The 115343-nt window shown below is 50.3% G+C and carries 85 protein-coding genes, 1 tRNA gene and 3 pseudogenes (2 of these 89 cut by a window edge); 61 read left to right on the forward strand and 28 right to left on the reverse strand.

Going from position 1 to position 115343, the window contains the following annotated elements:
- The 3 genes in view from BGX14_RS14490 to BGX14_RS14500 are tightly spaced (each overlapping or abutting the next) and all read left to right on the forward strand, a layout consistent with a single transcriptional unit that may run on beyond the window.
- Positions 1-650: the 3' portion of a 4Fe-4S dicluster domain-containing protein gene (locus BGX14_RS14490; protein WP_158223350.1), read on the forward strand. Its footprint begins 94 nt before the window's first position; the window shows 650 of its 744 coding nt (coding positions 95-744); its start codon lies beyond the left edge, outside the window; the stop codon is at positions 648-650.
- Positions 647-2290 (forward strand): DmsC/YnfH family molybdoenzyme membrane anchor subunit, encoded by a 1644-nt coding sequence (locus BGX14_RS14495; RefSeq protein WP_095880274.1) that lies wholly within the window; start codon positions 647-649, stop codon positions 2288-2290. The genes BGX14_RS14490 and BGX14_RS14495 overlap by 4 nt, the downstream gene beginning before the upstream one ends.
- On the forward strand, positions 2287-2748 hold the full coding sequence (locus BGX14_RS14500; RefSeq protein ID WP_095880275.1) for a hypothetical protein: 462 nt from the start codon (positions 2287-2289) through the stop codon (positions 2746-2748). Before BGX14_RS14495 ends, BGX14_RS14500 begins: the two co-directional genes overlap by 4 nt.
- 286 nt (positions 2749-3034) lie before the next feature.
- On the opposite strand, the gene BGX14_RS14505 is transcribed toward BGX14_RS14500, so the two are convergent.
- From BGX14_RS14505 to BGX14_RS14535, 7 genes are all read right to left on the reverse strand, one after another.
- Positions 3035-3634: an L-threonylcarbamoyladenylate synthase gene (locus tag BGX14_RS14505; RefSeq protein ID WP_073304221.1), complete on the reverse strand. Its 600-nt coding sequence runs from the start codon at positions 3632-3634 to the stop codon at positions 3035-3037.
- Between the two features lie 55 nt (positions 3635-3689).
- Positions 3690-4085, reverse strand: coding sequence for a YraN family protein (locus BGX14_RS14510; RefSeq protein ID WP_095880276.1), 396 nt, complete (start codon positions 4083-4085; stop codon positions 3690-3692).
- On the reverse strand, positions 4085-5569 hold the full coding sequence (locus tag BGX14_RS14515; RefSeq protein WP_078776612.1) for a serine/threonine-protein kinase: 1485 nt from the start codon (positions 5567-5569) through the stop codon (positions 4085-4087). The genes BGX14_RS14510 and BGX14_RS14515 overlap by 1 nt, the downstream gene beginning before the upstream one ends.
- The gene (locus BGX14_RS14520; protein WP_095880277.1) at positions 5566-7650 is read right to left on the reverse strand and encodes an ATP-binding cassette domain-containing protein; all 2085 of its coding nucleotides are present in this window, start codon (positions 7648-7650) and stop codon (positions 5566-5568) included. Before BGX14_RS14520 ends, BGX14_RS14515 begins: the two co-directional genes overlap by 4 nt.
- A gap of 3 nt (positions 7651-7653) precedes the next feature.
- Positions 7654-8853 (reverse strand): pyridoxal phosphate-dependent aminotransferase, encoded by a 1200-nt coding sequence (locus BGX14_RS14525; protein WP_095880278.1) that lies wholly within the window; start codon positions 8851-8853, stop codon positions 7654-7656.
- Entirely contained in the window at positions 8850-11240 is a 2391-nt protein-coding gene (locus tag BGX14_RS14530) for an MMPL family transporter (RefSeq protein WP_158223351.1), read from the reverse strand. The genes BGX14_RS14525 and BGX14_RS14530 overlap by 4 nt, the downstream gene beginning before the upstream one ends.
- Before the next feature lie 164 nt (positions 11241-11404).
- Positions 11405-14245 carry a glycoside hydrolase family 2 protein gene (locus tag BGX14_RS14535; protein ID WP_095880280.1) on the reverse strand — a complete coding sequence of 947 codons (2841 nt, stop codon included), beginning with the start codon at positions 14243-14245 and terminating at the stop codon, positions 11405-11407.
- A gap of 651 nt (positions 14246-14896) precedes the next feature.
- On the opposite strand from BGX14_RS14535, the gene BGX14_RS15660 reads away from it, so the two are divergent.
- Entirely contained in the window at positions 14897-15058 is a 162-nt protein-coding gene (locus tag BGX14_RS15660) for a hypothetical protein (RefSeq protein WP_158222085.1), read from the forward strand.
- A 92-nt stretch (positions 15059-15150) separates the two neighbouring features.
- On the opposite strand, the gene BGX14_RS14550 is transcribed toward BGX14_RS15660, so the two are convergent.
- Positions 15151-15852, reverse strand: coding sequence for a hypothetical protein (locus BGX14_RS14550; RefSeq protein ID WP_095880282.1), 702 nt, complete (start codon positions 15850-15852; stop codon positions 15151-15153).
- 319 nt (positions 15853-16171) lie between these two features.
- Here BGX14_RS14550 and BGX14_RS14555 point away from each other — a divergent pair, with 319 nt between their 5' ends.
- The 4 genes and pseudogenes from BGX14_RS14555 (at position 16172) to BGX14_RS14575 (ending at position 20687) form a co-directional block, all read left to right on the forward strand.
- The gene (locus tag BGX14_RS14555; protein ID WP_233126568.1) at positions 16172-17173 is read left to right on the forward strand and encodes an alpha/beta hydrolase; all 1002 of its coding nucleotides are present in this window, start codon (positions 16172-16174) and stop codon (positions 17171-17173) included.
- A gap of 678 nt (positions 17174-17851) precedes the next feature.
- A pseudogene (locus BGX14_RS14560) lies at positions 17852-18187 on the forward strand (FISUMP domain-containing protein); the annotation flags it as partial.
- Between the two features lie 317 nt (positions 18188-18504).
- Positions 18505-20046 (forward strand): FISUMP domain-containing protein, encoded by a 1542-nt coding sequence (locus BGX14_RS14570; protein WP_095880285.1) that lies wholly within the window; start codon positions 18505-18507, stop codon positions 20044-20046.
- A 134-nt stretch (positions 20047-20180) separates the two neighbouring features.
- A complete protein-coding gene (locus BGX14_RS14575; protein WP_198951220.1) occupies positions 20181-20687 on the forward strand; it encodes a flavin reductase in 507 nt (168 codons plus the stop codon).
- 11 nt (positions 20688-20698) lie between these two features.
- On the opposite strand, the gene BGX14_RS14580 is transcribed toward BGX14_RS14575, so the two are convergent.
- Positions 20699-21580 (reverse strand): LysR family transcriptional regulator, encoded by an 882-nt coding sequence (locus BGX14_RS14580; protein ID WP_095880286.1) that lies wholly within the window; start codon positions 21578-21580, stop codon positions 20699-20701.
- 212 nt (positions 21581-21792) lie between these two features.
- The gene (locus BGX14_RS14585) at positions 21793-22671 is read right to left on the reverse strand and encodes an IS30 family transposase (RefSeq protein WP_095879463.1); all 879 of its coding nucleotides are present in this window, start codon (positions 22669-22671) and stop codon (positions 21793-21795) included.
- Positions 22672-23067: 396 nt separating this feature from the next.
- Here BGX14_RS14585 and BGX14_RS14590 point away from each other — a divergent pair, with 396 nt between their 5' ends.
- Positions 23068-23949: a LysR family transcriptional regulator gene (locus BGX14_RS14590; RefSeq protein ID WP_095880286.1), complete on the forward strand. Its 882-nt coding sequence runs from the start codon at positions 23068-23070 to the stop codon at positions 23947-23949.
- Positions 23950-23960: 11 nt separating this feature from the next.
- On the opposite strand, the gene BGX14_RS14595 is transcribed toward BGX14_RS14590, so the two are convergent.
- The 4 genes and pseudogenes from BGX14_RS14595 to BGX14_RS14615 all read right to left on the reverse strand — a co-directional run bounded on the left by BGX14_RS14595 (position 23961) and on the right by BGX14_RS14615 (position 28431).
- Positions 23961-24467 (reverse strand): flavin reductase, encoded by a 507-nt coding sequence (locus BGX14_RS14595; protein WP_198951220.1) that lies wholly within the window; start codon positions 24465-24467, stop codon positions 23961-23963.
- Positions 24468-24601: 134 nt separating this feature from the next.
- On the reverse strand, positions 24602-26143 hold the full coding sequence (locus BGX14_RS14600) for an FISUMP domain-containing protein (RefSeq protein WP_095880285.1): 1542 nt from the start codon (positions 26141-26143) through the stop codon (positions 24602-24604).
- Positions 26144-26460: 317 nt separating this feature from the next.
- Positions 26461-26796, reverse strand: a pseudogene (locus tag BGX14_RS14610) (FISUMP domain-containing protein); the annotation flags it as partial.
- Between the two features lie 678 nt (positions 26797-27474).
- On the reverse strand, positions 27475-28431 hold the full coding sequence (locus tag BGX14_RS14615) for an alpha/beta hydrolase (protein ID WP_095880287.1): 957 nt from the start codon (positions 28429-28431) through the stop codon (positions 27475-27477).
- A gap of 475 nt (positions 28432-28906) precedes the next feature.
- Between BGX14_RS14615 and BGX14_RS14620 the strand changes: the two genes are divergently transcribed.
- Positions 28907-30643 (forward strand): DNA repair helicase XPB, encoded by a 1737-nt coding sequence (locus tag BGX14_RS14620; protein WP_073301990.1) that lies wholly within the window; start codon positions 28907-28909, stop codon positions 30641-30643.
- A gap of 100 nt (positions 30644-30743) precedes the next feature.
- The gene (locus BGX14_RS14625; RefSeq protein ID WP_158223352.1) at positions 30744-32063 is read left to right on the forward strand and encodes an MATE family efflux transporter; all 1320 of its coding nucleotides are present in this window, start codon (positions 30744-30746) and stop codon (positions 32061-32063) included.
- Between the two features lie 132 nt (positions 32064-32195).
- Here BGX14_RS14625 and BGX14_RS14630 read toward each other — a convergent pair.
- Positions 32196-32268, reverse strand: a tRNA-Thr gene (locus BGX14_RS14630).
- 75 nt (positions 32269-32343) lie between these two features.
- On the opposite strand from BGX14_RS14630, the gene BGX14_RS14635 reads away from it, so the two are divergent.
- Positions 32344-33045, forward strand: a complete 702-nt coding sequence (locus BGX14_RS14635; RefSeq protein WP_233126569.1) for a tetratricopeptide repeat protein — start codon at positions 32344-32346, stop codon at positions 33043-33045.
- A gap of 331 nt (positions 33046-33376) precedes the next feature.
- Positions 33377-34612 carry an LL-diaminopimelate aminotransferase gene (locus BGX14_RS14640; RefSeq protein ID WP_095880290.1) on the forward strand — a complete coding sequence of 412 codons (1236 nt, stop codon included), beginning with the start codon at positions 33377-33379 and terminating at the stop codon, positions 34610-34612.
- 156 nt (positions 34613-34768) lie between these two features.
- Here the strand turns inward: BGX14_RS14640 and BGX14_RS14645 are convergent, their stop codons facing one another.
- Positions 34769-37267 (reverse strand): T9SS type A sorting domain-containing protein, encoded by a 2499-nt coding sequence (locus BGX14_RS14645; protein WP_095880291.1) that lies wholly within the window; start codon positions 37265-37267, stop codon positions 34769-34771.
- A gap of 1958 nt (positions 37268-39225) precedes the next feature.
- Here BGX14_RS14645 and BGX14_RS14650 point away from each other — a divergent pair.
- The 19 genes and pseudogenes from BGX14_RS14650 (at position 39226) to BGX14_RS14745 (ending at position 61569) form a co-directional block, all read left to right on the forward strand.
- Positions 39226-40530, forward strand: coding sequence for a deoxyguanosinetriphosphate triphosphohydrolase (locus tag BGX14_RS14650; protein WP_073301982.1), 1305 nt, complete (start codon positions 39226-39228; stop codon positions 40528-40530).
- Positions 40527-41207 (forward strand): pyrimidine 5'-nucleotidase, encoded by a 681-nt coding sequence (locus BGX14_RS14655; RefSeq protein WP_095880292.1) that lies wholly within the window; start codon positions 40527-40529, stop codon positions 41205-41207. The genes BGX14_RS14650 and BGX14_RS14655 overlap by 4 nt, the downstream gene beginning before the upstream one ends.
- Before the next feature lie 34 nt (positions 41208-41241).
- Positions 41242-42054: a metal ABC transporter permease gene (locus BGX14_RS14660; RefSeq protein WP_095880293.1), complete on the forward strand. Its 813-nt coding sequence runs from the start codon at positions 41242-41244 to the stop codon at positions 42052-42054.
- A 912-nt stretch (positions 42055-42966) separates the two neighbouring features.
- A complete protein-coding gene (locus BGX14_RS14670) occupies positions 42967-43710 on the forward strand; it encodes a DUF4417 domain-containing protein (RefSeq protein WP_158223353.1) in 744 nt (247 codons plus the stop codon).
- Positions 43700-44239 (forward strand): EndoU domain-containing protein, encoded by a 540-nt coding sequence (locus tag BGX14_RS14675; protein ID WP_095880296.1) that lies wholly within the window; start codon positions 43700-43702, stop codon positions 44237-44239. Before BGX14_RS14670 ends, BGX14_RS14675 begins: the two co-directional genes overlap by 11 nt.
- 2 nt (positions 44240-44241) lie before the next feature.
- Entirely contained in the window at positions 44242-44589 is a 348-nt protein-coding gene (locus tag BGX14_RS14680; protein ID WP_095880297.1) for a hypothetical protein, read from the forward strand.
- Positions 44590-44646: 57 nt separating this feature from the next.
- Positions 44647-44988, forward strand: a pseudogene (locus tag BGX14_RS14685) (EndoU domain-containing protein); the annotation flags it as partial.
- The gene (locus tag BGX14_RS14690; protein ID WP_095880299.1) at positions 44985-45338 is read left to right on the forward strand and encodes a hypothetical protein; all 354 of its coding nucleotides are present in this window, start codon (positions 44985-44987) and stop codon (positions 45336-45338) included. The pseudogene BGX14_RS14685 and the gene BGX14_RS14690, both read left to right, overlap by 4 nt.
- A 392-nt stretch (positions 45339-45730) precedes the next feature.
- Complete coding sequence (locus tag BGX14_RS14695; protein WP_158223354.1) at positions 45731-47461, forward strand: site-specific DNA-methyltransferase; 1731 nt, start codon at positions 45731-45733, stop codon at positions 47459-47461.
- Positions 47462-47470: 9 nt separating this feature from the next.
- A complete protein-coding gene (locus tag BGX14_RS14700) occupies positions 47471-50239 on the forward strand; it encodes a DEAD/DEAH box helicase (RefSeq protein WP_158223355.1) in 2769 nt (922 codons plus the stop codon).
- A gap of 27 nt (positions 50240-50266) precedes the next feature.
- Entirely contained in the window at positions 50267-51355 is a 1089-nt protein-coding gene (locus tag BGX14_RS14705; RefSeq protein WP_073301974.1) for a hypothetical protein, read from the forward strand.
- 154 nt (positions 51356-51509) lie between these two features.
- Positions 51510-52346, forward strand: a complete 837-nt coding sequence (locus tag BGX14_RS14710; protein WP_083545577.1) for a PDZ domain-containing protein — start codon at positions 51510-51512, stop codon at positions 52344-52346.
- Positions 52347-52727: 381 nt separating this feature from the next.
- Positions 52728-55184: a putative LPS assembly protein LptD gene (locus tag BGX14_RS14715; protein WP_233126570.1), complete on the forward strand. Its 2457-nt coding sequence runs from the start codon at positions 52728-52730 to the stop codon at positions 55182-55184.
- A gap of 30 nt (positions 55185-55214) precedes the next feature.
- A complete protein-coding gene (locus BGX14_RS14720) occupies positions 55215-56207 on the forward strand; it encodes a sugar nucleotidyltransferase (RefSeq protein ID WP_073301973.1) in 993 nt (330 codons plus the stop codon).
- Positions 56204-56773, forward strand: coding sequence for a nucleoside triphosphate pyrophosphatase (locus BGX14_RS14725; protein WP_095880302.1), 570 nt, complete (start codon positions 56204-56206; stop codon positions 56771-56773). Before BGX14_RS14720 ends, BGX14_RS14725 begins: the two co-directional genes overlap by 4 nt.
- A complete protein-coding gene (locus BGX14_RS14730) occupies positions 56766-57725 on the forward strand; it encodes a RodZ family helix-turn-helix domain-containing protein (RefSeq protein ID WP_158223356.1) in 960 nt (319 codons plus the stop codon). Before BGX14_RS14725 ends, BGX14_RS14730 begins: the two co-directional genes overlap by 8 nt.
- A gap of 2 nt (positions 57726-57727) precedes the next feature.
- The gene (gene hisB / locus BGX14_RS14735) at positions 57728-58318 is read left to right on the forward strand and encodes an imidazoleglycerol-phosphate dehydratase HisB (protein WP_073301967.1); all 591 of its coding nucleotides are present in this window, start codon (positions 57728-57730) and stop codon (positions 58316-58318) included.
- Between the two features lie 87 nt (positions 58319-58405).
- The gene (locus tag BGX14_RS14740) at positions 58406-60151 is read left to right on the forward strand and encodes a hypothetical protein (RefSeq protein ID WP_095880304.1); all 1746 of its coding nucleotides are present in this window, start codon (positions 58406-58408) and stop codon (positions 60149-60151) included.
- Positions 60152-60153: 2 nt separating this feature from the next.
- On the forward strand, positions 60154-61569 hold the full coding sequence (locus tag BGX14_RS14745) for a hypothetical protein (RefSeq protein ID WP_095880305.1): 1416 nt from the start codon (positions 60154-60156) through the stop codon (positions 61567-61569).
- 27 nt (positions 61570-61596) lie between these two features.
- Here BGX14_RS14745 and BGX14_RS14750 read toward each other — a convergent pair whose 3' ends face one another.
- Positions 61597-62202: a hypothetical protein gene (locus BGX14_RS14750; RefSeq protein ID WP_073301962.1), complete on the reverse strand. Its 606-nt coding sequence runs from the start codon at positions 62200-62202 to the stop codon at positions 61597-61599.
- A gap of 88 nt (positions 62203-62290) precedes the next feature.
- Here BGX14_RS14750 and BGX14_RS14755 point away from each other — a divergent pair, with 88 nt between their 5' ends.
- The 18 genes from BGX14_RS14755 to BGX14_RS14840 all read left to right on the forward strand — a co-directional run bounded on the left by BGX14_RS14755 (position 62291) and on the right by BGX14_RS14840 (position 81362).
- Entirely contained in the window at positions 62291-62608 is a 318-nt protein-coding gene (locus BGX14_RS14755) for a type B 50S ribosomal protein L31 (RefSeq protein WP_073301960.1), read from the forward strand.
- A gap of 164 nt (positions 62609-62772) precedes the next feature.
- On the forward strand, positions 62773-64053 hold the full coding sequence (locus BGX14_RS14760; protein ID WP_078776896.1) for a BamA/TamA family outer membrane protein: 1281 nt from the start codon (positions 62773-62775) through the stop codon (positions 64051-64053).
- A gap of 19 nt (positions 64054-64072) precedes the next feature.
- Positions 64073-64672, forward strand: a complete 600-nt coding sequence (locus tag BGX14_RS14765) for an inorganic diphosphatase (protein WP_073301956.1) — start codon at positions 64073-64075, stop codon at positions 64670-64672.
- A gap of 61 nt (positions 64673-64733) precedes the next feature.
- The gene (locus tag BGX14_RS16330; protein WP_255404533.1) at positions 64734-64865 is read left to right on the forward strand and encodes a hypothetical protein; all 132 of its coding nucleotides are present in this window, start codon (positions 64734-64736) and stop codon (positions 64863-64865) included.
- 165 nt (positions 64866-65030) lie between these two features.
- The gene (locus tag BGX14_RS14775; RefSeq protein ID WP_143394280.1) at positions 65031-66116 is read left to right on the forward strand and encodes a hypothetical protein; all 1086 of its coding nucleotides are present in this window, start codon (positions 65031-65033) and stop codon (positions 66114-66116) included.
- 50 nt (positions 66117-66166) lie between these two features.
- Positions 66167-66709, forward strand: coding sequence for a hypothetical protein (locus tag BGX14_RS15875; protein WP_198951221.1), 543 nt, complete (start codon positions 66167-66169; stop codon positions 66707-66709).
- Positions 66706-67590: a hypothetical protein gene (locus tag BGX14_RS14785; RefSeq protein WP_095880309.1), complete on the forward strand. Its 885-nt coding sequence runs from the start codon at positions 66706-66708 to the stop codon at positions 67588-67590. Before BGX14_RS15875 ends, BGX14_RS14785 begins: the two co-directional genes overlap by 4 nt.
- Positions 67591-67767: 177 nt before the next feature.
- Positions 67768-68646: an IS30 family transposase gene (locus tag BGX14_RS14790; RefSeq protein ID WP_095879463.1), complete on the forward strand. Its 879-nt coding sequence runs from the start codon at positions 67768-67770 to the stop codon at positions 68644-68646.
- Positions 68647-68720: 74 nt separating this feature from the next.
- On the forward strand, positions 68721-70745 hold the full coding sequence (locus tag BGX14_RS14795) for a triacylglycerol lipase (protein ID WP_095880310.1): 2025 nt from the start codon (positions 68721-68723) through the stop codon (positions 70743-70745).
- Between the two features lie 52 nt (positions 70746-70797).
- On the forward strand, positions 70798-71730 hold the full coding sequence (locus BGX14_RS14800; RefSeq protein WP_095880311.1) for a hypothetical protein: 933 nt from the start codon (positions 70798-70800) through the stop codon (positions 71728-71730).
- 16 nt (positions 71731-71746) lie between these two features.
- On the forward strand, positions 71747-74059 hold the full coding sequence (locus BGX14_RS14805) for a hypothetical protein (protein ID WP_095880312.1): 2313 nt from the start codon (positions 71747-71749) through the stop codon (positions 74057-74059).
- Positions 74060-74114: 55 nt separating this feature from the next.
- On the forward strand, positions 74115-74969 hold the full coding sequence (locus BGX14_RS14810) for a hypothetical protein (RefSeq protein ID WP_095880313.1): 855 nt from the start codon (positions 74115-74117) through the stop codon (positions 74967-74969).
- Between the two features lie 39 nt (positions 74970-75008).
- Positions 75009-78284, forward strand: coding sequence for a triacylglycerol lipase (locus BGX14_RS14815; RefSeq protein ID WP_198951222.1), 3276 nt, complete (start codon positions 75009-75011; stop codon positions 78282-78284).
- A gap of 38 nt (positions 78285-78322) precedes the next feature.
- Positions 78323-79012, forward strand: a complete 690-nt coding sequence (locus BGX14_RS14820) for a hypothetical protein (protein ID WP_095880314.1) — start codon at positions 78323-78325, stop codon at positions 79010-79012.
- On the forward strand, positions 78999-79226 hold the full coding sequence (locus BGX14_RS14825) for a hypothetical protein (RefSeq protein WP_095880315.1): 228 nt from the start codon (positions 78999-79001) through the stop codon (positions 79224-79226). The genes BGX14_RS14820 and BGX14_RS14825 overlap by 14 nt, the downstream gene beginning before the upstream one ends.
- Before the next feature lie 7 nt (positions 79227-79233).
- Positions 79234-79923 carry a triacylglycerol lipase gene (locus BGX14_RS15880; RefSeq protein ID WP_198951223.1) on the forward strand — a complete coding sequence of 230 codons (690 nt, stop codon included), beginning with the start codon at positions 79234-79236 and terminating at the stop codon, positions 79921-79923.
- Complete coding sequence (locus BGX14_RS14835; RefSeq protein ID WP_095880316.1) at positions 79920-80855, forward strand: hypothetical protein; 936 nt, start codon at positions 79920-79922, stop codon at positions 80853-80855. The genes BGX14_RS15880 and BGX14_RS14835 overlap by 4 nt, the downstream gene beginning before the upstream one ends.
- A gap of 3 nt (positions 80856-80858) precedes the next feature.
- Positions 80859-81362: a hypothetical protein gene (locus BGX14_RS14840; protein ID WP_095880317.1), complete on the forward strand. Its 504-nt coding sequence runs from the start codon at positions 80859-80861 to the stop codon at positions 81360-81362.
- Here the strand turns inward: BGX14_RS14840 and BGX14_RS14845 are convergent.
- Entirely contained in the window at positions 81359-82318 is a 960-nt protein-coding gene (locus BGX14_RS14845) for an IS30 family transposase (RefSeq protein WP_095878741.1), read from the reverse strand. The genes BGX14_RS14840 and BGX14_RS14845 overlap by 4 nt on opposite strands.
- Positions 82319-82430: 112 nt before the next feature.
- On the opposite strand from BGX14_RS14845, the gene BGX14_RS14850 reads away from it, so the two are divergent.
- The 5 genes from BGX14_RS14850 (at position 82431) to mdh (ending at position 98173) form a co-directional block, all read left to right on the forward strand.
- Positions 82431-93548 carry a LamG domain-containing protein gene (locus tag BGX14_RS14850; protein WP_233126586.1) on the forward strand — a complete coding sequence of 3706 codons (11118 nt, stop codon included), beginning with the start codon at positions 82431-82433 and terminating at the stop codon, positions 93546-93548.
- 8 nt (positions 93549-93556) lie between these two features.
- Positions 93557-94210: a hypothetical protein gene (locus tag BGX14_RS14855; protein ID WP_073306342.1), complete on the forward strand. Its 654-nt coding sequence runs from the start codon at positions 93557-93559 to the stop codon at positions 94208-94210.
- A 361-nt stretch (positions 94211-94571) separates the two neighbouring features.
- Complete coding sequence (locus tag BGX14_RS14860; protein WP_095880319.1) at positions 94572-95396, forward strand: Rpn family recombination-promoting nuclease/putative transposase; 825 nt, start codon at positions 94572-94574, stop codon at positions 95394-95396.
- A gap of 226 nt (positions 95397-95622) precedes the next feature.
- The gene (locus BGX14_RS14865; protein ID WP_095880320.1) at positions 95623-97086 is read left to right on the forward strand and encodes a BamA/TamA family outer membrane protein; all 1464 of its coding nucleotides are present in this window, start codon (positions 95623-95625) and stop codon (positions 97084-97086) included.
- A 145-nt stretch (positions 97087-97231) separates the two neighbouring features.
- Entirely contained in the window at positions 97232-98173 is a 942-nt protein-coding gene (mdh, locus tag BGX14_RS14870; RefSeq protein ID WP_073306041.1) for a malate dehydrogenase, read from the forward strand.
- A 615-nt stretch (positions 98174-98788) separates the two neighbouring features.
- On the opposite strand, the gene BGX14_RS14875 is transcribed toward mdh, so the two are convergent.
- From BGX14_RS14875 to alr, 6 genes are all read right to left on the reverse strand, one after another.
- The gene (locus BGX14_RS14875) at positions 98789-99616 is read right to left on the reverse strand and encodes an ABC transporter permease (RefSeq protein ID WP_198950983.1); all 828 of its coding nucleotides are present in this window, start codon (positions 99614-99616) and stop codon (positions 98789-98791) included.
- The gene (locus BGX14_RS14880; RefSeq protein ID WP_095880321.1) at positions 99609-100511 is read right to left on the reverse strand and encodes an ABC transporter permease; all 903 of its coding nucleotides are present in this window, start codon (positions 100509-100511) and stop codon (positions 99609-99611) included. The genes BGX14_RS14875 and BGX14_RS14880 overlap by 8 nt, the downstream gene beginning before the upstream one ends.
- Before the next feature lies 1 nt (position 100512).
- Positions 100513-101604 carry an ABC transporter ATP-binding protein gene (locus BGX14_RS14885; protein WP_073306039.1) on the reverse strand — a complete coding sequence of 364 codons (1092 nt, stop codon included), beginning with the start codon at positions 101602-101604 and terminating at the stop codon, positions 100513-100515.
- A 78-nt stretch (positions 101605-101682) separates the two neighbouring features.
- Positions 101683-102126, reverse strand: a complete 444-nt coding sequence (locus BGX14_RS14890) for a type I restriction enzyme HsdR N-terminal domain-containing protein (RefSeq protein ID WP_095880322.1) — start codon at positions 102124-102126, stop codon at positions 101683-101685.
- Positions 102123-102599, reverse strand: coding sequence for a phosphatidylglycerophosphatase A (locus tag BGX14_RS14895; protein WP_078776628.1), 477 nt, complete (start codon positions 102597-102599; stop codon positions 102123-102125). Before BGX14_RS14895 ends, BGX14_RS14890 begins: the two co-directional genes overlap by 4 nt.
- A 7-nt stretch (positions 102600-102606) precedes the next feature.
- Positions 102607-103851, reverse strand: coding sequence for an alanine racemase (gene alr, locus BGX14_RS14900; protein WP_095880323.1), 1245 nt, complete (start codon positions 103849-103851; stop codon positions 102607-102609).
- A gap of 142 nt (positions 103852-103993) precedes the next feature.
- On the opposite strand from alr, the gene BGX14_RS14905 reads away from it, so the two are divergent.
- On the forward strand, positions 103994-105109 hold the full coding sequence (locus BGX14_RS14905; protein WP_095880388.1) for an aminopeptidase: 1116 nt from the start codon (positions 103994-103996) through the stop codon (positions 105107-105109).
- Between the two features lie 279 nt (positions 105110-105388).
- Here the strand turns inward: BGX14_RS14905 and BGX14_RS14910 are convergent, their stop codons facing one another.
- Together BGX14_RS14910 and BGX14_RS14915 are read right to left on the reverse strand one after the other, a co-directional pair.
- Positions 105389-108571, reverse strand: coding sequence for a carbohydrate binding domain-containing protein (locus BGX14_RS14910; protein WP_095880324.1), 3183 nt, complete (start codon positions 108569-108571; stop codon positions 105389-105391).
- 32 nt (positions 108572-108603) lie between these two features.
- Positions 108604-109350, reverse strand: coding sequence for a thioredoxin domain-containing protein (locus BGX14_RS14915; protein ID WP_073306034.1), 747 nt, complete (start codon positions 109348-109350; stop codon positions 108604-108606).
- 53 nt (positions 109351-109403) lie between these two features.
- Here BGX14_RS14915 and BGX14_RS16335 point away from each other — a divergent pair, with 53 nt between their 5' ends.
- Positions 109404-109532: a hypothetical protein gene (locus BGX14_RS16335; protein WP_255404535.1), complete on the forward strand. Its 129-nt coding sequence runs from the start codon at positions 109404-109406 to the stop codon at positions 109530-109532.
- Positions 109533-109758: 226 nt separating this feature from the next.
- Here BGX14_RS16335 and BGX14_RS14920 read toward each other — a convergent pair whose 3' ends face one another.
- Positions 109759-110010 carry a hypothetical protein gene (locus tag BGX14_RS14920; protein ID WP_073306033.1) on the reverse strand — a complete coding sequence of 84 codons (252 nt, stop codon included), beginning with the start codon at positions 110008-110010 and terminating at the stop codon, positions 109759-109761.
- Between the two features lie 287 nt (positions 110011-110297).
- On the reverse strand, positions 110298-111602 hold the full coding sequence (locus BGX14_RS14925) for a pyridoxal phosphate-dependent aminotransferase (protein ID WP_073306032.1): 1305 nt from the start codon (positions 111600-111602) through the stop codon (positions 110298-110300).
- 71 nt (positions 111603-111673) lie between these two features.
- Here BGX14_RS14925 and BGX14_RS14930 point away from each other — a divergent pair, with 71 nt between their 5' ends.
- The 4 genes from BGX14_RS14930 to BGX14_RS14945 all read left to right on the forward strand — a co-directional run.
- Positions 111674-112093 (forward strand): VanZ family protein, encoded by a 420-nt coding sequence (locus BGX14_RS14930; protein WP_073306031.1) that lies wholly within the window; start codon positions 111674-111676, stop codon positions 112091-112093.
- Positions 112094-112235: 142 nt separating this feature from the next.
- On the forward strand, positions 112236-113726 hold the full coding sequence (gene lysS, locus BGX14_RS14935) for a lysine--tRNA ligase (protein ID WP_233126572.1): 1491 nt from the start codon (positions 112236-112238) through the stop codon (positions 113724-113726).
- An 85-nt stretch (positions 113727-113811) separates the two neighbouring features.
- Positions 113812-115059 (forward strand): FtsX-like permease family protein, encoded by a 1248-nt coding sequence (locus BGX14_RS14940; protein ID WP_095880325.1) that lies wholly within the window; start codon positions 113812-113814, stop codon positions 115057-115059.
- A 35-nt stretch (positions 115060-115094) separates the two neighbouring features.
- Positions 115095-115343 carry the start of an ABC transporter ATP-binding protein gene (locus BGX14_RS14945; RefSeq protein WP_073306028.1) on the forward strand. It continues 447 nt past the right edge of the window, so only the first 249 of its 696 coding nucleotides appear in the window; it begins with the start codon at positions 115095-115097; the stop codon falls past the right edge of the window.

The raw sequence follows: 115343 nt of genomic DNA on the forward strand, positions 1-115343 counted from the left end.
ATGCCGACGTGCGTTTGGGAATGGCAATCGATTTGGATCGTTGCGACGGTTGTGGCGAGTGCGCTTTGGCGTGTATGCGGGAAAATAATGTTCCCTGCGTGAATCCACAGGAAGCGGAAAAGGGACGTTATATGCACTGGCTGGAATTGCGCGGGAATGTTCCTGTGATGTGCGCGCATTGCGGCGACGCTCCCTGTGAAAAGGTCTGTCCGACGGGGGCTGCGGTGGCGAGTCCCGACGGATTTTCGGCGATGGTTTACCCGCGTTGTATCGGCACCCGGTTTTGCGGTGCGAACTGCCCGCTTCATATCAGAAAATTTAATTACATGAGTGCCGAAGAAAACGGGCTTGCGTACAAATTTAATCCCGAAGTGCCGATTCGTCCGCAAGGCGTTATGGAAAAATGTTCCCTTTGCATTCAGCGGATGCAGGACGCTCGGATTCGCGAGAAAACCCTGGGCGGCGAATGGTTGGGAAAAGGCGTTTCGACAGCTTGCGCCGAAGCTTGCCCTAAGCGGGCGATTGTGTTTGGAAATTGGCTGGATCCCGATTCGGATTTGGTCCGTTGCACGCAGGGACGGGGCGTATTTGCTCCCGCTTCTGTTGCTCGCTTTTTCCCAGCGGTTGTTTACTTGAGAGACAAGGTATGAATCGCTTTCTGCTTGTTTTCGGCACGATTTTGCTGATTCCCGGAATGGTGGCTTTGTATGGCGCACTTTCGCAGGGGCCTTCCAGTTGGGGGCTTTCGCAGACTTTTTTTTGGGGAACGCCGATAGCCAATTTTGTCTTTTGGATAGGGCTTGCGCATGCGGGGACTTTTCTTTCGGCGATTCTTTTGGTTCTCGGCGTTAAGTGGCAGCATCGCGTGGCGTTGATGGCGGAGCTTTCGACTTTGGTGGCTCTGCTTGTCGCGGTGATTTTCCCACTGATGCATTTGGGGCATCCTTTGCGGTTTTATGAGATGCTTCCTCAGTCCAATGCGCGAGCGTTTTGGGCGAATATCGAATCGCCTTTGGTTTGGGACTTTCTCTCGATTTTTGCTTATCTCGTTTCGTCGAGCGTTTTCCTTGCATTGCACTTGCTGAAAAAACGTTTTCCGCCGCTGCAAAAATTTTTACTTCCGATGGCGTGGGTGCTTTTCCCGTTGGTACTCTGGGTGCATACAATCGTTTCGTTGGATTTTGCGGTGACTTTCGTCCCTCATTGGCAGGGGGCTTATTTCCCGCTCTACTTTATTGTCGGCGCGCTTTATTCGGGGCTGGGTCTGGTGCTGGTTCTTGTGGAGTTTTCGGGAAAGCGGGTGCGCCATTTGGAAGATTTTCTCTTGTCCTTTTCTTGGGCGATGCTGGCGTTCTGGCTTTGGGAAGCCTTTTCAAAGGGAATCTGGCAGCCGGAACTTTTGTTCTTTGGGTTTTCGATCCCGCAATTGTTGTGGATTCCGCAATGGCGAGAACGGCGAGCTTTGCGAATTTTGATTTGTTTTTCTGTGCTGGGAATTTTGTGGTGGGAACGCATCGTTTTGGTACAGCGCGAACCGTTGGCGTGGACGTGGGTGGACTGGGGCTTGATCTCTTGGGGAGTGGGAATGTTCTGCGTTGTTTTTGCGTCTTTGCGGGTTTTGCTTCGCCGTTTTTTCCCAGAAAGTTTAACCGAAGTGTCAGAGCTTCCTCCAGAGGAAAAATCGAATTTTCCGAAAAAGGATTTTGCGGCATCTCTTGCTTTGGGTGTTATCGCGGCTGGAATTTTTGCTATTTGCTGGGTGAATGCCGCTCCCGATTTCCCCTGGCTGCGGATGGTGCCGGCGCTTTTCCCGATAGCGGCTGTGGTGGCTGTTTTTGGCCTCGCTTTGATGGCCGGAATTTCAGTTTTTGGGATTCGCCGGGTTATGCCCTTTGCTTTGGCATTCGGATTGTTCGCTCTTGCCACCGATTGCTTTGTCTATCGCGGTGCGCCGACTTCTTATGCGGAAGATTATTCCCTTGTGAAAGGGGAAAATGTCTTGCGTGTTCGTTCTAGCGGGGAAGTCGCGTTTCTTTGGAATGCGCGCTGTGCCGCATGCCACGCCAAGGACGGTAGCCTGAATCGCCGTTTTGTCCACGAATATTATCCGCTTCCGCAAGAACTTTCCCTTTCCCGTTTGGATTCCTTGGGCGAAGATTCTCTGGTGCAGGTAGTGCTTCATGGAAGAAATTATATGCAGCCCTTTGCCGGGCGTGTTTCGGAATCCGAGGCGCAGGCTTTGGTTCGTTATATCAAAGAATTGGCGAAAAAGAAAGAGGCCGTGAAATGAACTCTTTTTTGTATATGCTGGCAGCGATATTTGCCATGCTTCCCGCGCCGTTTCTTTTTAAAGGGAATGTTTCGCTGCCGTTGCGTTCGGCTTCGATCGCCATCGTTTTGCTTGCCGATGAAATTTTTGTGTGGCTGCTGACGTTGAAAGATTTTCCGCCCGGCGAGATTTTGCCATTTCGAATGCTGGCCCTGACTCTGTGCGTTGCGACTCTTTTTTTGGGAAAGCGGCGGCGCTTATTTGAATCCTTTGCGACGGGATTGTGGATTTGGCTGGAATTTTTTGGAATGCTTTCCCTTTCGTATCGGGGCGTTGAATTTCGTCTGGCTTCGCTGCTGATTCTCTTGTCCGCCTTTTTGCCGATTCATTTGCTACACCCTTACAAACGGGAAACCCGTTTTTTGCTGGCTGTCATTTGGACGGCGGCCTGGATTTTTTCATACTCGCCTTCTTTTTAGGAATTATATACGACGTTCCACAGAAACCGCCAATTGTCATCAGGGAAAATGGTATATTTCTAGGCGGGAAGTGGGAAGTGTTTCCCGTCGCCCCGAACCCCTTCTTCCACGTCATTGCGAACCCTTTAGGGTGAAGCAATCTGATGCATACGAAGATTGAAATTACTCAGTATCGTATATCGTTGCTAACGCCCCCTGCAACGACGGAATTCGCTCCGCTCCGAACTCCCAACTCCGAACTCCTAATTTCCTCACCAGAGCAAGTTTTAGAAGAGGCCTTCAAAAATTAGGGTTCCGGCAAAAGTTCGCCGCGGATGACCTCGACGGTATTGCCGACAAGGCTGATGATATTTGTCGGGTGGATGTCGATATTTCCGCAGTCGATCATCAAATCGATTTTATGCTCGAAAAGTTTCCAGAGGTCTTCGGGATCGGTGAAAATTTCATCGTCCGAAAGTTTGGCTGCGGTGCTGAGAATCGGCTTGTCGTAAAGGCGAAAGAGTTCTTTGAAAAAAGGATGTTCCGGCATGCGGAATCCGACTTCCGGACGTTTGACGTCGAGCTTTCGGGCGATGGACGGATCCGCGGGAAGAATGAACGTGTAGGGGCCCGGAACACGGTGCTTCATAATCTGAAAGGCGAAATTGCTGACATGGGCGTATTCCGATGCGCGACGAATATCGGGGAGAATAATTGCCATGACAAATTTTTTCATCGGCTTTTTCAGCTGGTACAAGCGGTGGATAGCCCGTGTGGATTCTGCGGAGCAGCCGATGGCGTAGCCCGATTCCGTGGGATAGAGAACCAGACCGTCTTTGTCAAAAATTTCTGCGGCCTGCTTTACAAAGCGGCTCTGCGGATTGATGGGATGAACTTCTAATCGCATGGCGAAAATGTATAAAAATCGTACAAATGCCGAGTCGGCGGATAAACTTTCGGGGCTAGCATTCCGGAATGACGCGGCAGGCGACGAAGGCGTCGGTGTAATATCTTATTTCGGCCTTTCCTTCGCTTCTGTCCATGCAGATGACGTCAAAACGGGATTTTTGGTTTTGCCCGCCGTGATGGTGCAAAAAATGGGCTGCGGTTTTCCAGATGCGGAATTGCTTTTGGGGAGTTATCCGGCTTGCCGGGGATCCTTTGTCCGCCGTCCAAACGGATTTCACTTCCACAAAGAGAATGGTCCCTTGGGAATCTTTGGCGACAATGTCCAATTCGCCGTTGAGATAGCGGTAATTCTTGGCCAAAATGGTGCAGCCTTTACGCTGGAGAAAAGCCATCGCGTGGAGTTCGGCGAATCGTCCTTTTTTCTTGTTGTCGTGTTTGGCGGAAAACATTATTGCGCAAGCAGCCCGAGAATGCGAATTTCGGAAATAGCGAGATCCTTGGAGGGGTCGCTGATGAATGCGTCGTCCAAGAATATTTGAATCTCCGTGGTTTCCATCGTTTTGATTTGCGGGTATTGGACTCCCTTGATGTCTTCCAGAAAGATGGTTTGCCGGAAGCCTTCTTTGGTTTGCAGGGAAAGGGTTTTCGGTTTGTTGAAAATGCGGAAGCGGTCGCCAAATTGGTCATCGATGGATTTTTGGAATCCGGAAGCGAAGCCGATTTGCGTGACGATGGTCGGCGCGTCGAAATCCAGAATCATAATGGGAGCGCGCGTGTTCGATGGCATGGGGAGCAGCCAGGCGGTTTTCAAATCTTTGTCCAAAAGATTCGATGTCTTGTAAGAGCCGCCTTCGATATTTTTTTCTTCGTAAGCGGCGCGAATATCGATGCTGTGAATTTCTTGCAGGGTGTTGGGCGGTTTGTAACTGAGCAGGAGCGCCAGAATCAGCAAAATTAAAAGGGGGAAGAGGGCGAAGATGAAAACCAGAATTCGTTTGTTTGTAAGCCGGCGAACGTTGTCCGTGACTTTGTTTGTTATGAGCGGCCTGTTTTTTATCAGGTTGCGAATGCTCATCGTGTCGTGGCCGTGGTGCTGTTCTCCCGGGTGCAGCGGAGCAAAGACGATGTCGAGCGCGTCCAAAAATTCCTGCATGTTTTTGAATCGGTCGGAAACGCTTTTCTTTAAGCACTTGAGAATCAGCTTGGAAAGTCCCTTGGGCATATCCGGGCGAAAATTTTCGGGATTGGGCGGTTCTTCCTGGACGTGCTTCATCGCGATTTCGATGGGTTTTGTGCCGGTGAACGGCAGCCGCCCGCAGACCATTTCAAAAAGGATGACGCCCAGACTGTAAATGTCGGATCCGATGGTCACTTCGTCGCCGTGGCATTGTTCCGGAGACATGTATTCCGGAGTTCCCATGGTCATTCCTGTCAGGGTCAGGCGCTCGGCGGACTGGATATGCGAAATGCCGAAATCCATCAGGTAAACGCGGTTGTCGTGCGTAATCATGATGTTGGACGGCTTGACGTCTCGATGGACAATTCCCTTGCTGTGCGCGTAAAGCAGCCCGCGTGCGACTTGCTTCGCAATGATTTCAATTGCATCGAAATTCAAGCGGCGTCGATGTTCCAGCACTTCGGAAAGGGTGCTTCCCCGGACGAAAGTCATGGAGATGAAAAGCTGGTTTCCCTGTTGCCCAAAATCAAAGACCTGAACCAGATTCTGGTGGTCGAGTTCCTTCATCGCTTGGGCTTCCATGTAGAATCGCTCGGTGGATTCCTTGTCCGACGAGGCGTCGAGAACTTTTAAGGCGACTTCCCGATTCAGGTTTTTTTGCATGGCTTTATAGACATAGCCCATGCCGCCCTTTCCAAGGACGCCTAGAAGTTCGTAGTTCTCGTTGAAAGGTCTGGGAAATTTTTCTACAGTCATTTTGCTTTCTTCATGGTTTCTAACGCAAGGATGGATACAATATAAATTAAGAATGCGATAGTGGTGGGGACGATAAGGTCGATAACATCCGGAGTTTGGCCGGTAAAGATGCTTTGCATCGCGGACTGGTCATAGCTCGTCCAAATCGCTTGGGAAAGGTATTGCGCCACGACGCTGGTCTGGTCTTTGGGAACAAGCGCTCCGGAAAGGGCGATTTGCGGGAGGATGATTAAAGGCAGGAAGGCGTTCGCCTGTCCGGGATTTTTGGCGAAAGAGCTGAGCAGAAGGCCTGCCGACGCTGCGGGAAGCACTGTGGCGGCTAAAGCGGCGAAGAGCCACAGGCTGGGGGCGACGCCGATATTTTGACCGAGAAAGGCAAAGGTGATGGCGGTTTCCATCAGGGCGAAAAACGAAGTGAACAGAAGTTTGGATGCGAGAACGGAAAAGGGGGAAGTGCCTTTTCGGAATTCTTCGAGGAGCAGCGCTTTTTCCTGAACGATTTCCCGGACGGAAAGCGACAGGGCGAACCAGTTGGCGCAAAGAATCAGGGCGAATGCGGCAACCCACAGCGAAGAATTGTCGGAAAAAATCAAGGCGAGCAGAATACCGATAAGAATCGGTTGCAGGACGAGCGAAAGGGTTTTGCCCAAGTCCCGGAACCATTCCAAAAATGAAATTTTCCAGAAATAGAAAAAAGAATTTTTGCGGGGAATCCTCGGAAAAAAAGAACGCGGAAATACTTCGGGAAGCTGGGTGGCAGTTTCTCGCCCGGAATCTTGCCAGCTGCTGTTTGTTTTATCGGAAAGGGTTTCGAGGATTCCTTCTGGAGTTTCCGTGTTGAAGTAGCGGAACGCATCCTGGGGTGTGCCGTAAAATCCCATTTTCCCTTGATGAATCAGAAGGATTTTGTCGGAAATATGCAGGGCTTCGTAACTGTGCGTCGTCAGGACAATCGTGTGCCCTTTGGCCGCCAGATCCTTGAAATGGTTGCAGAGATACCGGGCGTTCAGGGGATCCAGACCGGAAAGCGGTTCGTCCAGAAGGATGATGCCGGGCGAATGCATCAGTTGTGCCGCCAAAGCGACCCGCTTTTTTTCGCCGCCCGAAAGAACGGCGATCCGGCCGTTTTCCAAAGGGGAGATGTGCAGCAGCTTCAAAAGCTTGCGCGCACGCTTTTCGGTTTCTTCTGGCGAATAGTCTTTGGGTAGGAATATGCGGGCCGAAAGACGGAGCGTTTCCATGACGGTCAGCGATTTTCGCAAAAGCGGTTCCTGCGGCAGGTAGGCGATTTCCCTGCGGACATCGGTCTGTTCGTAATCCAATCCGTCAAGAACGATAGTGCCCGAGGACTTTTTGATTTTTCCGGTGAGCAGTTCGAGCAAGGTGCTTTTCCCTTGACCGCTCAATCCGACTACCGAAAGAATTTGCCCTGCGGGAAGGTTGAACTGGATATCTTGCAGAATCTGTTTTTGAGAAAGGATAACGGAAACACCGTGGACGGTTAAAGAAAATCCGGAATCTTTTTGATGCAGGTAGAGTTTTTTGTCCCGAAATTCGAGCAGGCACCAAGGGAGTTTCAGCGTCTCGTTGTTTTCAAGAAGCTGGGTGCGCCGAAAGCGTTCGTGGACGAATGTCAGTTTTAAACGGTCCTGGCAAAGTTCGGCTTTGGCGAGGAAGCGTGGACAGGCGGGGTGAAGAATTGTTCCGGGCAGTTCGTCGTTTTCCCCGCGTCCGAGGATTATCGGCGAATTTTCGGAAAGCGGAATGGTGGGAACGTCTTCGATACATCTGACGTGCGAAAGGTAGAGTTCGTCCTGCTTCAGGGAAAAACGCAGCTGTTGCAGACCCAGGATAAAAACGTCGCCATCTTCGATGATTTTTTCTGCAATCTCTTTCCCGTCGTGAATGGTGCCCGAAGTTTGACTCAGATTGGTGAAAATCCAATGCCCTTCGGAGTATTCGATTTTGGCGTGATGCCTGGAAACGGAAGCGTCTTTCAGTGCGAAGTCCACGCCTTTGCCCCGCCCGATGAGGAAGGGCGCCGCGGGAGAAATTTTTCGGACAAAAAACGTGGAGGGCATGGATTAGCGGAGCGCGCGGGCCCCTTTTTCAAAACGATCCGCTGCGGAAGAGAGTTCCTGTTGAGAAGCCGCGTAGGAAAAGCGTACATAGCCGTCTCGCCCGAAAGCGCTGCCCGGCACAATGGCGAGTCCGACGGATTCGAGCAGGTAGGTGCAGAACTCGACGGAATTCGTCAAAGTTTTCCCGTCCAGAGTCGTTTTTCCCAACAGTCCGCTGATATTTGCGAACAGGTAGAACGCCCCTTGAGGAATGCGGACGCGAACTCCCGGAATCTGTGAAATTTTACCGTAGAGAAAATCCCTTCTCCGCTTGAACTCGTCCCGCATCCGCTGTACAAAATGCAGCGGCATCTGCAAGGCTTCTTCGGCGGCGTATTGGGCGATGTTCGATGGATGGTGGGTCGTCTGCCCTTGCGCTTTGGCGATCAGGGCGGCGATTTGGGGGGGCGCGGCGACGTAGCCGATTCTCCAGCCGGTCATGCAATGGGATTTGGAAAGCCCGTTTATCACAAGAGTGCGTTCGGCCATTCCCGGAAAGGCGGCGAGGCTTTTGAACTGGAAATTGTCGCTGTAAGAAAAGTGTTCGTAGATTTCGTCGGAGACCGCGTAAAGATCGTTCTGGACGATGACTTCTGCGATTTCGGCAAGATTCTTTTCGGCGTAGAGCGTGCCCGTAGGATTGGTCGGGTTGTTCAGGATGAGCGCTTTTGTCCGAGGGGTAATGGCTTCTTGGAATGCCCGCGCCGTCATTTGAAAATCGTCTTCCTCTTGGGTATGGATGATGACGGGAGTGCCGCCTAAAAGCTTCACCAGTTCCGGGTAGGTCACCCAGTAGGGCTCTGGAATGATGACCTCGTCGCCGGGATTGACGATGGCGAGCAGGGAATTGAACACGGCGTGCTTCGCCCCGCTGGTGAGAACGATTTGTTCAGGAGCGTATTCGATGCCATTTTGCTCTCGCAGTTTTTGGGCGACGGCTTTTCGGACGCTTAAAATCCCTTGGGGGGCCGAGTAGCGGGTCTTTCGTTCGTCGATAGCGGCCTTGGCTTTGGAACAGATTTCTTCGGGAGTGTCCCAGTCGGGTTCGCCTGCTCCCAGGGATATGATGTCCTTGCCTTCCGCTTTTAATTTTTTGGCGAGGGAATCGACGGCGACGGTGAGCGAAGGCGCGATGTTTTGAATGCGTAGAGACGGATTTTTCATGGAAGGTTTCTCCTGCGGATTCGACGCCTGTCCAGAGCGCCGGCAAGAAGAGGGAAAACAAAAAGGTGGGAAAGAATCAGGCAGATGCCGCCGAGGATGGAAATCACGCCGATTTTGTGGATTCCCGGATGCGAAGAGACGAATAGCCCGAAAAGGACGATGATGGTTAAAAATTCCGCAAAGAAGCAAGTCGCGCCGGTTGTCCGCAGAACGTAGTAGATGCTGCCCGTGGAATGTTCAAAATACGAGTTCCAAAGCTGGATGGATCCGTCCAGGCTCATGCCAATCAGAATGGGGAAGGCGAGCGCGCTATAGGCGGAAATGGGAATTTCCAGCAAGCGTAAAAGGCCGAGCAGCCAGAAAAAAGCGATGACGGGCGAAATGACGGTAAAGAGCGAAAAGGAAATTTTTTTGTAGAAGAGGAAGGTTAGCAGGAATACGCCGGCGATGCCGATCAGAATGGTCTTGTGGAAATGGGGGAGAGTCCGGTTCAGCAAATCAGCCCGGATGAGGGCTGTCCCAGTCATGGGATAGGGGAAGGGAGCGAGTTCTTTGGCAAGACGGCGGCAGGCAAGTCCGTCGTTAGCGTTGAAATTCGGGAAGATGAAAGCGTATTCCGTGCGGTTCTTGTCGTTTTCCCCGAATACGCGGCGCACGTTCTGCGGCAAATCCTGGTAGAGAATGGGGGAAATTTGCCAGTGGCGTTCCAGCTGGGTGATCTTTTGGGAGTCCGCAGGGCTCAAGCGCCGGAGCATATCAAAATCGATTTCGTCCCGAATTTCATTCAAGAGCGAGATTTTTTCCTGCTGGTTCGACGGAATCAAATTCTGGAAAATGGCGACCGCCCGAATTCCCGTCGCGGGATTGCTTTCCTGTTCCCGGCGGATTTTGTTGTAAAAGGAACGGGCTTCTGCGGCATTGGGAAGAATGGCGACAATCGGCTCGTAATGCAGGTAATTGGTTTGCTTTAGTAGAGAGTCGGCGGTGGCGGTGTTCGGGTTGTAGGTAATGTGCGAAAAGTCGTAGTCGAATTTCGGGTAGATTCCTCGGCAGGGCAGGATCAGGGAGAGGAGGATGACGGGTAGCAGCGCTTTTTTGAATCCGATAAAGGGGCGTTCTTTAAAACCGCGCATTCGGCTGTGGAATTTTCCAAAAACAAGGAAGGGGCGGTAGCGCCGGGTCCGTTCAATCAGGGCGGGAAACACCAGACTCGAGAGCGACCAGTTGAGAATGGAACCGATAGCTCCGAGAATGCCCAGTTCCTGCATTCCGGCCAAAGGCACAAAGGAAAGCCCGAGGAAAGCGGCGGCAAACGAAAAAGTCGATACGGCGATGGTCGGCCCGATTCCCAAAAGTGCGCTTTCCAGGCTCAGCTCGTATCCCAGACCGTTCCGCTGTTCTTCGGCAAAGCGCGTCATCAAGTGGACGATTTCCCGGCAGGAAATGCCCGGCAGTATCACGGCGAGAATCAAGGAATACAAGTTGATGCGTCCAAAGAGCAGCCAGGCGGCGGCCAATGTCCATACAAAAACCAGGGCGATGGGGATCACCGAAAGAATGAAAAGCGCTGGCTGCCGTGCAAAGCGGAACAGGAAAAAGAAAGCGAGGATCAGGGCGAGAAGAATCCCGGTGAATCGAGCTTCCGGCAGAATTTTCCAGCCTTCGTGCGCCGTCTTATAGACATTTCCCGTCATGTAGAGCTTTGCGTGGTCGCTTTCGGGCAGGCTTTCAAAGGCTCCTTCGACAATATGGGTGAGCTTTCGCGATGCCGAAAGATCGGAAACCCGTTCTTTGGGAAATACGCACACAATTCGGATGGTGCCGTCGGCATTGGAATAGACGTTTCGCCATTTTGACAAATAATCGTTCTGGGATTGCAAAAGGGAAAGGGAGTCGGTGATTTCCCTGGCTATCGAATCGCGAAGGTTCTTTTGGGCGCTGTCGCTTTCCAGAAGATTGACGAAAAGCGGATTCTTTTCGTGTTTGTATTGCGTCTGCAATGTGGAAATGCGATCTCGGATTTTGCGCAAATCCGACGTGTGCGCATAGAGCAATTTGTTCTTTTCAAAAAATTCGCTTTCGGGTTCGTATTCGATAAAATTGACAAACCGGTTGTCTTGAAGCTCTTGAACAAGCCCATGGACCAGGCGGTTGTTCAGGGCGCTGTCCGGGGAGGTGATGATAGCGACCAGAGAGCCGAAGCCGCCGAAATTCTGTTCGACAATCGCATTGGCCTGTTTGACTTCCGAGGAATTCGGAAGCATGTCAATCATGCGCAATTCCCACTTCAAATTCCGAATGGGATAGATGGAAAGAACGGTTATCGCCAAAGTCACCGCAAGGACCGCTTTCGGGTGTTTCAGCGCGCTGCGCAAAATTCTCTGCAAAAGGGAAAACATCTAGGGAGAATTTAAAAAACTTGAAGAGCGAACTTTTGGATTTTTGCGGAGAAGTGGGCTTTGGAAAGCCGGAATGATTTGATTTTGCATTGTCGGCGGGAACAAAAAACGCCATGGATTTTTCCACGGCGTCATTCTGAATCGAATCGCGATTATCGGACGAGCATCTGGACCAGCTTTGTAAATACCCGGTCGGCAAGGGGATTGGTCTCCAGGCCTTCGAACAGGTTGAGCTGATTGAATACGATGCGCCCCTTTCCAAAAGGAATAATTTGCAAATCGACACCTGTTTTCAATTCGCCGTCGGCAATCGAAACCGAGCGAGCGAGGACTTTGGCGTCCGGCAATTCCGTCAGAGAAATGCTCGGAATGACCGACGAGGCGAGATCGTCCAAAATCTGGTGGCCGGCAAATTCCGAAAGCAGTTCGGAGTTATTGACGAGATAATGTACGGAAATTCCGTTCGCACCTGTTGTAAAGTGGGAATCGATCGTCTGCGAAAAGTGGTGGCTGGAATTGAACGTCTCAATATCTTCCGGGTTCAAATCCGAAAGGAAGAGCGTTTTGCCGCCCTCGCGGGTAAGCTCCACGATTTTGTTCAAAACGTCGTCGTTCCAGGAACTCAGACTCGCCGTGAAAATGATTTTTTCCGGTCCGGCAAGAGCAGCCTTTGCGTCCGCAGAAGTTTCTCCGCAGTTGTCGAGGAAGCAGACTTGAGACATAGCGCTCTGTACGTCGGCATCTTCGAGAACAAGCATGTTTTCCGTGGTCTCGCTGATGGTTTCCCCGCGGGAAAGGAGAGTCAGTTTCAGCTGGTAAGTTCCCGGTTTTTTCGGGGCGACCGTCGTGAAAGTTCCGAGCGGGGTCAAGCTCGTCTGGCCTTTCGCTTTCTGCTTGTTGCTGGAAACTTTTTTGCCGTCCGCATCGACAATCGCAATTTCAATTTCGACATCTTCGAGACGGGCGTGGTTCAGCAAGGCGAGCTGGAACGAAATTTCGGTCTGAGGAGCGCTGACCGGTTCAAAACCCGTCACGAGGAGCCGTGTGGGAACGGTGAGCGCTTGGGCAAAGGCTTCCAGATTTTTGGAACCGCGATTTTCGTCGACGAGGCCGCTGAAATCCGTGCCGAAGTCCGCCCACTGATCCAACATAAATCCGGAAACGAGCGGGTTGCTCTGGAGGGCGGCTATCTGCGTGAGCTTGCTCTGCGTCGCGAGCCTTTTGGCATCGGCGTTGAACGCGCTGAAGTCCTTCCAGATGGAGAGATTCTTGTCGGCGACAAAGGTTTCGACCTGCTTGAAGAGCTGCCGAATGGCCTTGCTGTTTTTTAGGCTTCGTGGGCCTTTGATATCGGTCGGCTTTGCCGGAAGAATCGAGTGGTTCTTGAATGTCACCAGAATCTTGCCGTTCGTGTCGTTTACAAAATTTGCGTATTCATCCTGGAATTGCGAATTGCCCAAGGTAGTGTCCGGAATGGAAATCTCGCTTTCGTCGTCAATCGCACTCTTGTCGCAATAGTGGGCGAGAAAGTCCGTCAGGGCGGCGTTCGGACTCATGCGCAAGTGCATCCGGTGCGAAGAATACAGCAAAATTTTTTCGTTGGTGACGCCCATCAGTTTGCCGGTATCTTTGCGGAATTCCTCTTCGTTTGAAAGGAATACGCAGTTCAGGTTGCTGATGATGGGGCGGCACTTGTCGTAATTGTCCACGGCGTTCAAAAGCTTGTTTCCGTTTTCCAAAACCAGGGGGCCGTTTTCGGAACCGAGAATCCAAGCGACAATGCAGGGGTGGTGCTTCTGTTCTGACACGAGTTCGGCGATGAGGCGATAGGCCTCGTCGAGACCGCGGGGGGTGGAACGCATCGTGTGAATGGGAAATTCCTGAAAAACCAATAGCCCCAGTTGATCGCAAATGTCCAGAGCTTCGTTGCTGAGCGGTGCTCCGTTGGAACGGATGGCGTTGAATCCCGCTTTTTGAATGGCTTCAAGATCCTTGAAAAGCTTTGCCGGGTCCGCATTCCAGAGTCCGCCTTCGCTCCAGTGCTGGGAATAGCTGACTCCCTGAATCTTGATAATGGAGTCGTTGAGGTAGAAGTCGCCCTTGATGCAGTCGAATTTGCGGAAGGCGAAAGTCTTGACAACGGAGAAGGAATGCTCGACTTCGCCCTTGTTTTTTCCTTTGGCTTCCAGCTGGAGTTCCAGGGTGAACAGCTTTGGAGAGGAGAGACCCCAAATATCTTTGTTCTTTTTCAAGTTGTTGATTTTGAGGGCGAATCGGCTGGAGGCGTTTTCCTTTTCCAGTTTCAGCTCTTTGATCTGTTCGCAGACTTCGCCGCGGGGATTGCGCATCAGGATGCGGAGCCGTGTGGAAAATCCGCGGGGATTGTTAAAGGAAACATCGACGGTTACGCGTTCTTCGTCGAGGTCCGGTTCCAGTTGGACGTTGGAAATAAAGGCCGCTCCGCCGAGAATCAGGTCCACGTTCCCGTAGATGCCTCCGAACGGATATTCCGTCCAAGGAAGTCCGACGGGCATTTCCGAGGGCCGAACGAAGCGGTCGTCGGCGCCTTCCTTGCTTTCTCTGCCCAAGTCGATGCGGCTGTTGGCGGAACCCATGTTGGCGACGCGAACGCAAAGAACGTTGTCTTCTCCGATCTTTATCGCTTTGGAAAGGTCGAGGAGGCAAGAGGTGTAGGCGCCGAAATGGGAACCGAGGTATTTGCCGTTGAGCCAGAATACGGCGTGCATGGAAATGCGTTCAAAACGGAGGAATACCCGCTTGGCGGTCTGCTTGGCGTCCAGAGTGAAATGCTTGAAATAGTAGGCGGCGTCCTGCGTCAAGGACATCTTGCTGAAATATTTTTCCCAAATGCACGGCACCTGGATTGTTTGCGTGCCTGCCGGATAGGTCGCATACCAGCGATTGATGATGCCCGAATCTTCCGTGTCGAATAAGACATCCCATTCGCCGTTCAAGCTGATAATGGAGTTCATTCGCGAACTTTGTGCGTTTTTTTGTTGTTCCAAATTAGGGCGTTTAGAGGAGGTAGTCATTCGCATTCCTTGTGTATTCCAACGGATTTTTGGGCAAAAAATAGAAAAATTTCAGGAAGAATTTTGCGGCTGGGGAAAATTGGCGGTCAGTAGTCTGGTAAAGTGGTTAGAGAGTGGTGCCTTGGGAGTTGGAAGTTGGATGTTGGGAGCATAGGAGGTGCGGCATTCTGCCGCTTTGATGAAATCGCAAATCGGCTGGCGGTCGTTTCACAATGACGAGCTGCCCGCAAGGATTGCTTTGCCATTGTGTTTGGGCCTTTTTCCGGTTGCCCAAACGCTCGCTGACAATTTTTGGGCGTTTTTCCATTCGCCCACGCGCTCGCTGGGGATTTTTCGTCATTGCGAACCCCGGAGGGGTTATACGACACTTGTCAATTTATTGACTTAGTGGAGTTATCCTCTATGTGGATATACGACACTTGGTAACTTTGTTACCTTAGTGGAGTTATACTCGAAGTGTAGAAGCAATCTTTTTCCGCAGCCCCGGTGGCGCGTCTTAGTTCGTGAGCATGTTGAAATGACCGAAGCATTTACCAAGGCGATTTTTAGAGGAGGCCTTGACTCCTTTTTCGCATTTCCCAAAGGATAGTTTTGAATGTCGCGTTAGGGATGTGGAGGGCGGCGAAGCCGGTTCCCGGAACGGGAACGGAGCCGCGCAAGACGGCGAACCCCGGAGCAAGCCCGACCGCCGCGAAGCGGCGGGAACGCCCTTCCTTCAAGAACGATTTTTCTGCTTTTGCGATTCGGGCTTGAAACGGACGCTTGGCGATTGGGCAGTGCGGACTGGGACAAAAAAACTCCCGCGGGAAAGCGGGAGCGTTTCAAAGAATTCGCCTTTCGACGGATTAGAACACGAACCAGGTGAGGTAGACCTTGTACGCAATGCTCCAATCGAAACGACTGACATCATATTCGAAACGACTGACATCATATTCATAGCCGTTTTCGCCGCCTTCCACGAGTTCGGTCGACCATTGGTATTCCATGTTTAAACCGGCTTTGCCGCTGAGAACGAGGTTCTTGGCGAGATTGGCGTGGACACCTGCCAGGAAGTTGAAGTCGATAGCGCAGTTGTCTTCTTTGAAACGGTTGAAAATAAATTCACCGCCGACAGAGAACGGGGAGAGGTTGGAGGGGAGGTAGTAGTCGAAACCGGCACCGATATGGATGGCCGTGTAATCGTCGCCCATGTCTTGTTTCACACTATTCGCTTCTACGGTCGTTTCTCCATGGTGAGAGAGCCCGAAAATTCCGGTCAAGGCTATCGACGGGTTGAGATTGAAGACGAAGTTCAGGTAACCGGAGCCGTTGATGGCTTTAATCACGTCCAAACCGATTCCGAAGAACGGCTTGTCGCTGCTGCTCTTTGCCGGAGCGGCTTTGGCTGTGGAAGTTGTGGTGTACGTTCTGGCCGGCGCGGCTGCGGGTTGGGCGGGAACTTCTTCTACGACTTCTTCGTATTCCACGACTTCGTATTCGTCTTCCTGTGCAAAAGCGGCACCTGTCAGTGCCAAGGCGGCGAAAATAGATACAAATGCTTTTTTCATTTTTTTCTCCTATGGGTTTAATTGCTCAAAAGATAGCAAATTGAACAAATATTTAAAGGCTTGGGAACTTGGAGAGGTTTGAAGGAAAAATGGCAAAAATTTCTGTAATTGAATGAAAATAATGTCTGAACTTCGACGGCGTTATGCTTGAAAGGCATAAATCCTTATGAAAATAAAGTATTTGATATTGGCAAATCTTTTCGCTAAATTAAAGGCATCGGAAAACCTAAATCGTGAGGACAGGATGAAAAAGAAAATTCTACTCTCCATTGCCACCTTAAGCCTTCTATTGTTTACCGCCTGTTCGGAGGAAAAAAATATGCAGACAACTGAAAAGGAAAATAAGCTCGCCCTTTCGGAAGAATGGGACAAAGTCTTTCCCCAAAGCGACAAGGTGATTCATTCCAAGGTCACTTTCCGGAACCGCTACGGAATCCCCCTTGCTGCGGACCTTTACATTCCCAAAAAGGGAACGGGAAAGTTCAGGGCGGTTGCGGTCAGCGGGCCGTTTGGCGCGGTCAAGGAGCAAGCGTCCGGATTTTATGCCCAGACTCTGGCCGAAAACGGCTTTTTGACTTTGGCTTTTGACCCGTCCTTTACCGGGGAAAGCGGCGGCGACGTGCGGAACGTGGCATCGCCGGATATCAACACGGAGGATTTCAGCGCGGCGGTGGACTATCTGGTCAATCGCAGCGACGTGGATTCTTCCAAGGTGGGAATTTTGGGAATTTGCGGATTTGGCGGCATCGGCATCAACGCGGCGGCTATGGATACGCGAATCAAGGCGACAGTGGCCAGCACTTCCTATGATATGACCCGTGTTACCGCCAACGGTTACAACGACGTAAACGACAATGTGGACGCCCGGCAGAAAATGCTGGAATCTTTGAACGCTCAACGTTCCAAGGATTTTGCCCAGGGATTTTACGACAGGGCGGGGGGGAACCAGAAGCCCGAAGAGCAGACCGAGCAAACTCCCCAATTCCTGAAGGATTACAGCAATTATTACATGACGAAGCGAGGATTTCATGCCCGTTCGGTCAATTCCGTGGGCGGATGGAACAAGACCAGCAGCCTTCCTTTTGTTAATATGCCGTTCCTGCAGCGCATCGGCGAAATTCGGAATCCCGTTTTGCTGATTCACGGCGAAAAGGCGCATAGCCGCTACTTTAGCGAGACCATGTTCCAAAATATGCAAAAGGGGCATTTTCCGGAAAACAAGGAACTTCTGATTGTTCCGGGCGCAAACCACGTGGATCTTTACGATAATGCGGAAAAGATTCCTTTTGCAAGGATCGTGGAATTTTTTGGCCGGATGTAATCTGCGTTTCCCGCTCGCCGGAATCTGGCGGGTGGAATTTTTTTTGCTGTTTTATGAATGGCGTTTCGGGAAGCGCGCCTTTTTCCCGTCATTGCGAGGAATGTAAGTGACGAGGCAATTTTTGCTTGCCGTTGAAAAGATTGCTTCGCTCCTTTGGAGCTCGTAATGACGGTTAAAGAGGGGGCGGTTCGTCATTGCGAGAAGAGTAGCGGCGTGGCAATTCTGTGAAAAGTCGTCATTGCGAGGAACGTTAGCGACCCATGAGCCTTGGGAACTTGTTCCCTTAGACGAATTGTCCCTTCCAGGGATACTTCAACTACGGAATCAAAGATTCCAAGTTTCAGGGATGCGCCGCCGTGGCAATTCTTGCTGGCACCTCGTCATTGCGAGGAGCGTAGCGACGTGGCAATCTTGTCAGCGGGAAAGGATTGCTTCTACACTTCGAGTATAACTCCACTAAGGTAACAAAGTTACCAAGTGTCGTATATCCACATAGAGGATAACTTAACTAGGGCAATAAATCGCCCAGTTTCGTAATAGCTTCGTTTGCAAAGATGCTTGCTATCAAAGGGGATTGCCGCGCTTCGCTCGCAATGACGGAAGAGGGGTGTTCGCAATGGCGGTAAGGGTTGCGGTTACGGTGTAGAGTGCAATGCGAGGGTACCGGTCCGCGGAGTCTGTCCCGCAGGTTGGCATTTGCCCAGTAAAGCGGAATGGGAAACTCTGTTCGTGACCGTCGGCGGTACGAATGTCGCCGGAACAAAGCTCAAGTCCAAGAGTGGTTGGTACAATAATGGCAACGGCATGGACACTTATGGCTTTTCCGTGTTGCCAGCGGGCATCCACGATGGCGATGGCAGTTACCGCACCGCCGGCAAGCACGCAGGCTTGTGGGGTTCTACGGAGAACAGCAGCTATGCGTACTACTGGTTCTTCGCCTACGACAGCGAGCGCGTGGGCTCGGGTTACACCTACAAGAACGAAGGTTTTTCCATCCGTTGCATCAAGGATTAGCTCAAGTTTGAAATCGCCTTTCAAAAACGCGAACCCTATTCAAAACGTAAAAGCTCTGTCAAGTTGAATTCCGGCTTGGCAGTTTTTGTTCGGTCATCAACTGCGCTTTGGCTGTTACCCTTTCCTCAGAAGCTTTCAAATGGGTGATTTCCTCCCCAAAGAATAAAAATTTCAGAAAATTCCGAAAACCTCTTGACAATGTTTTTTTTTGTTTACATTTGGAGTGATAAAAGGGATGAAATAAAATGACAAATCGAGTCGTTGCCCAATCATCCCGGCGTGAGCTGCGCCAGGCATAATTTAAAGGAGATGGAACCATGCAAAAAGAACTTTCGTTAGCTGTCGCTACTGCATCTGCGGCGATTTTCCTCACAGCTTGCGGAGACGAGAATACCACCAACATCACGGAAACCACCGGTATCGCCGTCGTTGCAGCGGGGGATTCGCTGCCCGCCTGCGGCGAGGAGAACGTGGGCGAAATCGTATTCGCCGAGGATTCCGCACAGGTTTATTACTGCGCCGACGGAAAATGGACGACGCTCAAGGGCGAACAGGGCGAACAAGGCGAAACGGGGGAAGCTGGGGCTGACGGCAAGGATGGAGAGAATGGCTCGGACGGTTCCAGCTGCACAGCCATTCCGGTGGATGGCGGAATTGAAGTCCGCTGCGACGGCGAAGTTGTGGGAGTCATCGCCAACGGCAAGGATGGAACCGACGGCGAAGAGGGTTCGGATGGAAAAGGCTGCATTGCGGAAGCCATCGAGAATGGCTACAAGATTCTTTGCGGTGGCGACTCCATCGGCGTATTGCTGAACGGCGAACAGGGCGAGCAGGGAATTCAGGGTGAAAAAGGCCAAGATGGCGCAAGTTGCACTGCCGTAGCTTTAGAAGACAATTCCGGGTTTAATGTTATATGCGGCGGCGATACCATTGGCGTATTGAAAAATGGGGAGAAGGGGAAAACCGGTGAAAATGGCTCGGGCTGCAAAATAGCCGACCTGGGCGATGGCGTTGTGGAAGTGACCTGCGGCGAAGGGGAGAACGCCTCGACGACGACTCTGTATAAGGCCATGTGCGGAGCGGCAGCCTACGATCCGGCAACGCAAATTTGCGCGGACAACCAAATCGTGGTGTGTTCGGAAGCGCTGGACGGCGAGAAGATTACGGTGAACGGGATTTCCTACCAATGCTGGGAACAGAAGTGGATTGAAGAAAAGGAGAATTGGCAATATCTGAATCCTGCGATTTCCTATGAAATGTTCAAAGACGCACGCGATGGACAAATTTACAAGTCCGTGAAAATCGGAAATCAAGTTTGGATGGCGGAGAACTTGAACTATGATTACAATGAAGGAACCGCTAAAAGTTACTGCTACAACGACGAACAGGAGTCCTGTGCCAAGTATGGTCGGCTCTATACTTGGGCTGCGGCGATGGACAGTGCCGGGGTATTCGGCGATGGCGGCAAGGGCTGCGGTTTCCTCGTAACATGCTCTGCAAAGGAACCGGTTCGCGGCGTTTGTCCCGAAAGCTGGCACTTGCCCAGCGACACGGAATGGAAAACTCTGTTCACGGCTGTTGGCGGTACGACTGTCGCCGGAACAAAGCTCAAGTCCAAGAGTGGTTGGTACAATAATGGCAACGGTACGGACGAATATGGCTTTTCCGGGGTGCCAGCGGGCAACCGCGATCGCGAGGGCCTTTACAACGACGCAGGCAAGGACGCTCGCTTCTGGAGTTCTACGGAGAGGGGCAGCTTCCCTGCGTACCTCTGGATCTTCTCCTACGGCAACACGACCGTGTCCTCGGGTTACCACGACAAGTTCTTCGGCTATTCCATCCGTTGCATCAAGGATTAGCTCAAGTTTGAATTTGCCTATCCAAAACGCGTGCCCTATTCAAAACTTAAAAAGCTCTGTCAGGTCGAATTCCGGCTTGGCAGCTTTTTTTGTAATCGATTTTATATTTTTAGAGGAAACTCTAGGAGATGATTATGGCATTTCAAGAAATCCAAGCGGACGGCCTTCAAAACAATCCTTTTCAGCTGTTCCATAAAGATTGGACGCTGATTACCGCCGAGCATGCGGGCAAAACCAATATGATGACGGCTTCCTGGGGTGGCTTGGGAATTATGTGGAACAAACCCGTCGCCTATATTGTCGTGCGCCCCCAGCGTTTTACCAAAAAACTGATAGACGCTTCGGTAACCTTATCCCTCTGCTTTTTCGAGGAAAAATTTCGCAAGGAACTGGCTTTTTGTGGCAAGCATTCGGGAAAGGACGTGGATAAAATCGCGGAATGCCATTTGACTCTACAACACGAAAAGGAAACTCCCTATTTTGATGAGGCCCGGCTGGTTCTTCTGTGCAAAAAACTCTTTGCGCAGCCCTTCGACAAAAAGAGCTTTGTGGATTTGACCATTCCAGAAAAGGTCTATCAGGACGGCGATTTTCACACGCTCTACATTTTGGAAATCGAAAAAATCCTAAAGAAGATCTAGCCCGCCTTCCCTCAACTCCATTTGCGGAAAGCGTCCAAAAAAATTTCGCAGACTTTGCTCATCGCCTGTTGCTTCTTCCACACCAGCTGCAGTTCCGTTTCCTGTTTCGGGGAAAAGGGACGAAAGCAAAGACGGGAATTTTCAGAGGTGTGAACCAGTTTGTCCAGCGTGATGGCGACACCCAGAGCTTCGTCCACCATGAGCGCGGCGTTGAAAATCAAATTGTAAGAAGCCACAACGTGGAGCGAATCCAAATCCCGACCCAGCCAGCCGGAAAAATCCTTGAATTGCATGCTCTGCTGGGAAACAATCAAGGGAACGTCCAGAAGATCGTCAGGCGTAATGCTTTCTTTTTGTGCCAAGGGATGGTCTTTTCGGACAAGGAGTCCCCAGACGTCACGCTCGGAAAGGTTCAAAAAATTGTATTTGAAAAAGTTGGCCGAAGTCAGCAAAACGCCAAAGTCCAAAATTCCCTGGTCCAGTTTTTCCGAAACATTGCTGGCGTTTCCGCTGTATAAGTGGATTCGGATTTTCGGAAATTGGGATTGCAAATTTTTGATGATGCGGATGACTTTTCGCATCCCTTCCGTTTCCGCACAGCCGATGTAAATGTCCCCGGCGATTTCCTCGTCCTTGGAGGATGAAAATTCCTGCTCTGTCCGTTTCACAAGAGTCATGATTTCTTCGGCCCGCTGCTTGAAGCGGATGCCTTCCTGGGTGAGGAGCGTTTTTTGCCCAGCGCGGTAAAATAATTTCACGCCCAATTCCTCTTCCAGCTCCTGCATTTGCCGGGAGAGTGTAGGCTGGGTGACAAACAGGACGTTCTGACCGGCTGCAGAAAAACTTTCCGCTTCGGCTATGGCCAAAAAATATTTCAAAGTTCGGATTTCCATGAATGGAAAAATACATAAACTGCATGGAATGGAAAATGGGAAGCATTTTTGCTGTTCAAAGTGGCACCGGAATTTTTGCAGTTGTCCGTGGACTTCGCTTCTTTGGGGAAAATCGATGCAAATTGTTGGAACGCTTTATTTTTTGAACTAATAGTGTCCGCTAAAAGTTAATCAATTTCGTAGAAAAGGCGGATTTTCGTCGCTAACGCGACTTAGGTTTGTAGTTTAACTTGCGTATAAATATACTCTAAAGGGGTCATAAAGTCAAGCCTTTTTCGAGGCCTGTTGTTCAGTTTATCCTGTATCCAGCGAACTTTCCGGGGAGAGATTCCCTTGAACGACTCCTTCTTGGGAAGATATTGGCGTATTAGACCGTTCATGTTCTCGTTGGCACCGCGCTCCCAGGAGTGGTACGGGTTCGCAAAGTAGTAATCCGCCTTCATAGCTTTCGCTATTTCTGCGTGACAGGCGAACTCCTTCCCGTTGTCCGAAGTGATTGTGAGAATCTTGACTTCGAACGTTTTCTCAAAGTCCTTCAGCGCCCTCACAAGCGTTCTCTTCAGGTCTTTCGCGTTCTTCGTCGGAAGATACCTTATCAGGCTGTAATTCGTCATCCTGTCGTTGATCGTGAGCAGGTTCGCGTCATGGTCCGCGCTGTTTATCAGGTCTATCTCGATGTCGCCTACGCGTGATTTCTCGTCCACGATTGCCGGACGTTCCTCGATGGGCACGCGGCCTACAATCTGGCCTCTCTTGTCCTTCTTCTCCCCGCGCTTACGGTATGGTTTCTTGCCGTGCCGCAAGTGCTTCTTCAGGTCCTCGTCCTTGTTCACATGCCTGTATATCGTGGCGACGCTAGGGACACCCATCCCATCGAGTTTCGCGCGTCCGTTCACCTGTTCGGGAGAGTAGTCTTCCTTGATTTTCCCGTCCACGATTTTCCAGTCGTCCTCGTCGTAGTCGTAATGCAGGTGACTTGTCGCGGCAAGGAGGTCTGCCCGTTCCTGCGACTTGACCGGGTCGTAATGCTGGCGGCCGCCGCCCCTGTTTAGTTCCCTGTAGATTGTGGATTTGTGGACCTTCAGCTGCAAGGCTATGTTTTTCGGGGGATCTTTGCCGCATTGAGCGCTCGTATTTCGTATCTTTGTGCTTGGTTGAGACTCACCGCCATGTCCTTTTTTGGTAGAATCGGCAAGGTAGAAAAGTTTCGGCCAGGTTCCCCAGGGGCTAGCCCTAGGGAACTTTTTTTCTTCCCGATTCAACCTATATCAGTCGCATTGACGGTGAAAATTCGCGTAACTTTTCTACGAAATTGATTAACTTTTAGCGGACACTATTAGTTCAAAAAATAAAGCGTTCCAACAATTTGCATCGATTTTCCCCAAAGAAGCGAAGTCCACGGACAACTGCAAAAATTCCGGTGCCACTTTGAACAGCAAAAATGCTTCCCATTTTCCATTCCATGCAGTTTATGTATTTTTCCATTCATGGAAATCCGAACTTTGAAATATTTTTTGGCCATAGCCGAAGCGGAAAGTTTTTCTGCAGCCGGTCAGAACGTCCTGTTTGTCACCCAGCCTACACTCTCCCGGCAAATGCAGGAGCTGGAAGAGGAATTGGGCGTGAAATTATTTTACCGCGCTGGGCAAAAAACGCTCCTCACCCAGGAAGGCATCCGCTTCAAGCAGCGGGCCGAAGAAATCATGACTCTTGTGAAACGGACAGAGCAGGAATTTTCATCCTCCAAGGACGAGGAAATCGCCGGGGACATTTACATCGGCTGTGCGGAAACGGAAGGGATGCGAAAAGTCATCCGCATCATCAAAAATTTGCAATCCCAATTTCCGAAAATCCGAATCCACTTATACAGCGGAAACGCCAGCAATGTTTCGGAAAAACTGGACCAGGGAATTTTGGACTTTGGCGTTTTGCTGACTTCGGCCAACTTTTTCAAATACAATTTTTTGAACCTTTCCGAGCGTGACGTCTGGGGACTCCTTGTCCGAAAAGACCATCCCTTGGCACAAAAAGAAAGCATTACGCCTGACGATCTTCTGGACGTTCCCTTGATTGTTTCCCAGCAGAGCATGCAATTCAAGGATTTTTCCGGCTGGCTGGGTCGGGATTTGGATTCGCTCCACGTTGTGGCTTCTTACAATTTGATTTTCAACGCCGCGCTCATGGTGGACGAAGCTCTGGGTGTCGCCATCACGCTGGACAAACTGGTTCACACCTCTGAAAATTCCCGTCTTTGCTTTCGTCCCTTTTCCCCGAAACAGGAAACGGAACTGCAGCTGGTGTGGAAGAAGCAACAGGCGATGAGCAAAGTCTGCGAAATTTTTTTGGACGCTTTCCGCAAATGGAGTTGAGGGAAGGCGGGCTAGATCTTCTTTAGGATTTTTTCGATTTCCAAAATGTAGAGCGTGTGAAAATCGCCGTCCTGATAGACCTTTTCTGGAATGGTCAAATCCACAAAGCTCTTTTTGTCGAAGGGCTGCGCAAAGAGTTTTTTGCACAGAAGAACCAGCCGGGCCTCATCAAAATAGGGAGTTTCCTTTTCGTGTTGTAGAGTCAAATGGCATTCCGCGATTTTATCCACGTCCTTTCCCGAATGCTTGCCACAAAAAGCCAGTTCCTTGCGAAATTTTTCCTCGAAAAAGCAGAGGGATAAGGTTACCGAAGCGTCTATCAGTTTTTTGGTAAAACGCTGGGGGCGCACGACAATATAGGCGACGGGTTTGTTCCACATAATTCCCAAGCCACCCCAGGAAGCCGTCATCATATTGGTTTTGCCCGCATGCTCGGCGGTAATCAGCGTCCAATCTTTATGGAACAGCTGAAAAGGATTGTTTTGAAGGCCGTCCGCTTGGATTTCTTGAAATGCCATAATCATCTCCTAGAGTTTCCTCTAAAAATATAAAATCGATTACAAAAAAAGCTGCCAAGCCGGAATTCGACCTGACAGAGCTTTTTAAGTTTTGAATAGGGCACGCGTTTTGGATAGGCAAATTCAAACTTGAGCTAATCCTTGATGCAACGGATGGAATAGCCGAAGAACTTGTCGTGGTAACCCGAGGACACGGTCGTGTTGCCGTAGGAGAAGATCCAGAGGTACGCAGGGAAGCTGCCCCTCTCCGTAGAACTCCAGAAGCGAGCGTCCTTGCCTGCGTCGTTGTAAAGGCCCTCGCGATCGCGGTTGCCCGCTGGCACCCCGGAAAAGCCATATTCGTCCGTACCGTTGCCATTATTGTACCAACCACTCTTGGACTTGAGCTTTGTTCCGGCGACAGTCGTACCGCCAACAGCCGTGAACAGAGTTTTCCATTCCGTGTCGCTGGGCAAGTGCCAGCTTTCGGGACAAACGCCGCGAACCGGTTCCTTTGCAGAGCATGTTACGAGGAAACCGCAGCCCTTGCCGCCATCGCCGAATACCCCGGCACTGTCCATCGCCGCAGCCCAAGTATAGAGCCGACCATACTTGGCACAGGACTCCTGTTCGTCGTTGTAGCAGTAACTTTTAGCGGTTCCTTCATTGTAATCATAGTTCAAGTTCTCCGCCATCCAAACTTGATTTCCGATTTTCACGGACTTGTAAATTTGTCCATCGCGTGCGTCTTTGAACATTTCATAGGAAATCGCAGGATTCAGATATTGCCAATTCTCCTTTTCTTCAATCCACTTCTGTTCCCAGCATTGGTAGGAAATCCCGTTCACCGTAATCTTCTCGCCGTCCAGCGCTTCCGAACACACCACGATTTGGTTGTCCGCGCAAATTTGCGTTGCCGGATCGTAGGCTGCCGCTCCGCACATGGCCTTATACAGAGTCGTCGTCGAGGCGTTCTCCCCTTCGCCGCAGGTCACTTCCACAACGCCATCGCCCAGGTCGGCTATTTTGCAGCCCGAGCCATTTTCACCGGTTTTCCCCTTCTCCCCATTTTTCAATACGCCAATGGTATCGCCGCCGCATATAACATTAAACCCGGAATTGTCTTCTAAAGCTACGGCAGTGCAACTTGCGCCATCTTGGCCTTTTTCACCCTGAATTCCCTGCTCGCCCTGTTCGCCGTTCAGCAATACGCCGATGGAGTCGCCACCGCAAAGAATCTTGTAGCCATTCTCGATGGCTTCCGCAATGCAGCCTTTTCCATCCGAACCCTCTTCGCCGTCGGTTCCATCCTTGCCGTTGGCGATGACTCCCACAACTTCGCCGTCGCAGCGGACTTCAATTCCGCCATCCACCGGAATGGCTGTGCAGCTGGAACCGTCCGAGCCATTCTCTCCATCCTTGCCGTCAGCCCCAGCTTCCCCCGTTTCGCCTTGTTCGCCCTGTTCGCCCTTGAGCGTCGTCCATTTTCCGTCGGCGCAGTAATAAACCTGTGCGGAATCCTCGGCGAATACGATTTCGCCCACGTTCTCCTCGCCGCAGGCGGGCAGCGAATCCCCCGCTGCAACGACGGCGATACCGGTGGTTTCCGTGATGTTGGTGGTATTCTCGTCTCCGCAAGCTGTGAGGAAAATCGCCGCAGATGCAGTAGCGACAGCTAACGAAAGTTCTTTTTGCATGGTTCCATCTCCTTTAAATTATGCCTGGCGCAGCTCACGCCGGGATGATTGGGCAACGACTCGATTTGTCATTTTATTTCATCCCTTTTATCACTCCAAATGTAAACAAAAAAAAACATTGTCAAGAGGTTTTCGGAATTTTCTGAAATTTTTATTCTTTGGGGAGGAAATCACCCATTTGAAAGCTTCTGAGGAAAGGGTAACAGCCAAAGCGCAGTTGATGACCGAACAAAAACTGCCAAGCCGGAATTCAACTTGACAGAGCTTTTACGTTTTGAATAGGGTTCGCGTTTTTGAAAGGCGATTTCAAACTTGAGCTAATCCTTGATGCAACGGATGGAAAAACCTTCGTTCTTGTAGGTGTAACCCGAGCCCACGCGCTCGCTGTCGTAGGCGAAGAACCAGTAGTACGCATAGCTGCTGTTCTCCGTAGAACCCCACAAGCCTGCGTGCTTGCCGGCGGTGCGGTAACTGCCATCGCCATCGTGGATGCCCGCTGGCAACACGGAAAAGCCATAAGTGTCCATGCCGTTGCCATTATTGTACCAACCACTCTTGGACTTGAGCTTTGTTCCGGCGACATTCGTACCGCCGACGGTCACGAACAGAGTTTCCCATTCCGCTTTACTGGGCAAATGCCAACCTGCGGGACAGACTCCGCGGACCGGTACCCTCGCATTGCACTCTACACCGTAACCGCAACCCTTACCGCCATTGCGAACACCCCTCTTCCGTCATTGCGAGCGAAGCGCGGCAATCCCCTTTGATAGCAAGCATCTTTGCAAACGAAGCTATTACGAAACTGGGCGATTTATTGCCCTAGTTAAGTTATCCTCTATGTGGATATACGACACTTGGTAACTTTGTTACCTTAGTGGAGTTATACTCGAAGTGTAGAAGCAATCCTTTCCCGCTGACAAGATTGCCACGTCGCTACGCTCCTCGCAATGACGAGGTGCCAGCAAGAATTGCCACGGCGGCGCATCCCTGAAACTTGGAATCTTTGATTCCGTAGTTGAAGTATCCCTGGAAGGGACAATTCGTCTAAGGGAACAAGTTCCCAAGGCTCATGGGTCGCTAACGTTCCTCGCAATGACGACTTTTCACAGAATTGCCACGCCGCTACTCTTCTCGCAATGACGAACCGCCCCCTCTTTAACCGTCATTACGAGCTCCAAAGGAGCGAAGCAATCTTTTCAACGGCAAGCAAAAATTGCCTCGTCACTTACATTCCTCGCAATGACGGGAAAAAGGCGCGCTTCCCGAAACGCCATTCATAAAACAGCAAAAAAAATTCCACCCGCCAGATTCCGGCGAGCGGGAAACGCAGATTACATCCGGCCAAAAAATTCCACGATCCTTGCAAAAGGAATCTTTTCCGCATTATCGTAAAGATCCACGTGGTTTGCGCCCGGAACAATCAGAAGTTCCTTGTTTTCCGGAAAATGCCCCTTTTGCATATTTTGGAACATGGTCTCGCTAAAGTAGCGGCTATGCGCCTTTTCGCCGTGAATCAGCAAAACGGGATTCCGAATTTCGCCGATGCGCTGCAGGAACGGCATATTAACAAAAGGAAGGCTGCTGGTCTTGTTCCATCCGCCCACGGAATTGACCGAACGGGCATGAAATCCTCGCTTCGTCATGTAATAATTGCTGTAATCCTTCAGGAATTGGGGAGTTTGCTCGGTCTGCTCTTCGGGCTTCTGGTTCCCCCCCGCCCTGTCGTAAAATCCCTGGGCAAAATCCTTGGAACGTTGAGCGTTCAAAGATTCCAGCATTTTCTGCCGGGCGTCCACATTGTCGTTTACGTCGTTGTAACCGTTGGCGGTAACACGGGTCATATCATAGGAAGTGCTGGCCACTGTCGCCTTGATTCGCGTATCCATAGCCGCCGCGTTGATGCCGATGCCGCCAAATCCGCAAATTCCCAAAATTCCCACCTTGGAAGAATCCACGTCGCTGCGATTGACCAGATAGTCCACCGCCGCGCTGAAATCCTCCGTGTTGATATCCGGCGATGCCACGTTCCGCACGTCGCCGCCGCTTTCCCCGGTAAAGGACGGGTCAAAAGCCAAAGTCAAAAAGCCGTTTTCGGCCAGAGTCTGGGCATAAAATCCGGACGCTTGCTCCTTGACCGCGCCAAACGGCCCGCTGACCGCAACCGCCCTGAACTTTCCCGTTCCCTTTTTGGGAATGTAAAGGTCCGCAGCAAGGGGGATTCCGTAGCGGTTCCGGAAAGTGACCTTGGAATGAATCACCTTGTCGCTTTGGGGAAAGACTTTGTCCATGGAAATATTGACAATAAAGGGAAGACGACCTTTAAAAATTGCTTGGGTGAAGTGCATTAACAACTGATAACTGAGGACTAGTAACTCTGATGCGACTGATTTTTTGAAAATGAATTTTTAGAGGTGGCCGGAAAAGGAATCGCGAAAAGGGGTGTTTATGAATGTAGATTCGCTGGGATTTGAAAATCGACGTAATCATTTGTATGTAAAATTTGGAAATCATATACAATTCTTTATCAAATACTTGTGTTAAATTTTTTTTAAAAGCGAGATCTTTCTTTTCGTAAGGTGAAGTCAGTTATTAGTTATTAGTTCCAACTCCTAACTCCTAACAACTCTTAACCGGTCCCTGCCCTTCGATAAACTCAGGAACCGCCTGTCGAAGGGCAAGCAAATCGAATGGAATTTTATATACAAGCCCAAAATTTTTCCTTTTTTTCGCCAAAGTGCGACAATTTTTCTAAATATGGCGCCTATGAATCCTGAAGGCGCAATTATTGTTCAAAGTAATCTGGAAATCCTTGTCGAAGTCCACAATCCGCACTACATCGAAGCTCGAGATGCCATCGCTCCGTTTACGGAACTCGTGAAAAGTCCGGAGCATCTGCACACTTATCGAATTTCGCACCTTTCTTTGTGGAACGCCGCTTCAACGGGTCTTCGTGCCGAGGATGTCGTCCAGCGTTTGGACGAACAGAGCAAGTATCCTCTTCCAGAATCCGTCGTGACGGAAATTCAAGAATACATGGGGCGTTACGGATTGCTCCGGCTTTCAAAAGACGAACGGGGGCTTTATCTGGAATCGTCGGAAGTCGCCTTGTTCAAGGAAGTTTGCAAATTGCCCAATGTCGGCTCTTGTCTTCTTGAATTTGAAGGAAACAATAAGGTTTACGTCGATCCCAATAAGCGCGGCATTTTGAAAATGACGCTGACCCTGAACGGTTTCCCGGTGGAGGATATCGCCGGTTATGTGTGTGGCGATCCGCTGGCCATAGACCTTCGGGAGAAAACCCTCGAAGGAAAACCGCTCGTACTTCGGAACTACCAAAAGGAAGCTTCGGAAATTTTTTACGCTTCGGGATCTGAAAAGGGCGGTTCGGGCGTCATCGTTTTGCCTTGCGGTTCGGGAAAAACATTGATAGGCATGGCGACGATGGCCTTGATGAAGACCCGCACGCTGATTCTTACGCCGAATATCTCTTCGGCGCGCCAGTGGATTCGTGAAATTCTGGACAAGACCACTTTAACGCCGGATCAGGTGCGGGAATATTCCGGAGATGTGAAGGAAATCGGTCCAGTTACGGTTGCCACCTACCAGATTTTGACGCAGCGGAAACGGGTGAAAAAAACGGAAGAATCCGAAGAGGAAAAGGAAGAAGCCGACAAGCCGCTGGTGAATTTCCCCTTGTTCAGCGAGCACAAGTGGGGACTGATGATTTACGACGAAGTGCATCTGCTTCCGGCTCCGGTATTCCGTTTCAGTGCCGAAATGCAGGCCACTCGGCGCTTGGGATTGACGGCGACCCTCGTGCGTGAAGACGGCAAGGAAACCGAAGTCTTTTCCCTTATCGGACCGAAAAAATTTGATTTGCCCTGGAAAGTTCTGGAGTCTCAGGGATGGATTGCCACGGCGGATTGTTGCGAAATCCGTGTTGTCATGACCCCTGAACTCAAAATGCAATATGCGCTGGCGCAGACTCGGGATAAAATCAACATTGCAAGCATGAATTCCCGAAAGGATGATGTGGTGGAAAAACTCATCGAACAATATGACGAGCCGGAAGACCGCATTCTGATTATCGGGCAGTATATTGAACAGCTGACGCAGCTTTCCGAAAAGCTGGGGATTCCTTTGATTACGGGCAAAACGCCGAATAAGGAACGCGATAAACTTTACGGACAATTCCGGGACGGTTCCCTTCGCAACCTGATGGTTTCTAAAGTGGGAAATTTTGCGATAGACCTTCCCGATGCGAGCATTTTGATTCAGATTTCGGGAACTTTCGGCAGTCGCCAGGAAGAAGCGCAGCGTCTCGGGCGCGTCCTTCGCCCCAAAGCGGATGGCCGTCCGGCGCATTTCTTTTCTTTGGTCACCAAGGATTCCAAGGAACAGGAATTTTCTATGAATCGCCAGCTGTTTTTGACAGAACAGGGATACGCGTACAAAATCATGAATTATTCCGGCGGAGAAATTGTGGCGGCGGGAAAATGACATTCCGTCGTGACTTCCCAACGATCCATTCCGCATTTTAAATGAGCAGGGTTCGCTCGTGAAAAATTCCGTTTTTTTGTTTGAAAAGCGTTTTTTTGCCGTGCTTGCAGGGCTCGCTTTGCCGATTGCTTTGCAGGATTTAATCAAATTTTCGCTGGCCTTGGCGGACAACATCATGGTCGGGAGCATTTCGGAAACGGCTTTGGGCGCGGTAACGCTGGCGGGGCAGCCGTTCTTTGTCTTTTCGCTTCTATCCTTTGGAATTGCGAGCGGCGGAGGCGTGCTGGTTGCGCAGTATTACGGCAAGCACGATGCGGAAAGCATCCAGAAGGTCGTGTCGATGACGATTTCCATCGGCGTTCTTTTTTCGTTTGCGTTCGGGCTTTTGACAACTCTTTTTCCGCGTACGGTCATGCGGATTTTTACGGATGTCCCTGCTCTGGTGGATATTGGCGCGGACTATTTGCGGATTCAGGGCTTTGCGTATTTCTTTTACGGTTTTAGCAATACGCTGATTATGCTGATGCGCAGCACAAGGGAAGTCAAAGTCGGATTGATTGTGAATTTGTGCGCATTCGTGCTGAACGTTCTTCTAAACTGGATTTTTATTTTCGGACATTTCGGTTTGCCAGCCCTGGGGGTGAAAGGGGCGGCTCTTGGAACGGTGCTTGCTCGTGCCGCGGAATGCGTCGCCATGATTTTTTACGTCCGCTTTTTTGAACGGCATTTGAACTTCCGGTTCAAGAAATTGTTTTGCTTTGACCGGATTCTTTTTAAGGATTATCTCCGCTACAGCGTTCCGGTGGTGATTAACGAAACGGGATGGTCGCTGGGGGTTGCCGCGCAGTCGGTAATTCTCGGGCATTTGAACTCGACGATTGTGGCGGCGGCCAGCATTGTCGGGACTTTGCAGCAGATGGCGTTGGTCCTTATTTTTGGCGTGGCGGGCGCGTCGGCGCCGATTCTCGGCAATCTTCTCGGCAGCGGAAAAAATCTGTCGGAAGCCAAACGCTACGCAAACACTCTCCTTTTGGCGGGATTTCTGGTGGGAAGTCTGGCAGCCTTGGCTCTGTTTCTTTTTAAGGAACCGATTTTGGCCTTATATGCCGTTCCGGAAAATACGGCGAAATTGGCGGACACTTTTATTTGCATCCAGTGTTTCATGATCGTTTTGCAATCCTACACTTCGCCCGCGATTGTCGGTATTTTGCGGGCTGGCGGCGATACCGTGTTCACTTCGGTTTTGGATATCGGCAGCCTCTGGGTCTTCTCGATTCCGCTCGGTTATTTGGCGAGCTTTGTCCTGGACGCTTCGTATCCGATGATTTTTTTAATGCTCCGCGCCGACGAAATGGTGAAGTTGCCCATTTTGATTTGGCGAGTGCAGCGTAAAAAATGGATTCGGAATGTCACCCGCTAATGCGATAGGCGAAAATTTCTGAAACGAAAAACGGAAATGGGATGAGGATTTGCCTGTTGCAACGGGAAATTGTGGGGCAAAAAGCAAAAAGGAAAGAAAAAAAGCCCGAGTTCAGAAGAACCCGGACTTAAGAGCCACCCAGCAGATTTGAACTGCCGACCTGCTGATTACGAATCAGCTGCTCTACCAGCTGAGCTAGAGTGGCATCGCGAAAACAAATGTAGTAATAATTTGGAAAAATTTCTATATTTAGCTCAAATTTTTTTTAAGGACCTAAAATATGTCGAATAATATGCCGAATAGCGGAACATCTTCCCCGAATTCCGACGTGAAAGAATTTTTTATCCAGCACGGAATCAAGGTGGGCGTGATTCTTTTGGCGGTAATCCTTGTCGTGGTGGTGATTATCCACATCCAAGGTTCCAAAATCCAGGCGAATGCGGCTCAAGCCGAACTTCTCGGACCGGCTTTGGCTTATGAATATACGGGAAAAAAGGACAGTGCCCTTGCCGAATACGAGTCTTTAATACAGTCGCACCAGCTGAAAGGCGAATATCTTGCCAAGGCGGCGCTTTTGGCGGGCAATATCCGTTTTCAGAATGGCGAGTTTGATGCGGCGGCAATCCTTTACCAGAAGGCTTTGGACAATGCAGGCTCTCTTCCGCTGATTCGTGGCGGGGCGATGCACGGGCAAGCTGCTGTCGCTATTGAAAAGAAGGATTATGCGGCTGCAGCGGGTCTGCTCGAAAAGTTCGTTTCGGAATTTGGCAAGAGAACTGGTGATTTGGAAGACCGTTACGAAAAGCTTGAACCGGCGGATCAGGTCCCGACCGTTGCCGACGCGCTTTGGAAGCTCTCCTTGGTTTACGAACAGATGGGCTTTTCGGACAAGGCGAAAGTTTCCGCTGAAAAATTGCTCAAGATTTATGGCGACGACCCGCTTTACAGCGAACGCGCCAAGAAATTGCTGGCGACTCTCTGATTTTTTGAATCGCTGAATTTCGGCTCGCCTGATACGGCGGGCTTTTTTTGTTGCAGGATTAAGATTAAACGGAAGAATCCTTAAAACTTCCTGAAAAAATCAAGGCCTACAGCTTCTCGATTGCTGAAAAGCGAATGGAAACTTTCAGGATTTTCGGTCGTCGTTTTCTTGGGCTTGGAAGTCCAGGAAATAAAAAATGACAAATATGTTTGAAATTTGGGGCGCGAGCGGAAAAAGAAGAGGTGATAGGGAAAATGGGCGCTTTTCGGCGTTCAGGGGACACATTTCCGAATTTTAAATTTTGAAAAATTCTTTTAACTCCGGAGAAATAATGTCCGATTACATTCAGAATCTTTTCGCAGACCGCATTGGCGGGAAAAATTTTGGCAAGGAAACGGTCCTATACAAGTTCGAAAAAATCAAGCGGGCGAGACGTGCCGCCGAAGCCGAGCATCCCGAAACGCCGATAATCGACATGGGAGTTGGCGAACCGGACTGGATGGCGGATCCGTCGGTGGTGGAACGCTTGGCGGTGGAAGCGCAAAAATACGAGAATCGCGGTTATGCGGACAATGGCATTTTGCCTTTTCAGGAGGCTGCCGCCGCTTATATGCAAAAGGTTTTTGGCGTCTCGGGATTGAATCCGCAAACGGAAATCTGCCACAGCATCGGTTCCAAGCCGGCGTTGGCCATGCTTCCTCAGGCTTTTATCAATCCGGGGAATGTCGCTATTGTAACGGTTCCCGGCTACGGGGTTCTGGCGACGATGACCCGATTCCTCGGCGGCGAAGCCTATGCGTTGCCCCTGCTTCCGGAAAATGATTTTCTTCCGGATTTGAACGCGGTTCCGCCGGAAATCGCCAAGCGGGCGAAGCTGCTTTACATCAACTACCCGAACAATCCGACGGGTGCGGTCGCCACTCCGGAATTTTTCCAAGAGGTCATCGATTTTGCGAAGAAGAACGAGATCATTGTCGTTTCGGATGCCGCCTATGCCGCTCTCACTTTTGACGGTTACGCACCGCTCAGTTTTCTTTCCGTTCCGGGAGCCAAGGATGTCGGCGTTGAAATCCAGTCGCTTTCCAAAGCGTTCAACATGACGGGCTGGCGTCTCGGATTTGTTGCTGGAAACGAAAAGGTCGTCAAGGCTTTTGCCTGCATCAAGGACAATAATGATTCCGGGCAATTCAAGGCGATTCAGTATGCGGGAGCCCAGGCGCTTTCCACGCCGTCGATTACGGAACGCACTGTCGCCAAGTATTCCCGTCGCCACGATTTGCTGGTCAAAACTTTGACCGAAGTCGGCTTCCGGGTGAAAAAGCCCAAGGGAAGTTTTTATTTGTATGCACAGGCGCCCAAAGGCATCGAGGGCGGAGAAAAGTTCGATACGGCGGAAGATTTTTCGCAGTGGCTTATTCGGAAAAAGCAGATTTCCACGGTTCCTTGGGACGACGCGGGACACTTTATTCGGTTCAGCGTTACCTTTATCGCCGATTCGGAAGAGGCGGAAATCTCGCTGATGAAAGAAATCGCAAGACGCCTTGCCGGGGTGAAATTCGTCTGGTAAAAATCAGAGGGTTTTCCGTTCGTCTGGTGGATGCAAAGAGAGCCGCAAAAAATGCGGCTCTTTTCGTGTGATGTTTTGTCGATGGAGAGGCGCTTTAGCAAATTTGCTTGTGGATGCGAAGTTGCTATTGCGCTTGGTAGTTTGAAAATCCGATTGTTATTTGACGATTTTCTGTTGTAAAATCCCGTTGGAAGTGTGGGCGTAAACCAGATAGACGCCACGGGGCATTTCTCTTAGCGAAAATTCCTTTTGCCCGTTTGCGGAATGCAGAACGACTTGCCCGTTTGCCGAAAAGACATCCACTTTGTAAATGGCATCCGCTTGGATGGACAGGCGATTTGCCGAATAGGAAATGGCTGCGGACGGGGAAGTTGGCGTCTTGGAAATTGCAGTGGTTTCCTGTGAACTGGAACTTTCAGGTCCCTCAAAAGAAGAGGAGCTTTCGTTTTTTTGGGAAGAGGAGCTGCCGATTTCCGAAGAGGAGATGGGCGAATCAATTTGGACTTTGATGAGGAACAGGTTTGCCACGTCGCCTTTGGTAACGGTGTAGGATCCTGCCGCCAGCGAAAGGGAAAGAACTCCGTCAGTTGCAGTGTAATTCTTTCCGTTCACTTTTACTTTGTTCGTAAAATCCGAATTGAAGTAGAGTGAAACGGTGGCCGAAACGCCCAAGGTGAATGATATGTTAGTGCGGCTTTCCATTTTGAGGCAGCGGGTCAGTTCCATGCCGTCGATGGAGATGGACCCTTTGGAAGTGGAAAGGGAACCCATGAAGTCGAAGTATTCGCTGCTCAAGGCGTCTTGAGTGAAGTTGTGCGAAATGTTCGCCGTAATCGGGAGAAGGCTTCCGTCGGGATTTTCCGCGCTGGAAGAACTCGGTTTGACAGAAGAGCTGCTTGTCGCAGAACTGGAAGAACTCGGTTTGACGGAGGAACTGCTCGCTGCCGAGCTTCCCGCCTGGCTGCTGGAACTGGTGATAATGACGGCTCCAGAGCCCTGAATGCTTTTCAAGGTACCCGTATAGGATTGCAATTTGCTTTTCAGGGCGGAGTTTACCGCGTAGGACTCGTCGTCGCTATCGGAAAAAGTCCATTGGAAATCACCGCCGTGCATTCTGCCCGCATACGTTTCGACTGTGGTTTTGGCGGCAGCCGGTTCCTCTGCCGTGTAGGAATACATTTTGCTTCCCGTATCGAAATTGCTGTAATAGTGGCCGCCTTTTTTGCTTTTTATCGAGGCGGGGATCGTCGTTTTGGCGTTGCTTACTACATAGGCGTCGAAGTCTGTTTGCGTATCGATGCTCATCGTGCTGGCGTTTACGCTGCTTCCTTTGTTTGTAAAGGAACTTGCGCCGTAGGGAATGAAGGTGAATTTGCCTTCCATGTAGTTGTTGTAGGCTTTGATGAATCCGCCGTCTTCATTGCTGAAAGTCGCGTTGGCGGAGGAACTGTTGGCGGTTCCTGCATAAAGGTCGGAACCTTGCATCGAAGTGAGCATAGGGTATTTGCAGTTGCGGAAATAATTTCCTTCCATGAATACGGATGAGCCCAGCGTGCTTCCCGCCCCATACTTTGCATTGCCGTCGTAATAGTTGTTGTAAACGTGGGCATTGTAGTAGCGGACTCGCGGATGCCGACTGTCGGAATGGTCATACCAGTTGTGGTGATAGGTGATGTAATAATCGGTCGTTTCGTAGCTGAAAACGCCTTCGGAAAGTCCGAGAAGGTTGCTTTTCCCGTTGTCCCAGAAGTGGTTGTAGCTGAAGGTGATATAGGAAGACTTTTTGCAGTCCAGAGCGCCGTCGCCTTTGGCCTGGTCGGCATCGGAACCGGCATCTCCGTAAAAGAAGTCGTTGTTGTGAACCCAGACGTAGGCGTTGTTCTGTTGTAGGCCGATGTTGTCTCCTTCGCCGGAATTGACGTTCATGATGCCGATGTTGCGGATTTCGACATTCATCGCATTTTTTAGGCGGATGCCCCAACCGTTGACGGTCGCGTCGTCCCCGATACCTTCGACGGTGACGTAAGCGTCTTCGGAAGAGCCCAAATCGATAAGCATATCGCCGGAAATGAGGGAGTCCGAATCGGTCACGTTTCCGAGGATTCGGATGGCGAGCGGGCGTTTTTCGTATCCCTTTTTATAGCAATTCAAAATGCCTTGAACGCTTTTGCAGGTAGTTGTTGTCCCTTTGGAATTTGTCGTGACATCGAGAGTTGCCGTATTCTTGGTGTTTTCGGACATATAGATGACGACCGCTCCGCTTTTGAGCGTGCCGTCGGCGTTGTAGGCGCCTGGAACGTGACCGTCGTTGAAAGCGAAACCCGTCCTGTCGAACGCTTTGACGGAAACTGTTTGAGTCGCGGATTCGGAGCCGCTTTCTCCCGAAGCGGTAACGGCGGCGATTCGAATGGTGTGGGAGCCTGCGGAAAGACCCGGAATGTCGGCGCGGACATAGCCACTGTAGGTGCGGATAAGCGCATCGTCTATTTTCTTGCCGTCGCAATAGACATTGTAGCTGCTTGCGCTGCTGACGGGCGTCCACTTGGCGTAGGCGGATTCAAACCAGCCTCCCGCTTCTTGAACGGTGAGCGCGCTCGCGGACGAGACTCCTGCGGCGAGTCCCATGGTAAAAAGTAAAGCCGATTTTGTTTTCATTTTCTCCAATCCTTTTTGATAATCGCGTCTAAAAATGCGTTTTCAAAAATCGTTGGCGGCAGATCGCGCGGTTTGCTTTTTAAAGTGCCCGATGCTTTTCGTATCGCTCACTTTTCATTCCTGCGCTTGCGAATCGATTTTCTTCATCCAAGTCGTTTTTAGACGCGGACTTGTTTGAGAATGTTCTCAAAAAGTAATTTAAACAAAAAAGAGGGGTGGGTCAATGGTTTTTAAAGAAATTTATCTTGATTATTGTTTTGTAATGGATTGCTTTTAGTTTTACTTTGCTGGAATCTGGTTTATATGTTCTCAAAATTTTGTTGTTTTTTTTTGTAGCGTTTTTGAAATTTTACTCTCATTTTGGGGAATTATATACGATCTTCCACCAAATACTCTCAATTAAATTTTTTCTTCAAAACGAGAATTTCTTCTCGCAGACAGCGAGATGCTCGCCTACGCCCATGAGTCTTGGGAACTTGTTCCCTTAGACGAATTGTGCAAAGCCCCATGAGCCTTGGAAGCTCTGCTTCCTTTAGGCGAATTGTCCCTTCCAGGGATACTTCAACTATGGAATCGGAGATTCCAAGTTTCAGGGATGCGCCGCCGTGGCAATTCTTGCTGGCACCTCGTCATTGCGAGGCGCGATAGCGGCGTGGCAATCTTGTCTGCGGAAAAAGGATTGCTTCACCCCTGTGGGGGTTCGCAATGACGTAAAAACAACCGCCTGCTCAAGGAACGCAAGCGAGCAGGCAGTCCCGTACACAATCCGTCCCAGCGAGGAACAAAGTGACCCATGAGCCTTGGAAGCTCCGCTTCCTTTAGGCGAATTGTCCCTTCCAGGGATACTTCAACTATGGAATCGGAGATTCCAAGTTTCAGGGATGCAAAGCCGAAGCAATCTGTGCTGGCACCTCGTCATTGCGAGGAGCGTAGCGACGTGGCAATCTTGTCAGCGGGAAAGGATTGCTTCACCCCTGTGGGGGTTCGCAATGACGTAAAAACAACCGCCTGCTCAAGGAACGCAAGCGAGCAGGCAGTCCCGTACACAATCCGTCCCAGCGAGGAACAAAGTGACCCATGAGCCTTGGAAGCTCTGCTTCCTTTAGGCGAATTGTCCCTTCCAGGGATACTTCAACTACGGAATCGGAGATTCCAAGTTTCAGGGATGCGCCGCCGTGGCAATTCTTGCTGGCACCTCGTCATTGCGAGGAGCGTAGCGACGTGGCAATCTTGTCAGCGGGAAAGGATTGCTTCACCCCTGTGGGGGTTCGCAATGACGTAAAAACAACCGCCTGCTCAAGGAACGCAAGCGAGCAGGCAGTCCCGTACACAATCCGTCCCAGCGAGGAACAAAGTGACCCATGAGCCTTGGAAGCTCTGCTTCCTTTAGGCGAATTGTCCCTTCCAGGGATACTTCAACTATGGAATCGGAGATTCCAAGTTTCAGGGATGCCTTGTAGGCCAGCGGGCGGAAGGGATAAGGGGGCTTCAGAGTTGACGCGTTGCGTCCGCGGCTGCGACTCAGTAATGCCTGCAAGCAAGCTTGCGGCGCAACATTCGCCTTGCACGCTTTTGCGAAGGCTCCCTTCCAGGGACAATTCGTCTAAAAGAGTAAAACTCTTAAGAATTCATGGGTGGCCCCTTTTCCCTTCACCCTATCCCCCGCCACGCTTGGCGGTGGGAAATTTTGGATTCTGGGGCGGAATGAGATGTGTTACGTCGCGAGAGGGGATATAGTCTTTTTCACAAGCTGAACTCCCTTTTAAAGAGGAACGTTTTTTTCTCAAAGTGATTTTTCTCGCGGGTTGCGAGGTGTTTTGCATTCTGGCTAGCCGTTTCTCCTATATTTCCAACTCCCGACTTTCAAATAAGCCTTCTAATTTTGGCTTGTGCAAGGAAGCTTTGCTTCAAATTACTCGTTTTCTGCAAATCTCTCGCTCTTTTTTTAAATTATCGCCATGCTATTGAATTGGGAAACTCTTCTTTCGGCGACCCGTTTTGGGCATCCGGCCAGTTTGGATCCGAACCGTTCCGATTTTCACCGGGATTACGACCGCATTATTTTTTCGACGGCGTTTCGCCGATTAGGGCGCAAGACGCAGGTGCATCCGTTTTCGGTCAATGACCATGTCCACAGCCGATTGACCCATTCCATCGAGGTTTCCAGCGTCGCTCGCAGTTTGGCGATCACCGTTTTCAACGAAATCAAAAACGAGTTCCCGAAAAATTTCAACGCCTACCACTTGGGGACGATTGCGCAGTCCGCGGCTCTCGCCCACGACATCGGCAATCCGCCTTTTGGCCATGCGGGAGAGGCGGCGATTCGCGACTGGTTCAAAAAGAATCGGGACTCTGCGCCGCTCCGGGATTTTAGCGACAAGGAAATGAAGGATTTTGAAAATTTTGACGGCAATGCGCAGGGCGTTCGGATTCTTTCGAAATTGGAATATCATTTTCTGGATGGGGGAATGCGCCTGACTTATCCGACTGTCGCGTCGATGATGAAGTATCCGTATCTTTCTTGCTATGGAACGCCGGCCAGCCTGTTTCAGACGGAAGCGGACGATTACCGTGCCATGGCCTACGTGCTTGGAATTCCGGAAATGGAAAACGGCAAATGGATGCGGCACCCGCTCAGCTACTTGGTGGAAGCCGCGGACGATATTTGCTATTGCATTCTCGATGTGGAAGACGCTATAGAGCTTGGCATTCTCCAGTTCGCCGATGTCCGGAATATGTTCGAATATCTTTGCGGTCCGCAAGTGGATATCGACAAGGAATACAATGAAAGCGGACAGAATTTTCGGGATTTTCTTTCGAGCGTCCGGGGGCTTGCCGTCCAGAACCTGATTGACGACGTGGCGCAGGTCTTTGTGAATCATTATCCCGAAATCATGAACGGCGAATTGCGGGGAACCTTGCTGGACCTTGCCGATTCCGATGCGGTGAATGGAATCCGCATTGCGAAAAGGCTCGGCAGGGAGCGCATTTATCCGGATCGCCGAAAAACAGAGCTGGAAGTGGGCAGCTATACGACTCTCAGTACGGTTTTGGATGCTTTTGTGAGCGGCGTTTACGAGTTCCGCAAATTCGGTAAATCCTCTTATCGGGCGTCTCGCATTGTGCGTCTTATCGGCCAGGCGAAAATCGGGCAGTCGGTGACCCCCTTGGAGGCCTACCACCAGGTTCTCGATTTTGTGAGCGGGATGACGGACAATTACGCCTCCTATCTGGCGCGGCAGATCAGCGGTCTTGTGCAATGACCGGCATTCAAAACGACGCATCCTGCGTTTGGCTTTTCGATTACGACCTGACTCTCTATTCTCAGGCGGAAAGGGCCGTGCTCGATTCGCTGGATCGCCGGATTTCGCTGTATGTGCAGAAAATTGCCGGCTGCTCTTTGGAAGAAGCGCAGAAAATCCGCAAGGACTACTGGAATGATTTTGGCACGACTCTCTCGGGTCTTCGTCGGGTATTCGGAGTGGATCCCGATGATTTCTTTGATTTTATCCACCAGCCCGAAAATTTGATTTATCCCGAAGAAGCTCCGCAAAAACGGGAATTGCTGCAATCGCTTTGGGGCGCGCGCTACATTTTTACGAATGGACGCTCGGATTGGAGCCGTGAGGGATCTTTGCGCATGGGAATTTTGGGTTGCTTTGTGCGCATTGTCGGCTTGGAAAATTTGAACTGGGAAGGGAAGCCGCAGACTGCGGCTTACGAAAAAATGGAGTCCGTCTTGCGGGAAGACGGCGTATGGGATGGGCGGGACCCTTCGAGGATAATCCTTTTGGACGACTCTGCCCGAAATTTGGAACCTGCGGCTCGGCGTGGCTGGAAAACCGTCTGGGTGAATCCCGCTTCCGAAGAATCCGGGGCGTTCGCTTTTGCACATATCGCCGACCTGATGGAACTTCCGCGTCTTTTGACTCGTTCCTGAAAAATCGGGCTGATAAAAACTATCTTTGCCGCGTATGCAGGAAATGTTCTCGTTTGAATTTGTCCAAAATGCTTTGATTGCCGCCGTGCTTGTCGCTATCGCTTGCGGGGTGATGGGTTCGTATGTCGTGGTGAATAAAATTGCGGGAACGGCGGGCGGGGTCGCTCATGCTTCGTTTGGGGGCATCGGGCTGGCCTGTTTTTTCGGATTTTCCCCGATGCTGGGGGCTTTGGGCGTGGCTTTGGTCTGCGCGCTGATCATGGGATATTTGACATGGACTCGCCGCGAACGCTCCGACACGCTCATCAACGTGATTTGGGCGGGCGGGATGGCGATGGGCGTCATCTTGACGGATTTGACGCCGGGTTACAGCGGTGACATGATGAGCTTTCTTTTCGGGAGCATCTTGACGGTTCCGCGGGAACTTCTCTTTGGCATGACGATGCTCACCGTCGGGATTCTGGCAGTCTCGGCGTTGTTCTTTCGCCAGTTTCTTGCGATATCTCATGATCCGGAATTTGCCCGGGTTCGGGGCGTTCCCGTGCTGCGGCTCTATATGCTTTTGATGGCGATGATCGCTTGCACGGTCGTGATGGCGGTGCAGACTGTCGGCTTGATTCTGGTCATTGCGCTCTTGACGATTCCCGCGTATGTAGCGGAAAGCCATGCCAAAAATCTCAAGCAGATGATGTTCCTCTCTTGTGTATTTTCTCTTGTGCTTTCTTTGGGCGGTCTCTTTTTGGCTTACCAGATGAATTTTACCGTCGGTCCGGTCATTATTCTGTTGAGTGTTGCGCTTTATGCGGGGAATGCGGCTCTCCGGCGTTTGTGGGTGGTTAGACGGTAGCCCGTTATTTGTGGGGAATGAGGCTGCCATTCCTTAACTTGGGAAAAAAATCTATATTTCCCTTTGGCATTGTTTGGAAATTTCTGCCGCAGGGCGGGTGTTTTCAAACGACCGGAAAATTTTGAGATTCGACTCTTATCCTCTGTTCTGAAACTACCACTTTCAACTGACTGAAGAATAAGACAAGCGCTTACGCCCCATTGGGTGGGAGTTGTTTGTTTTTATTCAGTCAAAGGGTGTGGTATCCACAGAACAGATCAGCATGTGAAGCGACTTCACGCCTTTTTACCCCAAAAGACGTCCATCTTCACAAACAGGAACAAGGGGCGATCCGGAGCAATTCAAAGGAGGCGGGCATAAAGCCTTAGCGCGAACGCCAAAGTGCTTTAATCATGCTGTTGGGTAAATTGTCCGACAGGTTAAGGATGTCGTCTTTTGACAAAATATTGATTGCCAGATTCTGTGATGGCCGCCTCTAAAAATGAGTTGCGACACATCGCACAACATTTCACCTCTAGCGAAGCTAAATCGTCATTGCTGCCTTAGGCTTTCCCGTCATGAGACGCAGGCACTTACGAAACTTGGCAATTTCTTGCCCTAGTTAGTGATCCACTATTTGGACGGCAATCTTTTGCGCATCCGAAGATTGCTTCACTACGTTCGCAATGACGAAAGCGACCGTTTGACTATTTGTGGTGACCTTTTCTGAAAAAAAACGCCCTACTTTCTTATTGCCGAAAGGGACGAAAAAACAAAAGCCCCAAAGGAGGCAAATATAAGACCGTAGAATGAATAACATCGTGTTTTGACACCAATGTCGGGCGGACCGTCCGACAGGTTAAGGATTGTTACCTTCAAATACAATCCACACATTTTTCCGCCGCAAGGCAATGACAATTTGTTATGAAAAGAATGCCCAATCAGCTCAAGAAAAAGCGTCTGTTGCTCCACTACTTGGATTACACCAACAAGACCCACAAAAGCGGACGCTTGGAACTTCCCTGCGTCCAGTGCAATACCGAAATCGTTCCCGATTACATAGCACTCTATTCGCAGACCGGGGATTATCACCGTACCGAAAAAAACGCCGTCGCCTATTTTCAGTTTGACAATGTGTTCGACGGCCAACACGGCCTTTACAACGCCATTTATTACAACAACCGCAAGGACTTGCGAAATTTCAAAAAACGTTTCAAAGGCGTGCGGTTCGCCATCGCCCCGGACTGTTCGGAATGCGGCGACGTGGACCTGCTGGAAAATCTCTACCGGCTGAAACGTTCGCGGGTAATTTCCCTGTGGCTTACAATCGAATTGGGAATATGCGTAATCCCCTTGATAACGTTCCCCAGCCTGGATTTTCTGCCTTTTGTGTTGGAAGGGCTGAAAGAGTGCAGCGTCGTAGCGTTCAGCACCAAATGCTACATCAACAATGCCGAAGAACGGGCAATCCTTGCAAGTGCCGTAAAAACGACGGTAGATACGTTGAACATTAAGAAAATCGTCGTTTACGATGTCTGCAAGGCCAACGATAAGGCTTTGGCGATTTTCAAATACGCAGCCCAAAAAGGGATTGAAATCGTCATTCCAGACAACATATTGAAAATTCGAAACAAGCATAAAAAGAAGCAAGCGAAAGGAGGTAAAAATGAGAAGTAGCAACACCGGCCTGTGTCACGGGACTTCGGGTTCGCCGCAAGAAAGCATCGAATCGCTGGAATACGGAGCCAAGGTCCAAGAAATCGAGAATAGGCTTAAAGAGGAATTTGGCCATTCCAAATATCCAAAAGAGGTCCTCTCGAATTTGGGGAACACCGAACGCTTTACAGAAGAGGCGATAAAACATATATTTGAAGGAGAGGTGAACGACAAAGGCAAGGCTGTGGGATACCACTATGAAGGTATTAAAAATACTGCAGGAACAGTTGTTTCAGGAACACGAACGACGCCTAATGCAAACGGCGTTTATCGTGGGACAGTGAAAGTGAATGGAGTTTTAAAAAATGGATTCAGTACGTTCTTCCCTCGCGAAATCTCGCCCCAGCAGGTTGTCAACGCCATCAACCAGGCGTATGAAAATAAGCGGCATGTATCAAGAAATCGATATTATGGCTATGCAAATGGAATAAAGATAGAAATGTTCCTTAACCAAAACGGCAAAATCATTTCGGCTTTTCCAAAGGAGTAAATATGAAATATCAAATTAAATATATAGAACACGATGGAGTTGTCGAAGATATGGTTTTTGCCTTTGACGAAGCTTTTCATATTCTGAGTGAATTTCTAGACGATGTTGATTCGTTCTCAAAATATTACCTCGAAATTTTCGACAATGTTCTTTCGGGCAAAGTAGAAAAGGACTCTGCCAGCGGAAACGCTTGTTCGTTTGAGGTTGATAAGGAAAAGACGGTCATTGAGTTTCTCTACCCAGAGGATGAAAACAAACCGGAAGTTTGTACGGTCAACACCCGCGAACTCCGTTCGCTGATGGACGAATGGCTGCAAAAACGGGCGGAGTTTTTGAAGACCAAAGGATGAAACTTGCGAAAGGACTTTAGGGGCGTACGCCCTTAGGCCCCAAACTTTGAAGGAGAGGTAAACGACAAGGGCAAGGCTGTGGGATACCACTATGAAGGCGTTGAAAATACAGCAGGAGCTGTTGTTTCTGGAACGCGTACAACACCGGACGCAAACGGCGTTTATCGCGGGAAAGTGGAAGTGAATGGAGTTTCTAAAAATGGATTCAGCACGTTCTTCCCTCGCGAAATGTCGCCCCAGCAGGTTGTCAACGCCATCAACCAGGCGTATGCTAACAGAAGTTTTATTGCTGGTTCTTTTAATAAATTTTTGGGAAAGACTTCCAGTGGAATGTTAATTTCAATGTTCCTAAATAAAAATGGAAAAATCATTTCCGCATTTCCGGAGCAGTCGCAATGAAATACGAAATCAAACCTTTAAAACTAGACAATGGTACAGAATACCTAACCATCATCTTTGAAGATACAAAGCTTACGTCTCTTCACTCTTTTATCGTAGATGATTTCTCCGCATTTACCCAAGACTACCTCGAAATTTTCGACAATGTTCTTTCGGGCAAAGTAGAAAAGGACTCTGCCAGCGGAAACGCTTGTTCGTTTGAGGTTGACAAGGAAAAGACGGTCATTGAGTTTCTCTACCCAGAGAATGAAAATGAACCGGAAATTTGCACGGTCAACACCCGCGAACTCCGCTCTCTGATGGACGAGTGGCTGCAAAAACGGGCGGAGTTTCTGAAAACCAAAGGGTGAAACACTTTTTCATCGCAGCATATCGCCCGAAAAAAAATCTATATTTCCCTTTGACATAGTTTGGAAATTCTCGCCGCAGGGCGAGGGTTTGCAAGCGACCGGAAATTTTGAGATTCGTCTCTTATTCTAGCTATCGAAACTACCACTTTCAACTTACCTAGGAATAAGACGAACGCTCACGCCCCATTGGGCGTGGGTCGTTTTGTGCTTATCAGGTAAAGGATGTGGTAGTCCTCGATAGCGATAAGCGCAGCGACTCCACGCCTTTTTTGTTCAGATAAATGTGTGGAAAAAGGTCATTGATCTGGTTGATGAGCCAGTCGAAACAGCCGAAATGACCTGGCGCCGAAGCCGAGGATAAGAGCGGGTGAACCCTTATCTATGAGGCTCTTGTGGCAGAAAGCGTCGATGAATTGAAGATTCGCATTCGCGAGTTGGAAAAAGAAGTGGCCCAATGGAAATCCAAGGTCAAGGACGTCCGTTACGGCCTGAACTGGCTGGAAATTCCCGAAGCGTTCGACAGGGAATCCGAAGACAAGATTCCCATTCTGGAAGAAGTCCGCGAGAAGGCGGTCGATGCCGAAGGAGCGTTAGCCGAAACGCCGCCCCACATCATCATCGAAGGCGACAATTACCACGCCCTCACCTGCCTGAATTACACCCACCGCGGAAAAATCGACGTGATTTACATCGATCCGCCCTACAATACGGGCTCGGACGGATTCACCTACAAGGACAAGCGGTTTTTGACGGAATATCCCGACGGGCAAAAAGTGCCCAAGGATCATCCGCTGCGGCACAGCTACTGGCTTTCGTTTATGGAAAAACGGCTGAAGCTCGCCAAGAACCTGCTTTCGGAAAAGGGCGTGATTTTCATCAGCATCGACGACAACGAACAGGCGAATCTGAAATTGCTCTGCGATAAAGTGTTTGGGGAAGGGAATTTTGTGACGAATTTTGTCTGGAAAAGTAAAAGTGGCGGAGCGAATGATAGTAAATACATTGCAATTGATGATGAATACATTTTATGTTATGCCAAAAGAGCAGAAAAATTGGCAAAAATGATGGACAAATATGCTGAAGTAAGTACATCCTATAATCTAAAAGATGAAAAAGGAGAATATTCTTTAGATCGATTGGATAAGCAAAGTATTCGATATTCTGATTCGCTCAATTATGAAATTATTGGCCCCGATGGAAAACGTTATTGGCCCAAACACAAGGACCCAAAACATCCAAATGCAACTTGGCGATGGAGCAAGGAGCATGTAAAGACTAATTTTGAAGATTTGGTTTTTAAAAATGGATGCGTTTACACAAAGAATTATAGAAAAGATTCAGCTTTAGCAAGAAACTTGCTTACTGATGAACGTTTCGGTAGAACTAGAACTGGAAAAACGGATTTATTCGATATTTTTAATGCAGAAGTATTTACCGCTCCGAAACCGATAAAACTTCTGTTCTTTATATTCAGTATTTCTTCTTCCCCCGCCTCCCTCATCCTCGACTTCTTTGCCGGATCCGGCACTACTCTCCACGCCGCTTTGAAACTCAACGCCGAAGATGGAGGCAAGCGTCAATGCATTCTCGTGCAGCAGGCCGAGAGCGAAAACAACATCTGTGAAAAGGTCACCTACGAGCGCAATCGCCGCGTCATGCAGGGCTACAAAAATGCCAAGGGGGAATTTGTCGAAGGTCTTGGCGGTCATATCAAATATTACAAAACGGATTTCGTGGGCAAGCACCCGAGTCAAAACGCCTCCGACGCAGATAGCGTTGAACTTGCAAACAAAGCGGGCTGCCTAATCGCTTTGGCGGAAAACACTCTCGAAACCGTCTCCGTCCCCGAAAGTTCAAAAGGATTCTGGCAAATCTATGCGAACACAGAAACGAAAAAACGCTATACCTGCATCTATCACAACGGCGACTATGAATGCGTTCCCGAATTTGTCGCCACAATAGATGCCTTGCGGGCCTCTGATAAAAAGGCAAAATTTACGGTTTATGTTTTCAGCTGGAATTCCCCGGACTTTTTCGAAAACGAATTTGACGATTTGAAAAACATCGAAATCAAGGCGATTCCTAAACCCATCCTCGAAATTTACAAGGCTTTGAACGGTTAATTTATGCAAATGCTTCCTTTTCAAGAAAATGCGGTCCTCGGTGCGAACGGACTTGTCGAAACGTTCAAAAAACTCTGGCAAACGGGCGTTTCCAATTTGAATGTCACCTTCAAATCGCCAACGGGTTCGGGCAAAACTTTCATTGTATCGAACTTCCTCAGGGAATTGCAAAACGACCCCGGATTCGACAGCGATGTCGCTTTTGTATGGATTACTTTTTCCGATGAACTAGCCATGCAGAGCCGCGATAAATTCGTCGATTACTTTTTCCCGAATATCGGACGAGAACTTCGGACCATCGCCGATTTTTCGGAAGGCATTTTGCAACGGGACGACATCCTGTTTTTGAATTGGCAGAAGCTGGTTTCTAGAAAAGCTGAAAATCGGGTTTTACGCCGACCCGAGGAAAGCGAAAAACAAAAGGAACAGGGATTTTATTTTGAAGACGTCGTAGAAAACACGCGGAACGCCGGCAGGGAAATCGTCATGATTATCGACGAAAGCCATAAGAACGTAACCGAAGCCGCTTACCGCGATGTCATCGAACCGCTCTGTCCGCGCGTCATCCTAAACGTATCGGCGACGCCTTCAAAAATTCCAAATGCGAGCGATGTGCAAAATCTCCGGGCGGGATTTGTGGAAGTCAAGCGGAAAGATGTGGTTGAAGCGGGGCTTATCAAAGAGCAAATCGTTTCGCAGACGGAAGAGGATTTGACCGCAGCCGAAGGGGAGGACTTGGATTTTGCACTTCTCCGCCTTGCCAAGGAAAAGCGGGAATTTCTAGCGGAAGAGTGGAATCGCCTTGGAAAAAATATCAACCCCCTCGTGCTTATCCAGCTTCCCGACGACGATACGAAATTGAAAGACCAAGGCGTGGAAACCAAGGAAGAATTGGTGCTTCGATACTTGAAAGAAAAATGCAACGTTCCCGAAAATAAAATTGCGCTTTGGTTCGACAAGAAAAAATCGAATCTGGAGCATATTTCGGAAAGCGATTCTCCCGTGGAATTTATGCTTTTCAAATATGCCGCCGGAACGGGTTGGGATTGCCCCCGCGCCCACATCATCGTCATGTTCCGCGAAATCGAATCGCCGACTTTCAAAACGCAAACCCTGGGGCGCATCTTGCGGAATCCGCTTCCGCAATGCGACTTGAGCGCGTTCCCGGAACTTCGCAAGGGATATCTCTACACCAATTACCGAAAGAACGAAATCGCCGAAATCCCATCGACCGTTGAAAACAAGCCGAAGACCGAAGAAACTACTCTCGCGCTCCATTTGATGGGAAACTTTGCAGCTAAGGAGGCTGCAAACAATATGGTGCAGAAAATCCAGGAAAAAATGCTCCCCGATTTAATGACGCAGGAAAAGTCCGCTGTGAGCGTAGCGCCTGCGCTCGAAAAAGCTTTGCAAGAAAGTGCTGCACCACTTTTGCCCGGACTCTTTAACGAAAACAGCACTCGCGTTACTGAAGAACAAATGGTTTACGATGCTTTCGGGAATGCGGATTTGAAAGCGACAAATCTCCAGCTGGAAGAAAAAATTTTTAAAGCGGCAAGCGAAAATTTGCATGCGGTTTTGGAAACGCATTTCGGGAAAAATGTCGCAGACAAAGCAAAAGAAATGCTTGCCGATGTTTCCCGCGATTTTGCCGAAATGCTTGCGCAGCAGCGATCATCTGCGTTTATTGTGGATCCGCTTTTAAAAAGCGATTTTATCTCCCGTGCAGATTACGGCGATATCGGTAAGGCGAGTGCGTTTCAGAGATCATTTGTTCGATCGATGAATGATTATTTTGGCATAAGCGAAAATGCTTTTAAAAATCCTTTTGCGCAAGAAGGCGTTCTTGAAAAAGCCGGAATCGATACGACGCAAACGCTTTCGGACGAAGTTCTTGTGAATGCGACTTTTGCCGAAACGAACCAGTTGGGAAAAAACGTCCAGCACGAAATGAGCGACAACGAAGTGGAAAAGTTTTTCATGAAAGCCTGCTACAATCTTCTGGAAGAACAGACGGAAGCGGACGCCAAATACGGAAACGTGGCCCGTTCTTGGGGGCCATTCAAAGAGGCTCTCCGCCAATGGTTCGACAGATACGCCATGACAGCAATCGACAACATCGGACGGTACAAAATTTTCTTGAAGGATTTGTTCCGAAACGCAGCAAGCAAGTTCCGCCCCGCCATCACAAAAGCCCTGAAAGATTACAGGCCCGTCCGGGACGCCTTTGTAAAAGAACGCCGAGATCAGGAATGGCGCGGCGCTGAACCGTTCAAAGTCAAAACCCAATACGCCTATTCGAACGATTACGAAGATTTAGCGGGAACATCCAAAAGCCTCGTGCAGCCTTTCAAAATCCGCAAGAACCCGCCGCAAACCGAAATCGATTTCATCGCGTTCCTCGAACAATCGGAAAATGTAAAATGGTGGTTCAAGCAAAACGACGAAGGCAAGGACTTTTACGCAATTCGCTACTTCAACACCGCCGACCAAAAAGAACGCCTCTTCTACCCGGATTTCCTTTTGCAACTGAAAGACGGGCGCATCGGCATTTTCGACACGAAAGGCGGATTTACCGCAAGCAACCCGGAAGGCCGCGAAACGGGACTTTACAACCGCATCCAAGAACTGAACGCCGCCGCGGGCTTTGAAAAATTCATCGGCGGACTCGCCGTCATGGAAAACAGGCAATGGTATTTCCACACGGGGAAAAATTACAGTTACTCGGTGAACAAATTGGACGAAGGGTGGCTGCCGCTGGTGAAGGTGCTGGGGTAGCCGCTGGAAATTTTGTAAATTGCGCCTATGCCGAAACTTCTATTAGCTTTCATTTTTTTGGCGAATGCCGCTGCTTTTTCGTCGCCTTCGCACTCCCTTTTTGAAAACCCCGATATTACGACGGAATACTCGGCGTTGCTGCAAGAAAAAAACGCGCGAAACGATTCTCTTTTGCCTGCTTTGGACGGCGACAAGGCTTTTGCGGAACTTTTGCGGCAGAATCCGAATTTCTGGAGCCTGGAACGTCTGGACAAGGAAGGCGAAATGCTGACGAAGCTCAAGGCGAAAATCGTCTATATCGACGGTATCCGCGAAGAGGCGTATTGCAAGCTCGACAAGAACGCATCGCAGGCGGGGGAGTGGCATCTGGAAATCGGCGTGGACTTTGTGAGCGCGGCTTCGAATACGGTGGGCATTCACGTTCAGCAGTGCTTGAATCTGGTTCGCGACGAACTCGGCTATCTGGTTAAAAAAGGCGATAAAATTATTGCGGTTCCGCCCAAGAAGGTGATGGAAAAAATCAAGGAAGTCGAAATTCCGATGACGGTCGATGTGGATTTGCAGCAGAAACTGCTCGCCGCCCACGAAGAAGTGAATCGGACGGGAAATTGCCCCCGCGGAATCGAAAGCTATCTGATTTTGCGCGACGTGTGGAATCAGGTAAAAGATGAAAAAATGGACATTGTGACCATTAACGACAAATTGAATTCCGAGGTGAACGGCGGACACAGCATCAAGACGTGCGCTTTTAGTACCGAATGGAACAAGCGTTATCAAGACAAAGCCTCCTTTGCGTGCGACATCGACGAGGAAATTTGCACCTACAGCGAATCGGAAGACGGCGAGTCCCGCTGGCGCTGGAATTACGAACAGAATCGTTTTGAGTTCATTCGCAAAAAATTCCTTTTTATTCCGCATGGTCCGAAAACGATTCACGAAGGCGGCACGATGATGGATTTGCGGCTGATCCGGCTTTCGACGACCCTTTATCTGGAAGGATTTTTGAACGAAAAGGGCGAACCCGTCACCCTTGGGCTCATCATTTTGCCGAATGAAAAGAACGAATACGAAGATCACGGCGAAGACGAAGAGGACGAGTACGAATACGAGGAATAGCGGGCGAAGCACTCGGCCGGGGCCATTTTTAAGGAAAGTGTCCATAAAATCTGAGGATCTCTTTTGAAAAATCGTCTCAAAATGATTTCTTTTTGAACATCCCTTTCTTTTTATTTATATTTCCAAAAGGAAATTTTACCCTTGAGGAGGATTTATGAAAATATTTGCGAAGTCCATGCTGGCGAAATCCGCTTGTGCTTTGGCTCTTGCCGCATCCGCTGCGATGGCGGGGGAAAGTTTTGGGGGAATCGGGGTTACAATTTATGCGACTCCGGATGGTGTCCGCGTGGTCGATGTCGTCCCGGGGTCTCCGGCGGCAGAAGCGGGACTGGAAAAAGATGACCGGATAGTCGCTGTGGATGGCGTTTCCCTTGCGGGGAACGATATTGAAGAATCCAAGGCGCTTTTGCGGGGAACGGTCGGGAAACCGCTGGAAGTTTCCGTTCGCCGGGAAAAGGAATCCTATTCGTTTACATTGCGTCGTGCGCATATCGCCGTGAACGAAATCGCTTCTGCGGATGTGCAGGAATGGTACGACGACCCGTCGGCATCAAAGGCCTATACTCCGGCGGAAATTTCGGAAGTGGCTCGCAAATCGCTCGGCAGCAATTATGAACTGCTTTCTGTGATGAAAGACGGGCGAGTGATTCCGGAAGATATGACGGTCGGCGCTTCGGAACTTTCTTCTGTTTCGATTGAAAAGACGGATTCCCGTTTTGAAGCCGCTCCAGCTAAATCCCGTCCGCGGGCGGCGGGCTCTCTCAAGAGCTTTGACCGGGCAATGGTTTCTTTTGATTTGAAAAAAGAAGGAACGACGGTTGTGCGCATTGTCAGCGCGAACGGAGAAGAAATCGCCCGCTTGTTGAAGGAAGATGCTAAGGCAGGTCGCCAGTCTCTTTCTTGGAATGGCAAAAATGCGGCATCGGGACGTTACATTGTGCATATCGAGCAGAATGGCGCGTCTTCGGCGGCGGCAGCGGAATTGCGTTAATCGCGGAAATTTTTTGAATCCTTTTGAAATGCGACTTCACTCGGGTGGGTCGCTTTTTGTTTTTGACGAATGTTTTGGGAATTTGATACAATTTTCCACCCAATACTCACGGTGAATTCTTTTTCAGAGCAAGGCGTTTTCTTTCACAAGATGAACTCGGTTATTAGTTCCCAGTTCCCTCTCTCACCTAATCACGGATCACTAACTATGAATGGAGCGATTTAACGCAGATGCTGCACTTGAAAATCCGCGTCACCGTTGTTTTGTGGGTTCGAATAATGAAAATGAAACTCGAGGAAAATTTCAAATGTCGCCTCTATAAACCTGTGCGTTTTTTGCCCGCAGGCAAATGATTTCTATAATTGCCGTGTGATGTTCAACATGCTTAAACCCAAATCTCTTGGGCGCATACTTTTTTATGCGCTGTTCTTGGGAACGTGGGCTTTTGCGGAGGAACTGACTTCGATTGAATTGCCGGAAAGGCCAGATCCAGATACGACGGAAACGGATTCTTCTTCGGGAGACTGGTTCGGTTCGCCGAATGATTCGACGCAGACGGATACGGTGGAATACCACGCGGTGGATTTGCAGTACGATGTGGGAAGTTCCACTTTCAATTTGAACAGCAAGGCTCAACTCAAGTATCGCACGGCGACTTTGGATGCCGACACGATTCTTTTTAGCCAGCGGGATCAGGTTTTGCAGGCGAGCGGAGACCCTGTTTTGCGGGAAACGAAAAATCCTTCTCTGGCGGGTTATCGCATGAAGTATAATATGAAAACCCGAGTCGGCGAAGTCTATTATGCGACGACTTTTCAGGACAACAATCAGCTGAACGGCATGGAAGTCCGGCGGCTTCCCGATTCCCGGCTCCTGATTGCCCGTGGGGATTTTAGCACTTGCGACGATACGACTCACCAGCATTACTTTTTTTATGGACGGCGCATGGTCGTGAAACCCAAGGAAAGCGTGACAGCCCGGCCGGTCGTGCTGAATATTGCCGACGTTCCTGTGGCGGTTCTTCCGATGATTGTCGCTCCGTTGAAGAGCGGTCGCAAGTCGGGAATCCTTACGCCCAAATTTGGCGGGGATCAGGTGCAGGGATTCTATATTAAGAATGTCGGGTTTTATTATGCGCCCAACGATTATTGGGATGCGACGACATCGGCGGATGTTATCGAAGGCTCGTCGGCGAATTTCGAAAAGACGACTTTGACGGAAAGCGTGCGCTATAAATTGCGTTACTGGTTGGATGGAAGCGTCACTTATACGAGCTATTTAGAGGAATTCGATTTGGCGAACAGCGGTTACGACGTCTCTTTTAATCATAAGCAGAATCTGACCCCCGACGGCAAGCACAGTATTTCGGGATCGGGTTCGTTTGTCTCGGACAGGAGCGTGCGAAAGGACAACGGGCTTGATGCGGAAACGATTTTGAACCAGCAGGCCAATGCGCAGATGACCTATTCCGGGCAATTTGGAAAGAATAAAAATTTGACGGTGAAGGCTTCGCAGAACTACAATTTGACGACGGGGCACAAGGAACGCCAGATTCCGGATATTCAATACAGGATGAGCGGCCCCCTCTTTGATTTTGAAGACGACGAAGACGAAGTTTCGGAAGATTCCTGGCTGGACAATTTCAATTATTCTTTTACGAACCGTTTTAATTTGTATGAAAAAATTGCGCCGGATACGACCCGGGACATTGACACTGCCGCCTGGTATTCTGGCTACCTGGGAACTTTTTCTTTGGACTATTCCGCTTCCCTTTTTGATGTCATCAATATAACGCCCAAGGCGACTTTTACGGGAATGTGGAGCGGCAACCGCTGGATAAATCCGGACGATTCGGCCAAGTACTGGAAGCAGCGCAGTGGCTGGAATCCGGAGAAAGACGAATTCGGCGAATTCTTTTACAACCACAATTACAGCATTTCCGCCGATACGAAACTGTATGGAATTTGGATGCCGGAAATCGGACGCTTTACGGGCGTCCGCCACGTTCTTTCGCCGAGCATTTCTTATACCTACGCTCCGAAAATGGATACGAACCGCTATTTCGTCCGGCATCCTCTGTTGGGACAGACACCGTTCCAGACGGAGCAGAAGGCGGTCGGTTTCGGGCTTTCCAACGACTTCGACATCAAGTTCTTGAAAACGGCGGGACGTTCCCAAAAATCGGAAGACGGATCGGATTCGACGGAGGTGGAAGAAACTTACGGGACCCGTCGGCTGTTTACGACCTCCCATTCGACGGCTTACAACTTTGCTGCGGATTCCCTGCACTGGTCGGACATCAATTCCAGCTTTGGCCTTCAGGTCTTGCCCAATTATCTGTTCACCGTTCGGACGCGCCACAGCGTTTATCACAAGTATGAAGAAGATCCCAACAAGGTGCGCTTTCCGGAATTGACCTACTGGGCTTACGATCTTTCTAAAACGTTCAACTTTTCGGGGGACTTCAACTCGGGACTTTCCTCTCAGATGGGAAAGTACCAGAAGGATTCTTGGTCCGCCAGTTTGGATTACCGCTATTCCTTTTCGAGCACCCGCATCGGCAAAAAGGTCTTTCGGGACAACGTCTCGCACTCCACGGGATTTTCGGCATCGCTGCATCCGACCCCGAACTGGTCGATGACTTATTCCACGCGCTACAGCTATACGGAAGGTCGCTTTGCTTCTCACGAATTCACGTTTGATCGCAGCTTGCATTGCTGGATGCTGAATTTTACCTGGACTCCGTCGGGTCCGGCTGCCGGTTGGAGCTTTACGGTCTATGTCAAGGATTTGCCCGATATCAAATTGAATGCCGCCAGCACCGATGATGCGAACTGATTCTTTCTATTTTCCTATATTTTCTTTACTATGAAAGTTATTTTACCTGTTGCTGGTACGGGAACCCGACTCCGTCCGTTTACGCTATCTTTGCCGAAGTGCCTTCTGCCGATTGCAGGAAAAACTTTGATGGACTATATCATCGATTCGTATGCGTCTCTGCCGGTTTCCGGGCAAACATTTGTTGTCGGCTATAAGGGAGAACAGGTCGAAGATTTTGTCAAACGGCGGAATTTTAAAAACTCGAACGTCGTCTATCAGCGCAATCCGCAAGGACTGGGCGAAGCGGTTTCGCTCTGCATGCCTTTTTTAAACGACGACGAGCCGATATTGATTATTCTGGGCGATACTCTTTTTGATGCGGACTTGTCTTTTCTCGCTACCGAAAAAGAAAATGTTCTGATGACCCGGGAAGTGGAAAATCCGAAGCGTTTTGGCGTAGCCGTAACCGATTCTTCGGGCCGGGTGACGAAGCTCGTCGAAAAACCGGAAACATTCGTCTCCAACGAAGCGCTTGTCGGTATTTATTATATCGCTGACGTGGCCGCTCTTCGGGAATCTCTGGACAGATTGATTCGAGACGATATACGGACCCGCAACGAGTACCAGCTGACCGATGCGCTCCAGATGATGGTGAATGCGGGATGCCCGTTTAGAACCGCGCCGATTCGTTCCTGGCTCGATTGCGGAACGGCGGAAACGTTTTTGGAAACCAATGCCAAAATTCTAGCGAGTTTGGTACCGGAACCGCAGAGAAATTTCAAAGGCTCGACGATTATTCAACCTTGCCACATTGCCGAAACGGCGGTGATTCGCAATTCTGTAGTCGGGCCGAATGTCTCGGTCGGACCGGATGTGGTGATTGAAAATTCCAAAATTGCCAATTCCGTGATTTCGGACCGGACCGCCTTGTTCGATTCGGAAATTTCCCATTCCATTTTTGGCGGCGACTCCGAAGTCCGGGGTTTCAAAGGTTCCTTGCTTTTGGGAGACCATTCCAAAGTCATTTCGGGGGTCTTGTGAGAACTTTCGTCTTGGCCAGCGCATCGCCGCGGCGCTCTGCGATCCTTTCCCAATTGAAAATTCCTTTTCGCGTGGAGCCTTCCGATTTTGATGAAACTGCGGACGGTTTGGAAGCCGAAGACCGCTCTCAAAAATTCGCCGAAGGCAAGGCTCTGGACGTTTCCCGGAAGTTCCCGCAGGAATATGTGCTGGGCTTTGACACGCTGGTCTGTCTGGACGGCAAGGCTCTTGGCAAACCGAAGGATTCGCAGGAAGCGGTCGCCATGCTTCGATTTTTGAACGGCAAGCGGCACAAGGTAATTTCGGGGGTCGCCATCGCATTTGGCGGGAAAATCGTTTCGTCTGCGCGCGAGGTGACGGATGTCGTCTTTCGCCATCTGACGGATAAATTTATAGAAGAATACGTGGCTTCCGGCGAACCGATGGACAAGGCGGGAGCTTACGCTATTCAAGGCCAGGGTGCGAGCCTCGTCAAAAGCGTGCATGGCTGCTTTTACAATGTGGTCGGGCTTCCTGTCGCCAAAACACTGGATTTGATTGCTCAATTAGGAGATGATAATGTCTGATTTTATGGAAGAAAAAACACCGGAAGAATCGCTGGGCGCTTATTTAAAGAGAGTCCGCGAAAACAGGGGATTTTCTTTAGAAGATTTTTCAAAAAAAACGCGGGTTTCCTTGGAACACTTGCGTGAAATCGAAGCGGGCGAGTGGAATAAATTTCCTGTTGAAGCTTATGTTCGCGGGTATTTGAATTCAATTTCTGTCGTACTCCGTTTGGATATGCCGAAAATCTTGGAATACTATTCCAAAGAATCGGGTTCGTCTTATTCCAAGGAGTTTGTCGCCCCGGCCTCTTTTGCATCGGAAACGGAGCCTTTTGCGGGTGGCAGAGTCGGTTCGAATAAGGCTGGTACCAAGGTCTTTATCGTGGTGCTTCTCGTTCTTGCCGCGGCTATTTTTGTCGGAATGAATTTTTTGAAAAAGATGGAAGGCGAATCTGTGCCGTCCCCGGTTACGCCGCAGGCCATTGAAGCGGAAGAGGATACTTCTTCGTTTGAAACGGATGTTCCCGATGGTGCCGAAAACATTCCTCCTGAATCGCTGAATGTGGCCTTGCCCGAAAGCGTTGCGGTGGAAGATTCTTCGGCGAAAGCTCTGGTCAAAAGCAACTCGGCGACGACTTTTGTCTCTTCGTCGGATTCCAAGAAAGAAGTCAAGGATTCCGTGGAAACAGAAGTCGGCAAAATCCAATTTTCCGTCACGGGAAACGATTCGGTCATTTCATGGGTTGGGCTTTATCGCAGTCTGAACGACAATAAAGTTTTGCGGGAAGCGAATATCACGTCGTCCCGTTCCACGTTGCGCTATGCCTATAACGACACGCTTTGTGTGGTCATTGGCAATCCGGATGCGGTCGGGCAGATGGTCGTGAATGGCAAATCGATGAAAGTCCCCGTACGCAAAGGTTATGCAAGCCGGTTCTGCATCGCCCCGAACGGAAAAATCACGAGGAGATAAAAATGCGGGAGACGAAAATTGTTCGTAATACGAGCGAAACGCAGATCACGCTTTCGCTGAATCTCGACAAGGCGGAACGCGGAAAAATTCAAACCGGTTCCGGATTTTTGGATCACATGCTGGATTTGTTCCAAGTACATGGCGGATTCTGTTTGAACGTGGAATGCCACGGCGACGTGCAGGTTGATATGCATCATTCCGTGGAAGATATTGCCATTTGCTTGGGCGAAGCCTTGCTGCAATGCCTTGGCGATAAAAAGGGAATCGAACGCTACGGGTTTTATTTTGTGCCGATGGACGAAGCTCTGGCGCGGGTCTGCATCGATTTTTCGAATCGTATCGGGATTGTCTGGAACGCGAAATTCCCGAACGCGATGGTCGGCGCGGAAAATATGCCGGTGAGTTTGTTCGAACATTTCTTTAAGACGCTGGGAGAAAATGCCCGCATGAATTTGCATGTGGAGCTTTTCTATGGCTCGGACAATCACCATTGCCTGGAAGCGATATTCAAAGCATTTGCCCGGGCTGTGGCGATGGCGGTCGCACCCTCCCGAAATGTCAAGGGTGTTCCGAGCAGCAAAGGAACCCTTTAAAATCGCGGCGCAATGCCGGTGGGCATTTTGACAAAGAACCTTTTGCAATAAATTTCACTTCTCACTTTTTTACGGAGGAATAAACACATGAAACTTTTCAAATGGGGGCTTTTGCCCGCGTTGTCGATGGTTCTTTTTGCCTGCTCCGACAGCAGTTCTTCATCGGATTCGGGGGCAAATCCGCCGGACACGGAAATCGAACTTTCGAGTTGTCAGGCGATTGATGACGAAAACTTGAACGCGCGGGTTGTCCAGGCGAATGCTCAAGTTTTTGACGCGTTCAACGCTATCGATAAAAGCGATTTTGAATCTCTGCAAGCCGAAATCGACAGCGCAAAATCCATTTTTGAAGAAGCGCTTTCCCAATACCCGAACAGCTGCGCCGCGCAATTCGGGCTTGGTGTCACCCTGCTGGGAAATGTCGTGAACGATCCGCTGGTCGATTCCGTTTATAAAGCCTATTCGACATCGGAAACGGAGGTGTTCCATCTTTTTAATATGGACATTGAAGGCTATTTCAACGCCGCATTGCAGATGTCGTTGAAAAATGAAAAAGGACTTTTCCACGACAGGGCGCAAACCGCTATCGCCGAAAGGCTCCTTCCGAAGACCGATTCCGCGACCGCGCTTTTCCAGAACGTGCTCCGCGTGGGGAATTTCTCGTATAAGGCTGAAAATTTTACTCTGGATCAGGGCGACTTGAATATCGCGCTCGGCGCCGTCCAAGCCTTGAACGGTTTGCTGACCGCGGTGGCTTCCCTCAATCTGGACGCGTCGAAGGACGATTCCTACAACTGGTATTTAAACCTTTATGGCGTGCAAAAAAAATACGCCTTCGTGGATACTCTTTCCCCGCAAGAAATCGCCGCGCTAACACATGCGACAAACCTTCTGAAAAAAAACAGCCCGTTCCTCACGGTGAAAAGCGCATGGAAAGCTTCCTACTCGGCGATTCCCGAAACCCTCGACAGTGCCGTGGAAAATGTGAAGAAGGGTCTCCTGTTTAAGATTGCGACCGCCGACCAAAATCCAAACGCCATCTTTGTTGTTGGCTACGGGGAATATGCGGATGTCTCCCCGGACGATTTGCAAAAAGCCATCGATGTGTTCGATTCCATCCAGCAGGGACTCCGCGGAACGATTTCTCTGGAACTTTATGGCGAAGAAGTCGCGATAAATGCGAAAAAATTCTTCCAGATTACGGATGGCATCCAGGATTTTCTGCCCTATTTCCGGTTTACAGACCCTTCCACGTGGCTAGACCTGCCGGATGTGGAACGCGGCTGGACGGAAAATTGTTATTTCGCCGCCTTGCAAGACTCCGTCTTCATTGGTCAGTATGAAATGATGAAACAATTCAAGACGATTTATCCGGAAAATTTTGAATATCTCGATTTTTACTATTATGATTACGGTTTCAATGGAGACAATCTCTACTTGGCCATTGGCTATGAAACCGAAGACGATTGGAACAGCGTCAAAGTCTATTTTGACGGATGCGACTACCGGTTTGAAACGGACGAGCAGGCGGGAACGGATTCCACCCAAAAATTCACGCTTTCCGATGAAAATTGCCGAATGGAGAACGGCAAGGCCTATTACAGAACCATTTCGGACAATTTCCTCGACACGGACGTTCTCCGCTTTACCGATGCGACCGGCAAGGAAACCGTTTCCTTGATGGAAATCCACGCCATGCCTAGCGAGGAAAAGACCGCGGCCTTCTATGCGCAAAATATCATCTTCCCGGATCCGACATTCGGCGGCGTCTTCCCGCAGATGACGCAGGAACAGATCGGTCGCATTCTGCATTACTGGTTCGAAGAAAATTAGCCGTGGCGATTTTCCCCGTCATTCTGCTGGTTGTAGCCTTTGCTGCGGCGGCGGACTTTGCAGGAACAGCCCGCTGTCGCGGGCTTTTTTTGTGGAATGGGAAATACGCGTCGGCGAATGCTTCGGAATGCGAAATCCGCGATTCGGTCCGCTCCGGCGCATTGCAGGCGAGCGCAGCTCTCCACGCTTATAAAGCGAATCTTGAGTGGGAAAATTTTTGGAATATCTCGTCGCGCATTCAAAAGTGGGAGGGCGAAGCGCAGATGCGGGGCAATTTCCGCTATCTGGATCTGGCTGCGGAAGCTGTCGGCGATGGGGAATTTTTCCGCGCGAACGCTTCTACCGTTTTGCACACGCCGGACTCCCTCTTTTTTGGGGAATTGCATTTGGGTGGCGGCACTTGGGGTGAAATCCGCTCAACGTGGATAAGCGACAAACCGAATGGCTTTTTGGACACCATGCGCATCGGCTATCGCCGCGAATTCTTGCGCAAAGGACTCGTCGTGGGAACACGCTTCGGTAGGCATACCGTCAATGTGGAGGGAAACTTTTTCCGTTCCGTTCGGGGGCCGCTCGACGGGAACGGTTATTTTTTAAGGGATTCTTCCGAATTTTGGATGGGCAAATTGCGATACGTGCATCGGAATGGCGATGCCGAGTGGAAAATGCAAGCGGCCTATTTGTCTGGAAATGCGCATTTTTACGGCCTGCGCAAAGACGGCGAAAATATAAAACGCTTTGCTTATTTGCCAGTCAACGCCGATGTTTTGGGGGCGAACGGTGGATTTTCGGGCCGTTCTTGGGAGTGGCTTTGTGGCGGACTTTACGGGCATTTTCGGCTGCCGCATCGAACCGAACGCTTTTGGGAAACCCTTGCCCCGAATCGCGCATTGGGCGCTTCGCTATTGCAGGTTCTCTCTTTTAGCCTTTACAAAAGAAATTACCGCCTTTACGGGGAAATGGAAGGCGGGCTGATTCATTCTCGCGTCGGGCGAAGCTTTCATTTTTCACCCGGAATGTGGCATTTTGCACCCCGAATCTCCGGCGATTTCGTTTATGCGCAAGGCGATATGGATGTTTTTCTCTCCAGCGAAACCAACAAGGCGTTTGTTTTCCAAAAATCGCAAACCGAATTGTATCGCGGCGAGGTCTATATGGCCGGAGCGATTGCCGGAACCGGTTTTTTACTCGAAAGTCCCCGTCGAAATTTTTTCATGCGACTTTCCCTGCTGCAAATCGTTCCTTTTTTTCTGCACAAGAAGCTGTCGAAAATAGATGAAAGCGGGGAAACTTCCGACGTCGATTTCGGGAATGGCGAACCTTCAAGCGCCAACACTTCAAGCCGGCGCAAGTCCGAACATCTTTCCCCGTTCAAAACCGGTTTTGGAATCGACCTTTCCGTCGGCTACCGTTTTTAAGTTCTGCCCGAGAGACGGTCGGCTCCATTAGATTTTTGGGATGCGCACGGGATCGCCTTCGTTCAAATGTTCCAGTCGAATTCCCGGATTGACGGATTGCAGCGCGGAAAGCGTGTAAAAACGGGGGAGCTTGTTGGCGTTTTTCCCGTAGGCGCGGGAGAGGAGGGCGAAAAGGTCTTCTCCCTGTTTGGCATGGACGATTTTGGAGTTGGCGACATTCGTCGGGTCGGAGAGCATGGCGTTGAGGGCGTTTGTAAAATTGTCGGCGAAAGATTCGGCGGATTTGGCGCTGCTTCGAGGCGTTGCCGAACTGATACCGCCGGATCGTTTTTCTTTGCTGTCGGCTTGGGCGGCTTTTTGCCCGGGCAGGCGGATGGTGGGAATTGCGCCGGAGTAGATGGTCAGTTGCGTTTTTTCGGAATCCGCGGAAGCTTTGAGGGGTTCCGCCTGGAGAATGGAATCGAGAGAGGCGACGTAGGCGCTGTCCGGCCACGAGAGGAGCACGTATTTTTTATGGCATTGCAGCGGCTCCTGTTTGGCAGATTCGTTTTGTCCGCAGGCGACTAAAAAGAGGAATGAAAAGAGGAATGCGGCGCTTGTCAAAAGAAAACAGAGATTTTTTTTGAAATTCATTCCTTAAAAATACTATTTGTGAATTGCCAAAACAGAAAGAATCATTTAAATTTGCTGCACCTAACGTTTAATCAGTAGGATTAAAAAAATGAAAAATGGTATTCATCCCGATTACAATCCGGTCGTGTTCGTTGATGCGAATACGGGTAAAGAATTTGTCACCCGCTCCACGAAGCAGTCTGCCGAAAAGAAAGTGATCGATGGTGTCGAATGCAGCGTGATTTCTTTGGAAATCACCAGCGACACGCATCCTTTCTGGACTGGCAAGCAGCACCGCGTGGATACCGCTGGTCGTATTGACCAGTTCAACAAGCGCTTTGGTGGCGAAGGCAAGCTGAACATCACAGGTGCAAAGCGCAAGACTCGCCATGCCGTCAAGGCCAGCGAAGAAGCGGAAGAGAACTAGGCGCTTGCTAAATTTCTTTTTCAAAGACTTCCCTCAAAAAGGGAAGTTTTTTTGTGGGCCGTCCTTATATCGAACTTCGCTCTCCGCGGATAGCGAACCTCTCTAAAGCCTTTAAATTTTTGAAAATGGATTTGTAGAAGCGGCCTGTAGCTAATTTTGGAAAGATGATTTTGAAAAATTCACATTGGCGGTTAGCGCGTGGCGTCCTTGCCGGATTTTTGCTGTGGAACGGCGTATCTTTTGCCGGAGTCGCGGAGTGTCCAGAAGGACGGATTGTCGGGAACGTTCGCTATGCCGGCTTGCAGCGGACCAAACCCCATGTGGTGGAACGGGAATTGCTGAACGCTTCGGGGAAGCCCTTTTCGGCGGAATCCTTTCAAAATGAAAAGCTTCGGCTGGAAAGCTTGGACCTGTTTTCGGAAGTCTCGTTGGTTTGTTCTTCACAAGGCGACCGTCTGGATTTGGAATATCGCTTTACGGAACTGCTGCAGTGGATTCCTGCCCCCGCCGGAAAAAAAACCGATCAGGACGGCTGGATGCTGGGGCTCGCCCTGGCGAACCTGAATGTCGGCGGCGAGGATGTCCGTGTTGAAGGGCAATTCCGCACGTCGGTGGATCCGATTTTTGATTCCAAGGAATATGCCCTCTATGCCAGTTCTCCTTGGCTTTTCGGGCTTCCTGTCGCTTGGGATTTTGAATTCTTGCGGACGGACTCTTGGGATGACTTGCGCCATTTTTACGACCGTTCGTGGTATGCGCACTTGGAATTGGACGCCAGGCTCCCGAATGATTTCTATGTGATCTGGGCCCCGTCCTATCGGTATGTCCAGAATTATGGAGCGGTGCCGGATTTGGGCGTCGGGCTTTTGATGGACAAACGGGATTCCCGCTTGGATCCGCACCACGGCGCTTATGAAGAATGGCGCGTGACGCGCTACGGCGTTTTCCATGACGATGTGGAAAATTACGTGGAATACCTGTGGGACAATCGCTTTTATGTTCATTTCGGGCGCTTTGTGACGGGCGTTTCTTCCCTTGTGCGGTATCGTCCGGGAACGCAGATGTTCTTTGACCGTTTGCATCAGGGCGGCGTGAATACGCTCCGGGGGTTCGATCCGGATTCGGCGATTCATGGGCGGCACGAAGCGATTTGGAATGTGGAAGAGCGCTTCGATTTGCTACGGCGTCGTCCCTTTTCGATTTTGGGGGCGAATCTCTTCTGGGGGGTGCAGCTGGTCGCCGGCGTAGAGGGCTCTTTCCTTTGGGATACCCGGACCCCGGATTGGGGCGATTATCGCCAGAGTATTTATGGCGGCGTGCATTTGCTCATCCCGGCGTTGGAACGCTTGCGGATTGAAGCCGGGTACAGCCCCGATGGCGGCGGCATAAAAATTGCGATAGGCTTGTACGATAAAAATGTCGCTTTGCGTTGGCGATCCCGCTAGCAGAATTTATATTTGGATTATGCCAATAAATTATTTAGAACTTCCAATCGGTGCCAAGTATCCCTATGAAGTGGATTGCGTAGTTGAAATTCCGAAAGATACGAATGTCAAATATGAATATGATGAAGTCCACCACGTGTTCCGTCTGGACCGCTGCCTGCTTTCTTCGATGAGCTATCCCTGCAGCTACGGGCTGATTCCGAGTACGCGCGCAGACGATGGCGACGCTCTGGATATGCTGGTTTATTGTTCTTCGCCTCTGGCGACGGGGACGGTGGTCTCTTGCCGCGCCGTGGGTGTCTTGGATATGACGGACGGGGGAAAAAAGGATTACAAGGTGCTGGGCGTGCCGCTTTATATTCCGCATCCGATTCGCGATTTGCAGGATGTCGATCCGATGTTCCTTAAAATTACCCGGAATTTTTTCCAGTATTATAAGGAACTGGAAGGAAAAACGGTGGAAATCGGGGATTGGCTTTCGGCGAGCCGGGCGCGTGAAATTATCGTGGAAGCGCACAAGAATTTTTTTGCGGCCCAGGTGCAGAGTTCGGAAATTTGCTACCAGGAACCGGAATCTTTGACGGAGTTCAATTCCAATACGGATTTGATGATGATTTAGAATTTTTGAGGAAAGCTTTTGATCCAGGGTCTTTCTCTGGATTTTTTTTTGTGCGTATTTTATGGTCGGTGAAGTAGGGATCGATTGCAGAGGTCAAAAAGGCATTTTTTCTCTTCGACTGTTCGATGTTGCCGTGGTGCGTGCTGCGATGATGACATTTGACAATTTGTTGCCCTGGATTTCTTTTTTGTAAGGTGAATTCGTTTTCAAAGTGGAGAACTTTTCTTCACAAGGGGGCGAGTGCCAAAAGTTGGATTCACCACTTTGGATGTTCACTATAAGAAAGGCCGTTTCAAAGGCTCCGATTTTAAGAACGGGGAACTTATGGCTCCCTTTGCTTTTTTTAGGGGGAGATTTTGTGAAAGAAAACATGGAGTACGCCTTTCCAATTATGGAAAATTTTTGGGCTGTCGATCTGTTCGTTTTAGCAATCAGCTGTAAGCTGGTACGATTTTTTACGACTTTGTTTAAGGATTTGCTTGCGTATATTTTTCCTGTTATTTCTAACTTGGTGCTTCAGCGTATTTTGTGCGGCATAGAAGGTTATCTTATGGTTAAAATTTTAAATAAGCATTGCTTGAACAAACTGCTCGCCGTGGCGGCTTTGATGATGACGTGCGTAGGCATGTGGGGGTGTTCGGAAGATAGGGTTCATTGGAATGAGGGCTTTACGGGTGCGGAAATTGTGGGCTTTGTTGACGACTCCTTGGTTATGGTCGGGAGCTACCAATTGCGGACGGAGTCTCATGAAGGGACCTTTGAACCATATTGGGATGTCGTTGAATCCGGGCACGAACGTTTATGTGTTTATAATTACCGCGTTCAGGAAGATGGACCAAGATGGTGCGATACCCTTGGTGAATATAACATGACGAATGCCTTTCGAGGGCAGATGACGGATTCAATTATTTGGGGCGGTGATATGCCGAATTCAATCAGATTGTGGAAAGTCGGAGAAACGCAACATCAAATAAAGTTGAAAAAAATAATAGAAGCTTGCTCGGGTGAATTTGGAATCGCCTCGGTGAAACAGTGGCTTGACGGAAAGTTTATTGCCCGTAGCGATAATTCATTGAATGTGAGTAATTATGGCTGCCAATATGCCGTTCTGGATACGATTGCGGGAACATTAACTTTTAAACGTTTGAGTGATGATTTGGAATGGATTACAGAGTGTGATGATGTGCGGGCATGGGATGATGATGTGTATTGCGTAATTCTTGATGATGAAGGAGAAATAAGTTTTGTTTTAAAAAATGAAAATGATACAATCCCTGCTCCTCGAAAATTTGCGATTGGCGGTTTTTGGGGTGATATGATTAAATTGGGTGGGAGCATCTGCGATATAAATAACGATAAAATTACCTGTTCTGATGTAATATGGTATGGTAATAGTGATGGATTAAAATTTTATCAAAATGATGAGTTAGTGGTTGAATATTGATTTTCAGTAGGATAAATATGAAAAAGTTGATAATTGTACTGTTTGCTGCGGTGTGTTGTGAATGCTGGTCCGTTCCCAAACCAATGGAATCTATTGAAAATTATAACGTGATGCTTATTCACGGAGCGTATGGTAAAGAAAAAGGGTTCCTAGATATATCGGATACCACGAAAACTAAGGAGGCTTACGCTGCGACGAAAGCCTTAGATAATGGTGCTGCGTTGGGACGCTATCATGAAAATCTTGATGATGAACCTCGTTTATTACACTGGCTTACGACAAAGGTATTCGATGAGCCGGAAATGAATGTGGATGATGTGCACCCAAAGCATTCCTATGTCTATCAGTGGCGTTCGTTTTCCAATCCGGCGAACAGTTCCTATAATAATGCCTTTGAACTAGGCGACAGGACGTGGTTCATGCCAGCGACCAGATATGAACATCGACGTTCGATGGGCGGAGTCGTGGCCCGCGAATATGTGCAGAACAGCGACTACTACTATGGCGATGTGGATAAAATTATAACTCTAGATAGCCCCCACGAGGGGACGGGGGCGCTGAACATGCAGATATACAAGGAGGACGAGGTTTGAAAAAGTTTGGGAATGTGGCGTTGCTTGCTGTTGCGATGATTGCGTTTGCATGCGTATGCATGTGGGGGTGCGGGGTTGACGACGGATGGGGTGAACGGGAGTTCCGTGCCTATGATGTTGCTAAAGTTGTTGGCTTTGTCGATGATTCTTTAGTTATCTTGGCTGATAGTAGGGAATGGATGCAGGAGACCCCTGATTATGCTATTGGGGGACATGGACATCAGCGTATCCGTGTTTTCAACTACAGGGTTCAGGAAGATGGCCCTAGATGGACGGATACGCTAGACAATTTTGTTGATGAATGTGATTATGTTTTGGGGCAATTAAGTGATTCTGTTGTATGGGGGGGGCAAACTTCTCTTTATACTAAAGTATGGAAGGGCCCTTTGATGACTTTTTGGAAAATAGGTGAAAAGCCAATTGTGAAAAATATTTCTGTTGAAACGGAAAGGTGCAGTCAAACATTTTTTGTAAAAAACATGAGGAGCTGGATTGAGGAAACAATTATTGTTTTGAGTGAAAAATCTTTAAGATATGGTGGTGATACCTGTCAGTATGCGGTGTTGGATACGGTGGCCGGAACCTTGACTTTTAAGCGACTTGATGAAAATTTAAAGTGGATTCAGAAATGCGATGATGTTAGGGCTTGGGGTGATGATGTGTATTGTGTGATTCTTGATAATGAGGGTGAAAATAGTCTTATTTTGAAAAATATAAACGATACGATTTCAACGCCTCGTAAATTTGCAATTGGAGGCTTTTGGGGAAATATGATTAAATTAAGTGGAAATATTTGCAGTATTCATGATGATGAAATTACCTGTTCAGATGTAATATGGTATGGCAACGAACTCGCGAATTTTCACCGTCAATGCGACTGATATAGGTTGAATCGGGAAGAAAAAAAGTTCCCTAGGGCTAGCCCCTGGGGAACCTGGCCGAAACTTTTCTACCTTGCCGATTCTACCAAAAAAGGACATGGCGGTGAGTCTCAACCAAGCACAAAGATACGAAATACGAGCGCTCAATGCGGCAAAGATCCCCCGAAAAACATAGCCTTGCAGCTGAAGGTCCACAAATCCACAATCTACAGGGAACTAAACAGGGGCGGCGGCCGCCAGCATTACGACCCGGTCAAGTCGCAGGAACGGGCAGACCTCCTTGCCGCGACAAGTCACCTGCATTACGACTACGACGAGGACGACTGGAAAATCGTGGACGGGAAAATCAAGGAAGACTACTCTCCCGAACAGGTGAACGGACGCGCGAAACTCGATGGGATGGGTGTCCCTAGCGTCGCCACGATATACAGGCATGTGAACAAGGACGAGGACCTGAAGAAGCACTTGCGGCACGGCAAGAAACCATACCGTAAGCGCGGGGAGAAGAAGGACAAGAGAGGCCAGATTGTAGGCCGCGTGCCCATCGAGGAACGTCCGGCAATCGTGGACGAGAAATCACGCGTAGGCGACATCGAGATAGACCTGATAAACAGCGCGGACCATGACGCGAACCTGCTCACGATCAACGACAGGATGACGAATTACAGCCTGATAAGGTATCTTCCGACGAAGAACGCGAAAGACCTGAAGAGAACGCTTGTGAGGGCGCTGAAGGACTTTGAGAAAACGTTCGAAGTCAAGATTCTCACAATCACTTCGGACAACGGGAAGGAGTTCGCCTGTCACGCAGAAATAGCGAAAGCTATGAAGGCGGATTACTACTTTGCGAACCCGTACCACTCCTGGGAGCGCGGTGCCAACGAGAACATGAACGGTCTAATACGCCAATATCTTCCCAAGAAGGAGTCGTTCAAGGGAATCTCTCCCCGGAAAGTTCGCTGGATACAGGATAAACTGAACAACAGGCCTCGAAAAAGGCTTGACTTTATGACCCCTTTAGAGTATATTTATACGCAAGTTAAACTACAAACCTAAGTCGCGTTAGCGACGAAAATCCGCCACTTAAATTCTATGAAAATGGTGAAGTTGTGGTTGATTTGGAGTAAAGTATGAAAAAATGGATTGTGCTATTCTTGATTTTGTCGATAGTTTATGAGTCATGGGCAGTGCCTAAGCCGATGGAAAGTATCACAAATTACAATGTCCTGTTGCTACATGGTGCTTATGGCCATTACAAGAAAGATGACGACGGTAAGATTGATAAAAGCAAACCACAGGGGTTTCTTGAAAGTGAAACGATTCCTTCTGCGAATGACGCTGAAGACTATCTTGGCAATGCGACAATAGGTCGTTATACAGATAATTCTCGCATAAATTACTGGTTGTCTAAAGAAATATTTGAAGAGCCGGAATGGGAAAAACCTACACAGGGAGTCCATAATTCCTGTATCTACCATTGGAGAGCTTTTTCAAGCCCGCCGAACAGTTCCATAACAAATGCAGTAGAGCTTGGCGACAGAACATGGAATAAAGACGGAAAATTTGGAAAGCGTCGTGCTTTGGTTGAAGAAGCACAGGAAGTGAAAGCTATTTTCCTTAATCCAAGTACTGGTCAAAAGGATTCTGGTCAAGTAGCCCTTGATTCTATTCGTAAATATCCTGATAGGTATCGTCAACTTGCCTCCCGATACATTCTTATCGGCCACAGCATGGGTGGTGTAGTTGCCCGTGAATACGTGCAGAACAGCGACTACTACTATGGCGATGTGGATAAAATTATAACTCTAGATAGTCCGCATGAAGGGACTGGTGCCCTTGAAATGCAGCTAGACTTGGTCGGGCATAAATGGGAAGCGTTACAAGGTGTTTCCACTTCCCTTGTCGCTTTATCGCTGGCGAGTCTCAATATGCGAGGCAATTTCATGGCAAAATCGGTCGCCATATCGAGTCTCTCCTGGGCGACATTGTTGGGATTGACAAATTTTGTAGCTCCGTTTTTTGTGGAAGGCAACCTGCAGGATTATTCGGAAGACGACCCTTTGGTCAAGTATGTGAACCCGGGGAAAGGTGAAAAAGGCAATATCTCGTATTTGAAGAAAATTTCTCCAAGCGAAAATCAACCCATGTTCAGGCTGATGGGCGGCGAAAAGAGCATTACGTATTCGGATCCGTTCAAGAAGGTTACCGATTGGACGGGATTATTTGTTCCCGAAGCCCTCACTCAGGCCATGATGAATTTCTTTTCGCAGCTTGCGGAAAGCGACGATGCCATGAGTTCGGAGGCGTTCGCCCTTGCATCTAAAGCAGCCACGATGGGATTGGTTGTTTCCGCGGCTTCACGGGAACAGGGGACGAGCATTGTTCCCAAGGCGTCTAGCTGGGCGGAAAGTACGGAAAGTCTGAAAAGCAGTGTTGCCGATGTTAAGCGTTGGCGTTTTAACGCCGCCCCGCATGCCGATGCTGAAGCTTGGAGAACGGCGAATGTCGTGATGACGACAGTAAGTGCAGTGTGCATGGCCGCAGACGTTGCTTTGGCATGGTTCGAGGGGGCAAGAGTTGCGGCGAATGTGGCCGCCGTTGTGGGATCTTCGATTACTTTATCGAACATGCTTTTTTCATTACTGTCTGAAGACTTGATCAATGAAATTTCGGATTCGCACAATCTGCCCATTGACAATGTGTACGCCAATCAAAATACCTGGCATGCTGATTATTCGAATACGGTTTCCCCGATAGCGGGTTCTTCCGTAAACGACACGACGATAAACCCGCTGATTATGGAGGACTTCCTCTACGAGCATCCGTTCGTGAACCTGGCTCTCCTGGATTCGGCGACGCTGAACTCGTTGCAAAGGAATCCCGCCGCGAAGCTGAACCGCAACTGTTACTATCTGGGTAATCGTGAAAATGCAAAATGTGCGGTGGGGCTGTTCGCGAAGTCCGACGACTTCCGTTCCGCGCAAAGAATGCAGCCAGTCTCCGCCCTCGTCCCACTCCGCTTCCGTTCCTCCTCCGACTGGTCAAGGATGGGCGTGAAGGTGGACCGCTGGGAGCGCGTGGACGGCCTTACGCCCGACGGCGAGCTTGCCCCGAAATCCGTGTGGGAATGGAAAACTTTGTCGACTTGCTTGTAAATTATACGTTGTAACTGCCTTTTTTCTATCTTTGGCGCATGATGGAGAGAATATGAAGAAAAGATGGATGAAGCTGTTTGTTGCCGCTTTGCTGTGTGTTGGCATGTGGGGGTGCGGACTGTTCGATGAGGATGTGACTCATGAAGTGCATGAGAAACGGCACAGTGGCCTTGTGATTGCGATTTTGGATGATTCGCTGGCTCTGGAAACGAATGGCCGTGGCTGGACTGACCATACGGAAAGTTGTGACTATTGGGATAATTGCGATGGCGGAACAATCAACCAGGGACTCTTTCTTGTGAATTATCGTGACAAGCAGAGGCCCTTGTGGGGAGATACGATTGATGGTGTTATAACCATAATTTGGGGATTGGCGGCCGATTCAACAGTAATGTTCTATGATAAAAAGAACAATTTTGGATTTTGGAAAGTGGGGAAACATCCTGATGTACGAAAGAAAATAAAGTTAGAAGACGAATGTGCTTGGAATGATCCTTACACGCGGGCGAAACCGTGGATAAATGGTAAGATTCTATTAAAAGATATGTATCCGTGCACATTTGCGATACTGGACACTGCTACAGGCGTCGTGAATAAACTTGATTTTGCGGGCGAATACGCATGGCTGGAAGGGTGTGATGACATTACATACATAGACGGAGATGTTGCGTGCTTACGTCAGCGAGGTGATAGATTGTGTGAGGTAGACTTTGAGAAAAAAGGTGAAATCGTAGATTCTCTGATAAAAAGTGAATGGATGATGGGTAATCCTCCTTATTTTATGGGCAATGCTGCGAGACTGCCTGTTTATACATGGGATAAAGAGGACCCTGCTCATAATTTTGGTGATAGGATTGCATTGATTGGAAAAAATGGTTTTGTTTTTGAAAATTATCCTGAAACATGGTTGAAGTACAATTCGTTCGTTGATTCCACGGGATTTTCGATAAGTTATTCTTCTAGTGACTTGATGATAACAAAGTAACTAAAGAGGGATTTTTATGGGAAAGATGGTTTGGGCGGCGTTTGCGGTAGTTTGTTTTTATGGAGCACTATTTGCTGCAAAACCCATGGAAGCATTGAACCGCTACAATGTCGTCCTAGTACATGGGGCTGCGCCAGAAGGTCAGGGGTATGGAGATAAGTGCAACAGTAACATACAAAGTGCATGGAATACTTCGAATGACTATATGGCTTATCAAAATGATACGGCAAATAATGAAAAAGTTTCTTGGAACCTAGGCGATGCCGTAGGGATGCTAGGGAAATATGAAGATGACGATGAAAAGAAACTTACCCTTTGGCTTGACTCTGCTGTATTTGAAGATACGGTAACGTATGGTTCTGAGTACATCTACATCCAGCGTTCCTTTACGAACCCTGCTGAATCCCCCGCCCACAATGCCCATGAAATAGGAGACAGGACATGGAAAGGCGATGACAATTGTTCTGTGCGTAGGGCTTTATTTGAAGAGGCTCAGGAAGTGAGAGCGCATGGTTCAAAAGATTTGAATACAATGCGCAATGATAGCGTGTCATCCTACCGCACCATCCCCTCCCGCAACATCCTCATCGCGCACAGCATGGGCGGTGTGGCCTCGCACGAGTATGTGACGGACCAAAGTGTCTATAACGACGACGTGGACAAGGTAATCACGCTGGACAGCCCGCACGAAGGGACCGGCAGCCTGAATCTATTGATTGACATGAGGGATTATGGCAGGCAGTATGTAGAAGCAACAACGCAGTACATGCTACTTTCAACGCTTGGAATGGCATACTGTGCAGTTGCAAAGGACCCTTATTCTATAAATCTGGCTTTATGGCTGATGGTTCCAAGTTTTGGCTTAAGTACTGTTGAACGAACTATAACAACTGTTGTTGACTCCTGGATGCTGGGAGATAAATTTGCATTTAAGTCTGATGATCCTTTGACAAGTTACATTGCCCCAGGGGCAAAAGGCGTATCGGATTTGATGGAAAGACCTGCGCATGAAAATATGCCGATGTTTCGACTACTTGCAGGTAAAGGTGGGATGACTTTTTCTGATCCAAATGAAGGAATAAATAATGTTATGAATTTTTTGATTCCAGAGGGAATCACAAATACAGTATTTAATATTGCAGCTCAATTGGACGGTGATGGATCAAGTGCTGCAATCTATACAAACACTGTGACCAGCATAGTCTTAGGTATTTTGGGTGGAATCGCTTTGCGGGATATTGGTACAACACTGATTCCTGAAAGTTCGGGCTTGGCTTCTTCAACAAAGGCTTTTGACTCGCCCGACGCTAATGTTCGCCGCTTTACATTTGATGCTGCTCCGAATGCAAATGCTGTAGAAAGTGAGCGTCTTCTTACAAGAAATATTGCCGAAATGACAGGGATCGTATCCGGTATAATGGCTGCGGATATTGGGCTTGCGGCATTTCCATGGGTTCAGGTCGCTGCTAAAATTGCTATAGGTGTTGCCGGTGCGGCCTTATTGGCGCAAGATGTGTGGTATGTAACTGCTAAGGGAGTTGATGATTTGAGTAATTCCCACGAGAACGCCAAGACCCGTCGTATGCTGGATACGCTTTATTCCGCAGATTTTTCTTACACGAAAGTCAAGGGCGGTAATGAGTCCGGTCGGGTCCGACTCATGGAGGACTTCCTCTACGAGCGTCCTTTCGTGAACTTGGGTTTGTTTGTATCTGCGGATTCGTTGCAAGCCGTTGATGCCGGGTGTTTCTATGAAAAAGCCGAGGCAGACAAGGAGCTGCTTTGCGAAATCGGTCTCTATCGCAGTGATTCGTCCGGTCTGGTTCCGTTCAAAATGCAGAACTACGCCCAGTACCAGAAAAGCCCACTCCGCTTCCGTTCTTCCTCCGACTGGTCAAGGATGGGCGTGAAGGTGGACCGCTGGGAGCGCGTGGACGGCCTTTCACCGGAAGGGAATCTTGCCCCGAAATCCGTGCCCATCCGCCACGTGGAACGCTACGCGGTGCCGTCCATCGCCGTGGAGGACTGGATTGAAAAGTATTCCTTTGTGGTGGACGACCTGATGCCCCACCGCCTGCGGCAAATCCGCATGAATTTCAACTATCAGGAGGAGATTGCCTGGGAGTGCGACGTGAAGAAGGACCAGGAGGCGAGTGACGCATGTATCGTGTACAAGCGCTCCGGCGGCGGGGAGTGGGCGGTCGATTCCTCTGTCGGCGACAACGGACACGTCAGGCATCCCGTTCAAAAGAACGGGATTTTCGATTTTGTCCCCAGGGATTACGGCTACAGCAACCTGTTTGCCATTCTCTACGGGGTAAGCTGTTAGTTTAGACGAATTTGTTGCTGCCTTTTTTCTACCTTTGGCGCATTATGGAGAGAATATGAAGAAAAGATGGATGAAGCTGTTGACGGTCCTTGCTTACATATGCATTTTGGGGTGCGGGGACAGAGTTGAATTTAAATGGGTAGGAAGGAACAATATGTCGATTGCCGGTTTCATAGACGATTCCCTGGTTGTCGCATACGATTGCAGAGGATGGCTTGAGACTACGGAAACATGGAATGGTGGTTATAGCGAAGATGAATCTTGCGGACATGACCGCTTGCTTGTTTTTAATTACCGTGTGCAGGAAGATGGCCCGCGTTGGAGTGATTCTCTTACAAACAAAAGTGGTGGCTACCGATGGTATCAACTGACGGATTCCATCTTTTGGTGCTGGGAAGAGAAAAATGTTCTTCTATGGAAAATCGGCGAGACTGCTCATGAAATGAGAATTTCAAGAAAGAACGAAGGATGCTCTCAAACATTTGAAATTAATCGAATGCATCAGTGGTTGGATGGAAATTTTATTGCATTGGGTGGTAATCTTTCTGCTGTCGGAGATAGTTGCCAATACGCTGTTTTAGATACGGTTGCGAAAACGATTACGTATAAGAGATTAAATGATGATTTAAAATGGATTGAAAAGTGCGATGATGTTCGGGCTTGGGGGGAGGATGTGTATTGCGTAATTCTTGATGACGAAGGAGAAAAAAGTATTGTTTTAAAAAATGAAATTGATACGATTCCTACTCCACGAAAATTCGCAATAGGTGGTTTTTGGGGTGATATGATTAAGTTGAGCGGTAATATTTGCAGGATGAATGAGGATAAAATAATCTGCTCTGATGTAATATGGTATGGTAACGAACTGAAGTTTTATCACAATGATGAAGTCGTTGTTGAATTGGAGTAATGTATGCCCAAAAGAATAGTTTTATTTTTGATTTTCACCATGATTTGTATGACATGGGCTGTACCTAAGCCGATGGAGTCTATCGAAAATTATAATGTACTCATGGTTCATGGTGCTTATGGTTCCGAAAAAGGGATTAAGGCTAACGCGAATTTAAAAGAAGCTGATTCGGCATCTAAATTTTTAGGTGATGCGACGCTTGGCTCGTATACTTCTGAGGATAGAATAACCAAGTGGATAGGGACAAATGTTTTTGAAGAGCCTGATATTGGGAAAAAACGTAATCCCGCTAACGCTTACATTTATAACTGGCGTTCGTTTACGAATCCTGCAAATTCTTCTTTGAATAATGCTCATGAATTGGCCGATAGACAATGGAATATAGCTGAAAATGGGGCGTCTCGTTTTGGGAAACGTCGAGCGCTTTTTGAAGAAGCTCAGGAAGTGAAAGCAACCCTTAGGGTCTCAAAAAATGGGAAAGATTCTTTATATGTTGGACAAATTGCATTAGATACGATCCGCCAGAACCCCGACCTCTACCGCCAACTGGCGTCCCGCTACATCCTCATCGGGCATTCCATGGGCGGCATCGTTTCTCGTGAGTATGTTCAAGGTGATTTCTATAACGGAGATGTGGACAAAATAATTACGCTGGACAGCCCCCATGAAGGGACTGGAGCATTGAACATGCAAATATATAAGGAAGCACGTGGTTGGACTGACGAAAAAATTAGGGGCTTGTTGATGAAGTCGATGGCTTCCATGACCGCAACTGGCATTTTGCTTGCTGTTATGGGAATGGAACCTGTCTCAGTTGAAGCAGGAATGTGCATAACCTTATTTTCCTCTGCGATTGCTGGTGGAGCAAGTATTCCTCTTACGAAAATCTTCTCTACAGAGGTTTACACTAAGGACGATTCTTTAGTCCATTATGTTGATCCATATCAAACTGGCTTCGGAACAATACGAAATTTGAATGCTTTGCCTTACGATGCTGAAAAGCTGCCGATGTTCCGCGTATTGGGCAGTAAAAACAGTATGACGTTTGGGGATCCAACACATGTGGATTATGGCCTGCTTGGCTCGTTGTATCTAGAAAATTTTTCTCTTCCAGTTCTCAACATGATTGGACAAATGGGTGGGGGAGGCGACCTTTCTACGATTTATGTGAACGCATTGACTGCGGGTATTGCAGGAATCGTAGGAATTCCTTTGATTGAACAAGGAAGCTCTTTAGTGACGGAGGCTTCGGGTTTGGGAAAGCATGTTCGCCTGCTTAATGATGAAAATGTAGATGTACGAAAAGAACAATTCAATGCGGCTGTACAAGCAGAAAGTAGTGACGGGGATTTTGCAACAGCGATGGGGATTGCATCTGGTGCGGTATTGGCTCTGGATTTTACCTTAGGACTTATTAATCCAGCTGCAGCCAAAGCTGCAAAAACGGGAATTGTTGTGGCCTTTTCAGCAACTATGGGATTTTCTGTCATTGGAGGGGCGGTTGCGACAGGTTTTGACGATTTGGCCGAGTCCCATATGATGCCCCTGTACAAGAAAAATTTGGAAAAATGGTTTGGCAATACAAATTCATTTTCCCTTGTCAATGCCGGAAGTTCTGAATACACTCCCTACCTGATGGAAGACTTCCTCTACGAGCGTCCCTTCGTGAACCTGGCGCTCCTGGACTCCGCGACGCTGGACTCTCTGCAAATGAACCCGGAAGCGAAGCTCAACCGGAATTGCTACTACCTCGATTCTAGGAACACGGCGCGCTGCGCCGTGGGACTCTTCGCGAAGGCCGACGACTTCCGTTCCGCGCAAAGAATGCAGCCAGTCTCCGCCCTCGTCCCCCTCCGCTTCCGTTCCTCCTCCGACTGGTCAAGGATGGGCGTGAAGGTGGACCGCTGGGAGCGCGTGGACGGCCTTACGCCCGACGGCGAGCTTGCCCCGAAATCCGTGCCCATCCGCCACATGGAACGCTATGCGGCGCCGTCCATCGCCGTGGACGACTGGATTGAAAAGTATTCCTTCGTGGTGGACGACCTGATGCCGCACAGGTTGCGGCAAATCCGCATGAACTTCAACTATCAGGAAGAAATCGCTTGGGAGTGCGATATATCTAAGGATGCGCAAGCGAGCGACGCGTGCGTCGTGTACAAGCGCTCCGGCGGCGGGGAGTGGGCTGTTGATACCACTATCGGCGACAACGGACGTGTCAGGCATCCCGTTCAAAAGAACGGGATTTTCGATTTTGAGCCGCGCAAATATGGCTACAGCAACCTGCTCCTCCTGCAGAAGGACAACCAGAACACGGTCACGGTCTCGACGGTGAACAAGATCGGGCTCTCGAATACGCAGCGGTTCTACTACCTGTTCAAGGCGACGGACAACCTGCTGGAGCCGCTGTGGCCGCTGCCGGGCGTGGCGGTGAACCGCGTGTCGGGTTTCAGTGCGCACGTCTCGGTGCTGGACTACCAGGGATTCTCCGTGGTGTCGGCGAGGGACGCCATTTTCCAGGACACATCTTTGCCTTCCCCCTCCTCGTTTTTGCCGATGACGCGCGTCCCCTCCGGGAACCGGGACGCCATTTTCAATTCCGAAAGGGAGATGTCCGGCCTTTCCGGGGGCTACGTCTGGCAATTCCGCACGGTCACGATGGATTCCGTGAGCGCCCCCCTGGACAGCTCCGACTTCTACAACGTGCCCTTCACGGTCGATACGGTTCCGCCGTCGTTCCGCCTTTCCGCGGAGGCTTCCGCCCTCAATCCGGACAGCGTCTCCTTCCTCGCGCGCTTCGCGTGGGACGGCGCGGGGGTCGAAAATCCCGACATCCGGGCGATGCGCTGGCAATTGTCGAGGGTGGACGGCGGCTTGGCGGATTCCCTGGAGCTTTCCTCCCTCTACGACGTGGCTTCGCAGGACTTCGCCGTTCCCTTCGATTCTGCAAGCCGGAAATTTTTGGCGGAGGACGGCCTTTACCGCGTGAGCGCGTACGCCGTGGACAATGCCGCCCCCAATGCGTCTGCCTACGATGCCGTGAACGCGTTGGTGTCTAAAATCGCGGACGGCACGGTTTCGGCGGGGGATTGGGAAAGGGTGCAGGGTCTGGGGCTGAACGCCGGGTCGGCATCCGCGGAATTCCGGGTGGACAGGACCCCTCCCGTCCTGAAGTTCGACAAGGTCGGTGCCGTCGTTCCCGAAGGTGCCTCCGCCGTCGGGGAATACGCGTCGCTGGAGCGTCCCCATCGCCGGGAAGGGTTCGCCTACGTTTCGGACGACAGCCTGCTTTCCGTCGCCTACACCGTCAGCTCATAATTCACAATGATTTAGTAGTTTTTTTTATTTTTGCCACTATGAAAAAGAACAAAAAACGATTGATTTTAGTGGCTAGCATTTTGCTAAATGTTTCGGCAAGTGCAAGTCTTTGGGGGTGCTCGGAATTAGAAGCGCATGATGGGCCGATTGAGTGGGATGATACGAGAACAACAGGGAAAGTCATCGGATTTATAGATGACTCTCTTGTGATTGTAAGCGATTGGCGGGGGTGGTCGCAAGAATTGGCTACGTTTATTACAAATAATGGTGGATATCGCACGGGCATTGGGCATCAGGGCTTGCGTGTGTATAATTATCGAGTCCAGGAAAACGGCCCGAGATGGATTGATTCGCTTGACAATGATGATACGGAAAGTTTTACCTATTTGGTGGGGCAGTTGTCAGATTCCGTAATTTGGGGCGGAAATGGAAATGATTCTTTTTCATTTTGGAAATTGAGCCAGAGGCCTACTGTTGTGAATACAGCTGTTTCTAAAGATGGCTGCAATGTAACATTTAAACAGGAAAAAATGAGAGAGTGGCTGAATGGAGACATTATTTTAAAGGGACCACTTGGAGCAAGTGGTGATACATGTCAGTATGCTGTTTTGGATACGGTTGCGAAAACGATTACGTATAAGAGATTGAGTGATGATTTAAAATGGATTGAAATGTGTGATGATGTACGTGCCTGGGGGGGAGGATGTGTATTGCATGATGTTGGATAAAAATGGGAAAAATAGTTTTATTATGAAAAATGGGACGGATAGCATTTTTACACCAATGGATTTGTTGCATGAGGGCACTTTTTGGGGCAGCATGCTGGAATTAGGAGTGAGAATTTGTTCGTTTAGAAATGATGTAATTGTTTGTTCAAATGTTAAATGGACTGATAAAACAATTTTTTTACGTGATGACGGAACTGAAATTCAATTGAAGTAGAAATTTTATGAAAAATATTCTTTTGTTTATAATAACACTTGTCGTTGCTTGTTGGTCCATTCCAAAACCAATGGAAAGCATAACGAATTACAATGTGGTAATGGTTCACGGTGCCTATGAATCTAGTAAGGGGATTGCAGAAAGTAATGGGTATGCCGAAGCATATAACGATTCATCCTTTCTAGGAGACGCGTATCTTGGAAAGTATGACGGAAACGAACGCATTGTCAAATGGCTTTCGAATAAGGTGTTTGAGGAGCCGGATATTGGTAAGGCGCGCAGCCCTTTAAATTCTTACATTTATCACTGGCGTTCGTTTACCAATCCTGCAAACAACTCCATAAATAACGCAATTGAACTTGGCGACAGAACTTGGAATAAGGACAAGAAATTTGGTGGTCGTCGTGCCTTGGTGGAAGAAGCACAAGAGGTAAAGGCTTCCGCTGTAAATGATAGTGGAAAGATTATTCATGGACAAGAGGCTCTCGAGATCATCCGCAAATACCCCGACCTTTACCGCCAGCTTGCATCCCGCTACATTCTTGTCGGTCATTCTATGGGAGGGGTTGTTTCTCGCGAATGGATTCAGAACAGCAATTACTATCATGACGAAGTTGACAAAGTGATAACACTTGATTCGCCGCATGAGGGGACGGGGGCGTTGAACATGCAGATATACAAGGAGGGCGAAGTTTGAAAAAGTTTGGAAATGTGGCGCTGATTGCTGTTGCGATGGCGATGCTTACATGCGTAGGCATGTGGGGGTGCTCCGATTGGTTTCCTGAAGACGGGGAAAGAGAGTTTTTTGATTATTTTAGTGATTCTCAAATTGTTGGCTTTATAGATGATTCTTTGGTAATTGTTGCCGATGACAAAGAATGGTCTCAAGAAACTAGCGATGGATACGCTATCGGGGGGCGAGGACATCAACGCCTCCGTGTATTCAATTACAGGGTTCAAGAAAATGGCCCCAGATGGACGGATACATTGGACAATTTTAACGAAGAATGTAATTATGTCTTGGGGCAGTTGAGTGATTCTGTTATATGGGGTGGGCGAACTGCTCGTTATACTAAGGTATGGAAAGGTCCTGTGATGACTTTTTGGAAAATAGGCGGGAGACCGGTCGTGCATCAAATTTCTGTAAAAATGGAAGGGTGTGAGATCGGTTTTCCTGTTGAAAGTTTACGCGATTGGCTTGATGGACTTATTTTGTCTTTGGGCACAATCTACTCTGCGCCGAATATGCATACCATGTTGAATGCAAGCGGTGATACGTGCCAATATGCCGTTTTGGATACGGTTGCCAAAACACTTACTTATAAGCGGCTTGATGAAAATTTAAAGTGGATTCAGAAGTGCGATGATGTTCGGGCATGGGGCGATGATGTAATTTGTTCTGTTGCTGGAAAGCGGCTTCTTGAGGGGAATATTTTAAAGAACGAAAAGGATACACTTTTAGCTCCGTTGGCATTTAGTAAGGGAATCTTTTGGGGAAATATGATAGAACTTCGGGCAAATATATGTAGTCTTGGTAATCAAGAAATTTCATGTCTTGATTCTGCGTTTACATGGCGCGAACCTTTAAAATTTTATAAAGGCAACGATGTTGTGGTGAATTTGGAGTAAAGTATGAGAAAGTGGATTGTTCTATTTTTGATTTTGTTGATTGTTTGCGAATCATGGGCTGTTCCCAAGCCAATGGAAAGTTTGACGAACTATAACGTGCTTCTTTTACATGGTGCATACGGACATAAGAATGATGATGGAGAATTGCAAGGCTTTGAGGAAAATTCAAATCTTCCGCAAGCTTACGATGCGACGAATTATCTTGGCAATGCTAATATTGGCCGTTATGTTGAGAAGGTGGATGAGAAAAAACCTCGTTTGAACCAATGGCTGAGAACGAGAATATTCGAGGAGCCTATATACGACAGTGCCTATGAGGCTGTGCATAATTCCTGCGTATATCACTGGCGTGCTTTTTCGCTTCCTCCTAATAACTCCATCAACAACGCTTTTGAACTTGGCGACAGAACTTGGAACAAAGGTAATGAAAAATTTGGCCATCGTCGTGCTTTGATTGAAGAGGCGCAGGAAGTGAAGGGGCGGATTTTCGTCGCTAACGCGACTTAGGTTTGTAGTTTAACTTGCGTATAAATATACTCTAAAGGGGTCATAAAGTCAAGCCTTTTTCGAGGCCTGTTGTTCAGTTTATCCTGTATCCAGCGAACTTTCCGGGGAGAGATTCCCTTGAACGACTCCTTCTTGGGAAGATATTGGCGTATTAGACCGTTCATGTTCTCGTTGGCACCGCGCTCCCAGGAGTGGTACGGGTTCGCAAAGTAGTAATCCGCCTTCATAGCTTTCGCTATTTCTGCGTGACAGGCGAACTCCTTCCCGTTGTCCGAAGTGATTGTGAGAATCTTGACTTCGAACGTTTTCTCAAAGTCCTTCAGCGCCCTCACAAGCGTTCTCTTCAGGTCTTTCGCGTTCTTCGTCGGAAGATACCTTATCAGGCTGTAATTCGTCATCCTGTCGTTGATCGTGAGCAGGTTCGCGTCATGGTCCGCGCTGTTTATCAGGTCTATCTCGATGTCGCCTACGCGTGATTTCTCGTCCACGATTGCCGGACGTTCCTCGATGGGCACGCGGCCTACAATCTGGCCTCTCTTGTCCTTCTTCTCCCCGCGCTTACGGTATGGTTTCTTGCCGTGCCGCAAGTGCTTCTTCAGGTCCTCGTCCTTGTTCACATGCCTGTATATCGTGGCGACGCTAGGGACACCCATCCCATCGAGTTTCGCGCGTCCGTTCACCTGTTCGGGAGAGTAGTCTTCCTTGATTTTCCCGTCCACGATTTTCCAGTCGTCCTCGTCGTAGTCGTAATGCAGGTGACTTGTCGCGGCAAGGAGGTCTGCCCGTTCCTGCGACTTGACCGGGTCGTAATGCTGGCGGCCGCCGCCCCTGTTTAGTTCCCTGTAGATTGTGGATTTGTGGACCTTCAGCTGCAAGGCTATGTTTTTCGGGGGGATCTTTGCCGCATTGAGCGCTCGTATTTCGTATCTTTGTGCTTGGTTGAGACTCACCGCCATGTCCTTTTTTGGTAGAATCGGCAAGGTAGAAAAGTTTCGGCCAGGTTCCCCAGGGGCTAGCCCTAGGGAACTTTTTTTCTTCCCGATTCAACCTATATCAGTCGCATTGACGGTGAAAATTCGCGAGGCTTCTTTTTACGATCCTGTTGAAAAAAAGTTTGTATATGGACAGCTGGCATTGGATTCCATCCGCCAAAATCCTGACCTTTACCGTCAACTGGCTTCCCGCTACATTCTCATCGGCCACAGCATGGGCGGAGTCGTGGCCCGCGAATACGTGCAGAACAGCGACTACTACTATGGCGATGTGGATAAAATTATAACTCTAGATAGTCCGCATGAAGGGACTGGTGCCCTTGAAATGCAGCTAGACTTGGTCGGGCATAAATGGGAAGCGTTACAAGGTGTTTCCACTTCCCTTGTCGCTTTATCGCTGGCGAGTCTCAATATGCGAGGCAATTTCATGGCAAAATCGGTCGCCATATCGAGTCTCTCCTGGGCGACATTGTTGGGATTGACAAATTTTGTAGCTCCGTTTTTTGTGGAAGGCAACCTGCAGGATTATTCGGAAGACGACCCTTTGGTCAAGTATGTGAACCCAGGGAAAGGTGAAAAAGGCAATATCTCGTATTTGAAGAAAATTTCTCCAAGCGAAAATCAACCCATGTTCAGGCTGATGGGCGGCGAAAAGAGCATTACGTATTCGGATCCGTTCAAGAAGGTTACCGATTGGACGGGATTATTTGTTCCCGAAGCCCTCACTCAGGCCATGATGAATTTCTTTTCGCAGCTTGCGGAAAGCGACGATGCCATGAGTTCGGAGGCGTTCGCCCTTGCATCTAAAGCAGCCACGATGGGATTGGTTGTTTCCGCGGCTTCACGGGAACAGGGGACGAGCATTGTTCCCAAGGCGTCTAGCTGGGCGGAAAGTACGGAAAGTCTGAAAAGCAGTGTTGCCGATGTTAAGCGTTGGCGTTTTAACGCCGCCCCGCATGCCGATGCTGAAGCTTGGAGAACGGCGAATGTCGTGATGACGACAGTAAGTGCAGTGTGCATGGCCGCAGACGTTGCTTTGGCATGGTTCGAGGGGGCAAGAGTTGCGGCGAATGTGGCCGCCGTTGTGGGATCTTCGATTACCTTATCGAACATGCTTTTTTCATTACTGTCTGAAGACTTGATCAATGAAATTTCGGATTCGCACAATCTGCCCATTGACAATGTGTACGCCAATCAAAATACCTGGCATGCCGATTACTCGAATACGGTTTCCCCGATTGCGGGTTCTTCCGTAAACGACACGACGATAAACCCGCTGATTATGGAGGACTTCCTCTACGAGCGCCCCTTCGTGAACCTGGCTCTCCTGGATTCGGCGACGCTGAACTCGTTGCAAAGGAATCCCGCCGCGAAGCTGAACCGCAACTGTTACTATCTGGGTAATCGTGAAAATGCAAAATGTGCGGTGGGGCTGTTCGCGAAGTCCGACGACTTCCGTTCCGCGCAAAGAATGCAGCCAGTCTCCGCCCTCGTCCCACTCCGCTTCCGTTCCTCCTCCGACTGGTCAAGGATGGGCGTGAAGGTGGACCGCTGGGAGCGCGTGGACGGCCTTACGCCCGACGGCGAGCTTGCCCCGAAATCCGTGCCCATCCGCCACGTGGAACGCTACGCGGTGCCGTCCATCGCCGTGGACGACTGGATTGAAAAGTATTCCTTCGTGGTGGACGACCTGATGCCCCATCGCCTGCGGCAAATCCGCATGAATTTCAACTATCAGGAGGAGATCGCGTGGGAGTGCGATATATCTAAGGATGCGCAAGCGAATGACGCGTGCGTCGTGTACAAGCGCTCCGGCGGTGGGGAGTGGGCTGTTGATACCACTATCGGCGACAACGGACGTGTCAGGCATCCCGTTCAAAAGAACGGGATTTTCGATTTTGTCCCCAGGGATTACGGCTACAGCAACCTGCTCCTTTTGCAGAAGGACAACCAGAACACGGTCACGGTCTCGACGGTGAACAAGATCGGGCTCTCGAATACGCAGCGATTCTACTACCTGTTCAAGGCGACGGACAACCTGCTGGAGCCGCTGTGGCCGCTGCCGGGCGTGGCGGTGAACCGCGTGTCGGGTTTCAGGGCGCACGTCTCGGTGCTGGACTACCAGGGATTCTCCGTGGTGTCGGCGAGGGACGCCATTTTCCAGGACACATCTTCGCCTTCCCCCTCCTCGTTTTTACCGATGACGCGCGTCCCCTCCGGGAACCGGGACGCCATTTTCAATTCCGAAAGGGAGATGTCCGGCCTTTCCGGGGGCTACGTCTGGCAATTCCGCACGGTCACGATGGATTCCGTGGGCGGGACCCTGGACAGCTCCGACTTCTACAACGTGCCCTTCACGGTCGATACGGTGCCGCCGTCGTTCCGCCTTTCCGCGGAGGCTTCCGCCCTCAATCCGGACAGCGTCTCCTTCCTCGCGCGCTTCGCGTGGGACGGCGCGGGGGGCGAAAATCCCGACATCCGGGCGATGCGCTGGCAATTGTCGAGGGTGGACGGCGGCTTGGCGGATTCCCTGGAGCTTTCCTCCCTCTACGACGTGGCTTCGCAGGACTTCGCCGTTCCCTTCGATTCTGCAAGCCGGAAATTTTTGGCGGAGGACGGCCTTTACCGCGTGAGCGCGTACGCCGTGGACAATGCCGCCCCCAATGCGTCTGCCTACGAAGCCGTGAACGCGCTGGTGTCTAAAATCGCGGACGGCACGGTTTCGGCGGGGGATTGGGAAAGGGTGCAGGGTCTGGGGCTGAACGCCGGGTCGGCATCCGCGGAATTCCGGGTGGACAGGACCCCTCCCGTCCTGAAGTTCGACAAGGTCGGCGCCGTCGCTCCCGAAGGTGCCTCCGCCGTCGGGGAATACGCGTCGCTGGAGCGTCCCCATCGCCGGGAAGGGTTCGCCTACGTTTCGGACGACAGCCTGCTTTCCGTCGCCTACACCGTCAGCGAAGCGCTCGCCGGTCGGGACAGCGCCTCTGTCCGGGTGAACTTCGCATTTTTGCATATCCCCGACACCGCCGCCGTGGACCGCGTGGGAGATTCCCTGTGGCTCTCGGGGGATTCGGCGCATTTCCGCTGGACGGAAATGTCCGGCTTGAGGCTCTCCGACGGCGACTACCTAGTTCGTGCGACTGCCCGGGACGAAGCTTCGAACCGGGCGACCTTTGCGGCACCGAAAAAGCTGCGGATTGACCGGACGGCCCCGCGAATCGAAAGCCTTGTGAGCCGCCGTCTCGTCTATCCGGATTCCGTCCGGGAATTCTCGGCGGAAATCGCCGTCTCGGAAAGCGGGGATGTCGATTCCAACCGGACGGGGATGCGCTGCCATTATCGCGTTATGGGGAAGACCGCCAGCGGCTGGATGCCCATCGCGGACAGCTTGCTGCATTCGGGAAAAATCACATTCCCCATCGATTCGGGGGCAGTGGGGCGGGAAAAGGGCAAGCGTTACTTGGAGACCGTCTGTCTGGATGCCGCTGGGAATGCTGGCGTGCGGACGGACCTTTTCTACGTCGGTTCCCGCTATCCCGAAATCACTTTCCCGAAGGGGAGTATGGTCTCGGGGGAGATGCTCGCCATTTCGGGAATCGCTCCTCCGGACGGGTCGAAAAACGAGGAATCGGTGGTCTATCGCTTGCGTTACCGCGCTGCGGATGCTGGGGAATGGCGCTCCGCCGGGATGTCCGTTGTCGCGGGGAACCGTTCTGCGGATTCCTCTCACATTTCCAGACTTTCGCAAAGCTCGTCCGGAGTGCTGGGCTACCTGGACCGCTGTGCCTTGGCGGAAACCTGCCTGGAAGGTGCCTATGTTATTGAATTGGGCGTTCGCGCTTGCGATTCTTGCCCATGGCGGACGGATTCCGCCGAAGTGTATTTCTTGCTCGGCGACTCGACTGCATCGGGAAATATCGTTTTGAACGCTTTACGGGATTCGATGACCGTCGGATCGGATTCCTTGTCTGTAAATGTGCGCCTGGACGGAAATATCAAGGGAAAAAGCCTTGTGCGCCTCTATGCGGAAGATTTCCGGGGCGTGGGCATTTTCGATATTTCCAGCGAAAATATTTACGCGAGCCCCTTTACGGGAACACCGTCGGATACGACCCTGCAACAGGGCGTCTGGTTCTACTGGCAGGATTCGCTCTGGCACTTGCGCTGGAAGGGTTTTGCGGGGACGGACGAAATCCGCGTCCGGTTCGATTCGGAATCTTTCGGCACGACCTGCGAGGGGCCGGGCGGCACCACTTTGGAACGAGGCTGCTCAGTAGAATTTTCCTCGATGGATCTAGGGGCGTCTGCCATCCTTTCGGAGACTCTCTCCGGTAATCCGTATTTCCGACCCATGGATAAGGCTGATAGTGCGATGTCCCTTTCGGGAAATTCCGGGCACGTCGTGTTCAAATCCTCGGGGATGTTCCGCATCGAGGGATCGCAGGATTCCTCTTTCGCCAACCGCATTCCCGTTTTTTTCGGATCCGCGACTGCACCGGGATTTTCCCAAAAATTCGGAAGCGGGGCTGAATATTTGAACCCGCTGTTTTTGGGCTGGACGGTGAACCCGGAAAATGAGAGGCTGCATTATGTATGGGACGGAAAGATGAGCTCGGGAGCCTATCCGGCACCGGGAAAAATCACGCTTTACGCCGAGGCAGTGCAAACAGGCTCCGAGGATGCCTTTGTCATTCTGGATACGGCTTTCGTGAATTTGAAACTCCCGCCGCTTGAAATTGCGCTCGCCGATTCGTTGGGCGACTTTGTCACTTTGCAGGACGGAATCGATACTTCGACTGCTGCACTCGGGAAAATGAACATCGAGTATGGCGTCCTTTACCGGGATGCGTTCGTGAAAATCTACGTGGAAGCCCCCGACGGCATGAAGAAACTTCTTCAGGACAGCGTGTTATGCAAGGCAAATTCCTCGGCGACGGCCTATTCCGCGGCATGGGACGGGACTATCAACGGAGTCGCGCCCGTTTCGGGAACATACAAGGTTATCATCGAGGCGAATGAAGTGGGGACATCCGTCGTGAAATCGGCGACGAGCCATTTCAACGTGAGATATGCGAGCTCGCTTGTGAACATGGAAACTCGTCCGGGCGATTCCTCCGCTCCGCAGCTTTACATCGCCGAGGCCTTCCGGGACGATGACGGCAAGAATCGCTACATTCCGGTGGCGGACTATCTGGTGCGCGCCGAACTGGGCGGAAAATACCTGCCCAAATACATCCGCGACAGCCTGTCCTTTTCGGCGACGGTTTTCGGTTCGCAAAAAGCCATCGGTTACAAACCGGAGCGTTTCAGCCTTGCGCTCAAGCGGCATCGGGAACGGCTGGACTTGGTGATTCTCTATCAAATCGACAGGCATATAGAATCGGTAACGAATACAGTTTGTGAAATAGATGATGAAAAAAATCAGCCGCATCGAAGTGCTGAACTATTGACCTTCACTTCCAATTCAAGGAGTGGCTTTATCGATTTTGAAATGTCCGCAGGCGAAAACTACGGCTATTCCGATCACGAAAACGCCTCCGTGAAAATGTGCGCCGTGATGAACAGGGATTGGCTGGATTATAGAAAAGATCATGAATGGAACGAGAAAGCCTTCAAAACTTTATGTGATGATTATGCTATCTGGAAACTGACGGACATTTCCGATTCTTCTGTGAATTTCATTCCCAAACCTAAAGCCGGCGGTTATGCCCTTTTCCAAGAAAAATCCGCGGGCGGTTGCAGCGCAGAAGATTTGGGTGGGGAATCTTCGACTCAGTGCGAATACGGCCAGGATGAAGCCGGGAAAGTCGTCCATTCCGAAAATTACAATCCCAATTTGAATTTGTTCCGGGTAGAATTGATTGGAAATTCCGACTTCAATTTTTATACGGACAAGGGTGAAATAAAGTCCGATCATTGCGGCAACGAACGATTTCGGATGATGAATTTCCGGATGAAGTTCACCATCCCCGACTCCTATTGGGATGCCGATTTTGGCTACGACAACTTGGTAAACCGCACGGTCCGTTTCGACGAATCGAACAAGACTCTCTACGGGGAAACCAGCGGCTACCTGAAAATTTTGGCCGAAAGGAACTTGCCCGGGGATTCCAACTATTTCGACGGGACTCGCTGGCAAAAGGACCATTCCTACGGAAAACTGACCCCGTTCGAAATGCAGCGTCTCCGCTTTTACCCGGCCAACGTCCTTCCGGGCGGCGGGAACACGTTCCTCTTTGCCGACGAGGATTCCTCCTACATACAGCCATCCTATTTCGACATGAAGTTCTACAGTGCGCCTTCCGAAACGGACTACTTCCAGGTTCTGGCGTTGGGAACGCCGGTCGCGGGCATCGACGGTTGCGATTATTCCCCGGAGACAAATTTTGACGCAGCCTATGGCAATCCGCAGCCACGCTGCCAGGTCTCGCACACGAGCAAGACGGATGCACCGGAGCAGATCCGAACGCCTCTTTTCGCCGGCGGCTACGTGGATTTCTATGTCGCGCGGAATACGGTCTGGAGCGGCGTCCCCGACAAAGTAAACGTTCCCTACCCGGCTCCGATTTCCTTTGCGGCTTCTACAGGGGATTCCCTCAAGTTTTACGCTGCGGGTTCCAAGGTTCACTACTACTATGGCGATTACGGCGACTCGACTTGGCTCCGGGCCTTTACGGATACGACAGGCATCATTAGGAACGCGATCAATTCGCCTGCAGATTATTCGGACCCGGCAAACCTGGAGACCTTGGGCGTGATTCCGGGAAAAATCGGTGGAAATCTGGCCATCGCGAACCTCTCCCTGTCGAACATCCTCTCGCCGGAAAATTACCGAAACGGCAGCTTTTACATTCCTCTGGATACGCTGGGAACGTTGAAGTCCCTACTGAATGCGGAGGGAATCCGGACGGACTCCTTTTCCGTTGCCGTCAGCACAGAGAAGGGGGTTGTGGAACATTCCGGGGATACGCTCCACGTCAAGGCATTCGACTGGAATGACGCCGTTCTTTACCGCAAAACGCTAGACTCTCTTTCAAAACTCCCGACACTGACGGATTCCACTCGGCTTTCCCTTTACAGCCTGTATCGCTACCAGAGCGGCATTCGCCAACGGGACGTCGCCGACAAGAATCTTTATTACGGCCCGGCGAACAAGGCGTGGACAAGGAATCCCTGGATTAAAGATGTTCGAGTTGAATCCTCGGAGCTGCAGCACCTCGATTCTTCGGTCCATTCCCATTTTGCGATTGCAGGCAATCGCGATTCCCTGGACAGGACGATCTTCTACCACTCGAACGATTCCATCGCCCGGCCTGCGGAATTTATCGAGCTTTCCTCCTATCTGTCGGGCGGGAAGACTTACCATCTCTTTTACTTGAAGGAGGGCGTTTTCCATTCCATTTTGGACACAGCGGTGGAAAAGAGCGGATTTTACCGTTTGAAGTGGTTCAATGCCAACCGCTTGCAGGGAAATACGACGTTTATGCTCACTTGGGGCGGCGACGGCGGCTCCTTTTACTATTCCCGTTACGATTTGTATGTGGGAACGCCGGTCGGACCCGAGTCGCAAACGACAGTATCATCGCTCTTCGGGGATTTGAGCGTCACCTTCCCGAAGGGCTCGTTGCGGGGGGATTCCAGCGTCACCGTGCGAACCGCTGATGCAAGCGATTATCCGTTCGACGTGTTCCGAAACGTTCCCCTGACAGGTCCCGTGATGGAAGTGCTGCCGACCATGACATTTGCGGGACCGGATTATCCCCGGGTCCAGATGAAAATCTCTCGGGAGGAAATGGAGAGGAACCGCGTAACGCCGCAGACGCTTCGTTTGTACAAGATTGACTTCGATAATAAGCAATTTGTTCCATTGGAGAACGCCTTGTACGGCTACCTCAAGGCGGACGGATCCCCGGCTGCTTCTGGTGCAGACACCACGGCCTCCTGCGCTGTTTGGGACGACCCGCAGTGCTATGGGAACGATTACAGCTACATCCTGATTTCGGCGGAGACCCGAACTTTTTCCGTCTTTGCGGCCATGGATTCTTCCGTGGCGAACATTCCCGAAGTCGGCTTGGAAATTCTCCCTGCGGTGGCGACGGCGAGGGATAGGCTTGTCCGGGTATCCGGCACAACGGCTTTCCACCTTTATGCCGACGACGATTCCCTGCTGGACGAATCGAATGATGGGACCCCGGCTACCTCGCTTTTTTACAAGGCGGATTCTTCGGGACTTTGGCGTGTAACGCTTCCCGAACGCGACACAAATTACCTCTTCGCTGTCGCCCTGGACGCATCCGGTGCGGAACGCTCCACCGCTTCGGCAAAGGCATTGGCGCTAACCCTTCCTGCGGAATTTTCCTGCACCGTTCCCGCCGATTCGCTCTGGCTCGGACTGGACAACGGCTATCTCGCTTTTGAAACAAACTGCAACCAACCCGGTCGAGGAATCCTTTCGCTCTATGGGGGCGGTTTGCCCGTTGCCGAAATCCACAGCGAAATCCCGGACACGTTGATCTACGACGGGAAAGTTTCTGCCCGCAAAATCCCGCCGGGCATCTATGACTCCCGTTTCCTGGGCTTTTCCCTGCTCGGGAGCGAACTCCAGATTGCCGGCCCGAAAATCCGCACGGATTCCTTGCGCCCTGAAATCGACAGCATGGCGGTGGAGGAATCCTCCCAACGCCTCGACCGCAATTTTCATCTAAAGGCGCGACTCTCCGATACCGAATCGGGAATTGCGAAAGTTCTTTTGACGGCGGTCTTCGGAGGCGACACGCTTTCTCATCGGGAACTGGAAACGGATTCGTCGGGGGCTCTCGAAGCGGAAGTCCACCTGACAAGGGAAACGCTTGCCTCTTGCGTCGGTTGCAGGCTTTCCCTTTCGCTCCGCGCCGAAGACTTCGGACACAATTACTCGGTACGCATTTTCCGCTCCGAAAAGCTCTATCCCTATCCGGCAAGCCTTGCGCTCTGGTATCCGGCGGGTGAAGGCTCGGGGAAAATTTCCGGCGAAATGCTGGGGACGGGGCACGACCTTCAGCTGAATCTTTTCAAACCCTGGCTTGCCGATTTCGGTCTGTATTTTTACCATCCGGGCGACAATGCCTCAGGAATCGGAAAAGTGGATTTGGGGACTTTGGATGCCTATTCCTTTGAAGCGAGAATCAAGCGTGGCTATGCGCAGGATTCCTCGTGGCGCCGGGTTCTGGGTTTTGTCGGAACTTCTGGCTTGAACATTTCCCTTGAAATGCGGGGCGGCGATTTGCGCCTTGTGGAAAATGGCGTAACCTATTCCGTTTCCGGTGCGCTGCCCTTGCCGAAATCCTGGTCGCATATCGTCGTGACTGTCGATTCGGCACAGGTCCGTTTCTATGTGGATGGGGAGTTGAAAAAGGCGCTGGCAGCAAAACCGCTGGAACGCGAACTTTACGGAACATTCTCCATAGGAAAGCGGGAAAAAGAAACCTTCGTCGGGAACATCGCCGACATCCGGATGTATGCCGAAGCACTCTCCGCAGAAGAGATCGAGGAACTTGCGACACCCGTCGATAAAGACGGCAAGGAAATTCACACTGTCGTTCTTTCCGCTCGCGACATGGAAGTGTCCGAAGGCTTGTCACCGCAATTTTCCTGCGCTGTGGCGGGGAACCGCTACTATTCCGCAGAGGAAAATGCTTTCGTCTCTGTGCCGGTTTCCATTCCCGCCGCCGGGAGTTACGGGATAATCCTGTATGCACGTTCCGTGACGGCAAATTCAGCAACGGTAAAAGTCGGACTTTCTCAATCCGCACTCCGTTCTGGAACTCTGCAATTGGCTCCCGTCTGGGAGGCTTCCGCCGTTGGCAACCTCCGGCTTGCACTTTCCGCAGGGCAACACCGGCTCTTCCTTTCCCTCCCGGCAGGGCTCGAAATCGCGGGAATCGCCTTGACGGATGGGGAAATGCTTCCTCCTTCGAACATCGCATGGGGTGCGGGCCTCGGGGAACCGGAACGGAAAATCGAATCGTACGTTCGCTTTGATGGTTACCCGGACGCTTCGGTCATTCGCCCTCGCCTAAAGCTCGTCAATACTTCAGACGAAACGGTCCGCGGTTTTGCTATCCGCTATTATTTCCGCGGGGAAGACCCGGCGCAGGTCGTCGCCGACGCCTATTATCCGCAGTCCGTAATTCCTCCTTCCGTCCACGGGGAAAGTGCGCAGACCGGCTTTGTCGAATGGAACTTTGGAGATACGGAAATCCTTCCGGGAGCTTCCCCCTTCTACGGCGAGGGGCCGCACTTCGGCATCCACAATGGGGACTATTCTGCCTGGGTCCCTTCGGATGACCCGTCCTTCGTGGAAAATGCCGCGACGTCTTTTGTAAAGGATTGGGGAATTGTCGTGCTGGATGCGGAAAAGAATCTTGTCGGCGGTTCCTGCGTCGAAATGGAAGATTCGGCTTCGGTCGAGACCAAGGTGCGTATTCTCGCCGCAGATGCCCGAAACGACGCCCAGGCCAGCGAAATCCATCTGAAGCTGGAAAATGTGGGAAGCATCGCGCTCAAGAATTACGATGTCCGCTATTCCTTTTATTCGGAGGGAATCGCTCCCATTTTTGACGTGTATTACCTACCGCCGGGAATTTCCGCCCGGATGGACTCTCTAGGTGCGGGACGCTATCAGGTGACTCTCCATGGGGAGGCTTCGGTAGGCCCGGGAACCTTCTGGAGCGATGTGGCCAAGTTCGCCCTGCACCTTCCCGGCTGGCAAAGCGCATGGGATGCCTCGGACGATCCGAGTCATGCCGGCCTGACCGCTCAGCTGCTGGAAACGTCGAATGTCGCCGTATTCGATTCCCTCGGGAACCGCATCTACGGAAACGAACCGGAATGGCCTTCGCCTCTCTCGGTTGTCGCAGAAACGTTTCCGACAGCCGATACGACGAAAGCTTCGGACAATGGGGAAGCGGACACTCTTGCTCGCATTTCCCGGACGGAAGATGGGCTCCTTCTGGAACTTGGAATTTCGGCGGACGTATCCTTGGACTTGGTCAATATTCTGGGAACTCCCGTCCAGTCGCTCTTCAATGGGAAACTTTCTTCCGGTGAACACCTCATTTCCGTGGATTGGAGCGGCGTGGACATGAAAACAACTTACCTGGCTTTAAAAATCAACGGGTCGTTGAAATCCGCCAGTTTGCTTTCCCTTCTGTAGGAGAAAAAATGAAAAAGATACTTTCGATACTCGCCCTTGCCCTCCCGGTTTTTGCGCTGGACGTGCAGGCGGTCTTTGACAACCAGAAAAAATCCGCCTTTCCGGACACCTGCGAACTGCTGATGCGGACGACGGTTTCCCTTCCGGGGCAAGGGGCGCAGACGGTGGAAACCTCCGTCCTGAATAAGGGAAAGGACAAGTCTGTCACCATTGTCAAATCTTCCGCCATCCAGATGAAAATCGTGCAGAACGGGAACCGTACAAGAATCACCGATTTGAAAAGCGGGAAAGTCCTTCCGGCGCAGAATATGCCATCACAAAACCCGGCGGACATTTCGGCGCAGTTGGGGAATCCTGGAGATTATCGCTCGCCGGTCAAGGAGGGCTCCCTTTGGAAAATCGTCCCGAAAGAGGATTCCAAACCGACTCTTTATTATTCGGCCAAGTCAAAACGCATCGTCCGGATGTCGTTGCCGGTAAACGGCGCAGAAGCTCGCACTGCTTTGGAATACTGCGACAATTCCTGCCCGTTGCCGGGGACTTTGAACAGGGCGACCATCGTAACGAAGCTTGCTTCGGGGGATTCCTCTACGGTCGTCGTGGAAATTCTGAAGGCCAAGGGTCGTTCGGATTTCCCGGAATCGCTGTTCGACGTGAAATAAGGGCAGTAGTGGTCAGTTTTCAGTTGTCAGAGAGCCAGTCGAAGCACGGTTGCCGCCCTTCGATAAACTCAGGGACCGCCGGGTTGCTGAGCCTGTCGAAGCATTCACCAAAGCAATTTTTAGAGTTTTATCGGCATCGGCTAAAAAGATTTTGTTGCCGCGATAATCGTTAGGAATGTCCGGGATAAGGACTGCGGGCTAAAACAACTCACAGGGCTCTACTCGGACCCTTTGCTTCCCGTGGGGGGGGGCATTCGGCATTTTGTAAACAAAGTTTTTCGGGAAAAGAGGGGGCAATCGGCCCGCTTCAAGCGTTTTAAAGGAAAAGGCGGCCTTTTAAAAACCCAAAAAACGAGGAAGAATGCCCGAATATAAAATCAAACCGTACGAAGAGCTGGACATCACCGACAACTTCATGTTCTGCAAGGTCTTCAGCAACGAGGACGTGGCCAAGGATTTCTTGCAGGACGTCCTGAAAATCGACATCGAGAAAATTTCCGTGGTGGCGGAGGCGACGAGCCAGGAGGACCCCTTCCGCAAGAGCGTCCGCCTCGACGTCTTTGTCCGGGAGGAGCTTGCCGGCAAGGAGGGCGAACGCCGCGCCGGCCGCTATTTTGACATCGAGCTGCAGATGGCGAATACGGGCGAACTCCCCAAGCGCGCCCGCTATTACCAGGGGATGTGCGACCTGGACGCCCTGGCCAAGGGCGCCGACTACGAGGAGCTCCAGGAGCAGTACATCCTGTTCATCTGCCCGGACGACATTTTCCATAAGGGGAAGCCCGTTTACAGGTTCCAGAACCTCGAGTGGGGCAGCCCGGAAATTTCGCTCGGGGACCTCTGCTACAAAAATTTCTATATATTTAAGAAGTACTCCGAAATCAAGGATGCGGCGACCCGCGAGTATATGCAGTATTTCGCCACCAAGCAGAGCGGCTCCGAAAAGATGGACCGCATCCGCAGGCTTGTCGAAAAATACCGCCAGGATCCCGCAGCGAGGAAGGCTTACATGACTCTGGAACAGGAATTCAACATCCGTTACAAGAAAGGCCGTGCGGAAGGGCGAGCGGAAGGTGCCGACTCCAGGAACAGGGAGCTTGCCAAGGGCTTTCGCGACGACGGTGTTTCCATTGAAGTCATCGCCAAGCGTACTGGCCTCACCCCCGAGGAAATCAAGGCGTTGTAATCTTGAAAGGGTCGCTCCCGTGAAGGGCGGCCCTGTTCTGTTTCTGCGTCCGTTCCCGTTCGCAGTTCCTTGTCGAATGCTTGCCGTCTTGATCTTAGGACGATTTTGACCGTTTGCCGCTTCATTTTTTATTATGGCTAGAGAAGAGTCAGTGAAAGCTTGTAGCGCAAGCGGAACGCTTTCCCAAGAAACCAGCCGCAGGCGGATTTTTTAAATTGCTTTTGCAATGAATGTGCGCTTTTTCCTGATTTTCCTTTTGATGCCTCTTCTTCTTTGTGCGGAAGAGGTTTCAAATGTGGACTCTCTGTCGGGTTCGTCGAATGTGCCCGATACCGCCGAAACGGATGAATCCAAAAGCGTTTCGTACTATCTGACTCGTCCCTTTGCCTATGTCGTCCAGCCCCTGCTCGATATTCTGGTGTTTCCTTTTTCTGCGCCGATTCGCTATGTGAACAAAAACGATGTGATTGAAAAAACGGTAAACGCTTTGGCTTTCGGCAAGGACAAAAATATCTATCTCTATCCGGAGTTCAACTTAAAGCCGGGAACGCAGACGCAGATGGGCCTCGCTTATCGCCATCGCAATATGATTTTCCGAAAAGATTACTTTGTTGCAAATGCAGCTCTGTATGTCAATAGCGATCTCAAATTTTCCCTGCGCTATACCAAGCGGAATCTGTTTGGCAGCGATTTTTTTGTCGGCGGGCGCGCCAACATGGTGATGGATAGGGACGCGGGTTTTGCCGTGCCCCGTTCGCTGACACGTTTCGATACCCACGAGCCCTTTGTCTATACGGACTCCAGCTATGGATTCCAATTCCGATTAGGGCATCCTCTGGTTTTGGTTCCCAATATGGATATTCAGGCGCAGGTGGGCATTGAACATCGGCTTTACAATTATCCGGATATTAAAGATACGATTCTGGTTGAACATCCTCTTTTTGACCCGTCTCTTCGCGGGTTTTATCAAGATCACTACCAGTTCCCGTTCAGCGTTTCGCTGACCTACGATAATACGGACGCTCCGTTTGTGCCGACCAGGGGATTTCGCATTTCTTCGACGTGGACATATACGAATGTGGCGGATTATACGGGGGAGAACGTTCGTCCGGGCGCCAATTCCAAGGATCACGACTACCAATCGTTTGATTTTGTGGCACAGCATTATTTCTATTTGGGAAAGGACGATTCGCAATACGGGCTCTCGGTGAAGGAGGCGCGGGAATTCCGGAAATTCTATACCGACTTTTCTTGGGAAGAAACTCTGCGTTTGTGGCGTCCCGAAAATATCCGACGGACCCTTTTGAATCGTCGGGTGCTGGCCGTGCAGTTCCGGTTGCGGCAAATGTGGGAAATGGAGAGCGGAGGGGCTCCCTTCAATGCCTTTTTTAATGCGGGCGGTACATTTCCGCTGCGAGGCTATACGCGTAGATATTCTGATTATGCGCTAAAAGGAATTTCCGTGGAGTACCGCTGGCCCATCGACAGATTGGTGGACGGTGTGGTTTTTGACGAATATGTGATGTATGGCAGGAATTGGTACGGGTTCGACGGGGAAAAATTACTGAACTCCTGGGGTTTTGGCATTCGAGTGCGTAAGCCCGATCTGTATTTGTTCCGCGTGCAAATCGGTTTTCACGGATTGAACGGTTTTTCCGTCATCTGTACGGTCGCTCCCGAATTCCAGTAGTTTTGCCTAAAGGAAAATTCTCGGCGGGAGCTTTGGCGAATCTCGCTAAGAAGCGAAAACTTTTCCTTTTAAAGAGGGAGTTCTTTCTTTTTGTGACAAAAATTGTTATTTTAGGTCAAAATTTTGCCTTAAAAAGGAAGGTTATATGGCTAGAAAAAAAATCGCCCTCGTGGGTGCCGGTCAAATTGGCGGAACAATGGCTCTCGTTTTGGCTCAGAAACAGCTGGGCGACGTTGTTCTTATTGACATCCCGATGACTCAGGGAATGCCGAAAGGAAAGGCTCTCGATATTCAGGAAGGCCGTTCCGTTATCCGTTCTTCTGTGGATTTGCAGGGTTCTACGGACTATTCTGCAATCAAGGGCGCGGATGTCGTTATTGTGACTGCCGGTTTCCCGCGGATGCCGGGTATGAGCCGTGACGATCTTCTGGAAAAGAACTGCGGAGTTATCAAGACGGTTGCCGAAGCTATCAAGGAAAATGCCCCGGACGCGTTTGTCATTGTGATTACGAATCCGCTCGACGCGATGGTTTACAATATGCAGAAGCAGTCCGGACTTCCCGCAAACAAGGTTATCGGTATGGCGGGCGTTCTGGATTCTGCGCGCCTTGCTTGCTTTGTCGCCGACGAATTGAAGGTCTCCGTGGAAGACGTTCAGGCTCTGGTGATGGGCGGTCACGGTGACACGATGGTTTCCATTTATGAATGTGTTTCTGTGGCGGGCATCCCTCTGCCGCAGCTCATGAGCCGCGAAAAATTTGATGAACTGGCAAAGCGTACTGCGGGTGCCGGCGGCGAAATTGTGAATCTTCTCGGTCGTGGATCCGCTTTCTACAGCCCGGCGACTTCCGCCGTGCACATGGCAGAAGCCTATCTTCTCGACAAGAAGAGCGTATTCTCTTGCGCTGCGAAGCTCTCCGGCGAATATGGCATTTCCGGCCTCTACTGCGGTGTTCCGGCTGTCATCGGCGCTAACGGTGTCGAAAAGATTCTCGAAGTGAAATTGAGCGACGACGAAAAGGCAGCTTTTGAAAAGTCCGTTGCGGCTTGCAAAAAGAATGCCGAATGGGTTGACGCGCATACCTAATTTTCTTTTCCTCTTTGGAGAACGCCCCGAAAAGTCTCGTACTTTCGGGGCTTTTGCTTTTTTCAATGCGGATGTTTTCTTTTTTCCTTGCGGATCACGAGATGCTCCGCTTCCTTTAGGCGAATTGCCTCTTTTAGGACGGAATCGGAGATTTCAAGTTCCAGGGATGCAAAGCCCCATGAGCCTTGGGAACTTATTCCCTTAGACGAATTGTCCCTTCCAGGGATACTTCAACTATGGAATCGGAGATTCCAAGTTCCAGGGATGCTCGCCCCATGGGCTGCCCCTTTTCCCTTCACCCTATTCCCCGCCACGCTTTGTAGTTGGAAGTTTTGGTTTGGTGGGGTGGAATTGGATGTTGCTCCATAGCGAGAAGGGGGAACTTTTTTCAAACGGGGCTTTTTCTTTCGCAAGGGGAAACTCGGTTATCTGTTATCAGTTTTCAGTTCCAACTTCCAACTTCCAACTATCCACTATCCACTATCCACTATCCACTATCCACTAATCCCTACCCATGGTTCGACAACCGGTTGCTGAGCCTGTCGAAGCACACCAACCAAGCGAATCGGGTGGCATTTTGTATATAGGCCCCCAATTTTGTCCACTTCCGCGGTTTTAAAATCTTTTGGCTTTTTCCGCTTTGCGTTCGCTTCGGACGCCTTTGAAAACGCCCAGCAGCATTGCAAAGAGGGTGAGGCTGAAAATGATGGTCGAAAGGGCGTGGATTTGCGGGGAAATTCCGCGTTTGAGCGATCCGTAAATGTAGAGCGGAAGGGTTTGAGAATCCGGCCCGCTTGTGAAAAAACTCAAAATGAAATCGTCCAGGGAAAGGGTGAATGCCAAAAGTGCGCCGGCGATGATGGCTGTGGAAAGTTGCGGCAAAATAACCCGGCACCAGGCTCCCGCAGTTGTCGCATACAAATCCCTTGCGGCTTCGATTTGTTCTTTTCCGATGTTCACGAGTCGGCTTTGCACCACCAGAACGACAAAGCTGATTTCCAGGGTGATATGTGCGATAATCATCGTGAGCATGCCGGGGTCGAAGAGCGTTGTCCAGGAACGGAAGAGGGCGAAAACAACGGCGAGGGCGATTGCCATCAGAATATCCGGCGTGACAACGGGAACATTGATGGACATGTCGAAAAAGTTCCGCATTTTTTTGCCCCAGGGCGTACGATGCAGCCCGATGGCCAGAAGAGTGCCTAGCAGGGTGGCGATGATTGTGCTGACGACGGCGAGAACAAGAGTATTGACGGTCGTCGTTTGTACCATGGCGTTGTCAAAAAGCCCCCGATACCAGTCCAGAGTGAACCCGCTCCATTTTTGTCCGTGCTTGCTCGCATTGAAGCTCTGTTCTACCACGAGAAACATGGGCATATACAAAAGGAGAAAGCCGATAAAGGTAAGGATAGAAACGATAATCGGAAGTTTGCGTTTAGACAAAGTTCTTTCCTCCGATCCGTTGGAAGATGATAAGGCTGATGACGCTCGTAAGAATCAGGACGACGCCGAGCATGGCCCCGAAGGGCCAGTCGCTTGCCGAACCGAACTGCTGCTGGATCAGGTTGCCGATGAGCATATACTTGCCACCGCCCAGAAGATCGCTGATCACATACATCCCGAGGCTGGGAACCAGGGTCAGAATGACGCTGGCGACAATGCCTGGCATCATCTGCGAAAGAATGCCGTGCCGGAAAGTGCGCAAGGGACTTGCATAAAGATCGCGAGCCGCTTCGACGATTCCCCAGTCCAGGCGTTCAACGCTTGTGTATAAGGGCAGCACGGAAAACGGGAGCATGGCGCTGACCATGCCGATATAGACGGCGAAACTTCCGGGATAGAGCGATTCGCTGTCGGCAAGAAGCCCCAAGAAGCGGGCGATACTGGCGGGAAACATTTCGGGGCCTAAAAGAATCATCCAGGCGGAAGTGCGGATGACCAGATTGGTACAGCTGGGAACCATGATGAGCGTGAACCAGAATGCGCGCATGCTCTTGCCGCGGTTGGCGACCCAGAATGCCATAGGCAGCCCGATAACGAGACAGAGAACGGTTGTAAAGACCGCTATTTTCAGACTGCGCCAAAGGATCAGCAGGTTGTCGGGCGACCAGCCGAAGGAACTGAATCCGAACAGGCGTTTTAAATTGGTGAAAGAAAATTCCCAGTTGATGCTGCCGTAACTGCCGCGTTCGGCAAAGGCGAGTACCATGAGAAAAATGGTCGGCAGCAAAAGAAAGACGAGAAGCCACAGAATGCCCGGTCCTGTGAGTAGCGCGCCGAATTTGCGCATTCGGCGGCGGGTCGTGAGCTTGCCTTCAAAAACTTCGGTCTGCTGCATATCAATCGCTCAAGACTTGCAGATACTGCGGTTCCATGTACAAATTCACCGAATCGCCCGGATTGTAGATTTCATCGGGGTCGGTCATGACTCGGAGTTGCAGGCTTTTTCCGTTTTCTCCGGGAAGTTCCGCGATGAGTTCCCAGTAGTCGCCGCGGAAAATGCGTTGCAGGATTTTCGCGGGGAAAACATTGTTCGGAAAATTTTCGTCATTTTTGCAAACGTGGATGTCTTCCATGCGAATAGCGATGCCGCCGCAGACTTTGCTTTCGGCATTGGCGTTCCATGCCGGGTCTTTTTCCAGAGCCAAATCGCCGAAATCCGTGTGCGCCATTTTTTCGGAAACGCGTTCGCATTCCAGAATGTTCGCTTCGCCGATAAAGGTGGAAACGAAACGGTTCACGGGATGTTCATAGACGTCTTCGGGGGAGCCGTCTTGGACAATTTGCCCTTGGTGCATAACCAGAATGCGATCGCTCACGGCAATGGCTTCGTCCTGGTCGTGGGTGACCAGAATAAAGGTCGTGTCGGTTTTTTTCTGCAATTCGCGGAGTTCCACCTGAAGTTTTTTGCGCAGGTTGGCGTCCAGAGCGGAGAGGGGCTCGTCCAAAAGGAGAATCTCCGGTTCGTTCACCAAGGCGCGTGCCAGGGCCGCCCGCTGCTTTTGCCCGCCGGAAAGAGTCGAGGGCATTTCTTTGGCGAGGTCGGCGATATTGACGAGTTCCAGCATGGCATTGACGCGTCGCTCGATTTCATCCTTGGGAACCTTTTGGCTTTTGAGCCCGAACGCCACGTTTCCGAAAATGTTCAGGTGCGGAAAAAGCGCATAATTTTGGAAAACCGTATTGATGGGACGTTTGGACGGGGATCGATTAGAAATGACCTGTCCGTTCAAAAGCACTTCGCCGGAGTCCGCTTTTTCAAAACCGCCGATAATGCGGAGAAGCGTCGTCTTTCCACAGCCCGAAGGACCGAGAAGCGTCACGAACTCTCCGTGCTTGACATCGACGTCGATGCCTTTGAGAACGGCTTTGGAACCGAAACTTTTATAGATGCTGCGAATTTGCAAATCGGTGCAAGGCAAAGGATCCATGGAATCTCCGATGAAGTTTGCGAAAAAATAAGAAATTCGATTGTTTCTTTGGAACGGTAAAAGAAAGTTGCATCGTTTTTAATTGCCGCGTGAAAGGGGGCGGGCGGGGGCCGGATATTCTGGAATATCGGAAACGGGAGCGAAACTTTTTTTGTCGTCGGAAAGGGAAAAGAAAACGGCGCGATTTCCCAAGGCGAGCATGATGAACTGTGGCGTGAGAATGCGCAAGTACTTGTTTACCTGTGCTTGCAATGCCTGTGGGGATTCGACTCCGGGACGTTTGCATTCCACCAGGAGCCAGGGACGGTTCAGCGGATTTCCCGCCCGAAAATGATGGACAAGAATGTCCAGCCTGTCGGCGTTTTTCGGATCTAGCGCTTTCAAGGCGAATTCCGTTTCAATCAGGTGTACGGGAACTTTTTTTTCCTTGATGAGCCAGGAGACGACCTGTTGGCGCACTTCTTCTTCGGGAGTTGCCGCGACTTCCTTTTGGCGAGAAATGTCAAAAACGGAACGGCTCACAGTAAAAAGCGCTCCACGCACAGAAGGCAGATTCCTGAGTAGATTCCGCCCAGAATATCGTCTGCCATCACTCCCCAGGCGCGCGGGAGTTTTTCCAGCCGATGAATGCCCAGCGGTTTGAGTATGTCGAAAAAACGGAATAGGGCGAATCCCAAAGCGAGCATCCATGGGTCGCCGGTCAGGGTTTCTGGAGAAACGAATGCGAATGCGGTGAAAATGCCAGCAGCTTCGTCGATGACAATCCAGCCGGGATCTTCCGTTTGCGAGTCCGCCATTGCCTTGTTCACAAAGGGAATCGCGACAAAGAACGTCAGGACGGCGAGAAGGGCGAAACAGCCGGGGAATGAAACGAAAAGCAGCGGCCAGGAAAGAAGGGTGGCGAGCAGGCTTCCGAATGTTCCCGGCGCTTTTTTGGCGAACCCGGAACCGAAGAAGGTGACGACCAGCAGCGTAAATTTATCGGTTTTGCGCATGGTGAAATTATCGGAACGGGTAGGCGTTTAATGGAGGAATGCCGAATTCTTCTTTCAGATCGTCCCAGCGGATAAGCCGGTTCTTCCAGATGTATTTGCGGTAAAGTCTCCGCGCGACGCGGCTCGTGATTTCGTAGGGAATCGTGTGGTGCGCTTCGGCGACGGCTTCCATGGAAATGCGGGCATCGGCGGCTCCGTCCACGATGTTGACGGTCTCTCCGATTTGCGCGTCGGGAATGCGGCTGACATCGACCATGGTGGCGTCCATGCAGACCCGTCCGAGAATGGGGCAGAGCTGGTTTCGGATAAGGACGTAACCGTTGTTGTATTCGCCTCGCAGGTAGCCGTCCCCGTAGCCGATGGCGATTGTAGCAACCTTCGTCGGCTGTTGGGCGACCCAGTATTGCCCGTAAGAAACGCCTTCGCCAGTCGGCACTTCATGAATCGTGCGAATGGTGGATTTGATAGTCATGACGGGCTTGAGTTCCGGATATTCGAATCCTTCGGGAGGGGTTGCACCCATCGGATTGTAGCCGTAAAGGACAAGGCCCGGACGCACCATGTCGAAATGGCTTTCCGGATGGCGCAACGTTCCCGCTGAACTGGAACAGTGACAAATTTTGGGGCGAATTCCTTCGTTGGTGAGAAGTTCCACCAGATTGGAAAAACGGTTGATTTGCTTTTGCGTGCTGGCGTTGGAATTTTTATCGATCATGTCGGCGGTGGCAAGATGCGTAAACAGCCCTTCTACATGCAAATGTTTCAAATTCAAAATCTGGCGAATGGTGTCGAAATCGTCGAAGCGGACGCCGTAGCGGTGCATTCCCGTGTTGATGGCCAAGTGGGCGTTGCACGAAAGCCCGTTTTCTTTCAGGTATTCGTCAAAAGCGACGGCGGTTTTTAAATCGGAAAGAGCGGATGTCAGTTGGAACTCGGCGAGGTAGGGGAAGTCCGCAGGGATGCAGGGACCTAGAACGAGAATGGGCAAGTCCATGCCGTATTGCCGCAGAAGGATGCCTTCGGAAAGGTGGGCGACTCCCAGAAAATCGGCTCCGCTGTATTTTGCCGCATAAGCGCAGGCGAGCGAACCGTGGCCGTAACTGTCGGCTTTGACGGGCAGCAGAATTTTGGTCTGCTTGGGAATGGATTTGCGGACAAATTGAATGTTGCTCGCGAGGGCGTCCAAATTGATTTCAATCCAGTTCGGGCGTGTGATGAGATTCAAATCGGGAGGAAGCTTTGATAAATTCATACGGAAAATATAGATTAAGAATTTTGCCGTGGGAAGAGTCCGCGCCGACTTCGGGATTGCGGGGCATTTCATTGCCGGATGCGTCTGCAAGGCTTCCCGTTGTCTTCCGCCTTTTGTAAATTTTGGGGCAAAGAGGAAAAATATGGATTCTAGAATCATTGATCTTGCCGATATGCTGGCGCACAGCGCACTCTCCATTCAAAAAAACGAAAACGTTCTCATTGAAACCACCGATACTCCCGACGCGCTTTCGGTCGCTTTGGTTCGGGCGGTTGCCCGCGCGGGGGCGCGGCCATTTTTGACGCAGAATCGGAGTGCCGTCCATCGGGCTCTTTTGCAAAACGCCTCGGATGAACAAATGAAAATCGCGGCGGAGCACGATTTGAATTTCATGAAGCAAATGCAGGTGTATCTTTCGATTCGCGGGAGCGAAAACTCGCTGGAATGTTCCGACGTGCCCAGCGACCGTCAGCTGGCCAGTCGTTTGATTCGCCAACCGGTTTTGGATTATCGCGTCAATAAAACCCGCTGGTGTGTTTTGCGTTGGCCGACCCCTTCGATGGCGCAAAGCGCGGGCATGAGCACAGAAGCTTTTGAAGATTTCTTCTTTCAGGCGTGCCTTGCCGATTATCCGGCGATGCGCGTGGCGGCTCAGGGACTTATCGATTTGCTGAACAGAACGGATAAAGTGCGCCTTGTCGCTCCGGGAACGGATCTTTCTTTCAGCATTCGGGGAATTCCGGCGGTGCCTTGTTGCGGTACGATGAATATTCCCGACGGCGAAGTTTACACGGCTCCTGTAAAGAATAGCGTGAACGGCGTGATTGCGTATAATGCGCCGACTCTTTATCAGGGCAAGAGGTTTGAAAATGTCCGGCTGGTCTTCAAAGACGGAAAAATTGTCGAAGCGACTTCTTCGGACACGCCGGCGATGAACGCCATTTTTGACACGGACGAAGGCGCGCGCTATGTCGGCGAATTCGCCTTTGGATTCAACCCGTTTGTGCGTCATCCGATTGGCGATATCCTTTTTGACGAAAAAATTTCGGGAAGCATCCATTTTACGCCGGGAATGTGCTACGAAGATGCGCCGAACGGAAACAAATCCGCGGTGCATTGGGACTTGGTGTTGATTATGACACCGGAATACGGCGGTGGAGAAATTTACCTGGACGGAAAATTGGTTCGCAAGGACGGCAGATTTGTTCTCCCGGAATTGGAAGCCCTGAATCCGGAAAATCTCTCGAAAAATTCATAAGGAAAATGAGGGTCGGCAAAAACGAAGAGGCTTGAACCAGTGTTTGTTGATTCTAGGGAGTAGTGATTAGTGGTTAGTTGGAAGTTGGGAGTTAGAACTAAGAACTAAGAACTAAGAACTAAGAACTAATTTCCCCTTGCGAAAAGAAAGTTCTCGTTTTGAAAATTTAATCGCGAGTATTTGGCGGGGGAGTGCATATCCCCTATTTTTAATCCGTTCCTTTGATAACGAAAAAAGCTCCAGCAAAATGCCGGAGCTTTGAAAGTTTATGGGGAAGTCTTATTCGAGGACGATCAAATTGACCGTGCGCTTGCCGACCTTGACAGGCTTGGACAGATCCACAGCCTTGGCCTTCTTGGAAGGATCGTTCGCCCAGCCTTCTTTCAGCTTTTCGGAGCTGCGATCCAAGACTTGCATCTTGGCTTTGCCCTTGAATCCCGGAATATCGAGCTTCAATTCGTAATCGCTGTAGGGGCTCTTGTTGATGACGAGCAGACTCTTCTTCTTGCCGTTTTCCGTGTAGTAAGTCGTCAAGAGGGACTCCTTGTCGCCGGAAATCGTCGTTTTGAGGAGCTTGCCGCGGAGAGCGTCGGAAGCCATCTGGAATGCCCAGTAGCTCGGACGCGGGCAGTTCATGCATTCTTCAGCAGAACGGGTCAGGTAACCATAGTCGCCGCCTTCCGGAGTGATGTCGTTGTGGATATCCCAGTATTGCGCATTGTCCACGTTTTCGGTGGCGAGCATAGCGAGGTAGTCCGCAACGAACAAGCCGTTTTCGAGAGCGATGGTCTGCGGACCCGGATTGAAGTCCACAGAGTTCCATTCCGTGAGCCAGAGTTCGATCTTCTTGTCTTTCTTGAAGTGGGCCGTCCACTTGTCCACCGTCTTATGGAGACGGCTGTAAATCGGAGTCAGGTCCTGCGGAGCGGAAAGCATGGCGAAGTCGTTTTCTTCACCGAAGTGCTGCGGATAGTGGTGAACAATGAGACCGTCAGCAATGTCGCCCGTTTCCTTCAGAACGTTTTCGTTCCACTGGCCGTCGAGAACGCCGAGAACAGCGACTTTGATGGTCGGATCGACCTTTTTCATGGCTTCAATGAACTTGCGGGCGCGTTTGCCGTAAATGGTTCCGCCGTCCTTACCATACTTTTCGTAATAAGGATGCCAGTTGCCATAGACTTCGTTGCCGATTTCCCAGTACTTGATGCCGGCTTTCTTGTCGATATTGGTGTGCTTGACCCAGGCGGCGGCTTCCTGTTCGGTGCCGGAACCGAAGTTCACGGTGAACATCGCGTTGGAGCCTGTCTTCTTGAGCCAGTCGAGGAATTCGTCGGTATCGACCATCCAGTCGTGGTTGTCGAGAATTTCCTTCCAGTGGTCGTCATCAGCGCGAAGGCCACCCGGATAGCGGACAATGCCGTGATTGACACGCTTGACGTATTCCCAGGTCTGGGTCTTGAACTTCTTATTGTCCAGCAAGTCGCCGTCCCAAAGGGCAGCGTTGATGCCGAAGAGACCTCCGGAGATATTCGGGTTGATGACTTCGGAAGAACCCTTCACATCGACCTTGACAAGTGCCGGACGGGCTGCCGCCTTGACTTCTTTCAAGTTCGTGAGCTTGATGTTGTCCACTTCAAAGGAACCGTTGGAACCTTCTCCACCCGGTTTGAAGTCGAGCGAAACGACTCCCTTCAGGTCGAAGACGCCGTTTTCTTTGGCGTTGGGCGGCTGGTAGTAGGGGAATTTGCTGAAGTTGCGGAACGGAACGATAACGGTGGTACGTCCGCGGGGAACGCCGGTGTTCGCCACAAAGAGTTCGTTGCCAGAGTCGCCAATCTGGACCGTGATGGACTGCCATGCGCGTTCCGAATAGACGTCGAACATAATGCCCCAGTGGTTAGTCCAGTCGCGGAGTTTTGCCGGGTGATTCGCCTGGTTCTTGGTGAAGTCGAGAACGATATCGACCCAGTCGGACATTTCGAAGTGCTTGATAAAGAGAGAGTTGCCGTCGAGCTTGCTGCTCTTGTAGGGCATTTCCACTTCCACTTTGGATTTCGGACCCTTGGACGGTTCCCAGTTGTCCTTGGCGAAATTGCCTTCAAAGTCGGAAATGACCATGTCCGGAGCCTTGGACTTCCAGTTGTCCCACTTGATATCCGGATCCACCCAGTCGATGGTTTCGGTAAAGGTGATCTGGTCCACGAAGATGGTCACAGGAGCCGGCTTGCCCGGTTCGCCCTGGTTTTCGCCCTTGCCCACGGAGAAGCGGATTTCCTGGATTTTGTTCCATTGGATATCCTTGGCGACTTCGGCCTGCTTGTTGGCATCCCAAGCCTTGCCCTTGTCGTTGAACTTTTTCAGAGGAATTTTGACGAGTTTCCAGTCCGTACCGACCTTGGAACCTTCGATCCAGTCGTTCAGGCTGATCTTGGTCTGGCTCTTGATGTCGTTGCCCTGGTTGTCCAGAATGCCGACATAGACCTTTTCGCCGCCGAGCTTGCCTTTGATCCAGAAGTAGAGGCCGCCCTTGTTGCGCACCTTGGAAAGGTCGATGAATTTGCCTTCGCCGAGGGAGTAGGTGACGCCGGACCAGTCGTTGTTGTCGATGTACATCGCGAGCACGTTCGGGTTGCCTGCGGTTTTGGATGCCGCTTCACGCTGCGCGGAAAGGCCGCCGTAGCTATAGGAGAAGCCCTTCACCTGGTTGTCGTAGAAGGTGCCGTTCTTGACGGGCTTGACCTTGCCGTCCAGCTTTTCCGGATTCTTCGGACCGTCGATGACGTCTTCGTTTTCATCCCAGTAAACGATCTTGGGCTTGGGCTTCGCCTTCTTGTTGCCCTTGACGATTTCGATGTTATCTACCCAGACTTCAAAATCCGAAGCGCCGCTCTTGTCGATGGAGAAACGGACTTCCGCGATTTTATCCCAGTCGATGCGCGCGGGGAATTCGGACTTGCGGGTATTGTCCCAGTAGAGGCCGCGATCCGGGAAATCCACGAGAGGAATGGAAACTTTCTTCCATTCGGTCGTGACGGCGCCGCCTTCGATGTACTTGTTCATCGGAAGGACGACTTGGGTCTTTTTCCCGTCGGAAACTTCTTCGTCGAGAAGGCCGACCTTAATGGATTCGCCGCCTTTTTTGCCCTTGATCATGAATTCGAGTTTGGAATCGAGCATGTATTTGCTCAAATCGAAGAATTCGTTGTAAAGACAGATGGAAGCTCCCGAATATTCGCTCGGATCCAGCTGGATCTGGAGAGCCGCCTTGGATTTGTAACCGCCCTCTTTTGTTATCGTGACGCCTTTGCTTTTTCCGCCGTAGGAGTAGTCGAAACCGCCCTGGCGATACTGGTCGTCAAACATTTTATAGACGACGATGCGCGGTGGGCGTTGTGCCATCGCCGTTGTCGTCGCTAGCCCTAAAAAGAGCAAGGATGTTGCCTTTAGAAATGGATGTCTCATTCGGTGTTTTCCTTTTGTTTATGGATTAAAAATTATTTTTTCTCTTTTGCTTCTTTCAGAAGTTTTTCTACCAGTTCGGGGCTGAAGCGGTCTTGGCGCTTGCCGTTGATGAAGAAGTTGGGCGTGCCCTGGACACCGACTTTGACTCCGAGCTGGAAATCTTCGCTGATGCGGGCCTGCTTGGCGGAATCGAGGACCATGCTCTTTTCAAATTTTGCCATGTCGAGTCCGATTTCCTTGGCGATTTTCTTGAAGGTTTCCGGAGTGAGCTCGCGGTTGTGGCTGGCGAGAGCGTAACGGAATTCCCAGAACTTGCCTTGTTCCTGGGCGGCGATGGAAGCCGCTGCGGCCGGAGATGCGTTCTGGTGGAAGGAAAGCGGGAAATGCTTATAGACGAATTTGATTTCGTCCTTGTGCTTGTCCATCAGGTCGTGGATGGCGGGAGCGATGCGTGCGCAATAGGGGCATTGGAATTCGGAAAATTCGACGATGGTCAAAATCGGATTCTTGGTGTTGCCGAAAACCGGGCTGTTGCCATCCGGAATATCCCAGACCTTGCTGTCCGCTTCCATTTCCGCTTTCATCTGTTCAATGGAGAGACCGCGTTTTTCCAGACCGTATTTGAGTACTTCAAATTCTTCGTGCATGGTTTTGACTTCGGCGGCAAGACTGTCCAATTTGGCACTGGAACCTGCCGATTGGCTATTGGCGGAGGCCTGGTTGCAGGCAGAAAGGGAAATGACAAGGATGGCGGAAAGCGCCAACGGGAATGATTTCATGGATTATCCTTATGGTGAAATTTCGTTTGTCAAAATATATAAAAGGATGTTCGATGGAACTTAAAAAAAAAGACTTTCGGTTACGGAGGAATCCGTTTTTAGAAAAACAAAAATTTACAATTGAGCGCAGAAAGCTGGACTGGAATGAAGAGCTTGTTGTGAAAAGCTTTTCTTCTGAATGAAGGATTTCCTCCGCTAGAAACCGCACTGTTCGACGGGATGAATCAATCAATCCCCGGGGATCAAGTAGTAAGAATTTTCTTTCGCAATTGCGCTGTCGGTTGAAATCCAGGAATTTCATTCCCTTGCATAAATTACATTATGCGAAATGTCGTAGAGTTTTTCCCTGCGCGTACATATTTTATGGGCTTGTCGCAAGGAATCTGCCTGTCGGTATGGTGGTGGGAATTAAGCGCGCTTTGGCTTGGTTCCTGAATTCAAGTCCAACGTGCAGACTCCTAGATCGTAGGCGGCTAGGAAGAAACTTCCATCCAGTTCTGCGGCCTTGAAAAACTGTAGTCCGTCTTCTTCGTATGGATTCCAGCTGGAATCGTTCTGGACGGCGATGATTGTCGTCATGCTTTTTTCCGCTTCGTCTAGACTGTCCTTGTAACCCGCCAAGCTGACGACGAGACGATGGGAAGATTTTCCGATGCCCATAACGTTGAACCATTCGCCTGCTTTCTCTTTTTAGGGGCTTATGTATAAAATTCCTCTCGATTCGCTTGTCATCGCTTCGCTTGCCCAAATCTCGTAATCTGCGAAAAAAGCACCTTGCGAAAAAGATGTTCACACCGGTCACGGCTTTGGCGCATGTCGATCAAGCATGCTGTGTTGGAGGAAAAAATATTTGTCTGCGCTAAAAGAAATCCATACGAACAAAGGCAACCTCGTTTTCAAGACGAAGTTGCCTGAGCCGCCGTAGAAATTTTCTCGCCCAAAACCGGTTATGCGCTCTTGACGTAAGCCTTGATGGCGTCCCGGATTTTGGAAAAGACGAGGCGCAGTTCGTCTTCGTCTTCTTCGAGGAGCGTGATGCGGAATCCCTGGAGTTCGCTGCAGAAGCTGCTGATGGGAACGACGCAGACTCCGGTCGAGGCGAGTAGGTAATAGACGAAGCGGTAATCCAGGCTGGAGACGTTTTCCGTCCACTTCTCGACAAGGCTTCGGATTTCCGGATTTTCGACGGGCAGTGTTTGCCTGTCGTTGAGAACTCCCGGCTTGAAGACGATCGTGTTGTAGAACGCGCCGTAGGTCGGGTTGAAATACAGTTCGGGAACTTCCGAGAGAATTTCGTTGATGAGCGCGCTGCGCCGTCCGATTTTTTCGTTCAGCGCGTCGCGGTGGATTTTGTAGCGCGTATCGCCGAGAACCTTGGGAATCGTCAGCTGCGGAATGGTTGTGGAGCAGACCTCGATCATCTTGGCATTGTCAATCGCGCGGCAGAATGCGTCAAATTCGGGATCCTTGTCGCGGTTGTAATATTCCGCCCAGCCGCAGCGGGAACCCGGCCACGGATATTGCTTGGAAATGCCGTTCAGCGAAATGCCCGGAACGTCCCCGATATAGGTGGCAAGCGGATGGGCGACGGCTCCGTTGTAGGTGATTTTGTTGTAAATCTCGTCGCAGATGATGCAGAGGTGGTAGTCCTTTGCAATTTTGACCATTTTTTCCAGATGCTCAATCGGGTAAACCATTCCTGTCGGATTGTCCGGATTGATAATCAGGATGCCCGCGATGCTCGGGTTGTATTTCACTTTGTTCTCGAGCTCTTCCAAGTCCGGGAGCCAGTGATTTTCCGGGCGCAGGTGATAGACCAGCGGGGAAGCATGCGCATGGGAGGCTTCGGCGGAACTGTGGGTACTGTAGGCGGGGGACGGCCCGATGATGCGGGTCGTCATGGAAAGGAGGCTGTAGATGGTGGAAATCGCGTCCCCGAGTCCATTGAAAAATAGGATGTCGTCAGCGGTGATCTGGACGCCGCCGAGCTTGTTCGTTTCGCTTGCCAGAAATTCGCGGGTGGCGAGAAGCCCTTTGGACGGGCAATAGCCGTAACTTTTATTTTCCTCGACGATTTCGCCGACGATTTCTTTGATCCATTCGGGAACCTGGCAATGCTTTTCGATGGGGTCGCCGATATTTTCCCAGTGGATTTTCAATCCGAGTGCCTTTAACTGATTTGCCTTCTTGACGATTTCTCGAATTTCGTAAGAAAGTTCTTTGGCGCCTTCAGTCAAAAGTCGTTTACGCATAATCTTTTCATCTCCGATGAATTTGAATTTTTTTACAATGTAACAATTTTCCCGTTTCTATATTCTTAGGCATGAAAAAAATAGATTGTCTTTTTGAACGCTATCCGCTTTTCAGGTACATTCCTGCGATTTTGCTCCTGTCTCTTTTGTTTCGGACATCTTCGATTGGCGGCGAAGAGATGGGCTGGCTGGTGGAACCTTTTGACAAAATTGTCCACGGTTTGACATACGCTTTTTTGGGAGCCTTCTTCGCTTTATGGTTTTCCAATCGCCGTTGGGATTTGCGCCCGTTCCTTTGTACTGTCGCCTGCATTATTTTGTGCGTAATCTCTGGTGCGCTGGATGAATTTCACCAGAGCTTTGTTCCGGGGAGAACCGTCTCTTTGGGGGATGTGCTTGCGGACTTTGTCGGCGGGACTTTCGGCAGCGTCCTCTATGCCTGCTGGAAGCCGTGGAAACGCTTTTCCATTTTTCGGGAAGAATCCGTCTAGTTTTGCCGTCAGATTTTGGGGGAGGAACGCCCAAGGGCGGCTCTAAAGGGTGAGTTGTGGCTTTCGCTCTTTTCCGGCGTCGCGTTCTTTTTTTATTTTTGGGGCGCAAAATTTTATTACAGGACTCTGAAATATGCAGGAAATGAACGACCAATACAAAGCTCGTCTCGATAAGCTCTCCAAGTTCAAGGAAATGGGGGTGAATCCCTATCCGCACAAATTTGACAGGACGCACACTTCCGAACTTCTTCGCGAGAAAAAGGAAGAATTTCTCAAGTCCGAAGAAAAAATCGCTTTTGCCGGTCGCGTCGTGCGCTACAACCGTAAAGGAAAGCTCTGCTTTATGCACTTGAAGGATCGCTACGGTCGTTTGCAAGTGGTTTGCGCCAAGGATCTGGTGGGGGAATCGGACTATGAAATCGTCAAGATGATAGACTTTGGGGATATCGTGGGCGTTACCGGCTCCATGATGGAAACCCACACGGGCGAGTATTCCGTCAAGGCGGATAAAATCGAAATGCTGGCGAAGGCGATTCGCCCGCTTCCCGTGCCCAAGGAAATCGTGGATGAAAACGGCAACAAGAAAGTCTTCAACGAATTCAAGGATGTGGACACCCGTTACCGCGAACGCTATATCGACATGGCACTCAACGACGATGTGCGGGAAGTCTTCTTGAAGCGCAGCCGCATCTTGCAGGCCATTCGCGAGTATCTGCTGGAAAACAAGTTCATCGAAGTGGAAACGCCGACCCTCCAGCCGATTTATGGCGGAGCGAACGCCAGACCTTTTACGACGCACCACAACGCGGCGGACATGACCCTTTACTTGCGGGTCGCTCCGGAACTGTATTTGAAGCGCTGCATTGTCGGCGGCATGGAACGCGTTTTTGAATTCAGCAAGAACTTCCGCAACGAGGGAATGGACAGAACGCACAGTCCGGAATTTACGGGGCTTGAATTTTATCAGGCATATGCGGATTACAACGATATGATGGTCCACTTTGAAAACATTTACGAGCGGGCGGCGATTGCGGCGACCGGTTCCACCAAAGTGAACTACCAGGGAACGGAAATCGATTTCAAGGCACCGTGGCCGCGACTTTCCATGTATGACGCTCTGAAGCAATACGCAAACTACGACGTGACCGCGATGTCCGATGACGATTTAAAACGGGAACTCGAAAAGCTCGGCGGCAAAATGGACGGCGAGTGGATTCGCGGGCGCGCGATTATCGAACTCTTTGAATTGACCGTGGAAAAGAAGCTCGTGCAGCCCACTTTCATCACCGATATGCCCAAGGAAAGTACGCCGCTTTGCAAAAGCCATCGTCTAAATCCGGATTTGATTGAACAGTTCGAACCTTATGCGAACGGTTGGGAACTGGGCAATGCCTATACGGAATTGAACGATCCGGTTCGCCAGCGCGAGCTTTTGGAAGACCAGGTTCGGCGTGGACGCGGTGGGGAAGGCGAAACGCATCCGATGGACGAAAACTTTATCGATGCGATTGAATCGGGGCTTCCGCCGACTGGCGGTGTCGGTTTTGGCATTGACCGAATGGTTATGCTGCTCACCAACCAGCAGACGATTCGCGATGTCATCCTTTTCCCGCTCATGAAACCGGAAGTCTAAGAGGGAAATCCCGTGTTGGGGTTTTCAGAAAGTCGCTTTCCGAAAATTCCACTGAAAAAAGTGTTGCATTCGATGGAATAATTCGATGAATAAACTGGAACTTTTAATCGCCAGGCGTTACCTTGGTGCCCAACGGAAAAGCCTTTTCGTCTCGCTGATAGGGATTTTCAGTATGCTGGGCGTGAGCATTGGCGTGTTTGCTCTGATTGTCGCCTTGTCCGCGGTAAACGGCTTTGAAAAAGAAGTCACCGCGCAGATGATCGGCAAGGATGCGCATTTTGAACTCTACGCTTACCGGAGCGAACCGGTTGCGGATTTCGATTCGCTCGCCCTTCTGGTTCAGGAAAACGATTCGGCGGTCGTCGCGTCGGCTCCCTTTATCATTTACAAGGTCGGCATCAGCAGCAAGAAGGTGAACGACGGCGTTGTTCTGTATGGCATCGATACGGAACGCTCGGCGAAAGTGGTGAACCTTCACGAAAATATCGTGAGCGGCAATTATTCGCTCGACAGCTTGCCCGATGCGATGGGCGAAAGGCGTCCGGCGGTGATCCTCGGGGTGTCTCTGGCGAATCGCTTGCGGGTTCTTGTCGGCGACAAGATCATCATCCAGACTTTTCAGAGTACGGACGCCATGTCGTCCGGAGGCCCAAAAATCCTTTCGTGCGTCGTTTCGGGAATTTTTGAAACGGGAATGTATGAATACGACGGCAACATCGCCTATATCGGCATTTCGGAGGCGCAACGGCTTTTGGGAATGCGGGATAACGAGGTTTCCGGCGTTCAGTTCCGGGTTCGGGACCAGTGGAAGGCGAACGAAAGCGCCGAGCGCGCGGGCGAAGTCGTCGGCTATCCGTATTACTTTCTGGATTGGAAAACCAAGAATATCACCCTCCTCAAATGGATGAATTACGAAAAGTTCATCGTGGCGGCGATTATTTGCCTGATTATTTTGGTGGCGGCGTTTAACATCATCAGCTCCCTGATTATGGTCGTTACGGACAAGACCAAGGAAATCGGGATTCTTCGCAGTATGGGCCTTTCCAAGGCCGGCGTGATGCGGGTCTTTATGCTGATGGGTTCGTTCATCGGCGTCGGCGGAACGATTTTCGGCGGTTCTGTCGGGCTCGTGCTTTGCGCTTTGCAGCAGGCCTACCATTTCATCAAGCTTCCCGGGGACGTCTATGTGCTTCCGTATTTTCCGGTGCTGATTGATCCGATGGACGTTTTTGTAGTTTTTGTCTTGGGCATTTTGCTCTGCACGCTTTCGACGATTTTGCCGGCATGGAAAGCGTCGAAGCTGGATCCGGTGGGGGCGATTCGCCACGAGTAAGGGCGGAAAGCTTCCGTTTAGCTTGAGAGTAACGAATGATTTTATTGGAAACGAAACAATTAAAGCGAGTCTTTTGCGAAACCGGCGAACGCTTGGAAATTTTGAAAAATGTCGATTTTGCTTTGGCAAAAAACGAATTCTGTGTGCTTACCGGCGCATCGGGGTCGGGAAAATCGACGTTTCTGAATCTGGTCGGCGCTCTTGATACGCCAACTTCCGGCGAAATCCTTTTTGAAGGAAAGAATCTGGGCGCGATGACTTCTGCGGAAAAGGACGAATATCAC

This window comes from Fibrobacter sp. UWS1, from assembly GCF_002300445.1.
GTDB lineage: Bacteria > Fibrobacterota > Fibrobacteria > Fibrobacterales > Fibrobacteraceae > Hallerella > Hallerella intestinalis.

Coding starts and splice junctions, on each gene's coding strand:
- BGX14_RS14495 (WP_095880274.1), top strand. CDS start 647: ATGAATCGCTTTCTGCTTGTTTTCGGCACGATTTTGCTGATTCCCGGA.
- BGX14_RS14500 (WP_095880275.1), top strand. CDS start 2,287: ATGAACTCTTTTTTGTATATGCTGGCAGCGATATTTGCCATGCTTCCC.
- BGX14_RS14505 (WP_073304221.1), bottom strand. CDS start 3,634: ATGCGATTAGAAGTTCATCCCATCAATCCGCAGAGCCGCTTTGTAAAG.
- BGX14_RS14510 (WP_095880276.1), bottom strand. CDS start 4,085: ATGTTTTCCGCCAAACACGACAACAAGAAAAAAGGACGATTCGCCGAA.
- BGX14_RS14515 (WP_078776612.1), bottom strand. CDS start 5,569: ATGACTGTAGAAAAATTTCCCAGACCTTTCAACGAGAACTACGAACTT.
- BGX14_RS14520 (WP_095880277.1), bottom strand. CDS start 7,650: ATGCCCTCCACGTTTTTTGTCCGAAAAATTTCTCCCGCGGCGCCCTTC.
- BGX14_RS14525 (WP_095880278.1), bottom strand. CDS start 8,853: ATGAAAAATCCGTCTCTACGCATTCAAAACATCGCGCCTTCGCTCACC.
- BGX14_RS14535 (WP_095880280.1), bottom strand. CDS start 14,245: ATGAACTCCATTATCAGCTTGAACGGCGAATGGGATGTCTTATTCGAC.
- BGX14_RS14550 (WP_095880282.1), bottom strand. CDS start 15,852: ATGAAAAAAGCATTTGTATCTATTTTCGCCGCCTTGGCACTGACAGGT.
- BGX14_RS14555 (WP_233126568.1), top strand. CDS start 16,172: ATGCAGACAACTGAAAAGGAAAATAAGCTCGCCCTTTCGGAAGAATGG.
- BGX14_RS14570 (WP_095880285.1), top strand. CDS start 18,505: ATGCAAAAAGAACTTTCGTTAGCTGTCGCTACTGCATCTGCGGCGATT.
- BGX14_RS14575 (WP_198951220.1), top strand. CDS start 20,181: ATGGCATTTCAAGAAATCCAAGCGGACGGCCTTCAAAACAATCCTTTT.
- BGX14_RS14580 (WP_095880286.1), bottom strand. CDS start 21,580: ATGGAAATCCGAACTTTGAAATATTTTTTGGCCATAGCCGAAGCGGAA.
- BGX14_RS14590 (WP_095880286.1), top strand. CDS start 23,068: ATGGAAATCCGAACTTTGAAATATTTTTTGGCCATAGCCGAAGCGGAA.
- BGX14_RS14595 (WP_198951220.1), bottom strand. CDS start 24,467: ATGGCATTTCAAGAAATCCAAGCGGACGGCCTTCAAAACAATCCTTTT.
- BGX14_RS14600 (WP_095880285.1), bottom strand. CDS start 26,143: ATGCAAAAAGAACTTTCGTTAGCTGTCGCTACTGCATCTGCGGCGATT.
- BGX14_RS14615 (WP_095880287.1), bottom strand. CDS start 28,431: ATGGACAAAGTCTTTCCCCAAAGCGACAAGGTGATTCATTCCAAGGTC.
- BGX14_RS14620 (WP_073301990.1), top strand. CDS start 28,907: ATGAATCCTGAAGGCGCAATTATTGTTCAAAGTAATCTGGAAATCCTT.
- BGX14_RS14635 (WP_233126569.1), top strand. CDS start 32,344: ATGTCGAATAATATGCCGAATAGCGGAACATCTTCCCCGAATTCCGAC.
- BGX14_RS14640 (WP_095880290.1), top strand. CDS start 33,377: ATGTCCGATTACATTCAGAATCTTTTCGCAGACCGCATTGGCGGGAAA.
- BGX14_RS14645 (WP_095880291.1), bottom strand. CDS start 37,267: ATGAAAACAAAATCGGCTTTACTTTTTACCATGGGACTCGCCGCAGGA.
- BGX14_RS14650 (WP_073301982.1), top strand. CDS start 39,226: ATGCTATTGAATTGGGAAACTCTTCTTTCGGCGACCCGTTTTGGGCAT.
- BGX14_RS14655 (WP_095880292.1), top strand. CDS start 40,527: ATGACCGGCATTCAAAACGACGCATCCTGCGTTTGGCTTTTCGATTAC.
- BGX14_RS14660 (WP_095880293.1), top strand. CDS start 41,242: ATGCAGGAAATGTTCTCGTTTGAATTTGTCCAAAATGCTTTGATTGCC.
- BGX14_RS14670 (WP_158223353.1), top strand. CDS start 42,967: ATGCCCAATCAGCTCAAGAAAAAGCGTCTGTTGCTCCACTACTTGGAT.
- BGX14_RS14675 (WP_095880296.1), top strand. CDS start 43,700: ATGAGAAGTAGCAACACCGGCCTGTGTCACGGGACTTCGGGTTCGCCG.
- BGX14_RS14680 (WP_095880297.1), top strand. CDS start 44,242: ATGAAATATCAAATTAAATATATAGAACACGATGGAGTTGTCGAAGAT.
- BGX14_RS14690 (WP_095880299.1), top strand. CDS start 44,985: ATGAAATACGAAATCAAACCTTTAAAACTAGACAATGGTACAGAATAC.
- BGX14_RS14700 (WP_158223355.1), top strand. CDS start 47,471: ATGCTTCCTTTTCAAGAAAATGCGGTCCTCGGTGCGAACGGACTTGTC.
- BGX14_RS14705 (WP_073301974.1), top strand. CDS start 50,267: ATGCCGAAACTTCTATTAGCTTTCATTTTTTTGGCGAATGCCGCTGCT.
- BGX14_RS14710 (WP_083545577.1), top strand. CDS start 51,510: ATGAAAATATTTGCGAAGTCCATGCTGGCGAAATCCGCTTGTGCTTTG.
- BGX14_RS14715 (WP_233126570.1), top strand. CDS start 52,728: ATGCTTAAACCCAAATCTCTTGGGCGCATACTTTTTTATGCGCTGTTC.
- BGX14_RS14720 (WP_073301973.1), top strand. CDS start 55,215: ATGAAAGTTATTTTACCTGTTGCTGGTACGGGAACCCGACTCCGTCCG.
- BGX14_RS14730 (WP_158223356.1), top strand. CDS start 56,766: ATGTCTGATTTTATGGAAGAAAAAACACCGGAAGAATCGCTGGGCGCT.
- hisB (WP_073301967.1), top strand. CDS start 57,728: ATGCGGGAGACGAAAATTGTTCGTAATACGAGCGAAACGCAGATCACG.
- BGX14_RS14740 (WP_095880304.1), top strand. CDS start 58,406: ATGAAACTTTTCAAATGGGGGCTTTTGCCCGCGTTGTCGATGGTTCTT.
- BGX14_RS14750 (WP_073301962.1), bottom strand. CDS start 62,202: ATGAATTTCAAAAAAAATCTCTGTTTTCTTTTGACAAGCGCCGCATTC.
- BGX14_RS14755 (WP_073301960.1), top strand. CDS start 62,291: ATGAAAAATGGTATTCATCCCGATTACAATCCGGTCGTGTTCGTTGAT.
- BGX14_RS14760 (WP_078776896.1), top strand. CDS start 62,773: ATGATTTTGAAAAATTCACATTGGCGGTTAGCGCGTGGCGTCCTTGCC.
- BGX14_RS14765 (WP_073301956.1), top strand. CDS start 64,073: ATGCCAATAAATTATTTAGAACTTCCAATCGGTGCCAAGTATCCCTAT.
- BGX14_RS16330 (WP_255404533.1), top strand. CDS start 64,734: ATGGTCGGTGAAGTAGGGATCGATTGCAGAGGTCAAAAAGGCATTTTT.
- BGX14_RS14795 (WP_095880310.1), top strand. CDS start 68,721: ATGAAAAAATGGATTGTGCTATTCTTGATTTTGTCGATAGTTTATGAG.
- BGX14_RS14800 (WP_095880311.1), top strand. CDS start 70,798: ATGAAGAAAAGATGGATGAAGCTGTTTGTTGCCGCTTTGCTGTGTGTT.
- BGX14_RS14805 (WP_095880312.1), top strand. CDS start 71,747: ATGGGAAAGATGGTTTGGGCGGCGTTTGCGGTAGTTTGTTTTTATGGA.
- BGX14_RS14810 (WP_095880313.1), top strand. CDS start 74,115: ATGAAGAAAAGATGGATGAAGCTGTTGACGGTCCTTGCTTACATATGC.
- BGX14_RS14815 (WP_198951222.1), top strand. CDS start 75,009: ATGATTTGTATGACATGGGCTGTACCTAAGCCGATGGAGTCTATCGAA.
- BGX14_RS14820 (WP_095880314.1), top strand. CDS start 78,323: ATGAAAAAGAACAAAAAACGATTGATTTTAGTGGCTAGCATTTTGCTA.
- BGX14_RS14825 (WP_095880315.1), top strand. CDS start 78,999: ATGATGTTGGATAAAAATGGGAAAAATAGTTTTATTATGAAAAATGGG.
- BGX14_RS15880 (WP_198951223.1), top strand. CDS start 79,234: ATGAAAAATATTCTTTTGTTTATAATAACACTTGTCGTTGCTTGTTGG.
- BGX14_RS14840 (WP_095880317.1), top strand. CDS start 80,859: ATGAGAAAGTGGATTGTTCTATTTTTGATTTTGTTGATTGTTTGCGAA.
- BGX14_RS14845 (WP_095878741.1), bottom strand. CDS start 82,318: ATGGCGGTGAGTCTCAACCAAGCACAAAGATACGAAATACGAGCGCTC.
- BGX14_RS14855 (WP_073306342.1), top strand. CDS start 93,557: ATGAAAAAGATACTTTCGATACTCGCCCTTGCCCTCCCGGTTTTTGCG.
- BGX14_RS14860 (WP_095880319.1), top strand. CDS start 94,572: ATGCCCGAATATAAAATCAAACCGTACGAAGAGCTGGACATCACCGAC.
- BGX14_RS14865 (WP_095880320.1), top strand. CDS start 95,623: ATGAATGTGCGCTTTTTCCTGATTTTCCTTTTGATGCCTCTTCTTCTT.
- mdh (WP_073306041.1), top strand. CDS start 97,232: ATGGCTAGAAAAAAAATCGCCCTCGTGGGTGCCGGTCAAATTGGCGGA.
- BGX14_RS14880 (WP_095880321.1), bottom strand. CDS start 100,511: ATGCAGCAGACCGAAGTTTTTGAAGGCAAGCTCACGACCCGCCGCCGA.
- BGX14_RS14885 (WP_073306039.1), bottom strand. CDS start 101,604: ATGGATCCTTTGCCTTGCACCGATTTGCAAATTCGCAGCATCTATAAA.
- BGX14_RS14895 (WP_078776628.1), bottom strand. CDS start 102,599: ATGCGCAAAACCGATAAATTTACGCTGCTGGTCGTCACCTTCTTCGGT.
- alr (WP_095880323.1), bottom strand. CDS start 103,851: ATGAATTTATCAAAGCTTCCTCCCGATTTGAATCTCATCACACGCCCG.
- BGX14_RS14905 (WP_095880388.1), top strand. CDS start 103,994: ATGGATTCTAGAATCATTGATCTTGCCGATATGCTGGCGCACAGCGCA.
- BGX14_RS14910 (WP_095880324.1), bottom strand. CDS start 108,571: ATGAGACATCCATTTCTAAAGGCAACATCCTTGCTCTTTTTAGGGCTA.
- BGX14_RS14915 (WP_073306034.1), bottom strand. CDS start 109,350: ATGAAATCATTCCCGTTGGCGCTTTCCGCCATCCTTGTCATTTCCCTT.
- BGX14_RS16335 (WP_255404535.1), top strand. CDS start 109,404: ATGGAACTTAAAAAAAAAGACTTTCGGTTACGGAGGAATCCGTTTTTA.
- BGX14_RS14920 (WP_073306033.1), bottom strand. CDS start 110,010: ATGGGCATCGGAAAATCTTCCCATCGTCTCGTCGTCAGCTTGGCGGGT.
- BGX14_RS14925 (WP_073306032.1), bottom strand. CDS start 111,602: ATGCGTAAACGACTTTTGACTGAAGGCGCCAAAGAACTTTCTTACGAA.
- BGX14_RS14930 (WP_073306031.1), top strand. CDS start 111,674: ATGAAAAAAATAGATTGTCTTTTTGAACGCTATCCGCTTTTCAGGTAC.
- lysS (WP_233126572.1), top strand. CDS start 112,236: ATGAACGACCAATACAAAGCTCGTCTCGATAAGCTCTCCAAGTTCAAG.
- BGX14_RS14940 (WP_095880325.1), top strand. CDS start 113,812: ATGAATAAACTGGAACTTTTAATCGCCAGGCGTTACCTTGGTGCCCAA.